Source organism: Singulisphaera chitinilytica (genome assembly GCF_049331405.1).
Classification (GTDB): domain Bacteria; phylum Planctomycetota; class Planctomycetia; order Isosphaerales; family Isosphaeraceae; genus PoT.
The window spans coordinates 57,672-173,014 of record NZ_CP186276.1; the positions used below are offsets into that span (position 1 = coordinate 57,672).

Here is a 115,343-nt window from a genome sequence, read left to right on the forward strand (position 1 = left end):
AAATTCCACGCCTCGGCCTTCGCGATGCGGATCGGCACGATCCTCACGTTCGCCGGCTCGACCTGGCTCATGGCCAGGATGACGGCCAGGTATTACGGCGCCCTCGCGGGATGGCTCGCGGCCTTCGCGTTCAACGTCGATGCCTATCATGGGATCGCCTGCTCGAGCTTCGTCCTGCCCGACGGCCCCCTCACCTTCTTCTGGCTGCTCACGCTCGACCGCCTGCTGATCGCCCTCGAATCGCCGGCGAAACTTCGCCCGTGGATCTGGGTCGGCCTCGCCTGGGGAGGGGCGATGCTGAGCAAGTATCAGGCGGTCTTCCTCCCCATCGGGACCCTCGTCACCCTCTGGCTCGACGGCCGATGCCGCCGGGTGCTCTCCAGGTGGGGCCCCTATCTGGCGTTCGCGATCGGCCTGATCCTCTTCTCTCCCGTCGTGTACTGGAACGCCACGAATGACTGGGTCTCCTTCTCTTTCCAGGGGGGTCGAGCCCTGGGAGGTTCGGGCCCCCGCCCCGACCTCTTCCTCGGCTTCATCGCCGCCCAGGCGGCCTACCTCTTCCCCTGGGTCTGGATCCCCCTGGCGCTCGTCCTCTTCCATCGGCTCAGGGACCAACTCAACGGCCGCACGGTCGACCCCTGGACGCGATTCTTCATGGTGCAGGCCCTCGTGCCGATCCTTGCGTTTACCTCCGTCGCGTTGGTGCGGCCGGTGCTGCCCCACTGGGCACAGGTCGGCTACCTGGGCGCCTTCCCGCTCCTCGGCCGTGCCTGGTCGAGCCGATGGGCCTCGGGCCCGCGTCGGAACGCCCTGCGGGCGGCGTTCCTCGGCTCGACCTGGCTCTCATTCATCATTTTATTGTGTGTCCACACCAATACGGGGATCCTCCAGTTCGGGGGGCACAGGCTCCTGGGCATGATGCCGGTCTCGCGCGACCCCACCCTCGATTTCTACGGTTGGGATCAAATTCTCAGGGAATTGCGCCATCGAGGCCTGGTCGAGGGATCGGGGACGTTCCTCTTCTCCGACCGCTGGTATCTCAGCAGCCACCTGGCGTTTGTCACCGAGAACCGGCTCCCCGTGACCTGCTTCAACCGCCGGCACGCCCAGGGCTTCGCCCTCTGGAGCCGCAGCAATGAGTGGGTCGGGCGCGACGGGATCTACGTCGGGCTCGATGATTGCCGGAAGTCGGCCCTGGATATCTCGAGGTGGTTCCGCCGCTTCGAATCCCTCGGGACCTTCCCCGTCCTCCGCAAAGGCGTCCCCGTGCGCGAGGTCCACCTCTATCGCGGCATCACGCAAATCGCACCGTTCCCCTTCGGGGAGAAGTTCCGATGACCGCTCATTCGGATATCGACATGGAAGCCGATTTGACGCCAGTGGCGAAGGGAATCCTGACGGTGAACATCGAGCCGGCCCCGACGACACTCTCGGCCCTGATATCGCCGCCGTGGGCCTCGACGATCCATCGGCAGATGCTCAAGCCGAGGCCCGAGCCGCTCGACGCGCGGGCCTGGTCGGCTCGATAGAAACGCTCGAAGATGTGGGGCAGGTGCGTGCCCGCGATGCCGACGCCCGTGTCCGAGACCGTCAGCGCGGCCTCGCGGCCGTTGGGCTGGATCCGGAGTTCGACCGAGCCCCCCGCCGGGGTGAACTTGATCGCGTTGTCGATGAGGTTCGTCACGAGTTGCCGGAGCCGCTGGACATCCCCCCGCACCATGACCTGCGGCGGGGAGGCCCATCGGAACGAGATCCCACGCTCCTCGGCCAGGGGCTCGTACATCTCCGCGGCCTCCCCGGCCAGGGCCGAGAGGTCCACATCATCCAGTCGGACGGCAACCTCCCCGGCATCCGCCTGCGCGAGCAGGAGGAGGCCGTTGACCAGGGCCGTGAGCCGCTCGCACTGCTCGCCGAGAGACGCGAGCGCATCGCGATAGCCGTCGACGGATCGCGGCTGCTGGAGGGCGACGTCGACGGCCGCCCGCATCGCGGCCAGCGGGCTCCTGAGTTCGTGCGAGGCGTCGGCCGTGAATCTGATGGAGATCGCCCGCAAGGAGTTGCCGGGCTACACCTTCGACACGGCCTACAAGATGAAGGTCGACGGCAAGGACGCGTACGAGATCAAGGGCAAGGACATGCGAGGCAAGGTCCGCGAGGTCGAGGTCTCGGTCGACGGCAAGGTCCTCGAGGTCGAATGAGCCCGGATTCCGGCCGCGAGGCCATCATGTCCTGAAGTCTGCGGCGGGGCTATTTGAGGTCGAAGCGTTGGTGAACCCCGGGGCGATAGACCCCGCCCTCAAGGTGCCGAGCGTGGCCGATCGCCGGATCGGTTTTCCCTGGCAGGCGACGATGCGGAGTCGGGAAGGAGTGCCGTCGGTCCGGAGGGGCGTCCCGGCTCCTGCCCGTGTTGCCGGGGGAGTCCCTTCAGGATTTCCTCGGTCGCCCGCAGCCTCGAGGAGACGCCGGGCTGGGGAAAGAGGCCGCCGGCCAGGATCAGGGCCGAGAACGTCAGCAGGGCGGCCCGCTCGCGGGGGCAGAGCTCCAGGGAGACGGCCGACAGATGCCGGGCGCCGGTGAAGAGGAGGAAATAGGCGCGCAAGACGGCGATCCCATTGAGTGCGGCGGCGACGACCACCCCGACCCCGACATGCAGGCCGGCCTCGATCGCGCCGTCGACGAGCAGCTCGGCCGAGATGAAGCCGATGGTCCCGGGGAACCCGACGCTCGCCAGGCCCGTCACGAGGAAGGACGCGGCGAGGGCGGGGGTGGTCTCGCCCAGGCCCCGGTAGGAGGTCAGCGGGAGGCGACCGAAGCGGGCCTCCAGGCAGCGCAAGGTCAGGCCGAAGCCGCCGAGCGAGAAGATCGTCGCGGGCCAGAGGCAGAGCGCCCCCGTCAGGGAAAGCTCGTTGCGCAGCTGGAGACCGACGAGCACGAGCGAGGCCTGGCTGAGGAAGAGATAGGCGAAGAATCGGCGGGCCTCGCGCTGGACGGTGGCCATCCCCGCCGCGTAGACGGCGGTCGCCAGCGAGACCATCCCGAGCGCCTGCAGGACCCAGTCCGGGCCGTAGGGGATGACGAGGCGGACGGCCGCGTAGACGCCGCTCAGCGGGATCACGTAGAGCAACGCGATCCCGATCGAGGCGTGCTCGAACCAGTCGGTCACCCAGCAATGGGCCGGGACGGTCCCGCATCGGATGAGGATCGCCCCCAGGAGCGAGAGCGTCGCCCACCACGGGGCCTGCCCCGGGGCGGTCGCGTGGGGCTCGACCCCCCACCAGCCCAGCACCAGCAGGCCGACGAATAAGGACATATGCAAGGCATAGACCCGGGCGGGACGCCGGCGAATCCGCAGCTCGACATAGGGGGGCAAGGTCGAGGCGGACAGCAGGACGATCAGGGCCCACGGATCCGTGCAGCCGAACATGGCGAGCCGGATCGCCTCGGCGGTCAGCGACCACGCGAAGGAGAACCGTCGCATGTGATTCCGCGCCGTGGCCATCGTCAACAGGAAATGGAGCAGCGCGACCGCGGGCAAGAGGGGCGCATTCAGCTCGTCGAGGCCGAACAGGGGACGTCCGAACAGGTAGGGCTGGATGCTCCACCGCGGCGACTCGCCGGCGTAGAACGCCAGGCAGGCCAGGCCGGCGCACGCGAACGCCGCCGCGGTGAAGGCCATCCCCCATCGGTGGGCGCGGTAAGGGTCGCGCAAACGGCTCACGGCCGGGGCACCGACCGTGGCGACTCCGACCGCGAGCTCGAGCCAGGGCATCTGGAGGGGGTTCATATCGTGTCTTCGATCGGTTCGGGGCGGGCGTCCATGCGATCGGACTCGCGGGAGGGCCCTCCGAGCAGGAAGTCGGTCCAGCGACGCTCCATCGCGTCGCACCGGCGGAAAGCCCCGACGAACGGGGCGACGACGTATTCGCGCAAGAGCGCGTCGAGATAACCCCGCTCGAGCGCGAAGCGGTAGAGCCAGGCCTGGCGGCCAGGGGCGGCGACCCATCGCGAGGGCCCGCTCGCCCCCGGGAGCCGCTCGCCGATGGCGTCCTCGAGCGTCCTGTAGTCCTGCATGAGGGACGGGGCGCGGATGAACTGGAGCGTGCGCAAGCAGGCGTGCCCGAGCAGGTGGACGAGGGCCGCATACCGGAAGCCGAGCCCGATCTCGGCGACGATGATCCCCACCTGCGCCAGCGAGGCGAACGAGAGTGCGGACTTGATGTCCGTCTGCACGCGCCCCGCCACGTGGGCGAAGGCCGCGGTCGACAGCCCCAGCGCGACGACCGCGGCCGCGAGCGCCGGCGAACGCTCCAGGAGCGGGCTCACCCTCAGCAGCAGGAACGCCCCGAGGTGCACCGAGAGGGCCCCGTAGAAGACGGCGCTCGAGGGGGTCGGCCCCTCCATCGCCCGGGGGAGCCAGCCCGAGAAGGGGATGAGGGCCGACTTCCCCGCGGCCGCCACCAGCAGGAGGAGGCCCGCCCCGAGCGCCTGGCCCGGCGTGACCGCGGCATGGCCGTAGGGCCAGAGCCCCGCGCCCACGAGCAGGTCGAAGTCCCCCTCGCCCCGGAGGTGGTGGGTCGTCACGGCGGCCAGGAGCAGGGCCGCATCCGAGATCCGGTAGACCGTCCAGACCCAGAGCCCGTTCCTCGACGGCGAAGGGCGCTCCTGGAAGAACGCGACCAGCAGCGCCGAGGAGAGCCCCACGAGCTCCCAGCCGGCGAAGAGCGTCTCGATCGTCCCCGCCAGCGAGGTGACGACCATCCCCAGCACGAAGAGCGAATAGAGCACGAAGAAGCGATGGAACCCCCGCTCGCGGTGCATGTACTTCGCGGCGAACGCGCCGATCGTCCCCGAGAGGACGTACGACAGGATCGCGAACGGGACCGAGAGGCGGTCGAAGGAGAATTTCACCGAGAATCGGTAGCGGTGCGGGATGACGACCCAGTCGCCGAGCGCGATCGGGACGTGCCGGACCCCGGTGGCCAGCATCAGCGCCAGCACCGCGACGGCCGCGGACAGGCCCGAGACGATCGCGACGTAGACCATCAGCGACGTCGTCGCCTCGGCCGGCTTGCGCCCCGGGAGCGACGCGGCGCCGAGGCCGAGCGTGAGCACGAGCGGGCTGGCGATCACGACGAGCCCGAGGAGCGTCATCGTATCAAGATAGCCTATCATGAGTCTTATTTTGGTCCGATGAGGATTGCCCCGCGATCTCCGCGAATTCCAGGTGGTCGCGCCAGCCGCGATACCAATCGAGGGAAGAGGCCGCCCTGGGGAGCGCGGGGGCCTGCGGCCGATAAGGGCGGAACTCCCCGCCTCGGAAGATGTGGATCGCCCGGGTCTCCGGGTCGAGGACGGCGAGCAGGATCCACTCGTTCCGGCAGAGCCTGCCGATGGACTCGTCCCGGCGGATGATCCCGAGCATCGCCGCCGGGGTGGCCTCGACGAGGAAGAGGGGCCGGACGGGCTCGTGGATCTCGACCATCTGCCAGGGGAGCCCGGTCCTCAGGTCGCTCGCCGAGCCGTCCATGACGCCCAGGAGCGACGCGAGGTTGTGGGGCAGCTTCGTCCCGGCGCCGAAGCCGGCGTTGTCGACGTTCGAGAAGTAGTACTCCAGGCCGATGCCCGAGCAGACGGGGATGACCGCCTGGAGGATCCTGGTGAGGATCGGCGACCCCTCGGCATCCAGGGTCGGGTCGTACGAGACGAGGAAGGCGCGACGGTCGAGGAAGAGGCCGCGGGACCGTCGCCGGCGCCCGACGACGGTGATGGCGTTGGTGGCGTGGCCGAGCTCCGGCCGGGTCTGCGCCAGGTCCTCGGACCGCTCCTCGACATGCCGGCGGGCCGCCGAGGGGGAGAGCGTCAGCGGGGCCGACATGAAGCGCCGGCAACGCTCGTGGGCGTTGCGTTCGCAGGCCTCCTCCACGGCCTCGCGGGCCGCCCGGAAATCGGCCCGGTGGGATTCCGGGATCAGCGAGAGGTCGTAGAAGGTCACCGATTCGGAGCAGGTGTTGTGCAGGCCGCCGACGAAGACCGAGTCCTCGGGGAGGGCCAGGCCCCTGGCGGCCAGGCCTTCTCGGACGCGGGGGTCGTTCAGCATCTGCGCGAGCGCCCTGGCGTTCGGCCCGCCGGCCGCCCCGCCGCAGGCGCCGCAGTTGTAGGCCGAGTTGTGGGGATTGTTCTGGCTGCTCGAGCCGTGGCCGAGCAGGATCACGACCCTGGCGAAGCCGGACGTCATCCCGATGTCCTGCAGCACCCGCTCTCCGATGTCGACCATCTCCTCGATCGCGAAGCCCGACGCGGGGGCGCCGGGGTCGTGGCCGTCCTCGCGCCGTCCCAGGCCTAGGCGCGTGCGGGGCGAAGGCCGGACGAACCGGCCGAACGTCATCCGGATCCGCGACGTCAGCCTCGGGAAGAGGATCCGGGCGACCAGCGGGATCGAGGCGAGCACGCCGACGGCCCCCGTCAGCAACGCGCCGAGGGCGAAGTCCCGGCTGCCGATGTGAAAGAGGTGCGAGACGGTCCCGAGCGCCTTCCGCGTCCTCGCCCGACGCCGGTGGGATTGGCTGAGCCCGTCGCCGGCCTCCTCGACCACCCGGTGACCGGGCCGGATGGCGCCCGGGCAGAGCGGGACGAAGTGGGCGTCGGACACCCCCTTGTAGTACATCGCCACGCCGAAGAAGCCGGCCACGCCGAACGTCTCGGCCCCCGGCTCCACCTCCTCCAGGTGGCGGCGGAACGATTCTTCCCGCTCGTCGATGCAGCAGACGAGCTGGAACCGGGGCTCGCGGGCTCCCCCCCCCGCCCGGCCGGCGTGGAGGGCGAGCGCGTCGAGGGCCTGGGTGCAGAGGCGCCGCTCGTAGGCCAGGTGGAAGAGGCGCCGACGCTCGAGGCCGGAGAAGGCCTCGACCTCCTCGACAATGCCAGCCCACTCGGCCTGCTCCAGGCGGCGGAGCACGTCGGGGGAGAGGCCGACGACCTGCGCGAGCTGGAAGACGGGGAAGGCCCGCTGCTCGACGCTCGGGGGCCTCTGCCCGTCGATCCGCCCCCGGGCCGCGTCCCGCAGGCCCGCCAGCGGCCCTTCGTATCCGAGGGCGTCGGCGGCCATGGCGGCCAGCGAGAAGCGGTCGAGGATGAGGCGAATCGCGAGGAAATCGACCAGGCTCCCGGCGGGGATGGGATGCACCGCCATGTCCCTGCGGATCTCCACCTGGCGGACCATCCCGCCCCATCCCCGCAGCGCCAGCAGCGTCTCCGCGATGAAAGGCCCCCACTCCTCCTCGACCACGCCGAGGACCTCGAGCGATTCCCGGATCGAATCGAGCGGGCCCATGCCCCTGTCCTGCAAACGGCCGAGCTCGCGGCCGAGGCCGCGACGCCAGCGGTCGGGCTGCGCCGACGCCTGCCGGTGCAATGAGCAGAAGGCCTGGTAGAACCCCCGCTCCCGACCGGGCATCGGCCAGCGGGAGAACCCCTGGTCGAGGTACGCGGCGCAGGACCGTATCAGCAGCTCATGCACGGGCAAGTCGGCATCGGCTCCGGAGGCCTCCAGGAGCAGGTCGCGATGCCGGATCGGGCCGGGCGACGCCGGGGGAGATGGAGGCAGGTCGCGGACCCCTTCGCAGCAGACCCGCCAGAGCGCCTGGAGCGTGAACTCCTCCCACTTCGCGTCGCCCCAGCCCTCGATCGTCCCCGCGTCGAATCGGCGGAGCAGCTCCCGGAGGCTGTCCCACATGCCCCGCGTCGTCATCCCGTCCGTCGTCGGGTCGACTCCCCCGCGCAGGTCTCGCATCACCCACCGCCGGGTCTCCGCGATCAGTCGGGAGCGGATCGCCGAGGAGGCCTCTTGACGGACCCGACGCATGGCCTTCGCCCGGGAGACGTGCCAGATCAATTCCTCCGTCGGCCCCGTCCAGGTCGGGTACTGGAGCATCGCCAGCCGCAAGTCCAGGCGCGTCGAGAAGCCCGGCACCGCCACCTTGGCGGACTCCCCGAGGTCTTGCTCGAGGGCTTCCTGGATCTCCGAGAAGCGGATGCGCCCCCTCCGCACCGCGTCGCGATAGAAGTCCTCGGTCGCATAGGGGTGGCACCCGAGTGCCCGCCCCCCCTCCTTCACCCCCTCGTGGAAGGGGAGGTGTTCGAAGGCGTGGAGGGTGTTGTGGTGGATGAAGACGGCGATCGGCCCCTGGGCCGGCAGCAGGTGGGCCGCCTCCTCGATGGCCTCTTCCAGCGTCGAATGCCGGGGCCCTCGGCCCGCGTCCACATCCTCGCCCGCCGTGCACGCCTGGGATTCCATGGATTTCATCGGTATGATTTGTTCATTAACGAATGACACCTGGGGCGATGGCACGCCGGCTCGTCAGACGGGGAAGGCCTGCATGGCCAGCTTGGCGGCCTGGATGTAGAGGTGGATGCCGATGGTGACGTTGTAGGAGAAGGTCAGCCCCAGCGAGGCCGCCAGGGGCAAGGTCGGGCTCGCCTCCGGGATGGCCAGCCGCTGGATCGCCGGCAGCGCGATGTAAGAGGCCGCGGCGCAGAGCACGGCGAAGAGCACGTAAGTTCCCAGGTCGAACGGCTGCCCGATCAGGTGGCTGTAGCCCAGGGCCGCGGCGATGCCGATCACCGCGAAGAGGTTCGGGGCGGCGAGGCCGAAGAGGATAAATCGCCAGCCCGCCGTGCGCAGGTCCTTGAGCTTCTTCGCCGCGGTCATGCCCATCTCCAGCAGGAAGAGGCAGAGCAGGCCCTGGAACATGTTGAGGAACAAGGGGTCGTCGACCGCCGTCACCTTGGCCCCCTGCCGGCGGCTCACGAAGCCGATCACGATCCCCACGAAGAGCAGGTAGATCCCCGGGTTGAGGAAGACCTCGTGCAGCAACTGCGGGCTGAGCACGCCCGCGGGACGCCTCCCGAATCGCGTCGGATGGCTCCGCTTCTCGAGCGACATCTCCCGCTCGACCTCGACGGCCTCCGCCTGGGATGGCGAGACGAGCCCATGGTCCTCGGGCGAGGGGTGATCATCCTCCAGGCCCGAGGCCAGGGCCGGCCTGGCCTCGGGGTTGAAGCCGGGCTCGCCCGGCATGGTCCCGGCGGGATCCATGCCCCTGGCTCGCAGCCTGGAGACGATGAACAGCGCGACGAGGCAGCCGGGGATCTCCATCACCGCCAGCAGCACCGGCATGTACGCCTGATACTTGATCCCGATCGTCGCCAGGACCCCGACGCAGGTCACGAACGTCCCCGCCGAGTCGGAGCCGTAGTAGCCCCCGACGGTCGCCGCGTCCACCTGCCGCAGGCCCGTGAAGCTCCGCAGGAGCAGGTACGCGAGGATCCCGATCACGAAGTTGGTCGCGAAGCCGACCCCCATGAACCCGACCGCCTGCCCCAGGGTCTTGCCCGGGAGCATCGCGAGCTCCTCGCCCCCATGCCACCCGATCGCGATCAGCAGGTAGAGCGTCAGGCCCTGATAGATAATGTAAGGGAACTCAAATTTGATCTTCAGCAGCGGGATCAGGAATCCCGCGTAGAAGAACATCAGCAGGGGCTTGAAGAGGTTGTGCCGGAAGTTCTCCCAGAACTCGCGGAAGATCGACATCTCCCTGGGACGGACCGAGATCTCGGTCGCATACCCGTTGGCGTGGAGGACCGACAGTGGGGTCCCCGGCTCGAGGTCGGCCAGGTCGGCGACGCTCCCCTTGACGGTCCCGGTCCTGACCGAGGTCGCCTCCGACGTCTTCAGCGCGACCCCTCGACCGCCCCCGACCCCGGTCAGGGCGAATTCGCCCCCCTCCGCCGTCACGTACTCGAGGATGCCCGTCGCCTCCTCCTCCAGGACGATCTCCGCGGCGACCGTCCGCTCGTTCACGAGGACCGGCATCCCCGGCCGCAGGTCCTTCAATTTGACGGGAATCCTCCTCGCCCCCGCGATGATGGTCTGACTCCCGAGCGCGATCGGAATGTCGTGGTGGCCGTCGTCGGCGCTGATCACGATCGTCCCGTTGTCCACATCGACCGATTTGACGATCCCGGCCACGTCCCTGGCGGACGAGGCCGTCGGCATGACCATGAGCATCAACGCACCAAGGGCCCACCAGCGAGACAGGCTTCGGATTGTCATCGACCCATCCATTCCTATGAGGCGGCACGCAGGCAACGGCCTGGGCCGCCGGCCCGGATCGCTCGAGGAAGCGACCGAGAGTCCGCATGTGCAGCCCGGGTGGCGTCCCGTCCGGAGGTCCCCGACGATGGGAGGACCTCCGCCCTCCCCCGGTCGGGTCCGGGGCCGCCACCGAGGCATCATGACAACAATACCGCGTCGTTGACAATGATTCCCCGATGGGACTATTATGTCCACAGATGTCAGGACGGGTCAAGGATATCCTATGCCTTCTCCGCATTGCGATCATGGCCCCGTCTCCCCTGTGCCCGAGGGATGAATCCCGATGCCCGCGACCGTAGTCCACTTCCAGATCCGGATGCCACCGCCCTTGCACGAACGGCTCGCCAGCCTGGCCCGTGAACAGGGCCATTCGCTCAATTCCCTGATCGTGACGATCCTGGAGGAGGCGAACGAACGGAGGCGGGCCGGCGAGGCCGAGAAGGCCGGCGAGGTGGCGTGAGGGCCCGCGGGGAACATAGGATGGGCATCATGATCGGACCGTCGCCGTTCGCGGCGCTCGCAGGTCCTCCGACATAGCGGCGTGCCTCCCCGACCTCGCCGCTATCCTCGTTGCGATGGGATTGCCATGAATCTCTCCGTCCGCGACACGGCCGCGCTCCTGTTGGTCTCCGAGAAGACGATCTATCGCTGGATCAAGCAGCAGGCCATCCCCGCCTATCGCGTGCAGGACCAGTATCGCTTCAATCGGGCCGAGATCCTGGAGTGGGCGACGTCGCGCCGCCTGAACGTCTCCACCGAGATCTACTCCGAGCCCGAGGCCGCGGGGCTGCCCGTCCCCTCGCTCCTCAACGCCCTGGAGGCCGGCGGCGTCTTCTACCGCGTCTCGGGCTCCGACAAGGAGTCGGCGCTCCGGGAGGTGGTCGAGCACCTCCGCCTGCCGCCCGAGGTGGACCGGGAATTCCTCCTCCGCGTCCTGCTGGCCCGCGAGGCGATCGCGCCGACGGCAATCGGCGACGGCATCGCCATCCCGCACGTGCGGAATCCGATCGTCCTCCACATCGATCGCCCATCGCTGTCCCTCTGCTTCCTCGAGAATGCGATCGAGTACGGAGCCCTGGACGGCATGCCCGTCAACACGCTCCTGACGATCATGAGCCCCACCACGAGGGCGCACCTCCACCTGATGGCCAAGCTCTCCTTCGTGCTCCGCGACGACGCCGTCAAGCGGGCCATCCGGGAGCAGGCGGCTCGACGCGACATCCTGATCGAGATCGGCCGGGCCGAAGGACGGCTCGTGCCCGCCGAGGTGCCCTCCCCTTCCGCCACGGAAGATCGGTGATCGCGACCGCGATCCTCGACCTTCACGCCCTTTCCGCACTCGCCCCTATCATCGATGTCCGGGACGGGCACTTGCACATTCACGTCTCAGGCCCGTGGCGCGAACCCCCGTCGTTGTCAAGTCCGCCGCCTTCGCCGCGAACAAGCCCGCGCTCGTCGAGGCCGTGGTCGCGATGCCCGCGCAGGCGACGGTCAAGCAAGGCCTGAAGCTCGCCGAGAGCCTCGTTCGCGGGCAGCCGCACGGCTCGAAGATCGCCACGACGAACTTCCGCGACAAGGTCCACGGGCTCCTGTAGGCATCCTCGAGGAGGCCCATGCATCCTCAAGCCGGAGAGTGTGCCGGGCCGATCGAGGCGGACGACAAAACCGAGATGGGGACTCTTCGAGGAAGGTCTAACGGTCCCGCCCTGCCACCGGCCTGGGCCCTTGCCGAATGTCTCAAAGCCCTGCCGATCGTTCCGCGACGGCAGGGCCTTCGTCCAGCCCCCCACCCTGCCCTCCGCGTCCAGGGGCTGGGCGAGCAATCCCCAAGCTTGCGGGACCTGAGAAGTCCTCGCCGTCCCCAGGCCCCCCCTTATGAACCGTTCATAGGGGTAGGGGAGATGGCCCGAGTTCGACGCGGGCAAGGGGGAGGCATGAACCGTTCATAATCCTCGAGGAACGGCCTCGCGGGCGAGGGCCATTCCTCGGTTTGGACCTCTCGGCCATCGCGGGCGGAAGGCGCTCGGAATGGCATTATGAACGGTTCATGGGCACGGCGTGTCGTCGCCCCGACGCGCCGACTCCCGGGCCCTTGAGGCCCCTCGGGAAGGGCCGATTCGTCCGGCCCGGGCGAGACGACTCCGCGACCATGAACGGTTCATTGCGGGCGGAGAGCTCGGCAAATCGGCATGAGGGGCGATCGGGGTTATGAACCGTTCATAGCGGGCCGATAACAATCCCTGGTGGTCAACCAACCAGGGAGGAAATCCGCATGTCGGTGATCAGTTCCATCGCACTCAAGGGGGGCGTCGGGAAGACGACGCTCACGCACCATCTGGCAGGGGTCCTGTCGGGATCCGGGAAGCGGATCCTCCTGATCGACAACGACGCCCAGGGCTCGCTCTCGTCCGGGGTCTTCGGCCCGACCGCGGTCGAGTCGATGGAGCCCTCGGCGACCATCGCCGCGCTCTACGGGGGGCTCGACCCGCTGCCGGAGCAGGTCATCCTCTCGACCGGGATCGAGCGCCTGGACATCGTCGCGGGATCCATGGCGGCCGCGCGGTTCAACGTCCCCGAGCCGCACCTCGCGCCGATCGACGTCCAGCTCTGCCTGAGGAACTTCCTCGACGAGGTCCGGGGCCTCTACGACCTCGTGCTCATCGACAACCCCCCGAACCTCAACGCGGCGAGCTGGGCCGCGCTGATCGCGAGCGACCACATCATCGTGCCGGTCATCCCCGAGGACTACGGCGCGGCCTCGCTGAGCCCCGTCTTCGAATCGCTGGCGCTGGTGCGATCCGGGCCCAACCCCAAGCTCAACCTCCTGGGGCTGGTGCTCTCGATGGTGCAGCCGAGGCTGACCGTCCACCAACTCTACGAGGCGAGCCTGCGCGAGCAGCACGGCAAGGGAGTGCTCACGTCCCGGATCCCGCTGGCCACCGACATCAAGGAGGCCATCTCCCAGCGTCGACCGATCAGCCTCTACAAGCCCAAGGGGGCCTCGACCAAGGCTTTCAAGGCGCTCGCCGAGGAGATGCTCGCGAGGATGGAAGAGGCCTCGAACCCCAGCAACCTGGAGGCCGCGTAAATGGGCAAGGCCGAAGAGCTCCGCCGGATGATGGGCGCCAACATCGCCGAGTCGTCCTCGCGGCGAGACGTCACCCCCGCCCCCGTGCTCTCGCCGGCCCTCGCGCCCAGGAACGACGGGGCGCAGCGGAGCAAGAACGCGTTCGAGATCCCCATCGACCGGATCGAGCGCGACCCGACCCAGCCTCGCGAGGAGTTCGACGAGGTCGCGCTGAGCCGGCTCGCGGCCAGCCTCAAGGAACGGGGCCAGCTCCAGCCGGTGCGGGTGCGGCTCGACCAGGCCAGGGGGGTGTATGTGCTGATCTGCGGCGAGCGGAGGTGGAGGGCGGCCAAGCTGGCCGGGATGCCGACGCTCTCCTGCGTGGTCGCCGAGGCGCCGGAGAGCCCCGAGGAGCTGCTGGCGCTGCAACTCATCGAGAACGCCCTGCGCGAGGACCTGAAGCCGATCGAGCAGGCGAAGGCGTTCCGCACCCTGATGGACCGCAACGCCTGGTCGGGGAGCCGGCTCGCCCAGGAGATCGGCATCGACCAGTCGGCCGTCTCGCACGCCCTCCGATTGCTCGAGCTCCCCGCCGAGGTGCAATCCAAGGTGGAGGAGGGGGTCCTGCCCCCGTCCACGGCCTACGAGATCTCCAAGGTCCCTGACCCCGAGGTGCAGAGAGACCTCGCCGACCAGGTGGTCTCCAGGAACCTCTCCCGGGCCGAGACGGCCGAGCAGGTCCGGCGGGTCGCCCTCAAGACGAAGCCCCAGGCCAAGGGAGCGCGAGGGGGCAAGCCGAAGCTTCTGAAGCCGCGCACGGTCAGGCTCGCCGGGGGCGGGAAGGTCACCCTCGAGCCCTCGAAGAAGGCCACGGAATACGACGTGTTCCTGGAGATGGCGCGGGAGCTGCTCGCCATCCTCGAGGCGGAGCAGGGGAGCGTCGGCGAAGCCGCCTGAGCTCGAGACCTTTCCAGATTATCTCGCGCCCCTGAATGCCACCAATCACTCCCGAGAGTCGAGCCGCGATGACGTGCCCGCGGGCACGTCGACTCACTCCCGTCCCCCCCGACCATTTCCGGGCACGCAACCTCGCCCTCGGCCGGTCCCGACCTGCCGAGGGTTTTCCTTGCGCCTCTCCCCCAACAAAATTCACAAAATGAGAATTCACGACTTGACCGGCGCCCTCGAGTCGCGAACAATAGGACGATCACTTGTCCATTAAATATGGCGGACGAGGGCGGGGCGATGGACGTCATCATGACGCGACTGCTGAAGGATTTCGCCGACGAGTTCCCCGATGACGCCTGCCCGATCTCCGAGTGGATCGACGCGGTGAAGGACGAGATGTGGACGTGCTTCGGCGACGCCCGCCGGAAATTCGGGTCCGTGTCGATCTACAGGGAATGCCTGATCTTCAACATCGCCGGCAACAAGTACCGCCTGGTCTGCGGCGTGCGATACGCCAACGTCGGCAAGTCGGGCCGTCCGACCCGAGCCATCCTGTTCGTGAAGGCGATCATGACCCATAAGGACTACGACGAGGACAGGTGGAAATGCCTCTGCGAATGAGCGGGGCCGTGCGTGACATCCGGACCGAACCGATCGGCAGGAGGAGTGAGATGGGCAACGCATTCGAAGTGATCCCGGCCTCGGGCGGCTACCTGGCGCTGATCGCCGCCTTCCCCCTCCGCCCGATCCGCTCGGACGAGGAGCTGGAGGCCGCGACCCGATTCCTGGAAGGCCTCGCGCGACGCGACGACCTCGACGACGACGAGGAGGGCTACCTCTCCGTCCTGGTGGACCTCATCAAGCTGTACGAGGTCGAGCACCACGCCCCCGTCCGACCCGAGCCCGCGGAGATGCTCCGATACTTGCTGGAGTCCCGGGGGGTGTCCCAGGTCGAGCTGTCGAGGGCGACGGGCATCGGGGTCTCGGCCATCTCCGAGATCCTCAACCGCAAGCGCCGCGTGGCGATGAGCCACGTCGACAAACTCGCCACGTTCTTCGACGTCGGACCGGCGCTGTTCGTCGAGCGTGGGGCGGGCGACTGAGCGAGGTCCACCCGCGGGGCGGTGGGGCCGTCAACCCTTGCGAGGGGCCGAGCCGGCGCCCGGTTCCGGGGTCTCTTCCTCGAAAGGCCTGCGGACCGTCATGGGATCGACGTCCAGGGAGATCCCTGCGGGGGGGCTCGCGGCCTCGATGTACACGTCCATCTGCTGGCCGATGTAGAGGGGGATCGCGGGGCTTCCGGGCAGCTCGTAGAGGACCTGCAGGACGCGGGTGTCGACCCGCTCCACCGTCGCCCCCGTCAGGCTCTGCTTGGGGATGACATAGGGCTCGACGTCGAAGTAGGTGAGCGGGAAGCGCACCTGCGGGCGGCCCTTCAGGGTCGCCACGGCCCGCGAGCGCGTCGAGAAGTAGGGGAGGTCCTGCTCGTCGATGTTGACGCGCACGTGGAGCCGCCTCATGTCCCCCAGGACGATCAGGGGCTCGTTCCAGTTCAGCGCGGCGAGCTGGCCGGGGCGGACGTGGACCTGGAGCACCTCGCCATCGATCAGGGCCCGCACCGTCAGCCGCTCGATGTCGATCTTCATCCCCTCGACCTGGCTCCTCCCCTGCCCGACGGTGGCGCGGGAGACCTGCTTGTCCTTCTCCCAGGTGGCCTTCAATCGCCTCAGGTCGGCCTCCTGGCGGGCGAGTGTCGCCTTGTTGGCCAGGTAGGTGTACCGATCCTTGTCGCGGTCCGAGGCCGCCTCGGCCCTGCGTTCGAAGAGCGCCTCCGACCGTCGATAGGCGATCTCGGAATCGTTGAGGTGGGCCCTCGCCTCCTCGACGGCCGCCTCGAAGGTGGGGATGTCGCCGACCTGCGGGGAGACGAGGATGCGCTCGAGCTGCGCCTCCTCGGTGCCCAGGGTCGCCTCGAAGACCCCGAGTTGGGCCTTCAGGTCGCGGTCGTCGAGCCGGAACAACGGGTCGCCCTTCTTGACCATGTCGCCTCTCTTGACGAAGACCTCGACGACGACCCCCGCCACGGGAGCCCCGATCGGGATGTTCTCCCGCCGCGCCTCGATCAGGCCGGCACCGGCGATGGAGCGGAGCCCCCGGGGCCGGCTCGGCGGCTCGACGAACGGCAAGGCCGGGGGCATCGTCCGCCTGGCGTGGATCACGTTGACGACCTCGAAGACGAAAAAGGCCGCGGCGACGACCGGCAGCACGTAATTCGCGACGACGTTCTTCGAAAGCACGGGGCAATCTCCTCGGGCGGGGCGGGGTCGGTCAGGCAAGGTCCCCGTCCCCGCCCCGACGATCCTCGGGAAGGGCGGGGGCATCCTTCGTCCGCTCGCGGAGCTCGGTGATCCGGCCGTCATCCATGCGAGCGATCCGGTCGGCGAAGTGGAAGATGCGGCTGTCGTGGGTCACCACGATCACGGCGCGGTCCTGCCGGACGGCCGCCGCGCCCAGCAGGGCCATGACCGACTGCCCCGTCTCATTGTCGACCGCCGCGGTCGGCTCGTCGGCGACGATCAGTCGTGGCTCGTGGATCAGGGCGCGGGCGATCGCCGCCCGCTGCTGCTCGCCGCCGGAGAGCTGCGAGGGCAAGCTCTCGACCCGGTGGCCCAGGCCGAGGTCCGCCAGCAGGGCCCTGGCCCTCGCCAGGGCCGCCGGCCACGCGGACCCCGCGATGACCAGCGGGATCGCCACGTTCTCCGCGGCGTCGAGGGCCGGCAGCAGGTTGTATTGCTGGAAGACGAAGCCGATCGACGCGGCCCGGAACTCCGTCTTCTCCGCGTCCCCCATCGCCGTGAGGTCGCGCCCGAAGACGTCGACGCCCCCCTCGTCGCAATCGAGGATCCCGGCGACGACCGAGAGCAGGGTCGTCTTGCCGCAGCCGGAAGGGCCGACGAGCATCGACATCTGGCCGGCGTAGACGTCCCAATCGACCCCGCGCAACGCCAACACCCGGCGTTCCCCGGCGCCGAAGGACTTCACCACCCCGCGGATGCGCACCGCGAGGCGACGCCCCGGGTCGACCGGGGGCGTGCCGGCGACGGGTCGGCCATCGACCGAGGCCTCCTGGGCGTGCATGACGAGCCACCTCCTCGAAGCGTCAGCCGCGGAAGACCACGGCCGGTTCGAGCCTGATCACACGCCCCAGGCTCAACAGGCTGGCGAAGATGCAGATGAGGACGATGGCCCCGCCGGTGATCGGCAGGAGTTGCCATGGAGTGAAAAAGGCGAGCTCGGTCCCGCGGGTCAGCAGGCCGATCAGGCCGGCGAGGCCGACCCCCAGGCCGTAGCCGATCAGGCCGACGACCGTCGCCTGGAGCAGGATCATCCGGACGATCCGCCGGTTCGTCAGGCCCATCGCCTTGAGCACGCCGAACTGCTTGAGGTTCTCGATCGTGAAGTTGTAGAAGGTCTGGCCCGCGATCGCCGTCCCGACGAGGAAGCCGAGCAGCGTCGTGACGCCGAAGTTGACAGGGATGCCGGTATACATCAGGTAATACTTCATCGTCATCCACTTGAATTCGTCGCTCGTCGCCGCGCCGAGGCCGGTCCGCAGCGTGATCCGCCGGGCGACCTCCCGCGGGTCCCGCCCGGGCTCCGCCTTGGCCAGGATGTAGGAGAGGGGCTTGCGCTCCTGGGGCGCGAAATCCTGGGCCCGGGAGCAGGTCGTGTAGATGACCGGATTGGACTGGAAGGTCCTGGTCGTCTCGCAGATGCCGACGATCACGGCGCGTCGGTCGTTCATCTCCAGCTCGCGCCCGAGGAACCGGCGCAGCTCGTCGACGGTCCCGGCCGATTCCCCCCCCTGCCCGGGGAAGAGCTTCCGCAAGCCGACCTTGTCGACGATGACCGCGTCAGGCTTCCAGAGGTCGCCCACATCGCCGACGTAGAGGTGCCGCGGGGCCCCGGCCAGCGAGACGTCATCCAGCCCGAGCAGGATGGCCTGCTCGATGACCTCGCGCCGACGGCCGGTCGCCCGGTCATCGAAGGCCAACCTCGCCCGCGAGATGCCCTTGTAGAGGGGGACAGCCCAGAGTACCCCGTCGACGCCTCGAACCCGATAGAGGCTGTCCTCCTTCATCGGCTTGACGTCGTCGATGTTCCCCACGGTGGGATCCATGACCCAGAGGTCGGCTCCGCCGATGTCCGTGATCTGGGCCGCGGTGCGGAGCATGATCCCGCAGAAGATCGAGCCTTGCTGGGTGATCAGGAGGGCGGAGAAGGTCAGGCCCAGCACGATCCCGGCGAACTTCGCCCCGTCCCCCGTCAGCATCTTGAACGCGACACGACTCATCGCGGATTCGCCCCTCCCGCGGGCCGGCCCGACGCCATCAACGAAAAACGGCCCCGAGGCGCGAATGTCGCACCACGGGGCCGCCATAGCCGATATCAGGGCCGCCCGTCGCGAGCCGCCCGATTACGGACTGGAGTATACTCGGCCCTGCCATCACCGGACAACCCGATCAGGACATTAAAATGCCGCCAGCCCTTCAAGGCACCCCGACGTGGCCCACCAGGTTCGCCTCGATCTTGCATGCCAACCCGCGACTCCTCCGAACCGGCGGCGGCTTGATTGTTGGAATGCATTTGAACGAATTTCATAGAATCAATCACAGTCATAACACTTCCTTGATTACTCGAGTGACCGCGCTCTATTCCATGGATTGATCCCGAGAATCTCGCGGGCGATCGCGACTCGGTCGCCCCTCGAGACCGATGGGCCCTCGGCGAGCGGACGTCGATGTCCCATGGAGTCCGGACTCATGCTTCATCACCCGGGTTGCTGGAAGCTCGACGATCCGCGTCCTCGACTGGAAGGAACGGGCCCGGCGGCCCGGGGAGGGTGACGCCGTCGGGAATCGGCCCGACGACCGGGGATCGAGGCGATGAATGGCCGGGTCGTCCCCTCAACGGTCGCGGTCAGGGGCCTAGGCGACGGCGGGGCGGGGACGCTCCGGGCCGCCATCGTGCAGGCCAATACATGAAGCGGGGATGACTCGGCTCGGGAGGCGTTGACGATAGGTCTTACGAGTCGTTAAGATCTGTTGATTCTCCGCTCGTGATGGGCGGACTCCGGATGGCTAAGGCGGCCCCGTTACGCGAACCTTCGCGTGCCGGGGCCTTTTTCATGCGCATCGACGATGGGGCGACGGCCGACGCCCCGGCCCGAGGGGATGTCACATGGAGACGACAGCAGGAATCGATCAGAAGCCACCTCAAGACGATGGGGGCGTTCAAGGGCCGCCTACGCTGGCCGAGTCGGTCGCCGACGCCAAGGTCCGGCCGACCGGGCAGGCTGCCTCGGGGCCTGCCGAGGCGACTCGGCCGGGGCGGCGATGGCGAGGATGGGCGAGGACCCTCGGGAGATGGCTGCTCGGCTTGGTGATGATGATGCTCGCGGCCCTCGCCTATCTCCTGTGGGGATACAACCCTGCCGAGAAACTACCGGCCGGATTCGCCGCCGCCAACGGCCGCGTCGAGGCGACGCAAGTCGATGTCGCCACGAAGGCGCAGAACCGGATCGCCGAGATCCTCGCGGACGAGGGGGATTTCGTCTCCGCCGGCCAGGTCGTCGCCCGGATGGACACCTCGGTGCTCGACGCGCAGCTCAGGGAAGCCCAGGCCCAGTTCCGACTGGCGAAGAGCAACGTGGATGGCGCACGGGCCGTCGTCGCTCAGCGGGATCGGCAGAAGGCTGCGGGCGACTCGATCGTGGCGCAGCACGAGGCCCAGGCCAGCATGCGGAGCCGGCACTTCGACCGCGTCAATAACCTGGCGTCGAAGGGTTCGGCGACGGCGGACGAGCTGGACTCGGCCCGGGCGGCCTTCTTCGCGGAGAAGGCCGCCGTGGACGAGGCGAAGGCGCAGGTGACGGCGGCGGAGGCCGCAATCGCCGCCGCCCGATCGCAGGTCATCGAGGCCGCGGCGGCGGTCGAGGCCTCCATGGCCAGGATCGAACGGATCCGGGCGGAGCTCGAAGACTGCGTCCTGAAGGCGCCCCGCGACGGCCGCGTGCAGTATCGCATCGCGCAGCCGGGCGAGGTGCTCGGCGCCGGCGGCAACGTGCTGAACCTGGTCGACCTGACCGACGTCTACATGACCTTCTTCCTGCCCGAAGCGTCGGCCGGCCGCGTCCGGATGGGCACCGAGGTCCACATCGTCCTCGACGCCTATCCGCAATATGTCGTCCCGGCCGGCGTATCGTTCGTCGCGGACGTCGCCCAGTTCACGCCCAAGACGGTCGAGACCGCCGAGGAGCGCCAGAAGTTGACCTTCCGCGTGAAGGCCAAGATCGATAAGGAGTTGCTCAAGCAATACATCCGCGACGTCAAGACCGGCCTGCCGGGGATCGCTTATGTGCGCCTCGACGCCAACGCCGAATGGCCGGAACGCCTGCGGGTGAGGCTCCCACGATGACCGAAGGGCACCTCACCTCGCCCGCCCCCGGGAGGCCCGCCCCGGAGCCGGCGGCCCGCCTGGTCGACGTCGAACTCCGCTATGGGAAGGCCCTCGCGCTCGATGGGATCACCCTCGACTTGCCGGCCGGCTGCATGGTCGGTCTGATCGGCCCTGACGGCGTGGGCAAGTCCAGCCTGCTGTCGCTGATCGCCGGGGCCCGGCGGGTGCAGCGAGGGTCGGTCCTGGTCTTCGGCGGCGACATGGCAGACCCGGCGTTCCGCCGGGAGTTCTGCCCACGGATCGCGTACATGCCGCAGGGCCTGGGCAAGAACCTGTATCCGACGCTGTCGGCCTTCGAGAACGCCGACTTCTTCGGCCGCCTGTTCGGCCAGGGCCGCGCCGAACGGCGGAGTCGCATCGCCCGCCTCCTGGAGAGCACCGGCATGGCGCCCTTCGCCGGCCGGCCCGCCGGCAAGCTCTCCGGCGGCATGAAGCAGAAGCTGAGCCTCTGCTGCGCCCTCATCCACGACCCCGACCTGTTGATCCTCGACGAGCCGACCACCGGCGTCGACCCGCTGTCTCGGCGCCAGTTCTGGGAGCTGATCGACCGCATCCGCGCCGACCGTCCCGGCATGAGCGTCCTGGTGGCGACGGCCTACATCGAGGAGGCCGCGCGATTCGACCGGCTGGTGGCGATGGACGCCGGGCGTGTGCTCGCCGAGGGGGCGCCGGGCGAGTTGCTGGAGCGGACCGGCAGGGCATCGCTGGAGGAGGCCTTCATCGCCCTCCTGCCGGAGGAGAAGCGCCGAGGCCACAGGCGAGTGGATACGCCCCCTCGCGCCTCGGGCTCCGCCCCGGTGGCCATCGAGGCGCGGGACCTGACCCGGCGCTTCGGCGATTTCGTCGCCGTCGATCACGTGAGCTTCCGGATCGAGCGGGGCGAGATCTTCGGCTTCCTCGGCTCTAACGGCTGCGGCAAGACGACGACCATGAAGATGCTGACGGGACTCTTGCCGGCGAGCGAGGGACAGGCCTGGCTGTTCGGCCGCGAGGTCGATGCCCAGGACCTCGCGACCCGGCGGCGGGTGGGCTACATGTCGCAGGCCTTCTCGCTGTACAGCGAGCTGACGGTCCGGCAGAACCTGGTCCTCCACGCGCGGCTGTTCGGGGTCCCCGGCGCGGAGATCCCCGGCCGTGTGGAAGGCGCCGTCGACCGCTTCGGCCTGGAGGATGTCCTCGACGCACTGCCCGACTCGCTCCCGCTGGGGCGGCGCCAGCGGCTGTCGCTGGCGGTGGCCCTCATCCACCGGCCCGAGCTGCTGATCCTCGACGAACCGACGTCGGGGGTGGACCCGGTGGCCCGGGACTCCTTCTGGCAGCTCCTGATCGAACTCTCCCGCCGCGACGAGGTCACCATCTTCATCTCCACCCACTTCATGAACGAGGCCGAGCGATGCGACCGCATCTCCCTGATGCACGCCGGCCGGGTGCTGGCCAGCGACACGCCGGCCGCGCTGACGAAGGATCGAGGCGCGGACACGCTGGAAGAGGCCTTCATCGGCTACCTGGAGGAGGCGGCATCCATGGGCCAGGCCGCCGTGCCGGCGCCCTTGACGCGGCCTGACGAGCCGGCCAGGGGCGTGCGGGTCGAGCCGGGCAGGGGCCTTCCGGGCGCCTGGTTCAGCCCCAGGCGCCTGCTGAGCTATGCCCGCCGCGAGGCGCTGGAACTGAGCCGCGACCCGATCCGCCTGACGATGGCGCTGCTCGGCAGCCTGATCCTGATGATCGTCCTGGGGTACGGCGTCACCATGGATGTGGAGCACCTAACCTTCGCCGTACTGGACCGCGACCGGACGGCCGTCAGTCGCGAATATCTGTTCAATATTACGGGATCGCAGCGCTACTTCGTCGAGCGGGCCCCCATCTCCGACTATGAGGATCTCGACCGGCGAATGCGATCGGGAGAGTTGAGCATGGCCGTCGAGGTCCCTCCCGATTTCGGGCGAGATCTCGAGCGCGGCCGGCCGGTGCAGGTCGGGGTCTGGATCGACGGCGCCATGCCGCAGCGTGCCGAGACGATCCGCGGCTACATGCAGGGCATGCACGCCCTCTGGCTGGCCGACGTGGCCCGGCATCGCCTCGGCCGGCGCCACCTGGTCGGCCCCGCCACGATCGAGTCTCGCTATCGCTACAATCCCGACGTCAAGAGCCTGGTGGCGATGGTGCCGGCGATGATGCCGCTCGTGCTGCTGCTCATCCTGGCCATCCTGGCCACTCTCTCGGTGGTCCGCGAGAAGGAGCTCGGCTCGATCATCAACTTCTACGTCACGCCGACGACGCGCCTGGAATTCCTCCTCGGCAAGCAGCTCCCCTACATCGCCCTGGGGATGATCAATTTCCTCCTGCTCACCGCGCTCTCGGTGACCCTCTTCCGGGTGCCGCTGAAGGGCAGCTTCGCGGCCGAGGCCGCCGGCGCGCTGCTCTACGTCGCCTGCGCAACCGGGATGGGACTGCTCCTCTCGACTTTCACGCGAAGTCAGGTGGCGGCGATCTTCGCCACGGCGGTCCTCACGCTCCTCCCCGCGATGCATTTCTCCGGCCTCATCGATCCGGTCTCCTCGCTGGAGGGGGCCGGTGCGCTGATCGGGCATGTCTTCCCGACCACGCATTTTCTCGCGATCTCACGCGGCACCTTCTCGAAGGCACTCGGCTTCGCCGACCTCTACCGCTCCTACGCACCTTTGCTGATCACCTACCTGGTGCTGCTCGGCTTGAGCCTCGCGCTGCTGAACAAACAGGAGACCTGAGCCATGCGACCGGATCATATCCTGCACCTGGGGGTCAAGGAGCTGTGGAGCCTGGCTCGTGACCGGATCATGCTGGTCTTGATCCTCTTTTCGTTCACGGTGTCCATCTATTCGGCCTCGACCGCGGTGCCGGAGACGCTCCACAAGGCGCCCATCGCCATCGTGGACGAGGACCAGTCTCCCCTGTCGCAACGGATCGCCGGCGCCTTCTATCCGCCGCGTTTCCTGCCGCCGAAGATGGTGACGCGAGACGAGATGGATGCCCGGATGGACGCCGGGCTGGACACCTTCTCCCTCGACATCCCCCCCGACTTCCAGCGCGACGTGCTGGCCGGCCGCTCGCCCGTGATCCAGCTCAACGTCGATGCAACCCGCGTGGGCCAGGCCTTCAGCGGGAACGGCTACGTGCAGGAGATCGTGGACGGTGAGGTGCGGGCGTTCGTCGGGCGCTATCGGGCCGACGCCAGGCCGCCGGTGGACCTGGCGATCCGTGTGCGGTTCAACCCCAACCTGACCCAATCCTGGTTCCTCGCCGTGATGAGGCTGACCGAGCAGGTCACCATGCTGGCGATGATCCTCACCGGCGCCGCTCTGATCCGCGAGCGCGAGCGAGGCACGATCGAGCACCTGCTGGTCATGCCGGTGACGCCGTTCGAGATCATGACGAGCAAGGTGTGGTCGATGGGCCTGGTGGTCCTCATCGCTTGCGCCCTCTCCCTCGCCTTCGTCGTGCGCGGCCTGCTGTCGGTGCCGATTCAAGGTTCGATATCCCTGTTCCTGTGCAGCGCCGCGATCGACCTGTTCGCCGTCACGTCTCTGGGGATCCTGCTGGCGACCTTCGCCCGGTCGATGCCTCAGTTCGCGTTGCTGATGATCCTGGTCCTGTTGCCCCTGAACGCCCTCTCCGGCGGCCTGACCCCGCGCGAGAGCATGCCCGAGTGGATCCAGGTCGTGATGCTCGGGGCGCCGACGACCCATTTCGTCATCCTCGCCCAGGGAATCCTGTTCCGCGGGGCCGGCATCGACGTGGTCTGGCGGCCATTCCTCGCGCTGACGTTGATCGGCATCACGCTCTTCGCCGCCGCCCTCGCGCGCTTCCGCAGGACGATCGGCACGATGGCATAGATAGCCGTATCCCTCTGCTCGTCGCCCGGCGACGAAGTCGGGAGGATTCCGATCATCGGGGCAGGGGGGCCCGTTGGCCCCGCGAACTCGGCCTAGGCTGGCGACCTTAAGATGGCGAACTCGCCGCGTGTTCTTGTGGCGATCGCGGGCCCTCTCGCGGTAAGCTACGGCCTAACCACCGATGGATGTGACACTCGAAGGCCGGCGTGGAAATATGGCAAACGAAGTGATTGATTCGAACGACAACATCCGCTTCGCCGAAGGCGACGGGGGCGAGGCGCCCGGGGCTTCTCATCGGTTCATCGGCCGGGTCGGGGTCGACGAGTTGAACCGCATCCTGAACGTCGAGAGCAAGCCGTTCAGCAAGAGCTCCAATCCGCCGGCGGCGTACGTCGTGCCCGGCTATCAGCAGGCGACGTACGAGGTGAATCTCTACAAAATCACATATCAGTCGGTCATCCCGGAGCTCGGCAATCGGCCGACGACCGCCACGGGCCTGGTCGCGATCCCCGTCCCGACGGCCGAGGAATCCGCGGCCCCCGGCCCGATCTCCAGGCCCCTGGTGTCCTACCAGCACGGGACGGTCTACGGCCTGCATGAGGTCCCTTCCTATTCGTTCACGCTCGACAAGGCCGGGGCGGCCTACGGCGACTCCTACGAGACGCGCCTCGCCGTGGCGCAGTTCGCCGGGCAGGGCTACGTCGTCATCGCGGCCGACTACTTCGGCATGGGGGACTCGACGGAGAAGGATGCCTACGCGGTCAAGGCCAGCGAGCAGCAGGCCTGCCTCGACCTGCTCAAGCAATCCGCCCCCGTGATCCGGGCCTCGAACGTGAAGGTCACCGACCTGCTCCTCTCCGGCTGGTCTCAGGGGGGCCTGGTGACGATGGCCTTCTTGCAGAAGCTCGAGCAGGAGGGGATCAAGGTCGCCGGGGCCTCGACGGCCTCCGCCCCCTCCGACGTGCTCGCGGCGACGACCGCCTTGCTCTTCAACCGGCGAGGCCCGTCCTCCCCCACGCCCGACGCCGTCTGGATGAACACCATCTTCATCATCGCGGCGTTCTCTTACGAGAATTACTACGCGAAGCCGGGGATGGCCTCCGGCTTCTTCGTCCCGCAGCATTACGAGGCCGCACGCCGGATCTACGCGAGGGACTACGATCGCCTGGGCTTCGACGCCGGCAACGGCGACCTGCTGGTCTACCCGTCCAAGGACGACCCGAACCCGATGAAGGTCCCGTCCGACCTGACGAAGCTGATCCGACCCGAATACTTCTCGCCGGATGCGACGTCGAGGGCCGACCCGCAGTACTATCCTTTTTCTCAGTTCGCCCAGCTCCTGAAGGACGCGAGCGCCTATCAATGGGTCATCAAGACCCCGGTGCTCCTGAATTACGGCACCCACGACGAGGCCTTCGCGCCGGCCGTCGCGCTGATCCCCTATCAGTATCAGCAGGCGATCAATCGCAACAACCCGATCATCCCCGTCGCCGTGACGAACGGGAATCACCGCGGCACGTTCCTCACCGCCGTGGATCGCCAGCGGTACTGGTTCAACCGCCTGCTCGGCCGAGACCCAGGCCCGAAGCCCGATGGCCTGCCCGAGGCCCTCTGACACGACCTCCGGGATCGGGAGTCGTCGCCCTCCTGGGTGAGGCTCCCGATGACGCGATCGCTCGGCATCATGGCCGGAAGAAGGCGACGCGCCCGAACATATTGGCCACTCCCGACGTAATAACGCAGAGGAATCTCCGATCCAGTCGTGGGTTGCGCCGACAAGGCCTTTGAGAGATTATCGGACGTTACGCCGGCCGATTGCCCTTCCGTTCGATGCCGTTCGTGCGAAGATGATCATGGGTCGAGTCGCATCAACCCCGACCGACGCCGCGCCGACCGACGTCGGGCCATCAACCGAGGGCCTGGACGCGGCCGAACGTTGCACGCCTCGACTGCCCGCAGAGAGGATGTCCCAATTGGAACGCGAAGCCAGACCATCCGGGCATGACGCGACCGCCTCGCCGACCGCAAGTTCGTCGGCAGGGCAGGCCCTGCCTTCGCCCCATGGTGCGGGACGAGATGCCGACGAAGCCGAGGAAGAGCTGAATCGACTCCGCTTCGAACATCAGAGAGTGGCGGAGGAGCTCGAGGCCTATCACGAGGAGCTCCGGGTCGCCAACGAGGAACTGGCCAGGGTCAACTCCCGGCTCCGCGAGAAGGTCGAGGAGCTCCAGGCGGCCAACAGCGACCTGGCGTGCCTGCTGGCGAGCACCGACATCGCCGTGCTCTTCCTCGACACCGGCTTCCGGATCCGCTGGTTCACCCCGGCCGTGCGCGACCTGATGGGCCTGATCCCGGGCGACATCGGCCGGCCTCTGGCCGCCATGGCCCGCCGGTTCGACGACCCCCACCTCGACGACGACGCCCGCGCCGTGCTCGAGCGGCTCGCGACGATCGAGTGCGAGGTCGACTGCGCCAACGGTCGGCATTACCTCCGCCGGATCACCCCCTACCGGACGACGAAGGACCGGGTCGAGGGGGTCGTCATCACCTTCGTCGACATCTCCGCCCGCAGGCGGGCCGAGGCGATCCTGCGGGGGAGCGAGGAGCGGCTGCGGCTCGCCCTGGACGTCGGCGAGATGGCCGCATGGGACTGGGACATCCGGGGCGGCGTCATCGTCTGGAACGACAGGCATTTCCCCATGCTCGGGTACGAGGTCGGCCAGGTCGAGCCCAGCTACGAGGCCTGGGCCGAGCGGATCCACCCCGAGGACCGCCCCGGGACCGAGGCCGCCCTGGTCGCGTCGCGCGAGGCGCGTACCCCGTACCGCCACGACTTCCGGTCGCTCCTGCCCGACGGCTCGACCCGTTGGCTCTCGGCCCTGGGCCATCACTTCTACGACGAGCGGGGCGTCGCCGTCCGGATGGTCGGGGTGATGCGCGACGTCACCGAGCGGAAGCGGATGGAGGACGAGCTGCGGAGCTCCCGCGACGACCTGGAAACCCGAGTGGCCGTGCGCACAGAGGAGCTCACCAAGGCCAATGAGGCGAGGGCGGCCCTGCTGAGGCGGCTCGTCACCGCCCAGGAGGACGAGCGACGGCGCGTCTCCCGCGAGCTGCACGACGGCCTCGGCCAGGAGCTGACCGGCCTGGGCCTCCTCCTGAAGTCGGCCGAGGCCGCCTTCCCGGAGGGCGACCCGGGGCGGGACCTCCTGCTCAAGGCCGCGGCGGCCGTCGTGCGGATCAGCCGCGAGTCGCACAACCTGGCGATCGAGCTCAGGCCCACGGCCCTCGACGACATCGGCCTGATCCCGGCCCTGTCGACCTACGTGCGCCAGTGGTCCGAGCTGAGCGGGGTGCTCGCCGGGTTCCGGTCGCAGGGGCTCTCCGAGGCCCGGCTGCCTTCGGCGCTGGAGTCGACGATCTACCGCCTGGTGCAGGAGGCCCTCCACAACGTCGCGAAGCACGCCGGATGCGACAGGGTCGACGTCGTGATGATGCGGCGGGGCGGCGTGCTCACCGTCGTGATCGACGACGACGGGCGCGGGTTCGATCCGGAGTCCATCGTGGGGAACTACGACCGACGGAACCTCGGCCTGCTCGGGATGCGCGAGCGCATCGGCCTGGTGGGCGGGACCCTGACCGTCGAGTCGGGCGAGGGCAAGGGGACATTCGTGCGGGCGATCATACCGCTGCACGAGCACGGCGAGGGCCCCGCCCCTCCGCCCGAGTTCAGGCCTTGATGCCCTTCAAGTCCAGGAGGCCTTCTCCCCGCCGGGGGCATCATGGTTCATCACCGCCCGCCTCACCAACTCGCCCCGCCTCCGGGCCTCGGCCCCCTTCCGGTCGAATAGCGCGGCGACGTCGGCCTGCCCGGCCTCGCGGGCGTGGGACGCGATGTGCTCCATCAGCAGCGCATTCTCCTGCACCTGGCGGACGGCATTCCACAACGACCTCTCGACCGCCTCGTCCATCTCCGCCAGGAGCGAGTCGGCCGTGTAGGCATGGCCGTTGTTGCACCGGAATCGCGCCCCGCCGCCGGCCCTGAGCCGCACCAGGACGTTGTGGCACTCCGGGCAGGTCACCAGCGAAGGGTCGCCGAGCCCCAGGACGCCCAGGCCCAGGGCCTTATCCCCCATGGCGATCTTGGTCTCGACCTCGAGCTCGGCGGGCGCGGGGAACTCGCCCGCGGCGACGACCGGGGCGGACGCCAGCTCGACCAGGGTCGGGGCGATGTCGGCGGCCCGGAGCCGGTAGTCGACGCTCACCTGGCGCATGGCATTCTCGATCATCGGGCGGGCGAATGCCTCGTCCGGGTCCTGGACGATGGCGACGCCGCCGCGGGCCTTGATCGCCCAGAGCCCGGCGGCCCCGTCGTCGAGCCAGCCGGAGAGCACGACCCCGACGACCCTCGGCCCGTAGGCCAGGGCCGCCGAGCGGAAGAGCGGGTCGAGCGCGGGGCGGAAGCGATTCTCCTTCGGGCCCCGGGTGACCCGCACCCGCCCGGGCTCGAGCATCAGGTGGTGGTCGGGAGGCGCGACGTAGATGCGCCCCGGCGTCACCGGCTCGCCGTCCCGGGCATGGGCCGTCGGGAGCTTCCCCCTGCTACCCAGGACCTCCGGCAGCAGCCCCTGGCCGTAAGGCGAGCTGTGGAGCACGAAGAAGAGCGCCGCCGGGAACTCGGCCGGCATCCCGTACGCGATGGCCCTCATCGCGTCCAGGCTCCCCGCCGAGCCCCCGATGACGATGATGTCGTGACCGGCCATCCATCCTCCATCTCGCCGAGATCGGTCGAGGTTCGTGTGCTCTCCGGACGCGTCTCCGACGACATCGGTCCCGCGGTAGGGTCATATCAAAATGGTCCAGGGCCCGCGACGACCGCCCCTCGGACCGTCGTCGCCCCCCTCCTTGCGACCCGCGAGCGGCAGGCCGCTCGCGGGGAAGGGGGCGTCACTTCGCCGTCGGCTTGTCGCCGGACGGCTCCTCGATGTTCGCCGGGGAGAAGTGGAACTCGAAGACGGGTTGGTCGATGTTGAGCGTCCGCAGCAGGTGCTCGCGCTCGCTCCCAGGCAGGTCCTTCATCGCCTTGATGTCCCTGGCGATCTGCTCACGAGTCCCGTAGAAGTCGTGGTGCCGCCCGCCGCCGCCCTGGCCTCGGTATTCGATCTCGGCCCGCCAGGTGTCCCCCTTCTCGCGCGACAGCCGGATGGCGTCGAAGCTGTCCCAGGCCGACTCGTCGTCGGACACGCTGTAGTCTCGGAGCGCCCTCCGGAACGTCCCGTCCGGGCCGAATCGGAAGACATGCCGGCCGAAGCCCGGTTGACGGGCCGCGTCGTCCTCGCCCAGGATGAGCCTGCAGGACCCGGGCCTGCCGCCCCGGATGTATCCGATGGCCACCTCCGTCCCCGGCTTGCGGGCGCGCATCAGGCCGATGAGCGACTCCGGCGTGGTGAGCCTCTCGTCCCCGCAGCTCATCAGGATGTCGTAAGGCTTCAGCCCCGCGGCCTCGGCGGGCGATCCCGCGAGGACCTGGTGGACGAGCAGGCCTTGCCCCTCCGGCAAGACGCCGGGGAGTTGCTTGTGCAGCACCTCGGGGGCGGACTCGATGAGCACCCCGATATAGGAGTTCCAATCTCCTCCCCGGGCACGATGCTCGGCCGGCGGATGGGCCTTTGGCGAGGCTTCCCCCGCGATGCAAGGTGCGAAAGCCAGGCCGATCAGCGGCAAAGTCAGCAGAAGGCGTCTCATGGATGCGGCTCCTGACATCGGTCGATCCGCAGCGGGATCGACGACCACTCGAGCGAACCGGCGGCGGAGTCGACGGATCGAGGGAGGTCGGGTCACACCCCGGGCCTTCTCAACGCGCCGGCCTTCCGCGTCGTAAGAATCAAAAAAGCCTCGTCCCGCAGCTCCTTCCGCGGGACGAGGCCACCGTAGCCTTGAATGGCCCGCCCTTCGCGAGCGGCCGTTCTCTTGCTTACTGATCGCAAGACGAGCGAGAAAAGTTCACGGCTTTTTCGGCCGCCCTCGCCCCATGGACGGCCTCACTCCCTCCCGCAACCTGAAACGACTCCGCCCCGGGGAGGCCGCCGCCCTCGTGACCGGCCCCGTGAGCATGCGGGCGTCGACTCGGCTCGGGATCTGTCGAGACGCTGGGAAGCCGGTCGGCTCCGATGGGCCCCTCGGCCTGGTCGACGAGGTCCTTGCACGGCCGCCAGTCCTCCTTTGAGCCTGTTCACTAGTATCCATTTGGTCACACATAAGATCATCTAATCGCACCATGTTGGCTCGGCCCTCGCCTCCCAGGACGCCCGGGCTTCTCGCCACTTCGCTTTGGGCGATGTCGCCATCGAGATGCGGCACGAGCATGGATCGCGGGTAGTCCCATGTCCCTAGCCTTCCGCGCGAATCGGGTCGTCGTCTCGACCGCGAGGTTCGTCGGCAACGGCGAGGGTGCGGGCATGGAGTCATGCCCTATTCCCATGGCCGTCAGGAGCTCGACCTGGCCGAGGATGGCCAAGCTAGGCGAGTCGGAAATCGTCCTTATGACCCGAGTTGCGAAAAGATGGAGGCGTGCGCGGCCTGAGAAGCTGGGTTGCTTCGGGAAAGGCAAAACGGTAAAAAGAAAGTCCTCACGGCAGCTGGAACTGTCGTGAGGACTTTAGATTTCTGATTTGAGTGGGTCAGGCTGGAACCTGCCACTCATTGGGCGCACCTGGAGATGACCCAGTGCACAACGTAGATTGTACGCGCCGAGCGTCCGACCGCAATCCCAAAGCGGAAAATTCGCGGGAAGTCCATCCCCTGCGATTCGAGGCCCCCCTCTACTGGTGTCGCGTCCCTCGCCCCGCCCTGGCGGCCGACATCAGCGACTCCGCCTTCCGCGTGCTCGCCGCGATCGAAAGCCTTGCCAATAAAGGACATTGCTACGCCACCGACGAGGAGATCTCCTCCGCCACGGGGAAGAGCCTCTCGGCCATATCCAGGGCCCTGCGCGAGCTGGCCGAAGCCGGATGGATCACCCGCACCAACGGAAGGAGATGCCGGGACGTCCGGTTTACGTTCTCCTTCCGCGGCATAGAAGCACCGAATCCAACGAATAGGACGGTCAAAAACGTAGATCCTCCCGGTCGTTTTCGACGGGCTTCCCCGTCAGATCCGACGGCCCCCTGTATTAAGACAGAGAGAGAAGATCCCAAATCAGAAGCCCCCCGGTCGGTCGGCCCGGCTCGGGAAAGGCCGACCGGACCGACCGGGGAGACCAAATCCGGGGGAGAGCCGGCCGCAGAGCAGCCGCTCACCGCCGAACAGGCGATCGAGCTGGCGAAGGGGTCATGCCCCGTCCTGGCCCAATTCGGCCGCGCCGCGCTGGTGAAGCACGGGTGGAGCGAGCCGGCGATCGCGGAGGTCGTGGGCCACGTCCCGCGAGGCTTGCGCCCGCTCGCGAGGCAACGCCCCCGGCACGCGTCGGGCCGCGTCAGCAGTCGCCGCCCGGGGCATCGAGCCCGAGCCCCCTTGCCCTTGCCCCGCCGCCACGAGCCCATCCGCCGAGCCCGAGGGCCATGCTCAACTTACTCTCGCGGAGCATGCGGCCGGGGGGCTAGGGGGAGGGAAGATGATCTCGTCCGGCCCGGCCGCACCTCGATCGTCCGGGAGACGCGATCGCGGAAGTCGGCGTCGATGGGCTCGAGCTCGCGCCGTCGATCCGTCGAGGTTCCCGAACGTGATGCGCGCCGACCGTTTGCCTGCCCGGTCCTCGTGATCGGCCCGGGTGGGGTCCTGCTGCGTGCGTCAAGAGATTGGGTGACGGCCGGCTCCCGCAGGTTGAGGCGTCGTCATCGCCCAGGCCGTTCGAAGCCGCATCCTCCCGAAGCGGCCCGGGAAAACGAAACGGCCGGAGGACTGATTCCCCGGCCGCTTCGTCTTCGTCCATTTTCGAGGCGATCGACCGCGAGGACTGCATCCTCGCGTATTCGACCCAGGTGTCGAAATCGGCCCGGCGATCAGTAGGCGTCGGACGAGATCACCTCTCCGCCGGCGCGGGTGCCGAGGGCGAACCAGACCTGCTGGCTGATCGAATCCTTGACGAACTTCACGCTGCCGTCCCCGACCAGCACATTGACGCCCCCGGAGTGGTTGCTGTTGGCGGCGGAGAAGGCCGCGGCGCCGATCTGGCCGTCCGAGCAATATCCCCACGGATACGTCTTCGAGTTGGGGGGGACCACGGTGTTGAACATGGTCTGGGCCTCGGTGCCGTGGAACCAGTAGTTGCCGCGGCCCGTGTTGAGCTTGCCGGAGCGGTTGGTCCAGGCCGTGTTGCAGGCCTGGAGGCCGGCCTGGATCGCCGCCGGGTTCGACGAGGCGTCCAGGATCTCGGCCGTGGTGGGGAGCGAGCCGAGGTTCACGATGCCCGCGGCCCTCGTCCAGTTGGTGGTGCCGTCGCCGACCAGGGCCTCGGAGAAGGCCACGGTGTTGGACGTGCCGTCGGTGATGCTCGGGATCCCGTACGATCGCCAGAAGGTGAACATCCCCGAGCTGCCGGTGGCCGTCTGCTGCACGGCGTCGATCGTCGTCGTGCCGATGCTGTCGTTGTAGCTATTCAGATTCGTCACGCCCGCATTGCCGTCGGAGGGGCAGAGGAACTCCTTGACCCGGGTGAGATAGACGGTCGACTGGATCGGCCCGGCGGTCGCCCCCGCGTTCATGCCCCAGTTGAAGTTGATCGCGTTGTAGAGCGGCGTCTCGCCCAGGAAGCCGAGGATCTGGGCGTGCACGCTCACGCCGTGCTGGGCGTGATAGTCCCCCAGGTTCTGCATGTTCTTGGACGATCCCATCGGGAACGTGTCGTAGGCCGAGTGGTAGTTGTGCAGCGCCAGGCCGATCTGCTTCAGGTTGTTGACGCACTGGGCCCGACGGGCCGCCTCGCGCGCCGCCTGCACCGCCGGCAGGAGCAAGGCGATCAGCACGGCGATGATCGCGATCACCACCAAGAGCTCGATCAGGGTGAACCCACGTCGACGCCTGCCCCAGCACGCCCATCGGCCGCGAAGGCCATCTCGGCCCGTCCGGCTCCGGCCGTCGATCCCCGTCATTTGAACGGACGTCATCTCGCTACTTCCGTCGAGAATTCCGCGACGAGGGGCGATGGCCCCCTGCCGTCAACCCCCGTCGCAATCGTCATCCGGGCGATCTCGAATTCCGCCCGACTGACCTGTTTATGGCCCAAATCTTGACTTCTTGACCGGGATTGTCAATAAGGAAAATTATTAAGTCGATCGAATTAATGATAATCGGGACCTTGGTCGTGCCCGAGGTGATGATGATCCTGGAGCCATCAATAGGCGTCGGCGCTGACGACCTCGCCGCCACGGATGGTCGTCAGGGCCAGGTGGACGCCGACCTTGCTGCCTGGGAGGATCGAGAAGACGCCGAAGGGGTCGGAGAGCGGGGTGAGCTGGAATGTTCGTTGGGGGCCGAGGTGGTGTCTTCGGGCGGCCAGGAGCCGATGCCGTCCTTGACGAAGCCGACCGAGCCTTAAGCGTAGGCGTCGCCGGGGTGGTTGCTCGTTGTCCCAATCGCGGCTATCCGGGGTGGATGGGTCGCCGAAGCTGCATGTTCATGCCTTCTCGTCCCGAGTGCGGCCACCCGACTCGATCCCGTTCGGCTCGCGTGATCCGCTGCATCTGGCGAGGGGGGGATGGGGACGGCAAGAGGCAAGAGGGCAGGGCGTCAACCGGCGTGACCCTCCTTTGCGCCGGCCTCAAGCTGATGACGGTACTCCTTCACCGGCAGGCCGCCGACGCCCCAGTCTTCCAGCTCGACCTCCTGGATCAGGACGAAGGTCAGGCTCGGCGGCTTGTTCAGGACGTCGGCCAGGAGGTCGGTCGCTCCCTTGATGAGCGCGGCTTTCTGCTCGGGCGTGGCCCCTTCGCGGGTGATCTGGATCGTCACGATCGGCATGTGCGTTTCCTCCCGGGTCGCGCTGTGATCACCAGTGGCCGGCGTTCGCGCCGCCGTCGACGTGGAGGGTCTCGCCGGTCACGAACGCGGCGGAGTCGAGGTAGAGGACCGCATCGACGATCTCCCGGATCTCGCCCAGGCGCCCCAGGGGGTGAAGGCCGGCGAGCGCCGCCTGGGCCTCGGGGCTGTGCATCGGGGTCTTGATGACGCCGGGTGCCACGGCGTTCACGCGGATCCCCCGGTCGGCGTACTCGATCGCCAGGGATCGCGTCACGGCGTCGAGGCCCCCCTTGGTGAGCGACGCCAGGGCCGAGGGCATCCCCTTGACGGGCTGGCCCACGAGCGTCGTCGTGATGTTGACGATGTGGCCGCCGCCCCCTTGCGCAAGCATTTGCTTGATAGCCTGCTGCGAGACGTAGAAGAACCCCGCGAGGTTCACCGAGGTCTTGGCGACGAAATCCTGCGGGGTGTATTCGGTGAACGGCTTGCCGATGAAGATCCCGGCGTTGTTGACCAGCGTGTCGACCCGCCCGAAGGCCTCGACCGCGCTCCTGATCACGCGCTCGGCCACCTCCGGGTCGGAGATGTCGCCCGAGACGGTCACCAGATCCGGCGCGGTGGATGGGTCGATGCTTCGCGAGTTGGCGACGACGCGGGACCCGCGCTCGAGGAACCCTCGGACGAGCCCGGCCCCGATCCCCTGCGACGCTCCCGTGATGACGGCGACTCTGCCCGCAGAACTCATGTCGAACCCCCAATGCTTGTGCGCGACCCCGGGGCCTCCCCTTCGCGAGGCCGCCCCGACGATTCGCGGGACATGATGCCCGATGCGCGGGCGCGTTGAAAGCGGCCTCTCGAGGCCGGCTCGCCGGGGCCCAGCTCGAGGCGATCGCGTGAGGATGTCTGGGGTTGCTGGTGACGGCACCGCGTTTGCCGCTGGAGTTCCCGCGACCAATCCTTACGCCGACCCCCTGGGGACCCACTCATGGCAGAAAACCCGGACGACTTCACCATCGGGGTGGAGGAGGAATACCAGATCGTCCACCCCGAGACGCGGGCCCTCGTGCAGAGGGCAGGGCGGCTCCTCCCCCGCGCGAAAGAGGCCGTCGGCGACGAGGTCACGAACGAGCTCTTCCTCTCGCAGATCGAGGTCGGGACCCCCGTCTGCCGCACATTGGCGGAGGTCCGCGCCGAGATCATCCGGCTCCGCCGCGCCGTGATCGCCGCCGCCGAGAAGACCGGCTGCCGCATCGCCGCCTCGGGGACGCACCCGTTCTCGCGCTGGGAGAACCAGCGGATCACCCCCAAGGATCGCTATGTCGGCCTCGCCGAGGATTATCAGCACCTCGCCCGCGAGCAGATCATCTGCGGCTGCCACGTCCACGTCGGGATCGCCGACCGCGAGGCCGCCATCCGGGTCCTGAACCGGAGCCGCCCCTGGCTGACGACGATCCTGGCCCTCTCGGCCAACTCCCCATTCTGGCACGGCGCCGACACCGGCTACGCCAGCTATCGGAGCGAGCTATTCCTGCGCTTCCCCACCGCCGGGCCCCCCGAGCGCCTGGCCTCGCGTGGCGAGTTCGACCGGGTCGTGAGCGAGCTGGTGGCCGTCGGCCTCGTCGAGGATGCCTCGAAGATCTACTGGGATGCTCGCCCGTCGATGCATTTCGAGACCATCGAATATCGCGTGGCCGACGTCTGCTCGTCCATCGACGAGGCCGTGATGATCGCCGGGCTTTGCCGTGCCCTGGCCCGCGAGTGCCACGCCCGAGACCTCGCGGGGGAGCCCGACCCCGACCTTCGCCCCGAGCTCCTCCGTGCCGGGCGATGGCAGGCCGCGCGTTTCGGCCTCGACGGCGACCTCATCGACCTCGCCGCCCTCCGATCCGCCCCCGCGGCCGAGTTGGTCGAGGGCCTCCTCGCCTTCGTCCGCCCCTCTCTCGAGGCCGCCGGCGATTGGCCCGAGGTCTCCGAGATCGCCCGCGCCACCCTCGCCCGAGGCCCCGGCGCCCGCCGCCAGCGCGAGGCCTTCGCCAGGACCGGCCGCCTCGAGGACGTCGTCGACGAGATCGTCGCCGAGACCTCCCGCGGCGTGGCCTGATCCCGTGACGGCCTCGGACATCTCAGAGGACGTCGAGCGTCAGCGTCAGCCCCGGATCTTGCCGATGCGATCGTACATGATGTCCGACCGCAACACATACTTGATCCCTTGTTTGACGGCGGAGCCTTCGTGGGGCAGGTCGTGCTTGAAGATCAGGGCCATCCCGGTCTTCGGCCTGACGCCGACGTCATTGAAGATCGTCTCTCCGCCGACGAAGTCTTCGTTCAGGTAGACCATGAAGGTGAATTGGCTGACCTCTCCATTGTCCCGGCGGAACGGGGCATCCTGATGCCTGGCAAAATGCTCGCCGGGCGCATAGCGATAGAATCGGAACCTCTCATTGACGGCGATCGCCTGGCGCCCGCCGTGGAATGTCGGGACCTCGGCCTTCACGCGTTCCCAGAGGAAGTTTGCCCGCTCGAAGTCGTCCAGGATCACCCTCGTGTTGTTCCTCACGTCGGAGAGGATGCGCATGCCATCGATCGTCTGGATCGGCGCGGCCTCGTAGCCTATATCTTCCGTCTCTCCGATGACCTCCCCGCATTCCTCGGGAGTCATGAAGCCCTCGATGATATAAACGCTGTCCGCCAATTCCCTGCGTATCATGCGGCTTCCCCTTCCTCGAAAGAGGCCAACTCGACCCGGTTCCCAGACTCTTCAGAGAGTCGCGCGAAACCTGGGGTTCATCGATTACCCGACATTCACGAGCTCCGTCGATACCCGGCCCCCGGAAACGACGTGAGGCCGTCAGGATACTCAGCCTGAGGCGAGATGTTTCACGTCATATCTCCGGCTGGTCCTCCTCGCTCGGGAAGCCGCGATACGGGCAGCTCGCACGGGATCGAAGGGGGCGAGCCCGCCTGACTCGGCCTCGGGGCATCGCATGCGTCGCGTCACGACATCGCTTCGCGAAAGACCAGCGAGGCCCGATGCATGTGTGAAATGCGACGGCACTTGCGTGGCCTCGGCCGCGTCGGCTCGCATCGTGATGGGCTGCCGCGATGACTCAGGAGCCGGGAGGGCTCTTGCCTCGACCTAGCTTTGCGATGTAAAGTGGCTTCGAGTGTCGGGCGGCGAGGGCTCGACGGGAATGAGGAGGCCGACGCGATGGCGACGAGGGGCTGGCCGGGGCTGGGACCGGTCTTCGCGTACGAATGGCTGACGGCCTCGAGGCGCTGGCAGGGGTATGCCTTGCGGGCGTTGCTGGTGACGCTGCTGGGGATCGGGCTCACGGCGGTCTGGATCGGGGGCCGCGACGACGCGGGGGAGATGTCGCTCAAGCAGCAGGCCGACGTCGGCCGCGGGTTCTACGTCGTGACGACGTTCCTGGTGCTCGGCCTCGTCGGCCTGGTGGCGCCCGCGGCGACGGCCGGGGCGATCTGCGTGGACAAGGCCCGCGGGAGCCTGACCCTGCTCCTCACCACCCACCTGACCGACTCCGAGATCGTCCTGGGCAAGCTGGCCGCGAGGCTCTTGCCGGTGCTCGGCCTGATCGCCTGCGCCGCGCCGGTGCAGTCGCTGGCGACGACCCTTGGCGGCGTCGACCCGGCGCAAGTCTTCGGCGCGATCCTGGTCTGCCTGGCCTGCGCGATCTTCGGGTGCTCGCTGGCCCTGACGCTCTCGGTCTGGGGCCGGAAGACGCACGAGGTCATCCTCGCGACCTATGCCCTGGGCATCCTCTACTTGCTGCTGGCGCCGATCTGGGCGGCCTTCTTCCCGACGATCACCGGGCTGGCCCGGCCCGGCTGGGTGCCGGGACCGATGGCGCTGTTGCCTTACAACCCCGTCTTCCTCGTCTTCGCCCCGCTCGGCTCCCCGCCCATCGGGCCGATCGGCCTGGAGGCGCAGGCCCGGTTCCTCGGGATCGGGCTGATGGCTTCCATGCTGCTGGTCGTCGCGTCGATCTGGCGGATCCGGCACGTCGTCGTCCATCAGGCCGGGAGGCGAGGGGCGACGCGTTGGGCAGGCTGGCTGCCCCGGATCCTGCGAGGCCCATTCGCGAGGCTCTCCCGGCCCTCGCCCTGGCTCTCGCCCTCACTCGACGGCAATCCGGTGCTCTGGCGCGAGAGGCAACGTCGCCGGCCGTCGGCCTGGTCGGCCGCCATCTGGGGGCTCTACGGCCTGATCTCGGGCGTCGCCAGCCTCTGGTCGATCGTCGAAATCGTGCATGGTAATGTGATGGCCATGGAGCTGGGTGCCGTGATCAACGGCGTCCAGGTTTCTGCCGGGCTGTTGCTCCTGAGCGTCTCGGCCGCGACGAGCCTGGCCGAAGAGCGCCAGCGCGGGAGCCTCGACGTCCTGCTGGCGAGCCCGCTGTCGACCCGCGAGATCGTCATGGCCAAGTGGCGAGGGGCCCTCCGAGGCGTCTTCCCCTTGACCATCCTGCCGATGCTCGTCGCGGGGGCCGAGGTGACACGCACCGGACTCGCGATCGGCCCATTCCTGATCGGCGGCCTGATCGTCGCCTATGGCGCCGCGATCACGAGCCTCGGCCTGGCCCTGGCGACCTGGCTGCCCGGCCTGGGCAGGGCGATCGGGCTGAGCGCCGGGCTCTACGTCGGCGTGCTGATCGCGGCGATCCCCGCCGGAAATCTCCTCGGGCCGGGACCCGACAGGTTAGGCTTCGCCTCGGCCGGCCCGTTCATGGGCGTCGGCTACTCGACCTCCGTCTTCGGCGGCAACTTCGGCGCGCCCATGGTCGAGGCGCAATCCATCTGGATCGTGGTCTGGATCGTCACCTACGGCCTCGTCGCGCTCGGCCTGCTGGTGGCCACGCTGAGGACCTTCAACCGTTGCCTGGGCCGGGTCGACGACCCGACCCAGGATGGCCGCCCCCTCGCTCGCCGCGGCCTCGAGGGATAGCCCCCGCGGCGCGAATCTCCCGATCGCCTCGGGCCTGGGCCGGGGGGTCGGCAGGGCGGGGGAAAATTCGGGGCGTCGGCGTGACGTGAATGAGACGAGAATATCGCTTCATCACGTACTCGAACCCGCGCCCCCGATGATCGACCCTCGACGGCCGGCTCCCTGGACGATGACGAACCGACCCCGGACGGATGCGGACCGGACGTCGAGCCGGCCGCCCCGTCGTCCCGATAGGCGGCGCGATCCATCCAATCATGATGCCGCGTCGTCATGGTGGAAATATGCGGATATGGGATCGCGAGTGGTTTTTTTTGAGACAGGAGTCCTATCTCGGAATGTCTTCCGTAATCGTCAAAAACACTCAACTAGAAAAGAATCATGTTGATTACCCATGTAGCGCAATCTAAATTCATTGAGGGTCACCTCGATATCTAAACCATGAAGCAATATCAGAAGTTTATGGCATGATCATCCCCCGGATCATGCCCGGGTCGTCGTCCCCGAGCCGCTGAGCGAAATTCGAAGGACCGCCCCGATCGCCGCCCTCCGGGGGCGAAGCCGGTCGGGGTGCGCGCGGCGGGGGAGACGTGATGTCTTGATTGTCGTATTGATGTGGTGAATTGAATCGATTTTGACGATTGTTGGGGTGGGCCGGCCGCGGGGGCCGGCCCCGGGTTGTCGACGCACGCCATGCCATGCTCAGGGACGGGTTTGGCCGAACCGGACGGACCAGTCACGACGACGCACACCAAGGGGGTAGGGGAGCATGACGACGCGAGCGTGGATCGGCCGACTGACGGGCCTGCGGCGGGTGAGGTCGACTCGGATCTCGATCGCCGCGAGGCTGGGCCGCAGGTGGGGCGGCGGGGCGGAGTCCCTGGAAGAGCGACGATTGCTGGCCTACTTGTTCGTCGATTTCGGCGACAACTTCACGGGCGGCACCCTGACGACGACCGAGGGGGGCCTGCGGGACATCTCAGGGAACCCGAGCAACCCGGTCCTCGGCATCTCGCTCGGCGACAAGTCGGGCTTCAATGCCGGCACCCAGCTCAACATCGTGGCCCAGTCGTTCACCGCGAGCGAGCGGGACCAGATGATGGCGGTCGTCGAGCGCGACTACGCCCCCTTGAACATCACCGTCGTCGAGCTGACCGCCAGCCCGGTGACGACGGCCGACGGCCGCACCGTCCGCGGCGCGTCATCGATGACCGACGTGATCAACACCCTCGGCGCGGGGCCGAGCAGCTCCCACGACGCCTACATCTTCGTGGCCACGTTCATCGCGGATCCGACCGGCCCGAACACGCAGACGTACGGCCCGAACGGCGGCGGCCTCTCGCCCGGAGGCACGGTGCTCGGCTACACGACGAACCTCTCGTCCGCGAAGGATCAATACGACGAGGTCTCGGCGGTCTACAGCGGCGGCGGCTTCAGCTTCAACACCCTCAATAACATCGCCCACGAGGCCGGGCACGACTTCGGGCTCCAGCACTCGCTCACCAACTCGACGGGCACGGTCGACACGAACCTGTTCCCGACGGCCGAGCTGATGTCGTACCTGAACACCAACACGACGACCTCGTCGATGTTCACGCGCTACCCGATGCCCCGGGGCGACGGCAACTCGCCGGGGTACAACGGCCAGGCCATCTTCTCGGCCTCGGCGAAGACGATCTCGCTGCCGTCCGGGTCGACGGCGAGCTTCACCGGCTCGGGCTTCGCGGCGGGCCTCTCGATCACGGTGTCGGGGACGGCGAGCAACAACGGCACGTACGTGATCCAGGCCGTGACCGCCACCAAGATCACGCTGACCTCGGCCGCCACGCTCACCGACGAGACGAGCAACGCCGGCATCGTCTCGCTGAACCTGGTCAACTACAACGACCTCTCCGCACGCGACGGCCAGAACACGAACTACGACCAGCTCCGGGCGGACCCGAACATCGGGCCCAACCCGCTCTACGACTTCGTCTCGGGGACGGGGGCGTATGACGTCATCAAGCTGAGCCGCTCGGGGTCGTCGGTCAACGTCTCGGTGACGGCCTACGGCGACGCGGCGCACACCGACCCGATCCCCGTCCCCTCCGTCGGCGGTACCGCGTATAGCTACAGCCTCCCCATCTCGGCCTTCAGGACGATCCTCATCTACACCGGCGGGGCCGACGACCAGGTCTTCATCGACGGCGACCTCGGCGAGTCGGTCCTGCTCGACGGCATGCTCGGCACCGATTCGTTGATCGTGAACGCGTTGAACGCGTCGAACGTCGTCTACGCGCCGAACCCCTCGGCGCCTCCGGGGGTCGACATCCAGGGGGGCGTCAACGTCGCGAGCTACGGGGGCACGATCACCGTCGGCGGCAACATCATCGCCTTCACCGACTTCCGGCCCGCCAGCTCCGTGACGATCCAGAACGCCGGCTCGGTCAGCTATGACACCAGCTCGGTCGGCGACGACGACCTGACCGTCTCGAACACGACCACCGGCACTCCCCAGCTCACCGGGACGGTGGACAACGGCGTCGCCGTGGTCCCGCTCGACCTCACCGGCGTGAAGCGCCTGGCGGTCACGACCGGCATAGGCAACGACACCCTGATCGTCAACAGCACCAACGGGCTCGTCACCCTGGCCAACGGCATCGTCTACAACGGCGGCCTCGGCGCCAACGACCTCCGACTCGTGCAGACCGGCGGCTCGGCCCAGTCGAGCGACACCTACACGGTGCTGGCGACCCCCGGCTCGGGCAGCGACGTCATCACCGGGCCCTCGGGCACGCAGTCGGTCTTCTTCCAGAACCTCGCGCCGGTGTTCGACAACGTGCCGGGCCCGTTGACGGTCGTCGGCACCAACGCGAACAACGTCATCAACTACAGCCAGGGGGCGACCCCCGGCGAGGGCCTCGCCACCGTCGATGACGCCGAGCCGATCGACTTCACCAACAAGACCTCGCTGACCTTGCGGGGCCTCGGCGGCGACGACACGATCACGATCAACAACCCATTCACCCCCACGGGCCTGACCGCGATCACGGCCGACGGCGGCTCGGGCAACAACACACTCGTCGTCAACGCCCAGGGCGCGGCCGTGACGAGCGCCGTCGCCACGGCGACGACCGTCTCCATCGCCGGCCAGTTGCCCGTTGGTTATTCCAATATCCAGCAGATCCACATCATCAACTCGACCGACGCCCTGACCAGCACCCCGACGCCGGTCAAGGCCGTCGAGGGGGCGCAGGCGCAGGACGTGGTCATCGGCTCGTTCGCCTTCAGCGACACGGTCCCGCCGACCCTCTTCGCCAACCCGGCCGACTTCACCGCGTCCATCACCTGGGGCGACGGCACGACCACGGCCGGGACGATCGTCTCGCTGGGGACGGCCGGGTTCGAGGTCCGCGGCACCCACACGTATGCGACGTTCGGCACCTATCCGGTCTCGGCGACGATCACGGACAAGGGGAGCAGCCGGACCTTCACCCCGACCGGCGGCACCGCGCCGGTGACGATCACCTCGACGGCCGGCGGCACCGCGACGATCGCCACCACGGCGACGGTCGCCGACGCCCCGCTCGCTTCTCAAGGGGCGGCGGTCTCCGGGGTCGAGGGCCTGCCTCTGTCGACTTTGCCGCAGGGCGTCGTCGTCGCCACGTTCACCGACCTGGCGCCCGGCGGCGTCCCGGCCGACTACACCGCGACGATCGCCTGGGGCGACGGCACGACCTCGGCCGCCACTCAGATCGTCGCCACCGGGTCGCCCAACGGCGTGACGTTCCTCGTCTTCGGCAACCACACGTACGCCGAGGAAGGGGAATATTCGCTCTCGGTGACGATCAGGGACACCGGCGGGAGCCGGACGACGGCGACCTCGCTGGTCCACGTCGCCGACGCGCCCTTGACGGCCGGGCCCGCGGTGCCGATCAACACGATCGAGTCGCCGATCTATCCCGTGCCGGTCTTCGGGGCCCCGATCTTCAACGGCCTGGTGGGCACGTTCTCCGACGCGAACGTGAACGCCCCGGCGTCCGACTTCCGCGCCACGATCGACTGGGGCGACGGCACCGCGCCGACGTTCGGGACGATCACCAAGGGGGCGACCCCGGCACCTTCAACGTCTTCGGCGGCCACACGTATGCCGACTCGAAGGTCAACGGCGGCGCCGGGCACTTCACGGTGCTGGTCCGCATCGATGACGAAGGCGGCTCCGAGGTGACGCTGACCAACACGGCCACCGTCGTCGACAACCCGATCGTCGTGACCGGCGCCCTCGACACGGCCAGCGACAGCGGGCTCTCCAGCACCGACGCGATCACCAACGTCAATCACCCCGTCTTCAAGGGGACGTCGGAGCCGCGCTCGGTGGTGACCGTCTTCGCGACCCCCTTGACCGGCGGCCTGACCCGCCCGATCGGCCAGGCGACGGCCGGCGGCGACGGCAACTGGCAGGTCACGTCGAGCCTGCTCGCCGACGGCCAGTACGTCATCACGGCCTCGGCCGTCGACCAGTTCGGCCACACCCACTCCGGCCCGGTGACGCTCCTGCCCAACGCGGCGCAGGGCGCGTTGATCATCGACACGGTCGGGCCGAAGGTGACGGACGTCTTCTTCGACCGGCTCAACGGCCAGATCGACGTGGTCTATCAGGACGAGCGCTCGGGCATGAACGCCTCGACGCTCGTGGATTCGTCCAACTACTCCCTGACCAAGCCGCACACGTTCCCGGCCACGTACCTCGTGACGGAGCTGACGCCCTCGTCATCCTCCGACCCGACGGCCCCCGTGACGGTCCCGGTGACGCTCAACGGCGGCAAGAGCCTGCGAGGGGGCTTCTACACCTTCACGATCCGGTCCTTTGGGCCGAGCAATCGCGAAGGCGTGCGCGACGTGGCCGGCAACGCCCTCGACGGCGAGTTCTACGGCAAGTTCCCCTCGGGCAACGGCGAGCGAGGGGGCGACTTCGTCGCGATGCTCGACGCGGTGCATCGGCGGATCTTCGCCCCTCAGACGGTCGTGGGCACGGCCAGCCCGGCCAACGACGGGCAGGGGGGCGCGCCGGTGGGGGCCGTCCACAGCGGCGTCTTCACGCTTGTCCACCCGCGCCGGACCGGGGCGATGCAGCCGTTCGCCTTCGCGGCCGGCCGGCTCAGGCTCGGCCACCGCGTCAACTCCCCCCTCAGGCTCGCCGGGCTCCACCCCGCCGGCCCGCTGCGGGCCCATCGTCATCATTGAGCCCCTTTTCCTCTCCAACCCCCTCAAGGCCGGCCACTTTGGCCGGCCTTGGGCGCTTCATGCGCCGAGCCGCAAACCCATCGGCGGCATCTCCGAATCCGGGACGCTTCTCGACGATTCCAGGGTTAGCGGATCGGCCGGGGAAAGCGGTGACGGCCGGGGCGCTTGGCGATGGACCTCCTGTCGGTGCGCGACCCCGGTGATTCCAACCGCGGCCACCCGGATACGAAGGAATCGAGAGGAAGAAAGGCGGCGAAGCTCCCGTCGTTGGCGCTCGCTAGGCGGTGGTATACCAGTGATACCAGACGAAATGCGCGGCGGTCTTGATCGCCAGCTCCGTATCATCCCAATCGTCGCCGAGGAGCACGATCTCGACGCATTCGTCGAACGGGGGCAAACTCAGGCCGGCGAAGCTCTCGAGGTTCATCCCGATCCCCTGCCAACGATTCCATCCGGGATCGACCGGTCGTCCCGAGGTGGCCGATGCACCGCACTCCTTGAGGAACGTCTCCAGGTCTCGATGCTCCTGCAATCGCGAAATGGCAAGCTCGAGGAACTGCTCGGAACTGGGCGGATCGAACTCGTACGGGTCGAATGACAATTTGCGCACGCTTCTCCCCCTCGTCACGCCGGAATCGGGTCGACAAAGACGGGCCCGCAGGGACGTTGGCGGTTGGCTCCGCAGCCATGTCTCCCGAGCAGGACCGAGGGCCCGTCGTCATCTTCGCATCCGACACTCGCCGCCGGCCAGTCATCCTACCGGCTCGCCGGGGACGTCGGCCGTCGCCCTGCCGTGACGCGGGGCTGGCAAGAGGCCCGGCGATATTCCAATAATGGAACACTTCAACGGGTGCTGACCCCCGAGACACCGCATCGACGACGTTGACGCAGCCTTTCGGAGAATCGCCATGTCGGCGAAGGTGCCAGACCCGAGACGAGGCCACGAGCGGCAGGGCGACGAGCCCCCTCCGGCCGGGCATCCTTCGAATCCGACGCCCGAGTCTGGATCGGAGAGCGGGCCTCCCACGACCCTGCACGACTCGGCGACGACCGAATACTTCACCCAGCCGTCGGCCGGCGAGAATACCAAGGCCGTCGACTCGGGGAGCGGAGCCCATCGGGCCGCGGCGAAACGGCCCGAATCGAATGCGCCGGACTCGACCGAGACGGCCGAGTTCGACTCGAAGGCGTTGCCGGGGAACTCAGCCCCGGCGGGCGAGGCTCGGACCGCGGAGACGCTCCCGACGATCCGCCAGTTCCTCCGCTCGATCGTCAAGCTCGGCCTGATCTCGTTGGAAGACGCGGAGCCGATGACGGAAGGGTTCGCCGACGTGGCCGAGCTGGCCAGGGCGCTCGTGAAGGCCGGGAAGCTCACGCCCTATCAGGCGGGTGCCGCGGCGCACGGGAAATCCAAGGGGCTGGCGATCGGGCGCTACATCATCCTCGACCGGCTCGGGGCGGGGGGGATGGGGGTCGTCTTCAAGGCGAAGCATCGGGTCACGGCCAGGGTCGTCGCGCTCAAGATCCTCCTGCCGTCCCTGACCGAGAAGCGCGACGCCGTGGCCAGGTTCCGCCGCGAGGCCGAGGCCGCCGCCAGGCTCAACCACACCAACGTCGTCTCCGTCCTCGACGCCGACACGGACCGCGGGGTCCACTTCCTCGTCCTCGATTATGTCGAGGGGTGCGACCTCGACCGCTACGTCCGCCAGCGCGGGCCGCTCTCGGTCGAGCAGGGGATAGACGCCCTCGCGCAGGCGGCCCGGGGCCTCGCGGCGGCGCACGGGCACGGGATCATCCATCGCGACATCAAGCCCGGCAACCTCATCCTCGACCGCGAAGGCACGGTCAAGGTGCTCGACCTCGGCCTCGCCAAGCTGATCGCCGCGGCGAACCAGCCGACGCCGGGTTGGAAGACCGGCACGGCGCTGACCCTGGCCCATACCTATATGGGCACGGTCGACTTCATGGCCCCCGAGCAGGCCGACGACTCGCGCTCGGCCGACCACCGGGCCGACGTCTACAGCCTCGGCTGCACGATTTTCTACCTCCTCACCGGCCGGGCCCCGTTCCAGGCCCCCTCGATCCTCAAACGCCTGATCGAGCATCAGGAACGCCCCGCGCCCTCGCTCGTCGAGGCGAGGCCGGAGACGCCCCCCTCGCTCGAGGCCCTCTACCAGTCGATGATGGCCAAGAGCCCCGAGGATCGCCCCGGCTCGATGACGGAGGTCGTCTCCAGGCTCGAGGCCTGTCGCCAGGAAGCCGCCCGGAAGGGCGGGGCCCCGGCGACCTCCCGGATGTCGCCGCCTCCCCCGGCCCCGACCCCCGTCGACCCCATCGCCGCCATCAGGCTCTCGGAGGACGAGGGGAGCCTCCTGCCCAAGTCCGGCAGCGGGGTCGTGAACGATCGAGGCCGGCTCGTCTCGATGGTCGCCTCGGCGGTCGTGACCCTGACCTTGATCATCGGCGGCTTCATCCTGATCCCGAAGCGAGGCCAACCGCCCGCGACGGCGAATGCGAAGGCCGATCCGGACGGGGCCGACGAGGAGTCGAAGGCCCCCGAGGGACCGTCGGGCCCGGCCGGCGAGAAGGCCGCGCCCGCGCCGGTCGCCGAGGACACGACGCCCGAGCCGCTCGTCGAGGTCGCCCGGATCCACTGCGACGACTCGAGGACGGTCGAGGCCGTCTGCGTCACGCCCGATGGCAAGACGGTCGCATCGACGTGCGCCAACGGGCTCGTCCAGGTCTGGGATCCGAACACGGGGCGCGAGGTCAAGCGGCTCTGGGGGCCGGGCACGGTCCGGGGCATGGCCATCACCCGCGACGGCCGCCACCTGCTCAACGGCGACGCCGACGGCAAGCTCCGCGACTGGGACCTCTCGACCGGCCGCCTGATCCGGACGACCCCCTTGATCAAGGGGCGGATGATGGCCCTGGCCCTCTCCCGCGACGGCCGCTGGATCGCGGCGGGGGGCGACGACGCCGACCTGGTCCTGCTCAATGGCGAAGGCCGCGAGATCCGCCGGCTCTCGGCCCCCGCGGCGATCTACAGCCTCGCCTTCGCGAAGGATAACTGGCACATACTCGCCGGCTGCTCGAACGGAGCGGTGGTCCTGTTCGACGTCGCGGGGCGCGAGAAGCCGGCGGTCCTCACGCCGGGCCTGCCCCGGTCGGACAAGGTCCCCGACGTCGCGATCTGGGGCCTGGTGGTCTCCGAGGACGGCCAGTACGCCATCTCCGCCGGGGGCGAGGGGACGGCCAGGCTCTGGGACCTCGCCTGGCTCAAGGAGGTCCGCAAGACCAAGCTGCCGGGGGGCAAGATCCGGGGCGTCTGCTTCGTGAGCGGGGCCCCTCGCGCGGTCCTCGCCGTGCAGCAAGGGCAGTTCACCCTGGCGGGGACCATCGCCACCTGGGACTACGAGGCGAGCGTCGGCGCCAGGCCCTCGGGCCGTGGCGCGGCCCCGCTCGGCCTGGCGAGCATGCCCGGGGGCGGTTTCGCCTCGGCCGACGCCGACGGCTCCATCCGGATCTACGCACCGAGCCGCCCCCTGGACACCGCCCGGCGACTTGCCGCCGAGGGCAAGCTTGACGAGGCACTCAAACACTACGGCGAGGCCATCCAGGCGCGACCCCGCGACGCCCGCCTCCTGATCGAGCGGGCGCTGGCTGGCCCGCCTCGGCAAAGGTTCCGAGGCCGACGCCGACTTCGCCCGCGCCGGCGAGCTCGCCGATAACCCGCAGCTCTTCCTCGACGCCGGCTGGTGGATCGCCGGCCTCTACCCGAAGTGGGACCGCGAGACGACCCCCGAGCTGCCGCAGGGCCTCGATCCATCGACGTCGCCCCCCTCGCCGATCCCCGGCTCGACTTCCCCCGGTTGGTGGCCGATCACCCCTCGAGGCCATGGATTCGTGCATTTCAGCTCGCTCCTGGGAACGATCGCGCCCAGGTCGGGGCTGGCGCTGACCTACGTCGCGTCGGCCACCTCGCGCGAGGTGGCCCTGTCGATGAAGACCGACGACTGGGGCCAGCTCTGGATCAACGGCGAGCGTGCCCTCAGCACCGCAGGCGGGGTCTATGCGACCCCCTGGACGGACAAGCGCCGGCTCGACGCGGGCAAGAGCACGTTCGTCTCCAGCGTGGTCAACGAGCTCGGCGGCCACTACCTCGAGCTCCAGATCTCCGACGACCCTGTCGACCTCGCCCGCGTCGAGATGAACCGGGGCGAATGGAACACCGCCGAGGCCCACCTCACCTCCGCGCTGACGGCGAGCCCGAGCGTCCCGGACGACTACCGCCTGCGCGGCGATGCGCGGGCCCTGACCTCGCGCTGGCTCGACGCCGCCTCCGACTTCGACCAGGCAGCCTCGATCCGCCCCGACGACCCCGCCGATCGGATCCGCGCCGCCTACACCCGGCTCGCCGCGGAGGACCACGCCAGGGCCCGTGAGCTCTGCCGCCACCTGTCCGCGGGGCCGAAGCTTGCCGAGACCGACCCCGCGTTCCGGGACCTGCACCGGCTCCTCGCGGCGGTCCCCGGGGCCATCTCCGACGGCTTCCCCGCGATCGCGGACGTCGAGAAGGCGGAGGCCTCCAAGGAGGCACTTCCCATGACCGGCCTCCACGGGGCCATGCTCTACCGCGTCGGCCGCTTGAAGGCCGCCGCCGCATCCCTGAAGCACGCCATCGACGCCGAGAAGGGCAAGGCGAGCGCCACGACCTGGGCCTATTACGCCCTCGCCCTCGCCAAGCTCCGGGAGCCCCAGCCCCGCGTCCGCGAGACGCTCGACCGGGCCGAGGCCCTGGCCAAGGACGAACGAGACGCCCTGCTCGATGCCGCGCGTCGCGACAGCTCACGCTGGATGGAGCTCGTCGCGCTCGACTCCGTCCTGCGCGAGGCCAGGGCCGTCCAGCCACCGACCTCCCAGGAGCGTCGCCGACCGAACCCCGCCGCGCTCCCTCGATAGCGGGGCCCCCGGCCTGGTCTCAGGCGACGTTGGCGGCGTCTCCCGATTCCGAGGCCTCTCGGCCCTCGGGGAACAGCGGCAGGATTTCCTCCGGCTTGCTCGGGGCGGGGATCTTGCCCTTGAGGATGTCGAGCTTGCGACGGAGCCTCGACGCCACCTGGGCGTGCGCCGCCTGACTCTGGAGGGTGTGATAGTAGACCGGGCCGAACTCGGGGCCGTATTTCCTGACGTAGCTTTCGAGACGTCGCATGCGGATGCTCCTGATTCCAGGCCGGCCCGAATGGCCGCCGTTTCGTGTCGCGGTGTTGCTCCTTTAAATACGTTCCCCGTAACGAGTTGGTTCAGGAAAACGGCCCCGAAAATCGCCCCTCGAGAGCCCGTCAATCCCCTGACTTTCGAGGCGTTGCGGACGGCAGATCCGTGTCCGTCATCGTTGCAGTCGGCGAAGACGTCCCGACACGTCCACGGCCTCGGGTGAAACGCTCAATGCCTCGACCTCCCGAAGGCCTCGAGCAAGCTCGCGAAGGGATCCGTCTTCTTGCGGGCGACCCGGGCGAGGACCTTCTTCGTCGTGAATTCGGCCGGGTCGAGCTTGCCATTGACCTCCTTCCAGTCGAGCGGGGTGGAGACCGTCGCGTTGGGGACGGCGCGCAAAACATAGGGCGCGACGGCGTGGTGGCCTCGCGCATTTTGCAGGACGTCGATGTAGACCCGATCCCCACGCTTCGCCTTGCGGATCTCGACCGTCGCCCGTTCGGGCATGGCGCCAGCGACCCTCTCGGCGATCTCGAGGGCCCAGGCCCGCGCCTCGTCGAATCCCCCCTCCTGCGTCCAGGCCGCAAGGACGTGGAGCCCCGTCTTTCCGGAGGTCTTCACGAAGGATGCCATGTTCAGATCATCCAGCGAAGCCTTGACGGCTTTCGCCACCGCGACGACCTCGGGGAAAGGGGCCTTGCCCGGGTCGAGGTCGAAGAGGACGAAGTCCGGGCGGTCGAGGTCCTCGACGCGCGAGGCCCAGGCGTGGAACGTCAGGGTCCCTTGATTCACGAGGTAGAGCAGTGTCGGCTCGTCGTTGACGAGGGCGTAGTGGACCACCTTCCCCGTCTCGGTCTCGAGCGAGACGCGGGGGATCCAGCCCGGGTGGGACGCGGGGGTGTCCTTCTGCCAGAATCGCGCGGAGCCGGCGAGGCCGCCGGGCAGCCGTTCCAGCGTGACGGGCCTGTCCTTCAGGAAGGGCAGGAGATGGCCCGCGACCTTCTCGTAATAGGCGAAGACGTCTTCCTTCGTGAGCCCGGCGTCGGGGAACATCAGGCGGTCGGGATGGGTCAATTCGACCTCGTCGGGGGGCGAGGAGGCTGACGCGGGTTGCACGGGCCTTGAGAGGGCCTTGCCTGCCTTTCTCGGCCTGGGCCGCGCCTCGGGCTTTTTGCCGTCATCGGCCTCGGCGAACTCGTCCCGCGACTTGATCAGCAGCCACTGGGGCTTGCCCTGGTTCCCCTTCCCCTTGAACTTCATCCGGATCAGGGAGAATTTCCCCCTGAGCCGCTCGCCGTGCATGTTGAACTCGATCTGGCCGTCGGCGATCGCCTGGGCGGCGGTCTTCGGCTCGGGCTTGTCCTCCATCAGGCTCTCATAGGTGCCCTGATCCCAGATGGCCACGGTCCCGCCGCCATACTGCCCCTGGGGGATCGTCCCCTCGAAGGACGCATAGCCGATGGGGTGATCCTCGACCTGGACCGCCAACCGCTTCACCGACGGGTCGAGCGACGGCCCCTTGGGGACCGACCAACTCTTGAGCACGCCATCGACCTCGAGGCGGAAGTCGTAGTGGTGGACCGACGCGTGGTGCTCTTGCACGACGAAGATCGGCCGCTTGTGCGTCTTGCGCACCGACCCGGCCGGCTCGCGCGTCATAGTGAAATCCCGCTTGGCCTTGTACTCGTTCAGCGGCATGGCAGTCGCTCCGGTGGTTGGCTCCGTCGTGACGAGCGGGGCAGGGGAGGGGGCGAATACCTGTTGAAGGGGGAGCCATCATGGAGGACAAAGACAACAAGTCCAGGGCCAAACAGCCAAGGATTCGGAGGACGATTTATCGAGTAGGGCAGGGCCCCACATCGAGGCTTCGCAAAAAACGACACTTCTCGCTGATCCCGACAGTCCTTGGCCCTCGCGTCACGCCACTCGCCCCCTGGGCACCGCCTTTGGTGAGCATCCATCATCTCCGCTCGGCCCCGGATCGCCATGCCACCGACTTCGTATCGCCCTCTCGCGCTTGTAGCGACGGTCCATGAGCAGGACCAGGAACCGCACGATCGTCCGACGCTCCCGCCACTTGTACCGCGCTTTCTCCTCATGCCGGAGCTGCCGGTTGACGCGCTCGACATGATTGTTCGTCCGCACCCGGCGGCACGCCGGGTCCTTCAGGAACGCGATCATCTTGGCGAACTTCTCGTCGGGGAGCATCCCCATCGCCGACGACAGCTCGGGGACCTTCTGGAAGCGGGGATTCCCCAGGAGCGCCGCATGCCGGCCCCGGGCCAGCTCCTCCGTCTGCCCCTCCTCGAATAGCATCGTGAGACGGTCCACGAAGTCCCGCAACGTCTTCAGCTCCGGCAGATAGCTCAGCATCGTCTCCAGGTCCGCCCGCTCCCCGGCGCTCATCCCCTCGCGGCGCTTCACGATCAGCCAGCGATGCTTGAAGACGAAGGCCGATTTCTCCTTGTTCGTCAGCGCCGCCGCGACCGGCGCCGGGGCCGGCCCGGCTTCCGCTTGCGGCCTCGGTTGCCGCGGCGGGAGAGCCCCCGCCGCATCCGACGCACCGCGTCCAGGACGCGCTGATGCAGGTCCTTCAGGACGTGGAAGACGCACAACTGATGGCGGGCCGCCGGCCAGAGTTCCGCCAGCAGGGTCGGATAGAGGTTTGAGCCGTCGGTCACCACCACCTGCGGCAACAGCCCCCACCACTTGAGGTCCTTGAGGAACCGCCGCATGTGGTCGCGATCGTCGCCGGCGACGACGGCGAAGGCCACGGGCAGGTCCTGGAGCGGGTCGGTGGCCAGCAGGAGCGTCGATCGGCCCAGGTGGAGCTCGTCGACGCAGAGCGTACCGCTGAACCGGGTCAGGATCCAGCGGCGATGCTCGGCCATGTCGAGGCCGCGGACCCTGCGGTCGAGGCAGTCGTAGACAAAGCCGTCGGAGAGGTCCAGGAGGAAGTCGCGGCGCATCGAGGCGATGACGCGCTCGACGCTCATGCCGTCGTCGAGGATCCGGTCGAGGACCGCCTCTCGGACCTTGTGGTCGTAGGCGGCCTTAGGTTCGACGCCCGGGGGGCAGGTGCGGAAGGTGCTGCAGCAGCCGCAGCGGGCGCGATACTCGCCGTAAGTGATGTCGAGGAAGACGACCTGCTTGTAGGCGAGGGTCCGGACGAGGCGCCGGAGGACCTGCTTGCGGCGCCCCCGCTTGCCGCACGTGGGGCATGGAGCCTGGCTCGGGGCGCAACTCAGGGGTATGGTACGGACGTGGGGCCTTCGGGTCGCCATGACCTGCGTGCTCCTGTGGGACGGGTAATCACCCACAAGCACGCAGGCCCTATCTCCTCTTGTCAAGAGCCTCTTACGGCGACCGGACTCCTGTCGGGATCAGCGAGAAGTCTCCAAAAAACTCATCCAATTCCCTAGTAGCCTGTTGACCCCGGACGATTTCCCGGTACTATAACCCTTGTCGCCTGTGACAACACGGGTGACGATGACCGGCCGACAGGACGGTAACGGACAACCGATACTGAACTGTGGGTCGCGTATCCCTGCGTTGGTGTTCGGCCGGAATGACTCGCCCCAAGAGGCAGGTCGCTCCGGCCGCTGACATCGTCGGGGGCACTCTTTGACAATTCGGTCGATCGTGGTGGATCGTTGTGGACCCTCGAGGGAAGCCGGCGTGAAGCCGTCGGGGTCGTCCCCTCCCGGTTGGGGAGGAAGACGGCAGGGACGGCAGCACCAACCGGCAAACGATTCCGGGATGAATAATCCCAATGAGGATCGTCTGCGACCAGTCAGTTATTTCCTCGACCCAGAGGGAGAGGATCGAGACGCCATCTTCGGATGGTGAATCGGACCAATTTTGAAGGGTTTGATCCTGGCTCAGAATGAACGTTGGCGGCGTGGATTAGGCATGCAAGTCGTACGGGCCGCAAGGCCAGTGGCGCAAGGGTGAGTAAGGCGACGGTAACCAACCCCGGAAATGGGTATAGCCGCGGGAAACTGCGGGTAATCCCCAGCGAAGCGAGAGGCCGGCATCGGCCGCTCGCCAAAGCCCCGGCGTTCCGGGACGGGCCGTCGTGGTATTAGGTAGTTGGCGGGGTAACGGCCCACCAAGCCTGCGATGCCTACCGGGCGTGCGAGCGTGGCCCGGCACACTGGGACTGAGACACTGCCCAGACTCCTACGGGAGGCTGCAGTCGAGAATCTTCGGCAATGGGCGCAAGCCTGACCGAGCGACGCCGCGTGGAGGACGAAGGCCTTCGGGTTGTAAACTCCTGTCGAGGGGGAAGAAGCCGAAAGGTTGACTGAACCCTGGAGGAAGCACGGGCTAAGTTCGTGCCAGCAGCCGCGGTAAGACGAACCGTGCGAACGTTATTCGGAATCACTGGGCTTAAAGCGCGTGTAGGCGGGAGGGCACGTCCGTCGCTGAAATCCCACGGCTCAACCGTGGAACGGGCGCGGATACGACTCTTCTGGAGGAACGTAGGGGGACCTGGAACTTCCGGTGGAGCGGTGAAATGCGTTGAGATCGGAAGGAACGCCCGTGGCGAAAGCGAGGTCCTGGACGTTTACTGACGCTGAGACGCGAAAGCCAGGGGAGCGAACGGGATTAGATACCCCGGTAGTCCTGGCCGTAAACGATGGGCACTGGGTAGGGGGCTCGCCGATGGGCTCCCTGCCGTAGGGAAACCGTGAAGTGCCCCGCCTGGGGAGTATGGTCGCAAGGCTGAAACTCAAAGGAATTGACGGGGGCTCACACAAGCGGTGGAGTATGTGGCTTAATTCGAGGCTACGCGCAAAACCTTATCCCAGGCTTGACATGCACGGATTAGCCGGCGGAAACGCCGGCGAGGCCGCAAGGTACAACGTGCACAGGTGCTGCATGGCTGTCGTCAGCTCGTGCCGTGAGGTGTTGGGTTAAGTCCCCTAACGAGCGAAACCCCTGTGTCTAGTTGCCAGCGCGTCATGGCGGGAACTCTAGACAGACCGCCGGCGTTAAGCCGGAGGAAGGCGGGGATGACGTCAAGTCCTCATGGCCCTTATGCTTGGGGCTGCACACGTACTACAATGGGGCGGACAGAGCGTCGCAAGTTCGCAAGGACAAGCTAATCGCAAAAACCGCCCCTCAGTTCGGATTGCGGGCTGCAACCCGCCCGCATGAAGCTGGAATCGCTAGTAATCGCGGATCAGCATGCCGCGGTGAATGTGTTCCTGAGCCTTGTACACACCGCCCGTCAAGCCACCAAAGCGGGGGCATCCGAAGTCGCCGGAGCCGCAAGGCAGGCGCCGAAGATGAAACCCGTGATGGGGACTAAGTCGTAACAAGGTAACCGTAGGGGAACCTGCGGTTGGATCACCTCCTTTCTAAGGATTTCCTTGGAAAATCTCGGCCCGAGACCGGGCCAAAGCGGTGCGAGTTCATCTCGCGTCGTCCGGTCGGAAAGGCCGCATCGGCACCGTCCCTACTGCTCGACGCTTGACGCCGGCTTCCCACGCGGGTCCGTAACGCAACACCACGACCGATCGACTGTCTCAGATGAAAATCCGATGGGGTGACGGTGGGATGAGCGATCATCCCGCCTCTCTCTGTCTTCCAGGTTTGATGCTCCGCTGGGTGCGGGGCGGTGCCGTCTTGGTTGACGGCCTCGCCCCCTGGCCAGCGGCCAGGTAGGCCCCGGGTTGCCGGGCGCCGATCGCTCCTTGACAATTCGGTGATTTGGTCACGCAAGAATACCGTAGCAATGGTAGTGGCATACCAAGTATCTCCACAACAGTGGAACCCTTACGGATCGCGAGACTGACACGCCGAGAGGCGGACAGGTCTCGCAAGTATCGTTACACGGTGGTGAAGCCGCGTCGCGAGACGCCGACTCACCAAGCGGGAACGTGACCCATGCCGGATCGACTGTCGCACCCGTGCGGCGGCCGGATCGGCGTGGTCAAGCTCCTAAGGGCACGGGGGATGCCTAGGCGTCATCAGAGATTCGGGCGTGGAAGGCTGCGAAATGTCCGGGGGAGCTGCCGAACGAGCGTCGATCCCGGAATGCCCGAGGAGACCCGGGGAACTGAAACATCTCAGTACCCGGAGGAAAGGAAATCAACCGAGACTCCCTCAGTAGCGGCGAGCGAACGGGGACCAGCCTAAACCGGGTGGGACACCACCCGGGGTCGTGGGGCCGGAGTCGTGGGATGAATGAGCGTCAGCCGAAGTTCCTTGGAACTGGACACCGTAGCGGGTGAGAGTCCCGTAGGCGACGATGCGAGTTCCCCTATCCGGTACCCGAGTAGGGTCGGGCACGTGAAACCCGGCCTGAATCGGCGGGGACCATCCCGCAAGGCTAAGCACTCGATGACGACCGATAGCGAACCCAGTAGGGCGACCGAACGGTGGGAAGAACCCCGATGAGGGGAGGAGACTGAACCTGAAACCCCGTGCCTACGAGCGGTGGGAGGGCATTGGCTTAGGCCAGCCTGACCGCGTGCCTTTTGCATAATGATCCGGCGAGTTACTGTATTCGGCCCCAGGTTAATCCCTTCAGGGAGGAGCCGCAGCGAAAGCGAGTCTTCATCGGGCGCCATAGTCGAGTGCAGTAGACGCGAAACCAGGTGAACTACCCATGGGCAGGTTGAAGCGGCCCTAACCGGCCGTGGAGGACCGAACCCACCAGTGTTGAAAAACTGGGGGAGGACCCGTGGGGAGGAGTCAAAGTCTTATCAAACCTGGAGATAGCTCGTTCTCTCCGAAATGGCTTTAGGGCCAGCCTCGGGACATACCCTGCGGGGGTAGAGCGACGGAATTCGGTCGGGGGGCTTCCCGCCTACCCGCCGAAACCCAACTCCGAATACCGCAGGGCGGACCCCGGGAGTCAGAACGTGGGGGATAAGCTTCACGTTCGAGAGGGAAACAACCCAGACCGCCGACCAAGGCCCCCAAGTCGACGCTCAGTGGCAAAGGAAGTGGGATCGCGGTGACAGCCGGGATGTTGGCTTAGAAGCAGCCACCATTTCAAAAGTGCGTAACAGCTTACCGGTCGAGCCATCCCGCGCCGAAAATGACGGGGACTAAGCGTCGCGCCGCAGTCGCGGATCGGAAACGATGGTAGGAGAGCGTTGCCCGCCGCCGCGAAGCCGGATGGAAACGACCGGTGGAGCGCGGGCAAGTGCGAATGCCGGAACGAGTAACGATAAGATGGGTGGGAAGCCCATCCGCCGAAAGCACAAGGTTTCCTGGGGAAGGTCAATCCGCCCAGGGTCAGTCGGGACCTAAGGCGAGGCCCAAGGGCGTAGCCGATGGACAGGCGGTTAATATTCCGCCACCCGTCATGAAGGTTGAGCCGCGGAGGACGCCGGGACGAGGAGAGTCGGGGCGCTAGATACCCCCGTGCCGCAAGGCCGACAGCATTCGATCTGGAAGCTCTTTGAATTCCCGGCCACGAAAAGCCCCGCGGGGACGACATGACCGGCCCGTACCGCAATCCGACACAGGTGTGCTAGGCGAGCATCCGAAGGCGTTCGGGAGAACCCTCGTGAAGGAACTCGGCAAAATGACCCCGTACCTTCGGTATAAGGGGTGCTCACCGCAAGGTGAGCCGCAGAGAATCGGCTCTAGCGACTGTTTATCAAAAACACAGGACTCTGCCAACTCGCAAGAGGACGTATAGAGTCTGACGCCTGCTCGGTGTCGGTAGGTTGAGGAAGGCGGTCAGCGAGAGCGAAGCTGCCGACCGAAGCCCCGATAAACGGCGGCCGTAACTATGACGGTCCTAAGGTAGCGAAGTTCCTTGTCGGGTAAGTTCCGACCTGCATGAATGGCGTAACGACTGGAGCACTGTCTCCACGAGGGACCCGGTGAAACTGTAGCCGTGGTGAAGATGCCACGTACCCGCGGTCAGACGGAAAGACCCCGTGAACCTTTACTGCAGGTTGGCATTGGGTCAGTGTCCTTTCTGTGTAGCATAGGTGGGAGGCTGCGACACGGCGGCGCCAGCCGTCGGTGAGCCATCGGTGAAATACCACCCTGAAATGACCCTGATCCTCACCGGTCCGTAGCCCGGGCCGGGACCATGCTCATCGGGCAGTTTGACTGGGGCGGTCTCCTCCCAAAGAGTAACGGAGGAGTGCAATGGTACCCTCGGCCCGGTCGGCAATCGGGCAACGCGAGCCGCAAACGTAGAAGGGTGCCTGACTGCGAGACCCATCAGTCGAGCAGGGACGAAAGTCGGCGTTAGTGATCCGGCGGTGCTGGATGGAAAGGCCGTCGCTCAACAGATAAAAGGTACTCCGGGGATAACAGGCTGATCTCCCCCGAGCGTCCCTAGCGGCGGGGAGGTTTGGCACCTCGATGTCGGCTCATCGCATCCTGGGGCTGGAGAAGGTCCCAAGGGTTTGGCTGTTCGCCAATGAAAGCGGTACGCGAGCTGGGTTCAGACCGTCGTGAGACAGGTCGGTCCCTATCTGCCGTGGGCGTAGGAAACTTGCGGAGCGTCTCCCCTAGTACGAGAGGATTGGGGAGGACCGACCTCTGGTGTGCCGGCTGTCCCGCTCGGGGCATCGCCGGGTAGCCAGGTCGGGACCGGATAAGCGCTGAAGGCATCTAAGCGCGAAGCCCCTCCAAGACGAGGTTTCCGGCACGAAAGTGCGAAGGCTCCTGGAAGACGACCAGGTCGATAGGCCGGGAGTGCACGGCGAGCGATCGCCGCAGCCGACCGGTCCTAACAGCCAATCGCTTGACCACCCCGATCCGTCCGCCTCCCCCGGCTTCGCATGAAGCCGATGGCGAAGGATGAGATCCGAGGTGTGGTTCACACATCACCCGGGCCATGTGACGATCCGATCCCACGGGATCCGCCGTCGTCGAGGTCCTCGGGTGTGCCCGCCAGCCGCGGTCCATTCGACGCGTGACCCGATCCACCGAAGTCGCGTCCGCCGGGCCTCAACGCCCGGCGGACGAATTTCCGGCGACCATACTGACGGGGTCCCACCCGTTCCCATCCCGAACACGGCCGTTAAGCCCGTCAGGCCCATGATAGTGCCCTTGGCGCGAAAGTCGGTCATCGCCGGAATCCCACAAGCCGCCCCGGTCACCCCCAAAGGTGACCCGGGGCGGCTTTTTTTTTCTTTTGCCGACACTGATGCAGATAGCCGACCCTGTGCAGATAAGTGATCACCGCGGGCCGGACGGAGCAGGGCTGACACGATGGCCAATCTTGACTTCTTCGCCACCCGGGCCGATCTCGAGGCACTGGTCCGGTTTCTCTTCGACTCCACGGACGTCGCGGCGGCCTTCGATGTCGGATCGAACCCTGCCGTCAGATGTCGGATCGAACCCTGCCGTCAGTGGCTTCGCCATCTTTCTGCAACTGTGGTCGCCATCCGTCGAATCAAGTCCTCGGGTCGAGCGAATCACGCTCGATCCCAGTCGCTGCGGCGGGCACACCTTCCGCTACAGGATCGACGGCGGAGGGCTGATTCAGCTCTATTTCGGAGGGATCAGCGGACGGTCTATCACGAAGTCGCATTTCGGCCATTTCAGCGAGGCGGGTGCCCGAAAGTGGGGACGCTCGGAAGGGGTGGACTGGCCCGCACTCAAGAGCCTGTCGAATAAGATCCAGCGTCACATTCGAGCTCGCCTGGCGGTTGCCCGTGTTCCCGGTCGGCCGGTCCTCGCCGAAGCCTATGGCCATGTCCGATCCGGATACGCCCTCAAAGAATCGGCGTCCTCGCCAACCTCTTATGAACTACCGCATATAGGATGAAACGGAACGACAAGCCGAGCGAGCTAGCAACCTCGAGGCCAGCTAGGCATCGCTTATGCGCCCGGAATGGCCGAGGTGCCTCGGACGGATAAGGATTCAGGAGCGCCGGCGGAGGTCGCTGGTTTCGACGCCGATGTCGAGCGAGCCGCAAGCCCGGCGCAAAGCGGGCTCGTCGATGAGGCGTTCGTGGAAGCAGCGCAGCAGGAAACTGTAGAAGGCGTCGCAGAGTTGTCGCCTCGCCTCGCCGAGTTCCTGGCTGGGGACTCGCCGGGGCGGTTCGGCCTTCGTCTCCGTGCAGCATGGGTCGACGAGGAGGAATTCCGTCGTCCCGTGGTCGGCCGCGAACTTCATCTGGGCCGACTTCATCCGCTCGAATCGGCGGCCGTAGCCGTCGATGACCTGGAGGCAGTGCCGGATCTCCTCCGCCCAGAAGTCGAGGTTCGCCAGGTGCCCCACCAACTGATGACGGTTCAAGGTGACGAACTTCGCGATCTGATCGGCAAGAATCTTGGATATATCTGAAGAGTAAGCCATATCAGAACCTCCGTAATCACAATTCATGTGACTGGGATGTCATTGATTTGGAGGAATGCCATTCGCCCCGGGAACCCTGGCCGAGGAATCGCCTCAAGGCCTGCCTCGCGTGGCGGTCAATCTCCCGCGGGGAGGGCCGACCACCAGACCTCGAACGAGGGCCAGCCGTGGCCGCTCCATTCCGGGTCCTGACGAGTCCGGAACTCGGCCGTCGCCCGGCTCGCCAGGGCCGGGTCGATCGCCAGGCGACCCTCCAGTAGACGTTGCAGGGTCTCGTGGCGGGCCCGGTCCTCGGGCAAGGCGGGATGGGTCTCCAGGGACGTTTCGCCCAGGTGGAAAGCCGTCTCCCAGCGACGCCAGATCGCCCAGTCCTCGAGGGCCAGGGCCAACGTGTCGGCGTCGAGGGGCATCAACAGGAAGATATCCTCGCCGTCGCTCCACTCCGACTCGAACCGATGGGGACGGCCTCCGTACTCGGCGATGCCTCGCCTCGGTCCGTCGTACCGGTCGGTCAGCGCATGAACGGGCTCGTACATCGAAGCGGGCTCCGCATGGTCATGCCCGTCCGCAGGCGATGGAAGCGCCAATGGTCCTGAAGACCCCATGCCGGCCGTTCGGGTTCGCGTCCGCTCCGAAGGTTCCAGGTCAGGGGTCGAGGTCGACTCGCGCGAGGATTTCGGGACGGCCCGGCCCTGGACTGCGAAAATGCATCAAAGGGCCGTGTCCTCGCGGCGGAGCCAGCCGTCGCCGATGCCCTCGAAGTGGCCGAGGAGCCAGTCGCCGTTCTCGGACAGGACGGTGAACTCGGCGCCGTCCTTCAGGGGCTGGTCGAAGGCGGGTTCGTAGTCCTTGCCGATGCCCTTGCGGACGATCGTCTCGCGGGTGATGACGCCGCGGCGGGAGCCGGAGACGTCGGCGTAGGAAAGCGCGGCGTCGAGGGCGAGGATCAGGCCGAGGGCCACCATGACAAGGCCGAGGATGTGGCCGATGCGTTTCCTCAGGAAGACGGCTGAGCAAACGGCGAGGGCCCCGAGGAGGAACGCGGCGCAGGCGCCGTAGGCCTTCTCGGGGAAGGAGAGGGAGCCGCTCCAGAAGAAGACGTGCTGCCACCAAGGTGGGGGGGGCTCGGCGAGCTTGCCGGGGGCCACGGCGAGGGCCTGTCGGAGGTTCGCCGAGAGGTAGGGGTCGCGGGGGCGAAAGGGCTGGGCCTTGCGGTAGGCCGCGATGGCTCGCCCGTACTCGCCGGCACGGTAGTAGGCGTTGCCGAGGTTGTAGTAGACTGCGCCGTTGCGGTAGCCGTCGGCCAGGAGAGATTCGAGCAGGGCGGCGGACTCGTGGTAGTCGCGCGGGGACCTGGCGGCGTCGAAGACCTCGAGGGCCCGGACGAAGGTGCGCTGGCGAGAGCCCAGGTCGGCGGCGTCGGCCAGGCCGGGCGTCACGATCAGGCTCAAGAAGATCATCGCATGGCGAAGTTTCATGTTCATGCGCGGGGCCCTCGCTCGAGCTGACGCGCCAGGCTCGGGAGGAGCGCCGCCGCCTTGTCGATCATGGCCGAGACTTCGGAGCCGGCCCCGGAGCCGTATTCGGCGGCCTCGATGTCGTTCAGGAGCCCGAGGACGGCCGAGCGCTCTTCGACCGGCACGGAGGTTGAGGAGAGGGCGATGTCGGCGTCACGCGCGGTCAGTCCCTCGGCGACGAGGTTGCGCGTGTCGGCGATCAGGCCGACGAGCGAGGAGCGCAGGGCTCGAAGCGACTCGCGCGATCGCCCTTCGGCCAGTGCCTTTCTCGCGTCATCGAGCCGACGCTCGGCGGCCTTGCGGGCGTTCCGCCGACGCTGCAGGTCGAGGTCGCCCGACTTGCGGCGGTGCGAGCCCACGAAGGCGATCAGGCAGCCGGCGACGACCCAGGAACCGGCCGCCACCGACGCGAGCACGACGAGGTTCACGCGCTCGTCGCCCAGGCCCGAGGGATCGGTCACGTTCTGGAAGATGCCTTGCTCGCGCGAGCGGACCTGCGGCGTCGAGGATCGCCCGAGGGACCCGACGAGGTCGCCGGCGCCCACGCTGCTGGCTTCCGAGACGTTCAGGGCGATCGGCGGCGCCTGGATCTCGGAGAATGCCTCGGTGTCGGGGTTGAAGACGCTCGCGCTCAGCGCGGGGATGCTGGCCCCGGCACGCTTGGGCCGCAAGGCGTAATCGAAGCGCTTGACGTCCCCCTCGCTCCGGCCGGTGGGGCTGCGGTCGACGATGTCGAAGTCGGCGGCGAGCGCCTTGTTGGCGGTCAGGTCGGGGGCGGAGATCTGGTTGAGGGAGCCGCTCCCCTCCTGGCGGGCGACCTCGAGCGTGAGGGTCAGCGGGTCGCCCACGCGGAGGGCCTTGGGGGCTGCGGTCGCGGCGAGGGTGTAATTCCCGACCCCGCCGCAGTAGCCGGCGGGGCGGGGGCTCGGCACGTCGCGGACCTCGATCGTCGCCGCCGGGGCGACCGCGGCCAGGGCCTTGGAGGTGTACGCGGACCCTCCCTCGCCGTCGACGAACCGCCCCTTGATGAGTGCGGCGCCGAAGGTGAAGGTCCCCGAGGCCTCGGCCGTGAAGGTGCGCTTCAACTCGTAGGCGAAGTAGTTGATGGGTTTGCCGTCGAGCCCCGGCCGACTCTCCCGCCCGGCGGCGAGGTGGAAGACCGCCGAGGGGGGCCCTTCGAAGAAGGACATGCTTCGCAGCTTGAATTCATTGAGCGTGAATCCGATGCCGTCGCGGGCGAGGTGGTCCTGGAGCCATTGCGACTTGTCGTCGGCGGTCAGGCCGGTCGGCGGGTCGACCCAGGGCACGTCGAGGTGCGGCGGCTTGCGGACCAGGGCCCGCAGCGGGTCGCGATCCGGGTCGTCCGGCAGCGGGCGGACGAGGATGCGCAAGGTCACGTCGAACGGCTGGGTCGGATAGACGCGGCGGCGGCTCGTCTTGATCTCGGCGACGACGAGGTCCTGCGTCTCCGGGGCCGTGACCTTCAGCGTCAGCTCGCCCCCCGAGTACGTCTTGCCGTCCACCGTGACCGTCGGCGCGGGGATCGTGAGGGCGCCGCCGCGCCTGGGCGTCAGGCGATAGCGATAGTAATGGCCGAACGACTCCTGCTGGATGACCCGGCCGTTGATGATGAGCGTCGACGATTGATTATGGGATTCGTCGCCGAGGGACTTGATGTCGAAGTCCTCGCGGAGCGCCGAGAGGTCGGGCGCCGCGGGCGTCTTCACGTTCCGGACGTCGATGACGTAATCGATACTTTCGCCCGTGAAGACCTCGGAGGCGCCGGCCTCGACCTCGACCTCGGGTTCCTCGGCTCCATGAGTCGGGGCCCCGAGGAGGGCGAGGAGCATGACCGTCAGGGCTGCGGTCGCAGCGTGAGTCCTTCGCATCACCAGTCCTTCTCCACGGGCGCCCGTCCCAGGCCGCGGACCTTCATCATCACCCGATCTCGCTCCCGCTTCTCCTGCTGCCGCTCGCGGACCTTGCGCAGGACCGACTCGATCTGGTCGCGCGAGGCCTGCTCCTTCTTCTGCTGCGCATCGGACTTGCTGGAGCCCTGGTCCTTTTTCTCGTCCTTCTTGCTCTCGTCTTTCTGGGATCCGTCTTTCTTGGATTCGTCTTTCTTCTGCTCATCTTTCTTGGATTGAGATTCGTCTTTTTGTTGATCTTTTTTGGATTGGTCTTTTTGTTGATCCTTCTTCTTCTGCTCATCTTTCTTGGACTGGTCTTTCTGCTGGTCCTTCTTCTTCTGCTCGTCGTCCTTCTTCTGCTCGTCGTCCTTCTTCTGATCCTGCTTCTTCTGCTCGTCGTCCTTCTTCTGGTCCTGCTGATCCTTGTCCTTGGGCTGGGCCTTCTGGATCTCTTCGAGGATCTTGCGGGCCTCTTCGGCAGGGGGGTAAGCGGCCTGGCGGTCGGGCTGCTTGAGGGCCTTGAGGGCGTGGCCCATCTGCTCGACGGCCTTCGGGGCCAGCTCGATCGCCTTGTCATAGCCCGCCTTCAACTCGGCGGGGGTGGGGCCTTTGGGGGCGGCCTCCTGATCCTTGCCCTTGGGCTGAGGCTGAACCGGAGGCGGCGGCGGGGAAGACTCCAGCCGCTGCTTCTCGGCCTCGGCCTTGAGGCCCAGGAGTTGGGTCCTGCGCTGGGTCCGCTCCTGGAGCTTGGCCAGCGGTGCGAGGTCTTCCTCCTCGGTGCCTATCGTCGGCGTCGAGCCCTGCGCGGCCTTCGCGGCATCCTCTCCATCCTTGGAGACCGACTCCTCGGAGGCAGCAGCCGGCGGGGCCAAAGCCTGGGCGATCTTCGTCTGATCGGCGAGGTCGCGGGCGAGGAGCGGCTGGAAGGGGATGACGGCCTCCCAGATCTTCTCGAACTCCTCGACGGCCGCCTTCTGGTCGTCGGCCGCGGCGACGCCCTGCTTGCTCTCGAGCTGCCGCGAGGCCGACTGCATCTTCTGGCCGGCGGCGTTCGCCCACCCCTGGAGGAGTTCGACGCCCTTCTGTGCCTCGCTCGCGTTAGGCTGCGGAGCCTTGCCGTCGCTCGGTGGCTGAAGCTCGGCCTTGATCTTCTCCTTGAGCGGGCCGATCTCCTCCGTCAGCTCGTCCTGCGCCCGCTTGAGCTCGAGATAGGCGTCGGCGGGGGTCGTGGCGGGGAGGTGCCTGGCCGTCTCGGAGAGGGCCGTCTCGGCCTCGTTGAGGAACTCGAGGAAGGCGAGCAGGTTCATCTCCTGCCGACGCTTCTCGCGGTCGTAGGCGTGCCAGCGGTCGCCGTAATACTTGACCCACTGGCGGACGAGCTCGATGTCGCGGCGGGCCGAGGCGTTGTTCGGCTCGAGCTCGAGGGCGTGCCGGAACGAGGCCACCGCTCCGCGCAGTTGATCGAGGATCTCCGGGCGCTTCTCCGGCGGGACGGCCTCCGGCTGCTCGCCCGCGAGCTTGCGGGCCTCCTCGGCCGAGAGCGTGCCGAGGTTGAAGTGGGCCGACGCGGCGATCTTGCGGTCGCGAGCGAGGCCGGCCTTGAGGTAGAGCTCCCTCGCCTGGCCCACATCCCCCTTGCGGTGCGCCGCGCAGGCCTGGTCGAACGCCGCGATCGCCGCCTGCGCCGCGTCCTTGCGGTCGAGCTGCTCGCGGGCCGCCGCGAACCGGTCGCTGGCCTTGGCGTAATCCCCCCCGGAATAGAGTCGCAAGCCCTCGCCGACCGACTCCGCCGGGTTCGCCGCCGAGGCGATCTGCGGAGCCGCGAGCAAGGCCAGGGCGGTCGCGACGGTCGCCACGGCTCGAGACGTCTTTGACTCCGCTTCAACCTCGACGGCCGCCGCACCCGGCTCGGCCGTCGAGGCCCCGGTGAGCCGACGATAGGGGCGGATCAGGGCGTCGGCGAGGAGGGCGATCAGCGACAAAGCGAGGAAGATCTGGAACCGATCCGCGCGCCGGATCCGCGTCTGCGCCTGGTCGTCGGTGCCCCGGCGACCTTGCAGATACTTGGTGTAGAGCTCGCCGAGGTCATAGGCTCGCGTGCCGACGGGGACGTAGATCCCCGATGTCTTCAGCGCGATATCTTTCAACAAGGAGCCGTCGAGCTTGCTCCAGACCTGCTGCCCCTGATATTCGAGGTACGACTTTGCAGCGGCCCCTTGCGGGATCCGGGCGCCGTGGTCGGCGTCGCCGAGGCCCACGGTGAAGATCGTCACGTTCCGCTCGGCGGCGATTGCGGCGGCCTCGCGAGGGTACGACTGCTGGTCGTCGCCGTCGGTGATGAGCAGGATCGCCTGGTCGCGGTCGGGGCGGGCCTGGAAGACCTCGAGGGCCTTGCGGATGGCGTCGCCGATCGCCGTGCCCCCCCTCGGGGCGCTCTCGGGGTCGAGCTCATCCAGCGAGCGGCGGAAGGTGTCGTAGTCGACGGTCAGCGGGCACTTCACGACCGCCTGGCCGGCGAAGGCGATCAGGCCGACGCGTTCCCCTTCGAGCCGGTTCACGAGCGAGGCCACGTCGGATTTGGCGCGGCCGAGCCGGCTGGGGGGGACATCCTCCGCGAGCATCGACCGCGAGACGTCGATGAGCACGTAGAGGTCGCTCCCCCTGGGGATGACCTCCTCATACTGCGTCCCGAACCGGGGGCCCGCCAGCGCGACGAGCCCGGCCACCAGCCCCAGCTCGCGCAAGAGGGTCTTCACCCAGAACCGGCCCGGCGAGTCGGCCGGGAGGATCCGGGGCCACATGGGCCTGGCCACGAACGCCGACGCCGCCCGCAGGCGCCTGCGCCTCGAGTACAGGGCGAGCCCCAGCCAGGCCGCGGCCAGCGGCAGGATCAGGTACAACCATTGCGGATGCTGCCATTCCATCGCGGACGAAACCCCTCGCTTAGGGCAACGATCGGAACCTCGTCTCCGACAGCAGGCCGACCACCAGAATCAGGGCCAACCCTGGCGCGGCGAACCAGGGGAAGAGCTCGCGATACTCGGAGAACTTCGACTCCTCGAACTTGCTCTTCTCGAGCTGGTCGATCTCGGCGTAGACGTTCGCGAGGCCCTCGGAGTCGGACGCGTGGAAGTACTTCCCGTGCCCGGTCTCGGCCATCTCGCGGAGCAAATCCTCGTCGATCCGGAACTCGGCGGGGACCAGGATGCGGTTGCCCAGGTCGTCTTCCTGAGGGATCGGCACCGTGCCGCTGTGCCCGATGCCGATGGTGTAGACCCGGATGCCCGACTCGGCCGCGATCTTCGCCGCCTCGCGAGGGTCGACGACCCCCGCGTTGTTGTCGCCGTCGGTCAGGAGGATCAGGACCTTGCTCTTGGCCTTCGCACCCCGGAGCCGATCCACGCCCACGGCCACGCCGTCGCCGATGGCGGTGGCCAGCTCCTCCTTGAGGTTGTCGGCGTTGATGACCTCCCCCTGGCTATCCCGGATCGGACGCGGGACCGCGAGCCCCTTCACGATGTCGACGAGGGCGCCGTGGTCGAGGGTCAGGGGGCACTTGCTGTCGGCGAAGCCGCCGAAGGCGACGAGCCCCACGAGGTCGTCCGTCCTGCCCGAGAGCCCGGTCGACCTGGAGCCGAGCACGAAGTCGGCGACGACGTGCTTCACGGCCTCGAGCCGGCTCACGTCCTTGCCCTCGAGCTGGAAGTCGATCGCCTCCATCGAGCCGGAGACGTCGAGCACCATCTCGATCGCGATCCCCTGGCCGGCGATCCGCGACTCGGCCTTCCCCGCCTGCGGCCTCGCCAGCGCGACGAAGACCAGGAAGAGGCCGAGCCCATAGGCGTAGGGCAGGCCGCGCCGGATCCTCTGCGCGAGGGTGATGGGGAGCCCCTTGAGGTCGCTCACGCTCGAGAAGATGGCGGCCGGCCGCTGGTTCGACCGTCGTCGCCAGGCGAGCAGGCCGAGCGCCAGCGGCGCGAGGATCAGCCAGAACCAGGAGTAGAGGCGGAACGCGTTCACGGGGTCGACTCGGCTCCTGTGGCTTCCAGGACGACGGCCTCGGCCTGGGCCGGCGCCGCGTTGACGAACTCCCGGGCGCGGGCGATCGCCTGCTCGATCTGCCCCTCTTCCGGCACCTGCCCCGCGTATTTAACCAGGTCGGCCGACTCCAGGAAATTGGCGAGGCGGATCGACCGCTCGGCGGGGAAGACCTCGCGCGAGCGGATGTCGCGGAGGAATTCCTGCGTCGTCTGGTCGGGGGCCCTGATCCCGGTCGTCCCTTCCACATACTGCCGGACGATCCCCGTCAGCCGCAGGTAGAACTCTTTGATGAGGCCCTTCGACGGCAGGTCTTCCGCGAGCAGGAGCGAGAGGGCCTCGTGCGCGATCTCCTCGGGGCTTCTGCGAGGGGGCTCGACCGGTTTCCGCTTGCGACGCCGGATTAGCACCAAGGCCACGACTGCGAGCACTCCGATCGCACCTGCCACCCACCAGAGCGCCAACGACGAGGCGACGGCCTGGGGCGGCACCATCGGCGCGAGCCGCGCGAGGTCCGGGGCCCCTTCGCCGAACTCCGATGTCACGTTCACTTCGAGCGGCTCGGTCTCGATCAGGGTGGGCGCGCCCTTTCCGTCCTGGCCGGGGCGCTTATCCGCGAACTCGATGGCCACGGATCGGATCAGGTGCTTGCCGGCGTGCGTCGGCTCGAGCTCGTAGTGGAACCGACGCTTATTCTTGTCGCCGCTCTCGGCGGGTCGTTCGGTGTAGTCGCGGACGAGGAAGTCCCCCACCGCCTGGCCGAACGCCGGGGGCTTGATCTCGACCCCGGGCTGAGACTCGACGCTCACGTCCATCTGGAGGAGGTCGGAGAGCCTCGGCTCTCTGGGCGAGACGCGGACGAAGAGCTTGACCGGACCCTTTTCGGCGGTGCGGTCGATGGAGTCTCCCTGGCCGCCGCCGTTCCCTCGACCGCCGCAGCCGGCGATCGCGATCACAAGGAGGAACATCGCCCCATGAATATAGGTTCGTGCGGTCATCGTTGCCGCTCCCGCATCCGGAAGAAGCGCTGGAGGCTCGTGGCGTAGGGCTGATCCGTCCTGATGTCGAGGCGGTCGACGCTGGCGCGGCGGAGCCAGCCGGCGAGCTTCTGCTCGCGCTCCCGGGCGGCCGTGGCGAAGAGGGCGCGGACGCGGGGGTGCCTTGTGTCCAGCTCGACGAGCTCGTCGGTCTCGGCGTCGCGGAGGGTGAGGAAACCGACGTCGGGCAAGGTCGACTCGCGGGGGTCGGACATGGTCACGGCCACGCAGTCGTGACGCTGGTTGGCGATGGCCAAAGCCCGCGAGCAATCGGGGCCGAGGAAGTCGCTCATCAGGAAGACCACGCAGCGCCGGCGCTGGACGCGCCCGAGGTACTCGAGGGCCTTGGAGATATCGGTCGGAGCCTTGATCGGCTCGGTGGAGAGCAGCTCGCGGATCAGGCGGAGGACGTTCGCCCGCCCCTTGCGCGGAGGGATGTACTTGACGACCTCGTCGGTGAAGAAGAGGAGGCCGACCTTGTCGTGGTTCCGGATCGCCGTGAACATCAGGACGGCGGCCACCTCCACGGCGGTCTCCATCTTGCTCAGGCGGGACGAGCCGAACGAGCCCGACGCCGAGATGTCGACGGCCAGGATCACGGTCAGCTCGCGCTCCTCGCTGAACGTCTTGACGAACGGGGCCCCCGCGCGGGCGGTGACGTTCCAGTCGATGGTGCGGATCTCATCCCCGGGGACGTATTCGCGGACGGAGTCGAACTCCATCCCGCGCCCCTTGAAGACGCTCAGGTACTCGCCGGCCAGCAGGTCGTTCACCTGCCGGCGCGCGACGATCTGGATCCGCCGGACTTCTTTCAGGACGTCTTCAAGCTGTCGCTTCGCCATGATGTCAGCAGGAGCAAGGGGCCGAAAGGGGAGGGCCTCAGGGGACGGGGACCGACTCGAGGATCTTGCCCACGACGACGTCGGGCGTGGTCTCCTCGGCCTCGGCCTCGTACGTCAGGAGCACCCGGTGCCGGAGCACGTCGACGGCGATATCCTTCACATCCTGCGGGGTCACATACGCCCGCCCGACGAGGAACGCGTGGGCCCGCGCCGCCAGGCAGAGGTTGATCGAGGCCCTCGGCGAGGCCCCATATTCGATCAGCGGCTTGAGGTCGGCGAGCTTGTACCGCTCGGGGTGCCTCGTGGCGGTGACAATGTCGAGGACGTAGTCCTTCACCTTGTCGTCGAGGTAGAGCGAGGCGGTCGTTTCCTTCATCGCGAGGAGTTGCTCGGGCTCGAGGACCGGCTGGACCTCCCGGCGCAGGCCGTCGAGGGCCACGTCCATCACCTTGCGTTCCTCGGCGGGGGTCGGGTATCCGACGACCACCTTGAGCATGAAGCGGTCGACCTGCGCCTCGGGGAGCGGGTACGTCCCTTCCTGCTCGATCGGGTTCTGGGTCGCGAGCACGAGGAAGGGCTCCTCGAGCTTGTACGACTCGTCGCCGATCGTGACCTGGTGCTCCTGCATGGCCTCGAGCAAGGCCGACTGCACCTTGGAGGGGGCCCGGTTGATCTCATCGGCCAGGATCAGATTCGCGAAGATCGGCCCCTTGCGGGTGCTGAAGGCCCCCTCGCGCGGGTTATAAATCAAGGTGCCGATGAGGTCGGCGGGCAGCAGGTCGGGGGTGAACTGGATCCGGTTGAACTTGCAGTGCACGGCCGCCGCGAGCGCCTTGATGGCAGTCGTCTTGGCGAGTCCCGGCACCCCTTCGAGCAGCACATGCCCGCCGGTCAAGAGGGCGATGAGGAGCCGCTCGAGCATCTGGTCCTGCCCGATCAGGACCTTGCGGACCTCGGTCTTGACCCGATCGAGCTGGTCCGAATATTGGAGAACCTGATCCTTGATCCGCTGGATGTCGACGCTCATGATCCCCGATCAACCCTGGCTAACGGCAACGGCCGAAGTCTTGTCGGTATCCGAAAGCTCCCCGTCGGGGCGACCCGGCGAGGAGACCATCTAGATAAAGCCTCTTACGACCCCGTACGCAAGACCTAACCCTTTGGTTCGCGCCGACCCGGCCTGCGATTGTAAGGCCGAGGCGTCGGCCGCAGTCCGCCCAGCGAATACGATTCTCAAGGGTGGCCGCGATTGGGAGACCAGTTCCCATCGTGGTGCGCGAAACGCAGCGGGAGGCGAGTCACGCCCGAATCGAACCCATCGACGACCTCGGGCGGTGAGTCCTTGGAGAGGCTCCTCCCCACCGCCTCGCTATCCAGGATCACTCGCCGATCCCGAAAGCCTCTCGGTCATGTACCGCGCCGGGGATGAACCCAAAGCCTTGCGGAACATATAGACGAAGCTGCTCGCGCTTTCATATCCGAGGTCCATCGCGACCGACTGGACGGACAACCCTTGGGAGAGCCATTGCAAGGCCAGGCTGATGTGGAGCTGCTGCCGCCAACGGCCGAAGCTCATGCCGGTTTCCTGGAGGACGAGACGGCTCAGGGTCCGCTCGCTGACGCCGACCCGATTGGCCAGGTCTTGCATCGACGCCCGGGCCGAGGGCTCGCTCGCCATCGCGTCGGCGATGGTTCGCAGGCGGTCGTCGGAGGGCATCGGCAGGTGGAGTTTCTCCACCGGCGCGGCGGCGAGCTCGTCGAGGAGCACGCTCACGAGCCGAGATTCCCGGCCGTTCTCGGGGTAGAGCGCGGGGAACTCGGCGCAACGGAGTAGAATCTCGCGCAGCATCGGGGAGACGGAGACGGTGCAGCAGGCCTCGGGCAGGTCGGCGACGGAGGCCGTGTCCACGAAGAGGGAATAGACCTCGAGGTCTCCCACGCCCTTGACGCTGTGCCGCGCCCCGCCCGGGATCCAGAGGGCGCACCCCGGCGGGACGATCCAGAGGCCGTCGGCGACATCGCATGTCAAGGTTCCCCGCGCCGAGTAGACGAGCTGCGCCTTGCGGTGATGGTGCGCCCCCATCTTGAACGCATCGGGAGCCGTCTCAATCGCCACGCCCATCGCCATGACCGGCCTCGGCACCGAGTCGGGATCGAGGTGCTCGTCATCAGCCTTAAAGATCGGCATGCGTCGAGTGATCCGCTGACCTTGTACATTCCCCTCGAAGCTATTTGGCACCTGGCTCCGGTCGCCCGTCAAGACTTCGGTGGGAGGTCGGCGTTTAGCAACTTTTGGATCGGTCGACCAGCGTCGGATCGATATCCGGGGAGGATCGGGAGAGGCGGGCACGCCCGCGTCTCCCGATGACGAGGGCATTTCACGGCTCGTTCCGGAGGCGTCGGACCTCGTCCTGGAGCCTCGCGATCCGGTCTTCCAGCGCCTCGATTTGCCGCCGGAGATCATCGTCCCGGCCGGGGGACGCGTCGAAATCCGCGGAGGTGCCGGCTCGGTCGCTCTTAACTTCTCGATTCGTGGCAAGGTTCGTCACCGCGCGGACCTCGAGATGCGTGTCCCCGGCCGGGCCGGTTTCCATCCATCCGTCCGCCCTGATGCGATCGCCCCGGCCGATCGCATTCGTGAACCGGTCCGCGAGATGGGGGGGCCAGTGGACGAGCATCCCGCCTTCGAGGGTGACGCCGTCCACCTCGCCCCTCGGGGCGGTCGTGTAGTCCTGGATACGACCTTCGACCACCTTGGACGGGCCACGCCTGGCCATCGGCCCGAACTCGCCGGCGCGTCGGCCAGGGCCCGGAGGCCGGGGAGGGGGGCCGAGATCATTCTCGGCCCTGGCATTCGTGCGGAGGTTCCTGACGGCCTGCGCCTCGAGATGCGTGTCCCCTTCAGGTCCCGTCTCCATCCGCCCGGCGACGCTGATCCGGTCACCCTTGGTCACGACGGAGGCGAAACGATCCGCGAGATGAGGCGGCCAGTGGACGAGCGTCCCGTCCTCGAGCGTGGCACCGTCCACCTCGCCCATAGGGGCGGTGGTGAGGCTTTCCACGCGGCCTTGCACCGACTTCGCCGGCCCGAATCGCGGGCCCTGGGCCCACACCGACGAAGGGGCCCAGCTCAGCCCGAGGGCGATCGCCGCGAGCGGGGCCAGGCGGCTTCCTGTCAGGAGAGTCTTGAGAGTCTCGGACGCTTTCATCGGAGGTGCCTCTGCGGTGGAAGCTGAGGGCCAAGCCTCGACACCGGGTATTCTCATGAGGGGAAGAAGGCGTCTGGCGACGCCCCCTCATGTGGCCCGATCGACCTTCAAAGCAGGTGCGATACCAAGCCCCGGCCCATGAGACGAAGACGCGCGATCCGGACGCAAAGGCCGACAACCTTCCACCCGGGACTCGTGCCGCAAGTGCCATTCGGTTAATGAGATTAGAAGCAGCCCGCCCGACCGATAGTCATCCAAAAAAATAGATGTGTTGCAATACACGCAGGGCCATGCCGTTCGCTCGGGGATTTTGAGTTGGGCACGCATCGCCCGCCAACGACGGGGAAATCCCGCCCAACTTCAGACCGCTGCTCCGATGCAACGCACGATTCAGGCGACTCGAGACAGCCGGCACCGTGGCCCTGAGTGCTGCCGCCTTTCGGCGAAATCGTGGATTCGTTTCAACCATCCCCGGATGCCGCCGCGTTTCAATCAATCAAATTTTGATAAATACAAACATTAATCGACTTAATCGACGCGCGCGGGGCCCGGCACGCGTCATCATCATGACAGTCACATGTCGGGTCGATTCGAGGCCAGTTCCCGGACCGGCTCAGCGATATCTCGCCAGCCAGTGGGCGTAGGCCGCCGGCAGGGTGTTCCAGTCGGGGTTCTCGACGCCGAGTTCCCTGGCCGCGCGATGCGTCCAATGGGGATTGGCCAGGAACGGGCGGGCGAGCGAGACGAAATCGACCTTCTCATCGCGGACCAACGCTTCGGCATCTTTGGGCTCGGAGATGTACCAGCTCGTGGTGGTCGGGAGGCCCGTCTCACGCCGCACGCGCTGGGCGATCTCGCCCATGAAGTTGGCCCCCCAGGGGATGCTGGCGTCCGGCGTGTTGAAGCCGAGGGACACGTCCACGCTGTCCAGGCCCTCGCGCTTCATCTGCCGGAGCAGGGCGACGCTCTCGGCGAAGAACCGCTCGTCGTCGCCGTCGAACTCGACGACGCCCAGCCGCACTTGAAGCGGCCGGTCCTGGGGCCAGACCTTGCGGACGGCCACGAACGTCTCCAGGAGGTAGCGGGCCCGGTTCTCGGCGGAGCCGCCGTAACGGTCGGTGCGACGGTTCGAGATCGGCGAGAAGAAGTTCTGGGCCAGGTAGCCGTGGGCCATGTGGAGCTGCAGCCAGTCGAACCCGGCGTCTCGCGCCCGCACCGCCGCGGCGACGGTGTCGGCCTGCACGCGGGCGATGTCGTCCGGCGTCATTTCCCTCGGGACTCGCGGCAGGAGGTTGCCGCCGAAGGCGACCGGCGAGGGCGCGATGGTCTCCCACGAGTTCGGCTCGCCGAGCGGGATGTGATTATCGCCTTCCCAGGGTCGATTGGCCGACGCCTTCCGCCCGGCATGGGCGATCTGGATGCCCGCCGCGGAGCCCCAGTGCTTGATGTCGCGGGCCAGGGGCGCCAGCCGTTCGGCCTGGCGGTCGTTCCAGAGGCCGAGGTCCCCCCAGGTGATCCGCCCTTCGGGAGAAACCGCCGTGGCCTCGACGATGACCAATCCCGCCCCGCCGCGGGCGAACGACGAGTAATGCACGCGGTGCCAGTCGTTGATCTCGCCGTCGGTCGCCATGTACTGGCACATGGGCGAGACGACCGTGCGGTTACGCAGCGTCACGCCTTTGAGGTCGTAGCTATCGAAAAGTCCGGCCATTCCGAGTTCCTGTCCTTGCTCTCGCCCCAAAGATCGAACCCGCCGGGGAATTCACCTTCGCCCCGACCGGATCTCTTGCTCACCGGGAACTGTAGGCCCTTATCCCATAACCATCAAGTAGTTACGTTTTGGGGACGTAGGCACCAGAAGGTGCCCGTCCCATGGGCGAAGGAGAGGCGGACACCGACCCTTCGCGACCTGGAGTCCGACGGATGACTGAGGCCGTCGAAGACGGCGGCCAGGCTGATGGCTGGTTTTCGATATAAGTTGGCGAAATCCCCTGATGTCGCCGCGAAGGCGCCGGGGTATCGTCCAACCCAGCAGGACGGCCTTATTCCGACCGGGAGTTGTCGGCGGAATCGAACTCGTGAGGGATCAGGATGGATACGCCAATCGCGATCATCGGCGCAGGGCTCGGCGGCTTGGTACTCGCCCGGGTCCTGCACGTCCACGGCATCGCCGCGACCGTTTATGAGGCGGATGCCTCGCCGAAGGCCCGAGGGCAGGGGGGCTTGCTCGACATCCACGAACACGATGGCCAGGCCGCGCTCAGGGCGGCGGGGCTCTATGACGAGTTCCTCGGGATCATCCACGCAGGCGGCCAGGAACTGCGCGTGCTCGACAAGGACGGCAACGTCCTCTTCGCCAAGCCCGACGACGGCAAGGGGGGGCGCCCCGAGGTCCCTCGAGGCGAGCTCCGCCGGATCCTGATCGAATCCCTCCCCCCCGACGCGATCCGCTGGGGCCGCAAGCTCGCGGGCGTGACCGCGCCCGGCGATGGCAAGCATACGCTGGCCTTCACCGACGGCTCCACAACGACGACCGGCCTCCTCGTCGGAGCCGACGGCGCCTGGTCGAGGGTCCGCCCGCTCGTCTCCGAGTCGAAGCCCACTTACGTCGGCACGTTATTCGCTGAAACATACCTGTTCGACGGCGACACCCGCAACAAGGCCAGCGCCGACGTCGTGGGCGGCGGCTCTCTGATGGCGATCTCGCCGGGCAAGTTCATCTTCGCGCACTGCGAGCCGAAGGGCGTGCTTCATACCTACGTGGAATTGAGCAAACCGAAGCAGTGGATCGACGGCATCGACACCACCGATCGCGCGAGGGCCCTGGCCCTCATCGCCGAGGAGTTCGAAGGCTGGTCCCCGGCCTTGACGCGGCTCATCTCCCTGGGCGAGACCGACCCCGTGATCCGCCCGATCCACACGCTCCCCGTCGGCCACCGCTGGGACCACCGCCCCGGCGTGACGCTGCTCGGCGACGCCGCGCACCTGATGCCCCCGAACGGCGAAGGGGCCAACCTCGCCATGTTCGACGGCGCCCAGCTCGGCCGGGCCATCGCCGCCGCCCCCGATGACCCCGAATCCGCAGTCCTCGCCTACGAGACCGACCTCTTCCCCCGAAGCCTCTCCGCCGCCGAGGAAGAGGCCAGGTTCTCCGAGCTCCGCCACAACTCCGACATCTCCCGGTTCGTGGTCGACTTCTTCACCGGCAACCTGCCCGTCGAATAACCCCCCGGGCAGACCGCCATTCGATCAGGTTGTGTTCATGCCAGGCGATGGGGAGACTTTCAATCGAAGCATAACTTCGGGGGCCGGACCGGGCGCGGATTAGCCGGGGAGGACGACGTCGTGGTAGATTTCCTGGACGTCATCGCAATCGTGGAGCATGCCCAGCAATTTCTCGAACACGCCCAGATCTTCCGCGTTGAGAGACTTGCTCGCCTGCGGGAGAAATCGGATTTCCTGGATTTCGAGCTCGACGCCGGGGAACGCTTCGAGCAAGGCCGTCTTCGCCTTGTAGAACTCGGCCGGAGGGGCGAAGATCGTGATGGTACCCTCCTCGCTCTCGACCTCCTCGACGGCGACGTCCGCGGCGAACATCGCCTCGATCACCTTCTCCTCGTCGCTCCCCTGGAACGAGAGCACCGCCAGGTGGTCGAAGGACATCACGACGGAGCCATTGGCGGACAGCTTGGACCCGGTCTTGTTGAAGCAGCTGCGGACGTCGGAGATGGTGCGCGTGCTGTTGTCGGTCAGGCAATCGACGATGAGCAGGGAGCCGCCGGGGCCGAACCCCTCATAACGGGCGGCCTGGAAGTCCTCGCCCCCCGTGCCGGCCGCCTTCTGGATCGCCTTCTCGATCACATGGCTCGCCACGTTCTCGCGCTTGGCTTTCTCGACGAGGCTGCGCAGCGTCGGATTGGCATCCGGGTCGGGCACTCCGTTCTTGGCCGCCATGTACAACTGCCTGCCGAACTTGGAGTAGAGCTTGGATTTCTGAGCGGCGGTTTTGAAGATCGACGCTTTGCGCTTCTCGAAGATCCGTCCCATATGAATGAATCCTGCCTTCTCAATTTCCCAACGGAGCCGAGCCTCGAATGGTTTCGCCCCATCATTCTAGAGAAAAAGAGCTTCGGGAACAATTCAACAGGCGCCCGTGGCCAGGCGAGCGTGGCCGGGTCCCGGGTCAGGCCCCGAGGCAGAGGGTGACGCGATTGCGTCCGGCCTGCTTGGAGGCGTAGAGGGCCCGGTCGGCGAGCCTGACGAGCGAGTCACAGGTCGGGGTCGAGCCCCCCGCGGCGGAGACCCCGAAGCTGGCGGTCACGCCCCGATGCGGCCAGGCGTGCCGCTCTATGGACTCTCGGATCGCCTCGGCGATGCTCATGGCCGCCTCGACCGGGGTGGAGGGGAACAGCAGGGCGAACTCCTCGCCGCCGTAGCGGGCGACGAGGTCCTGCTTCCGCACGGCCCTCGCGAGCAGGCCCGCGACCTCGCACAGGACGCGGTCCCCCGCCGTGTGGCCGAAGTCGTCGTTGTAGGCCTTGAAGCGGTCCACGTCGATCATGACGAGCGAGAGCGGCTCGAGATCGGGCCCCGATGCGTCGGATCGGCTCCGGGCGAAGCTCCGGTCGAGCTCCTCGTGGAACCGGCGCCGGTTCATCACCCCGGTCAGCTCGTCGATCGCGGCCAGCATCGTCAGCTCGGAGTTCTCGCGGGCCAGCACGTCCCTGGCGGAGCAGATCCGGCGCACGCTCTCGAGGCGGGCGGCGAGGAGGTCGGGGTCGGCGGGCCTGGCCAGGATGTCGTCGGCCCCGGCGGCGAAGGCCTCGAGGCGATCCTCGCGGCCGAGCTTCGCGGTCACGAGGATGTTGTACGTGTCGCAGCTGCGACGATGGGCCCGGACCATCCGGAGCAGCTCCAGCCCGTCCATGTCGGGCAGGGCCCGGTCCGCGATCACGACGTGGCGAGCCTCCTTGACGATGTGCCCCCAGGCCTCCTCGCCCGACCTCGCGACGAGCACCTCGTGCCCGAGCATCGCCAGGCTGTTCTGGATCTTCCGGGCGGCCTGCGGGCGTTCGCAGACGACGAGGATCCTCACCGGCTTATCGCCCCTGCCGCCCGCATCACGGATGCCCCGCGCCTGGGACACGCGGGGCGACTCGGCCTGGCATTCCACGCGATCGACGTCGGCCTTGAACAGGCCCGCCACCGAATCGCTCGGCGTGCGATACCTCGTGGTCGGCGACATGCGAATGTTCTTGATATTCATGTGATTCACTGATCTTTCGGCGTCGAGACTCGCTCCGTCGCGAGCCGCGGAGGCCGCCCGGTCGTCCTGCCGGGCCGGCCCCCTGCGTCATCATGCCTGCCGCGAATCCGGCGGGAGCCTTCGGATTCGCCCCCGCCGGCGCCCGGATTCCGCCGGGGGCGGCGGCGCCGGCGTGGCCGGCTCGGCACGCTCGAGGATGTAGAGATAAATCGCGTCCCCCTCCGTGGTCCTGAATTCGGTCGGCCTCGGCAACTCGGGGCCGTAGGCGTAGCAGAGGAACAGCCTGTCCCCTTCCAGCCGATAGATCCCCTTGAGCGTCCCGTGCCCGAGACGCTTCGCCGAGAGGTCGACCCGCTTGGGTTCGCGGCCGGGGTCCACCTGCAATTGATACTCCGAAGTCCTTCGGTTGGGACGGTGCCACCGATCCTTTTCGATCGAATTCAGGAGGCCCTTCACCTCGGTCTCGACCTTCCCCGAGTACTCGTGGTGGACGACCCGCCACGCCCCCTGCATCCTCGCGATCTCCGCGGCCGCGGCCGTCGACGCCTCGAGGTCCACCGGCCGGGCGCCGACGTCGAGGGGCATACCGGCTCCCGGCAGGCAGACGACCGCCCCGGCCGCGAACGCAGCCCACGGCCCCCGGCGGCTCGGCCGTCCCCCGCCCTTAGCGGACCGCATGATCGACTCGAGCCGGGTCGCGGTGACCTCCATCGCGCGGACGCCCGGGAAGGAGATCGGCGATCGGAGCCGCCCCTTCTGCTCGAGGACCCGCAGCAAGGTCCTCGCATAAAGCCCCGGCGTGCAGCCGACCCGAGAGACCACGTCCTCGTCGCAGCAACGCTCGCGGGCCCGGCTCGCCTCGCGATTCGCCCACCAGAGCAGGGGGTTGAACCACCAGACGAGCATCGAGGCGAGCTGGAGCTTTCCGGCCAGGACATCCCCCCGCCTGATGTGGATCAGCTCGTGCGCGAGGATCAGCTCCACCTCCTCGGGCCTGGCCTCCCCGAGCACGGGCACCGGCAGCAAGATCGAGGGACGCAGCGAGCCGAACACCGCCGGCCCGATCGGCCTTGAGGTCGTGATCAGGCGGACGTCGCCCCGGATGCCCAGCTTCGCCACCAGATCCCTCAGCATCGCGGCGTGGGAATCGTCGGTGGGGACGCTCGACCTGAGCAGGACCTTCAAGCACGACCAGTAGCTGACCGCCACGTAGGCCGAACCGATCATGGTCCCGATGGGCCAGGCCGCGAGCAGCCAGCCGACCCGGGCCCGTGCCCCCGGCTCCGGCCCGGCGGCCCCAACCTGGGACTCGCGTTCGGCCGGGTTCTCGTCCGCGTCGATCCCGGGGCTCGAGGCCCACGACGGCCTGGCGTCGGCGTCCCGCAAGGTCGAGGTCCGGCTCGCCTGGATCCAGCTGAACGGGCTCGTGGGGCTGCTCAGGATCGGGGGCGTCACCGACTTGACGACGACGAGCATCCAGAGGGCGTAGGCCATCGCGGGGCGGTCGCGGCAGAAGGCCCCGGCCAGGGCCCCGACCGCGAGGGCCACGATGGCGACCTGCCAGATCTGCCCCCAGGCCAGGCGGGCCAGGACGTCGACGTCGACGTTCATTTCGATTCATCCTCGAGTCGATCCAGCATCCGACGAAGCTCGCGGATCTCCGATTCGGACAGGCCGCGGTCGTTCACCAGGTGATGGAAGAGCGGGAGCACCTGCCCGTCGAACAGCCGCTCGAGCAGGTCGTCCATCATCGCGCCGATCACCTGGCCGGAGCGGACCGCCGGCTTATATACGTTGCTGCGGCCCTCGCGGTGCGTCTCGAGATAGCCCTTCGCCTCGAGCCGGCGCAGATAGGTCTGCACCGTCTTGAAGTCGAGCCCGCGATCCCGGGGCAGGGCATCAACAACCTGGCGCACCGTCGCGCCGCCCAGCTCCCAGACGATCCGGGCGATCTCGAGTTCCGACCTGGGCGGTCCAGACCTCTTGAACATCCCGCGTATCCTCTGCGTACATTTGTAAGCCAATGTAGCGTACATTTGTAAGCCGTCAAACGAAAAACGGAAAAAAGTGCGACATTGCCGGATCGCGGGGCCGGATCGTCTCGGTCGTGAAAACCCTGGCAATCCCGGGGAAGCACGCGCCGGGTCGCGAGAGGTCCTCGCTATAACAAATATCTCCGAGGCCGGGAACCGCAACTGGGGGATGTCGGGATATGGAGATCGTGGACTATTACCTGGAGAGGGCGAGGGCCGGTGACGTCGAGAACGCCTTCCATCGCCTCCGCGCACTCCCCCACGACGCCCTCCCGGCCATGCAGTCGGCCTTCGCCAACGAGGCCGACCCCGAGATCCGCGAGCTGATCCTCCAGGCGATCGGGCAGCACCGCCAACCCTCGACGATCCCCTTCTTCGCCGGCGCCCTCCGGGACACCGACCCTCGCGTCTGGAAGGAGGCCCTCGACGGCCTCGTCACGCTCGCCTCCTCGGAAGCGCTCCTGTCGCTCAAGTCGGCCCGCGACCGAGAGCCCGACCCGGAGATCCGCGCCTGGATCGAGGAGGCGATCGAGCAGACCAAGGAAGCGCTCGCCCGCCGGGCCGGGCCTTGAGCCGATAAGCCGCCACGCCAAATCGCACCGCCCTCGAACCCGGCCCAATCCGCCGAATCGGCCGCATATCTCAACCGATATATCCGTGCACGGGATCGCCTCTTGTAGAGACGACCCCGCAGTCGGCGCCGCGATCAGCGCGGTAGCGTGCCGAGGAAGGCCAGGGTCCACGCGGCGGTCCGGATCCAGTTCGCCTCGAGGAGGCGTCGCAGCACGGCCTCGTCCTGGCCGGAATCGCGGAGCCCGTCATGGGCCGGGACGGCCAGGGCGAAGGTGGCGACCCACGCCACAGCGACCATGCCGGCGGAGAGGCCGTGCCAGAGGGTCGGCCTCGAGACCAGGAGCCAGCCCGTCGCGGCGAGCTGGGCGAACATCAGCGGGACGACGATCCGGGAGATGGCCCGGGTGTACCCGGCATGCCAGCGGGCGAACCGGTCGGCCGCGATGTCCGCGAACGCGGGGTAGATGATCAACTGCACCATCCAGATCAGCACGACCAGCCCGAAGGATAGGGTGCGGTTCGCCTCCTCCACGCTCATCAACTCGCGTCTCCGGTCGAAGACAGGGCGTTTTGCTCGAGTGCCGCCCGGGCCAGAATGGCAAGGACCAGCCCGAACCTCACGCAGGGCGGGTCCCCTTCATTATAGTCATCCGGGCGAGAGGGTCGGAGGCCCAGGGGGAGCGATCATCCTTGGACAGGTCGGCGCGAAAAGAGCACTGGGAGGAGGTCTACGCCAGCAAGCCGGAGACGGGGGTGAGCTGGCATCAGGAGGAGCCTCGGCTCTCGCTCGAGCTGATTCGACCCGTCGCGCCTGCCGGGGTGGGGGCGGATCATCGATGTGGGGGAGGGGCCTCGACGCTGGTCGACCGGCTACTCGTGCGGGAGGCCCGGGAGACGCACACGCCACCCTGAAGTTCTTCGCAAACCTTCTTCTGCGGCGTCTATTGCCGGATCTGAAACGGATCGGGGCGTGGGCGGGGCGGGAGGATTCTCTGGCGGGAGGTCAGGCCCTGGCCGAGAGGGGGGCTCGGCCAGGCTGATCGAGTCGACGGCGAGCGAGAAAGGGCCTTTGAGCGGAGGGGGCTCAGTCCTTCTTGGCGAGCTTGTAGAGGGCGACGCCCTCGGCGGTCGAGCGGAACTCGTAGACGCCGGGCGAGACGTTGTAGCGGCGCTGGCCGAGCGAGCCGCCGGCGTCGTAGGCGATCTTCGAGCCGGGGGCCACGGAGAGCTCCTGCTTCGAGCCGGCCGGGGCCTCATGGGCGACGCCGTCGATGTCAAACGCGACCGCGTCGCCGGCGGGCCCGGAGTTGATGATCGTGACCGGCATCAACGGGGAGGCGGTCGTCGGGGGCGCGGGCGGGGGGGTGGTCGGCGGGGGGGGCGGCGGTTGAATGTCCGGCGGGAGATTGTCCGCAGGCGGGGTCGGCCCCGCCGGAATGCCGATGGGAGGGGCCATCGTCGGAGGAAGGTCCGCCGGCGGGGGGATCACCACGGGGGGCGGGAACGGCCCCGACGGGGTGATCATCTGCCGAGGGGCCCACGGAGTCGGCTGGCCGATCGTGCTGCCGGGCTGGTAGTACTGCGCGAGGACGGCGCACGTGATCGGGTCGAGATCGACCGAGCGCGGGGCAGGGCCGGGGCAGTCATACAGGTTCTTCTGGATCAACCATTCGTTGACCAGGATGCGATATCGGTTCTTCTCGATCCGGAAGGCATCGCGCTCGGCGGCAGCACCGTCGCCGCGCTGGGCGTCGACGTTGAGCTTTTCCTGCAGCCTCTCGATGCGATGTGCGGCCTTATCCGCGGTCTTCCGCTCGATGAACGCCCCGTTGATGATGACATTATAGAGCCCGCCCGGGTCCCGATTAGGATGCGGGTCGAGGTAGTGGTCCGGCCCCATCCAGCGATACTGCGCGTGGACGAAATTCGGCGAGAGCAGGGCGATCGCGGCGACCGTGCCGACGATCCAGCCTTGGCGTTGAAGCGTGGACATCTCTTCCTCCACCATCCAATCCGTGAAAGTTCCCCCATGGGAGTCTACCTCGCGGATCCGGCGGCTCGCGGCCTCGAGGCGCGATTTCGCCGCCGCGACGCCGCAAAATCTCGATAACGCGACGATTCCGGCGTGGATGGGCCGAATTTGCCGGGGGGACGCGACGAATCGGATTTGCCGAAGGAATGTGAGAGAAGGAATCATCCTCCGATATCATCATTTCAAAGCGACGAGCACTCCCCGATCGCAAAAGCCCGCGTGATCGCCACCTCCGCCCTATTCGCGCAAACTCGCCGGCTCGACGTTGGCGCGAGCTCCCGGCGATAGCGATGCGGACAAAAAGGAGGATTGCGTCGGACGCGAGGCTCATGCCGAAAGAACCGGATCGCCCCGAACGAGCCAATCAATTATTCGTTACTTCAAATCTCGATGATACAGATATCAACGAACAACACCTGGCTTCATTCCTCCTTGACCGCCGCCGAAGTCCCGAGCAGAATGGCCGGCCTCGGAGTTTCGTGGACCGTCAATGACGCGCCCCCCCCGCATCGGACGGCCTCGCCCTTCTCAAATCCGAAGCCGGACGCGGCCAGGCCGCGAGGCGGAGGGGAGGGCGACGGCATGAACCCGGGGAGGGGTTGGGACAGGGAAAGGATCGGGATCGTGGGAGAGACACCCTCGCGCCGAGAGCTGGACTTCCGCGAGTTCGACGCGGTGCTGCACGACGTCGATTCGCTGGCGGCCGGCGGTTACGATCGCGTCGGCAACTGGGACCTCGCCCAGACCTGCAAGCACCTGGCGGACTGGATGCGTTACCCGCTCGACGGCTTCCCGCCGGCCCCGCTGCCGATCCGCCTCATGCTCGCGCTGGTTCGGAACACGGTTGCGCCTCGGATGTTCCGGAAAGTCCTCGAGCAGAGGACCATGCCCGGCGGGAGCCCGACGCTCCCCGCGTCCGTCCCCCCGCCGGGGATCGATGAGTCGGCGGCGATCGCGGAGTTGCGCCAGGCCATCGCCCGGTTCCGCAACCACGAGGGGCCGTTCCACCCCTCGCCGCTCCTCGGCGAGCTGGACGCCGAGACCTCGAAGCAGGCGCAACTGATCCACTGCGCCCACCACCTGAGCTTCCTCCTGCCCAGGGCTCGCCGGGCCGTCAGCTAGGCGATGATCGTCGGCGTCGGCTCACTTCTCCTGGTTGGACGCGTCGAGGGCCTCGAGCAGGTTCTTCTTGACCGGCTCGGAGAGCGAGGCGTCGGCGGAGACCTTCGCGCGGACCTTGCTGAAGACCTCGGATTTCGTCATCCCGGGCACGAGCGAGAACTTCTCCACGGTCTCGTCCACGACGTCGTCGATCGTCGCGGCGAAGGCCTTCTTGGTCTGGGTGGTCGCCGCCTTCGTCTGCTCCTCGGGGGAGGCCTTCTTGGTCGTCGCCTTCGGCGTCTTCCTGGCCGAGGGGGTCATGTCGCGGGCCCGGAAGATCAGGACCTGGGCGAGCGAGTCCGGGGTGTACTTCGAAGCGGGGTCGGGTTCGACCGTGTTCCCGCATCCGGCGCTGAAGAGCGCCAGGAGGCAGGCTGTCAGGAGGGCGGTCCGCATGGGCGGGGATCCTTCGGAGTGACGCTGGGCTGGGAGTGGAAGGGGGCGACCGTCATCTCGGGGCGGGGGCGTCGCTGGCGGGGGATCCGAGCCTCCCGGCAGGGCGCGAACGCTTCGAGATGACGGTCGCCCGTCGTCGGAATCGCGAGAGAGTAGGCCTTGCCGGTCAGAACGCGTCGGAGGAGATGATCTCGCCGCGGCCCCGGGTTCCCAGGAACCACCAGACCTGCAGGTTCACCGAGTTCTTGATGAAGTGGACCGAGCCGTCCATGAACGCGACGTTGACCCCCCCGGGGTGGTTGCTGGTCGGGTTCATGGCGCCGTCGCCTTCGCTGCATCGGAAGGTGTCGGAGTTGTAGGTGACGATCGGCGGGGAATTCGGGGGGAGCAGGTGGGCGTAGACGTGCTTCTCCCAGGCGTCGGTATAGGCCCAGGTCAGGCCCTTGTAATAGCCCCAGGCGGGCCAGTTGACCCAGCCGGAGAGGCCGTCCTGGACGACCGCCAGGGCGGGGACGTCGGTGGCCTCGACCAGGGCGGCGTTCGTGTAGCCGAGGTTGCGCCGCTTGTCGGCCATGTTGCCCGAGCCGTCGTTGATCAGCGACTCGCTCAGGGCGGCGGTGTTGGACGTGCCGTCGGTGATGCTGGCGTAGGTCACGTTCACGTCGGCCGACGCGTTCTTGGCCGAGGACGTGCAGACCTCGCCCATCTTCGCCATCGAGATGATGCCGGTCAATTGCGGGACGTTGCCGCCGTTGGGGGAGTCGCCGGGGAGCAGGATGTTCCGCGGGTGCCCCGTGTTCCCGACGTAGTTGAAGTTGCCGGGGCGATACGTGCAGGTCGGGTCGCCCGAGCAGGTGTTGGTGACGCCGTCGGACGGGCAGAGGAACGTGGCGACGCTCGACTTGTTGACGGTGTAGTCCGTGGGGTCCGGGCCGCTCAGGGGGCCGCTATAGACCCATTGATCGGTATAGGAGAAGTTGATCGAGTTGTACATCGTCCCGCCTTCCATGAAGGCCATGAGCCCGCAGAGGAAGGAGTGGCTCCCGGAGCCCTTGCTGAAGTTGCGGTACTGGTGCAGCGGCGTCGTCCCGTTGACGTCCGCATAGTTCGCCATGGCCAGGCCGATCTGCTTGAGATTGTTGGTGCATTGGGCGCGGCGGGCCGCCTCGCGGGCCGACTGCACGGCGGGGAGCAACAGGGCGATGAGGATCGCGATGATGGCGATCACGACCAGCAGCTCGATCAGGGTGAACCCGCGTCTCGAGGCGGCTCGTCGGGCAGGAGCAAGCATTCCAGGAACTCCGATGGATACGGAAGAGAAGATAGCGAGGCGACGTCCTGCACCGGGGAGAACAATCAATCCGGTACGCATCTGAGGCGTCCGATCGCGGGACCTCGTCCTACATGGCCGCGATCGGTGCGGGGGGAGGGCGACTTACGTCCATGCCCGAACTCCGGGACGACGGGCATGGGGCGAGGCGAATCGGCGTGGGGGCGGTCGATCGGACTGCAAAAAGCCATCGCACTGTCTGAGACAACGATGGACTTCTGATTCTACCAGAACATGGTACGGGCGTCTCCGAAACAAGCAAGAGTCGACGCCGTGAATTTTCGATGAAGGCCGTTCAGCGGGTCTAGACAAAGCGCATCAATTTCCGAATGCTGTTTCATACAGTTTCATAACAACTGCCCCGGACTATGTTCCCCCGAGAGCCCGGCCGGACGATTGGCCCGCTCATCGAGCCGCGGCCCGACCTCATCCCCCCACCGCGGAAACCGCGCGAATCCGCTCGCGTCGGCGTGTTGAGCCTGTCGATGAATTCGTCGGATCGAGATCAGGCGAGGGCGACCCGGCTCTCCCGAGGAGACGCGATGCCTTCAACCGAAATGCCTAAATATCTCGAGGTTTCCAAGGAAATCGAGGCGAGGATCTCGGCCGGGCGTTGGCGCGGCGACCAGCGGATGCCCGCCGTCCGGGAGATCGCCGACGAATACAAGGTCTCGGTGGCCACGGCCTCGCGCGCCCTCCAGGTCTTGCGGGACAAGGGGATCATCACCAGCGTCGAGCGTTCGGGCAGCTACCTGGTCGACGGCGTCGAGAAGTCTGGCCATCCTTGGGCGCTCTGCTTCTGCGTCACGCCGGGCCCCTGGCAGAATGCATCCTACTCGATCACCCTGTCCGGTTTCGAGGCGCTCGCCCGCCGCGAGGGGTTTTCGTTCGCCGCGGACGCGATCAACCTCGAGAATGCGATCACCTCGCGCGACATCGCCAGGCAGGTCAAGCACGCGATCGGGGCGGGGATCAAGGGGCTCTTCTTCCTCCCCTCCCGGATCAGCGTCGAGAGCATGGAGCGAGACAGGATGCTCCTCGCCCACTGCCGGGACGCAGGCCTGCCGGTCGTCCTCATCGAGCGGAACCTGCGGGGGGACTCGCGCGAGCTGGAGTGCGACCTGGTCGGCCCCGATGACGTCGGCGGCGGCCAGCGCCTGGCGGAGCACCTCCAGGAGATCGGGCGGCGGAAGATCGCGTTCGTCAGGGGCTGTTCCACGAGCAGCCATAACGACCGCCTCGCCGGCTACCTCTTCGCCCAGTTCAAGGGGGGGGACACCGACTCGCCCGACGCCAGGCCGAGGGCGCCCCACGTCCTCGAGTTCCGCCACGACCTGCCCGGCAAGAAGGCGTACAGCCTGCTGGCCGACCAGATCGTCGAGGACGGCATCGACGGGATCATCTGCTTCCAGGACATCACGGCGATCGGCCTGATCGTCGAGCTGCTCGCGAGGGGCAGGCGCATCCCGCACGACGTCGCCGTGGCCGGCTTCGACGACCTCCCGATCGGCAACTCGTTCTCGGTCGGCGTGACGACCTACGCGCTCGACGCCGAGCGCATCGCCCAGCACGCGCTCCGGATGATGTATGAGCGCATCAAGAAGCCACGGACGCCCCCCGTCCATGTGGTCGTGCCCGGCCGGCTCATCGTCCGCGAGAGCACCTGCGCCTCGCCGTCGGCAGGCGAGTGAGCCCGCATTTCCGGGAGAAAAGCCGGAGTCAGGGCCGGTCGGGCGCCGATCGGCCCCGGGCGTTCCTCTTGCGATAGAGCTCCCAGAGGAGCAGGCAGGCGACGAGGCTCGAGGCCCAAGAGGTGATGGCGAGCCACGAGAAGGTCATCCCCCAGCCCATCCCCTTGACGGCGCGGGCGATGCCGTCGCCGGCCAGGACGGCCGCCAGATAGCCGGTGCCGTCGATGATCCCGCAGGCGGTCGAGCTCCCGCGCTTCCCGCCGAAGTCGAGGGCGATCGCCCCGCCGAGGTACGAGTAAGGGCCGATCAGCAGGAACCCGACCATCGTCACCAGGAAGATCGGCCAGGCGCTCCCGACCCGCGCCGGCAGGCATCCCAGGAACCAGAGCGCGACGCCCGTCGTCGCGAGCCCCAGGACCAGCAGGCCCGCACGGCCATAGGGGCCGAGCCGGTCGCTCGCGAAGCCGGCGAGGAGGACCGAGACCCCGCCCACCAGCGGGAAGAGTGCGCTGGTGATCGCCGCCTCCCAAACCGAGAGGTGGACGACCTCCTTGAAGTAGGTCGGCGACCACGTGTTGAACGTCTCGCGCATCAAGGTCGTCGTCAGCGAGAGCAGGCAGACGTACAGGAACGCCCGATTCGACAGCAAGGAGGCGATCAGCGCGGTGTATCTGGTCGGCTCGGCGTCCTGCCCCTCGGGGCCGAAGATGTTGAGGGGGTTGGCCATCCCCTCGTCCGCGCCGATCTCTCGGGGCGATTCCTTGAGATACCTCGAGCAGGCGACGAAGATGACCGCCAGGACCCCGGCGCAGGTGAGGAACAAACCTCGCCATCCCATCCCGAAGTGGATGAGGACCCCCATGAACGCCCTCGAGGCGGCGTCGCCGAAGAGGTAGCTGAGGCTGATGACGGCCATCGCCCCGCCGCTCGTCCGGAAGTCGAACCATCGGCTGGCGATCTTGACGATTCCGACCCACCCCATCGACTGCACGAGGCGATTGCCGAGCCAGCTCAGGGCGAAGAGCGGCGAGCCGGGGCCGACGGCCAGCAAGGCCGTGAAGACGACCGTCCCCCCCATCCCGGTCAGGAAGTTGCGCCGGCCCCCCTGGATGTCGCCGAGCACGCCGCTGAAGAATTTGCCGATCGCATAGGCGAGCGTCCCGAGCGAGGCGATCTTCCCCAGGCGATCGCGCGAGGCCTCGCCGTCCCCCCCCATCTCCGCGATGTCGTCCATCATCAGCGGCGTCGCCACCGAGAGGTTCGACCGGCAGAGGTAATAGCCGCCGTATCCGACGATGAGCAGGATCATCGTCAGGGACTGCCCGCGCCTCAGCCTGGCCGCCGCGAGGGGCCCGGCCGTCGCCGCGAGGGGCTCGGCCCTCATCGGGCGTCCTCCGCCAGCCCGGCCGCCGTCAGCCGGCGGAGGTACCAGCGCATGAAGGCCTCGACGTTGTATTCCTTCGCCGGCGAGTACGGGCCGGGGCGGTAGACGCGCGAGTTCACCCCGCGCTGGGCGTTCTTGACGATCTCCCAGTCCTGCTCGGACGTGAGCCGCCAGAAGGGCAGGAGGGTGTCGAGCCGATAGTCCCGCCCCTCCTCGGCGTCCTCGTGGACGAGCCAGTAGACCGTGACCAGGGTCTTCTGCGGGCCAGCGGGGAGGAGCCGGGTGCTCACCGCGTGGTCGCAGCTCGAGTGGTTCCAGAAGTTGGGGAGGCTCCGCATCCGGAGCGTGCCGACGTCCGAGCTTCGGTAATCCCCCATGAGCGGGGCGACCTGCCGGCCGTCCATGGTCTCGCTGACGTAGCCGTCGACGAGGACGGTCCGGTTCGCGGAGTACCAGACGTCCCCGTCGGGGAAGGAGGTCATCCCCTGGCTGCGGTGCGTCGGGCTCAGGCCCGCGTCGCGCCAGGCCCGCTCGGCCCGCTCGACAGAGGCGTCCAGCTCGCGGCGGATCGCGGGGGTCGTGTCGTCGGAGTTATAATGATCGAAGTTGGCCTTGATGTATTGCGGGTGGTTGACGTTGCAGTGGTAGCACTCGCGGTTGTTCTCCCAGACGAGCTTCCAGTTGCCGGGCACCTCGTAGTCGACCCGCTCCGCCACCTTCGCCCGCTCGAGCCCCTGGGGCCTCGCGGCGTGCCCCAGCACCTCGAAGGCGCCGTCGAAGCTCGTCGGCTCGGGGTTCAGGGAGACGTAGATCAGGCCCGCCACGTCCCTGACCGCCGCGGGGATCAGGCCGTGCGAGGCGCGGTCGAAGTCGTCGGGCATACCGCGCGAGGCGATCAGCGAGCCGTCCTTGGCGTAGACCCACTGGTGATACGGGCAGACGAGCTGCTTGGCCCGGCCGGCGGCCCGGTCGCAGAGGAGGGAGCCGCGATGTCGGCAGAGGTTGTGGAAGGCCCGGACCCGGCCCTCGTCGTCCCGCAGGATGACGAGCGACTCGGTGTCCATCTCGAAGAGGAAGTAGTCGCCCGGCCTTGGGATCTGGCAGGTGTGCCCGGCGAAGAGCCAGTCTTTCCTCCAGATCGCCTCCAGGTCCGCTTCGTAGACGCCCTCCGCCGAATAGAACTCCCGCTCGAGCGAATGCTCGGGGATCCGGCGGGCGACGAGTTCCGCGATCGACGAAGCTTTCATGTTCTTGAATGGATGATTTGTGGATAATCTCGAGGGCCTCGATGCGGCGGCCCGCCCCCGCCGCGACGATTATATGCGACGTCGAACCTCTTAGGAACCGGCCTGCGCCCCCTCCGCCGCGAGATCCTCGGCCTCAAATGCGGGCGCCGCCGGGCCCGGGCCCCATCGAGCAACAGGCCTTTGCGCCTCGTTCATGAAAACTTCGTCTTGTTCTCACATCCGACATCGACTTCGTCCGCACGGGACATCGCCGATGCGCGTCCAGGTCGCGCGGGGCGGCCCTCCGCTGGGACGGGGCCATCCCCTGGCCGACTCCGTCAGGGCGATTCGAGGGTCGGCGGGCCGCTGAGCCAGCCGAGGGACTCGAGGAACTTGTCGGCCTCGATCAGCGTCTTGGTCGTGTAGGGAGGCTTGTTGAAGAAGCCGTGGGGCTGGTCGGGGTAGATCACCGTCTCGCAGCGCACGCCCTCCTTGCGCATTTCGGCCTGGAAGTCCTCGATCGTCTTGACCGGGATCAGGCGGTCCGCGGACCCGAGGAAGATGATGGCGGGCGGGGCGTCCTTGCCGACGTTGTGGGCGGGGGAGAACTCCTTGTAGCGGCCCTTCACCCGGGCATAGCCCCAGCCGTTCGGGCCGTTGTCGATGACCGGGTTGAACAGGATCAGGGCGTCGGGCCTGGGCGAGACCGAGAAGTCGTCGTCGGGGTCGTCCTGCCCTTCGACCATGCCGGCGAAGGCCGCGAGGTGCCCCCCGCCGACCCGCCCCCCGCCGCGACCCGATTCGGGTCGATGCCGAGCCCGCCGGCGTGGGACCTGACCCACCGCATCGCCGACTTGGCGTCTCGGCAGCAGGCCACGGGCGGGGTCTCCTTCTCGGCTTCTCCCTTGTCGAGCAACCGATACTCGACCAATGCGCAGACCATCCCCCGACTCGCGAGATACCTGGCCTGCGTGTCGAACTGGCCGGGCCGGCCGCCGACCCACCCGCCCCCGTGGAAGAAGACCGCCGCCGGCCTCCGGTCGGTCGCCTTCCAGCCCTCGGGCTTGACGACCCAGAGCCTGAGCTTCCGCCCATCCGCCGTCTTGTACACGGCCGACTCGCCCGCGGGCCTCTCCGGCTTCTCGTCGCAGGCGAAGCAGGGGAGCAACGCAAACCCCAGCAGCAATGCCCTCATCAGGATCGCTCCCGGCACGTCACGAGGACGGTCAAACCGACGCATCGACGCGCGGCCGTCGTCGTGACGTGCCTCAACCAAGCTCGACCGTACTCTCTTGAGCCCACGCCGGGGGGTACCCTGCGATTTTCGACGCTCCCCGGCGGTCCGTCCATCCTGAAATCCCCGAATCCCCGCGAGTCACCGCAACCCCTCGCCCGCAAGTAGGATGACGCCGCCGAGGCCCGACACGTTGATCGAATCGGGAGCGACGCCATCCTGTTCAAGGTCTGGAGACTCCTCGACCGGGGCACTCGACGAACGATTCCACCGGCCCTGCCGCTTCACGACGACATCATCCGAGGGATCGGTGGAGACGCACGGAGCGATGCGCGTCAGATGGGGCTTTCGGATACTTCTCGAAATCGTAAAGGGTGAAGAATTTCTTCCACATGGACCTAACGGGCTCCTCATCGACGCGCGGGTAGCGGACATGAAGTTGGGCGGGTCGCTCTATAGCGAGCTGCGCCTCGATCTTCTTGAAGTGCTTCTCCATCACGTAGCTGCCGAGCCCGATGCCGCGATGGGATCGCCGTATCCACACGAGCAATTCGTTTTCGGGATCGTCCTTCTCCCCCTTCGCGGGGTGAACCGATGGCCCCTTGAAGACGACGATTATCCCCCGGCAGTCGCCGACCTTCGGCTCGACCGTCGCCCGGGGCCTGGGTTCCTGGAGGATCCCCCAGACGGCCTTCCCTTTGGCGTTACCCGGCCCCGGTGCATCGACCGCGCGGTCGATCATGCCCTGGAGCCCGAGTCTGAGCGTCCCGCCAACGTCCGTCGCCTCGTCGCTCTCGTCCTTCGCCCCGTGAGCCCGATCGGTGATCGTATTGGGCCACTCGCGATCGAATTCCGCGATCAGGGATTCCTGCTCGGCCTTCGAGATGTGTCCTTCGGACCAGGGCAGGATCTCGGGCATGGAGGGGGTGAGGCCCAGCCTCGACTCGACGAAGCGGGAGAATTCCGTGCTGAACTCCGGACGCAAGGTCGGCCAGTTCCGGTGGAATGCGTCGGTCGCCGTCCACCGGCGGAAGACGCTCCACCAGCCGTGGCTGATCAACTCGTCGGGGTGCGACTTGAGGTCCAGGCCCAGCCACGCATTCTCGATCGCTTGTAACATCTGTGCGACGGCGAGGAGCTCGACCCGTCGCCCGTCCGCATCGACGACCCTGGACTTGGTGGCCGACACCGGAGCATGTCCCGGCCCGGGCTCGCCATCGGCGCCGTTGGGCAACTCGGGATAGACCTGGTGGGTCAGGTCGCGCAGCGTGGGGTCCTCGCGAAGTGCTTGCTGGATCGCGGAGTAGCTCTTCGTCGATTCCAGGAATCTCTGATCACGGATGGGTATCGACTCGGCCCATCTACGGCGAATTGCGGCGAAGAGGCGATTGTTGCCGAGTCGGAATTCGGTGTCGTAGTCCGGCTCGGCCCAGAGCTTCTCGGTACGCTCCGCGTCGGCCTTCGCGTCCTCGAACACGACGCGAGCGACGTGGTCGCCCAGGACGCGATAGCTCTCGAATTGGGATTCGTCGAAGAACTGGTTCCCGGTGGTCGTATACGGGAAGGCGCGGTTGACGGCGGCGTAGTTGCGAACGTCGGGGGGCTCGTCCCCGGTCATGGACGCGCGGATGTAGACGAGCACGCCGGGGCTCTGCCCGTTGTCGACGTCGTCGTATCGTATGCTCCCGATCACCACGTGGGAACGGCACAGCCGCGAGGCGTCTCCGTCGAGCTGGAGCGGGGACGTGTCGATCTCGATGCGAATGCCGAGGTCGATCCTGGCCAGGCGGATCAGATTCGAGAGGTTGCCGTCGGCGGCGCCCCGGTCCGTCGTGGCGTCGCACGCGATGACATAGCGGCAACGGCGTCGGATCAACTCGTAGACGCCGGTGTTCTCGAAATGACCGCCGTCGCTGAGGTGGACGTACTCCCCCCGGTTGTCGGTGGAGCCGAAGAGCTCCGAGATGAGCAGCATGCCGTAATGCGGGCTCTTGCCTTTCCAGGGCTCGGGCGATTCATAGGGATTACGAGCCCTCAGCACGTCGGGACGCTCGGACGGCCTCGGGTTCTCGATCCAGTAGCCGAGCCTCGCGTTGAAGATCGTGAGGAAGGCCGTCAACGCGGGGGACTGGTGATAATTCATGTTGGGGTCGACGGCCGCGCCTGATATGGCGATGGCACGCCCGATCGTCAAGTCCTTGTCGACCATCTCGGGGACGACTCGCGCGTAGCCGGTCCCCTTCGATCCGCAATGGGTCGGGGATAGGACGAAGGATTCGGATTTCCGGTCGGCCCAGGCAAGCTCCTCGGTATCGATGAGGTTGAGCGAGGTGTTGATGAGGAGTTGAGGCCCGCGATACTCCTTGCCGTGGAAGACATTCCCGATTCGGAAAGTCGAGAGGGGCAGATCATCCTTCGCGTCGAAGCCGGTCACCGGGTTCGGGCGCCTGTCGGGCTCCCGAAAGTCGCTCGGGCCGGAACCGACATGGGTCGGCGCCCCTCCCCCTTCACGCCGATCTCTGCCTCTGCCCCAACGCCTCTCCCATCGCGGCATCCTGCGCGAGGCCCCGAGGTAGCAGCGCACGAGGCGGTTGGCGTACATCGCGTTGAGCGAGAAGAGATTGACGTCCACGAACCGCGACACGAATTTGAAGACGAAGGCGAGAACAACGGCGGAACTCACGATCGGGACGAGTTTCGCTCCGTTGATGCGATCGAAGTAATTGGGATGGATGTCGATTGACAGGCTTTGGGGCGCAGTCCGTGGAGGCCCGAAGATCATGCGGAGCAGGTCCGAGAGCCCGGTCTCGAGCGCAGGCCGTAGCAATTCGAAGGACATGCTGAGCAGGGCGAAGAGGCCGATGAGGAAGACGAGAGGCGCGATGGTTGCGACCGTCTCCAGCGAGACATTTCCGTGTCCTGAACCTGTCTGTCGACTCTTGCCGGCGAGAATCCCGGCGAACGTCGTCCCCAGCCATGATGAGATCAGACTCGCCCATATGCCCGTCTGGAGAGACGGGCTCTTGACGTAGACCGGCAGCATGTACAGGAGTGCGGGGAGGTAGATGATCGTCCCGAAGATCGCGAGCCAGCCGAGGGCGACGATGAGCAGGTGGGCGTTGAGATACGCCCACCACTCGCGCTCGTCTTCATTCATCGAGTGGCCGAGGAGCGCGACATGGACATTGATCGAGGCGACGAGCGACAGCAGGCATGCCGGCGGGGCCAAGGTCGCGAGGAGGTCCGGGCGGCTCGAACAATAGATGTACAGGATTTGCACATTCGCCGCGAGTAATATCCCGCCCGCGATGCCCGTCCCGACGGCGGTGCGCAACAGCACCCAGCTTTGGCGGGCCCGATCGCCCCACCCCTTCGCGATGTAAGCCAAGACCAGGCCGACCGTGAACACGGCCGAGAACGCCGGGACGTAAAGGATCGTCGGGGACTTCGCAGGATCGGGGCCCGGTGCGAGCGGCCCGCGCGTCAGGTGCGAGAGCAGGGTGAGGATGAGCGGGATGAGCACCGCGAAGACAAACATCGTCCATCGCTTCAATCCGATAAACCAGCCCGCCACGGCGGTGCAGGCAAGCACGACCGACAGGACAACCTCCGGGAGAAACTCCGGCCTCCGCAAGTTGGTCCACAAGGGCGACCCTGGCAGCCAGAACCAGCGGAAGAAGTTATGCTCGTTCAAACGACCATGCCTCGCATAACGATCCTCTTCCGGCCAGAGCCACCAACTAATCGACATCAGTGAGAGTGGCAGGAGGACGGACGCGATGAGGAGAGGCAGGACGATCTCGTCGAGCATCTTCTCCTTGTTGACCGGCGCATTGGCTGCGGCCGGATTGCGCAAATCCTCGATGGCGCGATCGTTCGTGATCAGCCCGCGAACGAGGAATGTCCCCCCTATCAGTAGCAAGGGGATCAACAGGAACCAGTTGTTCTGGTCATAGAAGCTGCTCGGCACCGCGAGATTGAACAGATTGTTGAGGGATCGGACCAAGAGGACGATGATCATCGCGGCGGGCAGGAGCATCATGAGGTTGATCGAGATATTCCGGACGTAGGTGGCGACGACGGACCAGGAGTCGGCCGTCAGCAGCCCCGCCCGTGGCGCCAGGTAGCGGCTATAGGCGCGAAGGTGATAGATCGGCTCAGGCTCCTCGTCGACGACGTCGGCATCGGTGAGGAACTCTCGCTCGGCCCTCGCGTTCACGATTCGCCCCTGGGCGAGTTGATCCTCGACGTTGGAGACGCTCCCTTCCCGCCGGATCCAGGCGGCGAGCCAGCTCCCCGCGTAGCCCCCGCCGGAGACCGTCGAGAGGTAATCGATGCGCTTGATGAGGCCGAGCTTCGCGAGCCCCTGGATGATCCCGACCGCAAAGGTCGCGCTCCGGATGCCGCCCCCGGAGAGCGACAGGCCCACGAGATGCTCACGGAGGGCCTTCCTCCGGATGGCCGCGAGCCGTTGGTATTCATCGGGCTCGCTGCTTTCGTGCTCCACGGGAGGACGCAGGCCATCGTCAAGGGCCTCGTCTCCTGCGGACACTCCCGCTTTAGCCTTATGTTCCTTGTGTATGCTTTCGCGCCGAATATCGATCGCCTTAAGCTCGTCCTCCAGGACATCTTCAAAGGCCAGCGTCCGATCCGATTTGTCCATTTCAGTCCTCCATCCGCATTATCTGATTCTGGTGATTTGGCATGTTAGAGAGGTTGATGTTGCGAGGCTCTCATCCTGGGGATCCGCACGAGACTATCGCCGTGGGGATCCCTCTCGTCCGCCGGGACGAGCCGATGGGGTCGGCCTCGGGACATTTCTCGGCCTGCCGGACGACATTTGCCAGGCAAACCTTTCAGCCATCATCGCGTAGCGAGCCGCACCGAGATTCGCGGCTTGGGGCCGTCGTCGGCGAGACGGACCTGCGGCCAGGCAAGGAACTCGCCGAGTACCTGCTCGCTCGCATGGCCGTCCACGAGGAGGGTGACCATTCCGCTTCAGCTCGCGATAGCGCGTGAGGCCGTCCATGCCAGGCATCGCGAGGTCGAGCGGGGCAAGGTCAGTCGTACGGACGATCGCGGGCCGGCTCGAGTGCGGCGACGCCGACTCGGCATTCGTCCGGTTCGGCCTGGAAGTCTGCCAAATTGGTACGGGCGTCGACATCGTCGTCGACGAGTAAGAAGGACATGCGAGGCGGGCTCATGGATCATCCTCTAAGCGTACCGACCTCGATTCCGGCGGAATGTGACGCGGATTTCAAGGATTGCACCGTCCATCGCGAAAGCCTGCCTCCGTATCGAGCCAGCCCGCGATCGAGCGATGTGGTGCATTTCGCCGCTCAAGGAGCACCTGCAATGCAGGATCGAATTAACGATTACAAGAATTTAATTAAACCAAGATCTGTCACGGTAGCCATTAAAATAAATGCGATCTTCGACGAGATAAAGCGGAATATTGTCGGATGAGCTTGATTCGCCTCGAAAGCCAGGCTCATCAAGGCAATGAGGGATCTCTCGAGTGAATACACGGGGAATTCACGGCAATGGTTGAGGATGGAGACCCGAAGGGGCAAGGTGGTCGTTGGGCCTTACCATGTCTGATAACGGGCGACGCCAAGAACCGACGCAACCCCTTGGAGTGTATGCTGATCCCCTGCCCGATAACGTCCCATAATGGCGGTTATGTTCGATTAGGTTCGTTTGCAATGCGTGGAATGGTTGAGAGGCGTTACGGTCACTCCTCCGAGCCGGTCAACACCTTGAGCCTGCTCTTGGCGACGCCGGCCGCTTCGGCGTCGGGGTATTCCTTGAGGAAGGCGCGATAGGCCTCGACGGCCTCGGCCGCCTTGCCCTGCGTATCGATGAGCCTGGCCGCGCGGTAGGCGTTCGAGGCCCCGGGATCGGCGTCCAGGCTCCGGGTCAGTTCGATCTCGCGGCGCTCGCGTTGCAGCTCGGCGGCCAGCTCCGCTTCCGTGGGCAGGTGGAGCTTGTAGCGCGTGGCGAAGATCTGGCGATTGCCCTCGGGCAGCGCATAGCGGACGACCGCCTCGCTCTTGTCCGTGCAGAGAACGATCCCGATGGGCGGGTTCTCGTCCGGGGCCGTCAGCTCGCGCTGATAGTAGTTGACGTTTACTTGTATCGCATTTCAAAGGAGTTCACGCAAGTCTATGAAGGGGCATTCCTTCCGAATTCGCCTGTTGGTATAATGACGTACAGCTGAACCCGGTAGCCTACCGGAATAGACCGGAGAGGATCATGCCCCGCAAGCCGACGGTCCCATCGTACAGATTGCACAAGCCCTCGGGTCAGGCGGTGGTCACGCTGAGCGGCAAGGACCATTACCTCGGCGTCCACGGCTCGGAGAAGAGCCTCCTGGAATACGACCGCCTGGTCACGCTCTGGACGCTAGCGGGCCGCAAGCTGTGCGACAGGCCGAGCGACCTGACCGTCTCCGAGATGATCGTCAGGTTCGTCGAAGGCTACGCCGAGCGGTGGTATCGCAAGAACGGCCGGTACACGTCGTCGATGTCCAGGATCAGGGCGGTGAGCCGGAGCCTCAACCGCCTGTACGGCAATCACCCCGCCCGGGAATTCCGGCCCTCGGACCTCAAGACGATGCGTGCCTATTGGGAGCAGGCCGGGCACGCCAGGGGCACCGTCAACGACGCCGTCTTCTGGGTCCGCAAGATGTTCGCGTGGGCGGCCGAGGAGGAGCTGATACCGGGCTCGGTGCTCGCCGACCTCAAGGCCGTCAAGAACCTCGCCAAGGGACGCACGACGGCCCCGGATTACGACTCGGTGACGCCGGTGCCCGAGGACTTGCTGGAGGCGACGCTGGCCCACCTCAGGCCGATGGTCGCCGCGTTGGTCAGGCTGCAGCTCGCCACCGGCATGAGGCCAGGCGAGGCCTGCATGATGCGGCCCTGCGACATCGATCGATCTGGGGAGGTGTGGAGATACATTCCCAGGGAACATAAGACCGAGCACAAGGGCAAGGAGCGGGTCGTCCTGCTCGGGCCCGAGGCCAGGGCGATCCTGGGCCCGCTCCTGGAGTCCACCCGCGAGAGGTCGGCGATATTCACCAAGGCCCGACGGCCAAAAGACCAGATCGACGTCACGCTGTATGGCCGGGAGATCGACGCGGCCTGTGCCAAGGCCAGGCCGCACCCGACACTCGGCAGCATCAGGCCCAAGGACAGGACCGCCGAGCAGGCCAACGAGTACAAGCGGTGGATGATGGAGAACGGGTGGAATCCCAACCAGCTCCGGCACAACGCCGCCACGCGGCTCCGCAAGCAGTTCGGCATCGAGACCGCCCGCATCATCCTCGGCCACTCGTCCGCCTTCACCACCGAGATCTACGCCGAGGCCGACGTCGAGAAGGCCATGCTCGCCATCGGCCAGGCCGGATGATCCAAGAGCGCCGATCGGCGCTCTTGGATCACGGTGCATACAGCGAGAACGGCTGGGGGCCGCACGTCGGCCCGGGGATCGTGCCTCCCCTCCCGATGGAGGCCGTGATGGTCACGTATCGCGACGATGACTCGTCGCAGGTGATGGAGAGCGTCGCACCGTAGATGCCGCTGCCCGGGTCGACGAGCGTCATCGTCTGCGTGTCCGAGTGGTTGCCGACCGATCCGGTCACCACGATCCCGGCCGGGGCCATGAACCAGGAGATGACCCTGACCGTCAGCGTTCCGACCGGCCACAGGTTGAGCTTGTAGGGTCCGGTCAGGAAGGTGTTGATCGTCTCGTGGCCGGGGACGTATCCCGGCTGCGTGATGTCGATCGTCAGCGGGAACGCGAGGTCGGTCGGGAGGTCCTCGATGCAGGACCTTATCCGTACAAGTGCCTGGGCCGTGGCGCCGCTGCCCGAGGTGGCCGGGAACGTGATCGCGGGCGGCGAGGTGTAGCTGTAGTCGTGGCCGCCGTCCGTGACCGTCACGCTCGCGATCCCGATGGAGGTCGCCGTCACCGTGGCGGTGGCACCGTCGCCGTCGGGGTCATCGATCGTCAGCGTCGGGTTGACGTAGAGCGTCCCGCCCGTCGCCCTGATCTCGGTGAACTTCATCTTCACCTTGACCTTGCCGCCGTTGCCATCCCCCGCATCCGTGAACGTGACGGCCGGGGCACTGCGATAGCCCACGCCCCCGTTCGTAAGGCGGACGTTGACGATGACCCCGTCGACCACGTCGAACTTGCCCTGGGCCGGCGTCGTGGGCGTTCCGCCGCCGACGAAGATCAGGTCGTAATCCACGCCGTCGTCGTAGTCCGAGCCGCTCGCTTGCAGTACCAGCGACGTTATCGTGAGCTTCCATGCGATGCTCGCCCGATTGCCCGTCGTGTAGCCGCCCATCGTGATGACGGGGTCCGTGTAGCCGTCCCCGCCCGCCGTGAGCTTGATCGTCGGGACGCCGCCGGAGAGATTCGCCGTGGCCTTGGCGTCGGCCCCCGGTGTGCCGAAGGCGACTGCGGGCGGGTCGAGCGGGTCGAATCCCGTCCCCTGCGTGACCATGCTCACGGAGAGCACCTTGCCCGTCGTCGCGTCGGATGGCCCGTATACCTCGCCGTCGGGGTCGGTGAGCGTGAAGACGAAGCCTGGCAGAGGGTAGCCGTATCCTGGGTCGAACGGGTCGGCATTGCAGCCGTTCTTCGACTCCAGGCATAGCGACGCCCCCGAGGTCGGCGACTTGTACGACTCGGCCACCCACCGCCCGCCGATGGCCGAGGCCAGGAGGTAGTCGTCCACGACAGGCACCTTGTCGCCGATCGCGATGACGTAGACCCTGCCCGTCAGGGGATCGAAGCCGCCGGGCTGGCCCTCGACCTCGGCACCGCCCGGGTCGATCACCTTGCAGCAGTAATACTTCTTCATCTCCGTCGGCAGGCTGCCGCAGTCCTGGACCTGCACGAGCATCTGGCCGCCCTTGCGGGGCTCGTACCGCGTCCGGTCGACGGCGATGGCGAGGTCCGAGTGACGCTCGCGGAGTATGCGTTCTTCGTCCCTCATCAGAATTTGAACACCCAGCGGCCGTTGAGGGGATAGGCGACGGCCAATGTCCCCACGGGAGGGACCTTGGCCCCGACGTTCAGGGCGTAGAACTTGGCGGTGCCGGCGGTGAGCGTGGCGCCGCCGCCCTCGACCTCGGCACCGCCAGGGTCGACCTGGACGACGGCATAGTAGCCCCGGGCGGTCGTCGGGTAGGTGCTCTGCACCGTCGTCTGGACCAGGATCGACGACGACCGGGACGGGTCGGGGAGCATCTGATCGACCGTGGACGCGAGGTCCGTGTGACGCTCGCGTATCGTGCGGGGTTCGTTCCTCACCAGGGTGGTCCATCGGGTGGAGCGGTGCCGACGCACGGCTCGGACATCGGTATATTCGCCCGCAACCGTAGCCATGACTCGGCAGCTCGCAATTCCTGATCGAACAACGACGAACTGGCACCGAGGCCGAGCTCGATCATCTTCTCGCACAGGACGTCGAGGATCATCTCGGCCGCCTTCTGCCGGGCCTTTAGACGCTTGGGATCTTCGAGCGTCCTCTGAAGCCTCTCCGAAGCGCCTGGGACGGCATAGGCCTTCCTCTCGGCTTCCGCCCGCTCCTGCCTACGCTTCTTCGCCCGACGGCCCTTGCGAGACGAGCGTTCCCGGTCGGCCTGGCCATAGCCCAAGGGTTCCGTCGTGCCGGACCAGTCTTTATTCCTCAAGCCAACTGGAGGCATGATACTCTTTAGCCCCGCATATAAGTAGCCTTGAGTATTTCAGGGCGTACCCCGGGCATTCCCTTGTGATTTTAGGGTTAATGTCCTGCCCTGCGTCCCCAGCCTCAGCTTTTCGTCGGCTACCTTCGTTCTTACTTCCGAGATGTTTTATTCGATTCAGCCCACGCCGGAGCGAAGGCCTATTATCACGTGTCGACCAGGACGTATGCCCGTAAACCCCTCGCGGCGAACCGCGTGGAGTGGTGGATCAAGTACCACCCCGTTGCCTGGGAAACCACGGCGTACCGTGGGAACATCTCTTTGGAACTACGGATTCGGCCACCCTCGTATTGGCCTCGCCTCACCGGGGGAGGTTTTAACCCCGTGCGATCTTGGACAGGTATCCTTTTGGGTCCGGAAAGCGACCAGCGACGGAGACCGCAACTGGCCACTGCAAGGTTCCTGTAAACACAACCGGGTCGCTCTCGCGACAAGCTGGGGACGATCCCTCTTCGATAGATTTTATAGCGATTCGCCGCCAAGTCTATGACTATCAGTCGTGAAATCGTTGTGTTTCGGTCGCGGCCCAGTATAATGGCTATCGAGTGCTGGGCATGATCCCTCGTCTGCATCAGCACAGAAGGCCCGTCAGAGCTTCCCTGCCTCTGACGGGCCTTCGCCATTTCACGCATCCCCAGATCGACCATTGAATCCAAGAGCGCCGATCGGCGCTCTTGCCCTACGCCCGCTCGACCTCGGGCAGGCGGTCGCTGAACGATATCCGCGTCTCCTGGCGGCCGCCGTCGAAGTTGTAGGAGATGCCGATGATGTAGGGGTACATCGGGGCCTCGCCCTGGTTCGTCCCCAGGTTGGTCTGGAAGCTGGCACCACGCCCGTCGATGAGCTCGAGCCGGTCGCCGATGTCGTACGAGTTGGTGAGCCAGGGTATCGTCGCCGTGCCCGCCAGCGGCGGGAACTCGTGGGCGGCACGCAGGGCCTCCGCGTGGGCGTCCGCCTTCTTCGTGTCGTCCTGGGCTACGACCGGCTTCTTCTTCTTGTTGTAGGGAGAGCTCTCGTCGACCGTGAGGAACTTGAAGTGATCCTTGCAGTCGATCCGACGCATCACCTTGAAGTCGGTCGGAGAGGCCTCACGCTTCTCCGCGTTGGAGATCATCATCAGATCCCCGGGTATCCGGGACACGAGCATCAAGTAGAACCGCTTCGTGTTCTGGTCGGAGCCGGACGGGTTCGACTGGCTCGTCACGCCACGCAGGGACGTGCCGCTGTTCTGGGCCGTGATGCCCGGGTCCGGCTTGCCGATGCTCCAGTCCTCGGGGTCGGCCGCCGTGCAGCGGATGCCGATCCGGTCGTCCATCAGCTTCCACCCGCCGTCGACCGTCTGCCAGGTCCCAGTCCCGTCCCAGACCGCCGGGCAGTCGCCCGCGTAGTCCCGCGAGACCATGAGGACCGCCTTGAGCGGCTGGCCGTCCGAGTCCTTCGAGATGAGCGTCCCCTCGGGCTTGCGGAGCCGGTGGACGTACTGAGGCAGCTTCTTGCCGCTGCCGTCGCCCGCGTCCTCGGGCTCGCCCAGGACGTCGTCGAGGTCGAGTGCCGTCTTCGTCACCCAGGCGTTCGTGTCGTAGTCCCAGTGCCCGTCCCCGGCCTCGTCGCCGACGTAGTCGCGGTACTTCGCCCGGTCGTCGCCCGAGGCGTTCGTGAGGGCCGAGGAGAGGTACTTCTTGCGGTTGGCGTCCGACTCGTCCCCGGCCGCGATCTTGAACCCGGGGGCGAGCACGATCCCGCACTCGTACTCCTTGGGGTCGGTCTCGATGTAATACTCGTTGGCGACCTTGTTCAGGTCGCGGGACATGCTCAATTCCTGGACGTTGGACTTGCCGGGGTCGAGCACGACCGTGATGCCCGGCTTCTGGAGGTAGAGCTTCTTGGGTGCGACGGCGGCCGCCGCGTCCTTGCGGTAGATCTTCATCGTCGTCGCCGGGACGTTGTCCTCGCCCTGGGAGAGCTGCCAGCACATCGCGAAGTTGTGGTACTGGAGCTGGCTGTTGAGGGCGACTGGCCATGTCAGGTTGGTGGCGTCGAAGTCTCGGATCACGATCGGCTCGGCCGTGTACGTCGACGGCGTGGCCGGGTCGTAGAAGTTCCCCTTCTTCGGCTTCCTCGCCAGGAGCAGGCTGTCCAGGGCCCGGAAGTCCGGGTTCTTGACGAACTTCTGGTCGTTCCAGCAGGCGAGCAGGTAGCGGCTCATCGCCCCGAGCGTCCACTCGCCCCTCGGGTCCGGGGTGCGGTCGATGTACGGGTCCAGGAAGAGGGGGAACGAGTCCTTCTGGCCGTTGTTGATGTCCTTGCCGTTGGGCGTCCCGTTGGGCTTGCCGTCCGGGTTGAACCGGGTCGGCAGGTCCGTCTCGATCATATCCTTCTTGTCGGTCGAGTCCGGGTCCTCGGCGTTGCGGTAGACGGCACCGCCGATCGGATTGTCGAAGCATCGGATGGCCACCCCCGAAGCTATGAACGAGACAATCTGAGAGTCCCGGTTTATGTCGATCTGGGGGATCTGTGCGAAGCCGTCGAAGATGATCCGGGGGAACCCGCTCGAGGTGTACCCGGCGACCACCAGCTCGTCGTCGTTCTGGATGACGTACGGCCCCTGGGCCAGGATCGGCCACACCTGCTGGAACTGCGTCGGGTACGGGCTGTTCGGGTTGCTGTCGTCGAAGAGGTACTGGAACCTCGCCGTAGGAGGGTCAGGCCCCTCGTGGCGGTCGATCCCCAGGCAGACGATGTTGGGCAGGGCTATGAACTGGCCCGTGTCCCGGCCGTAGAGGAACACCACGATCGGCACCGCGTCGCCGTCGAGCGGCGTCGGGTACGGGTTGAACGTCGCGTTGGGTGGCATTAGAACCCCTGCCCCAGGATGATGCCCCGATAGTTGCCCGTGCCCCGCTTCTCGATGCGGAACACGTCCTCCTTGTTCGCCGCCGTCGTCAGCGTCGGCGCCGTGCCGCCAGGCCAGCGGATGCCCGGCCACCAAGTCACCGTCCGCGAGCCCGTCGCGTCCTGCTTGAGCGTGATCTCGATCGCCGAGCCCGCCGCGTCGTTGGCGATGGCCAGCGTCCGGTTGCCGCCGAGCGTGACCTGCTGGTCGGGCCCGAGCGTGGGGTCGAACGTGATCGTGGCCGCGTCCTCGAGCGTGACTGGGGCGAGGACCGGCAGGTCGGCGAATCCGAGGGGGCGGAACGTCGGCGCGGCCGAGGCCCCGGAGCCGGGCCCCGCGAGGACGGCGTTGGCCGACTGATTGGCGTAGATGGGGAGCGTGGCACCCATCGACGACATGATCGCCCTGGAGTCCACGACCGACGTCACGGTGCCGGCGTCGGTCGTGACGACCGCGAGCCGGCAGATGGACGTATTGGCAGGGAACCCGGTCGTGTTGGACGTGACCGAGCCCGTCTCATTGGCGTAGACGTAGTTGGTCGAGCTGGCCGCCATCGCCAGCGAGGACACCGCCGCGATCGAGCCGACGGTACCGTCCTGCTTGCGGAACGTGCCCGCACTCACCTTCACGTTGAGCGAGGACGAGGGGACCTCCACCGCGACGACCGCGAGCGACCCGAGGGCCGATCCGTCGACGATGTCCCAGTCCTCGTTGAGGTCGTCGTCCCAGCCACGCTGGTTGTTCGACGGCTTGCCCAGTCCGAGACGCGGCGTGTAGCTGGTCGTCATGATGTGTCCCTAGGCCAAGAGCGCCGATCGGCGCTCTTGGGTCAGCCCGGCGAGGCGAGCCAGTTGAGGGTGACCTTGTGCGTTGCCGGGTCGTACGCGTACGAGAGCCGCCTGCCCCGGGCGTCGGCGGCCGGCGGCCTGGGGGGTGCCGAAATGGTGACGCTCACCGTGCGGGGGCTCGAGAGCTCGTTGCCGGCCTGGTCGTAGGCGGCTACGGCGAATTGCCAGGTCCCGCTCGAGAGCTCGGGGGTCGTCCACGAGTAGAAGGCGGCCGACCGTCCGTAGCCGCCGTGCCCGTATCCCCCCATGCCGTAGCCGTCGGTGACGAGGCCCCCGGGATAGGCCGGGATGTCGTCGAGGAGGGTCGAATAGTCGACGACGCCGCCCGGTGCCGCCGAGCCGTAGACGTGGAACCCGGCGATGTCGGAGGCGAGGTACGTCCCCCCCTCCCAGTCGAGGTCACGCGTGTTGGCGTCGAGGGCCGGCAGCGAGACCGAGAAGTCGGTCGCCGCCTCCTCGGTGCCGCAGGTGCCCACGCTGACGCGGACCTGCTTGCTCGGCCACGGGAGGTGCGTCGAGGCCTGCGGGCCCCACCACGCGAGGACGTTGTCGACGTAGACCTGATACACGCTGTCGGCCGGGAGCGTGCCGGTCCAGGAGACGAACAGCTCGGCACCGTCCCTGGAGAGGGACACGTCGCCGACGGTGGCTTGGCTGAAGCTCATGGTTCAATCCAAGAGCGCCGATCGGCGCTCTTGCGTCAGGTGAGCCCGTTGAACATCGCCTTGTACGGGAGGTACAGGCCGCGTTGGTCGTGGAGTATCTTCTCGCCCGGCTCGAGCTGGCGCAAGAGGACGTTGGCCCATGCCCTGCCCCGCGTGTCCACCATCGTGCGGGCGATGCCGTCGAGGTACGACAGGAAGTTGCCCTCGTAGGCGTTGAGCGTGTCGAGGTCCTCGGCGGCGAACAGGCCATCCACCAGGAACGTCCGGCCCCGGGTGCCGCCGTAGAGCGACTGGCTGCCCGAGATGCCGAAGAACTGGTTGAGCTGCTCGGCCGTCGGGTTGACGACCATCTTCATCTTCACGGCGTACCCGAACATCGAGTCGCCGCCGTAGCTGGGCGGGAAGAATCCCATGTCTCAGGCGTTCTTCAGGTGTTCGTCGAGGGCCTCGCCCGCGAGCTTCACGCACTCGTCCGCGATGTCCTCGTCCAGTTCGTAGAACGGCCGGTCCTTCGAGAAGAAGTAGGCCTTCTCGATGTCCGTGATCTCCTGGTCCGACTTCGTCAGCGGCACGCCAGTCGCCGCCCGCTGCGGGGCCTGGCCGATGCCGTACTGCATGACGACCTCGTCGGGAGAGACCTGCGGGACACCCAGGAGCGATTGCAGGCTCAACATTTGCCCGGAGCGTAAGCCTGGCTGGTCCGTCTTGTAGCGACGCCGCTTGTAATCCGCGTACTTCGAGGCGTTCGCCGCCCACGTGCCCCCGTCGGCGGACTTGGCGTCGGGCACAGACCGTTCCTGGATTCCCAGGGCGACGGCGTCCGCCATGTCCTTTCCGAGCGAGGCGTTCTGGCCGGGCATGGTGAAGTCGACCGTGGCCACGAGGTCACGCAGCCACTGGCCGATCTCGTCGATATTGGATGAGCTTGCCATAGGTGTCAGCCCAGGACGGCCACGTTTCCGAGGTCGATCACGGTGAGGCGGATATCGAGCTCGTCGCAATACTCGTCGTCGGGGCTCACGGTGTAGAGCTTGCCGTCGATCTGGATGGCCACAGAGGGCCAGGCGTCGCACCCGGCCGGGAGGTCGTCGAGGTCCCCTCCGACTTCGAGCACGCGGTTGATGGTCAGGATCAGGCGGGCCAGCTTGAGCTTGGCCTCCTCGATCTCCTCGGTCACGTCGCCCGCCAGGTGCTCCAGCGACCGCGACGTCTTGATGTCGTCCGCAGCCGAGGCCCTGTCGAGCAGGCGTCGCCGCCGCTCGAGTGCGTCCTGATAGGCCGCCGCGTAGGCCCTCGCCACGATCTTGGGCGAAGTGAACCCCTGTGCAGACTTACGTTGCACGACAGACCGCTCTAAGATAGCCAACGGAGTTGCTCCTGACCTGGAAATGCTCGAGGGCTCCCGGCTCGGGGTGTTACCAGCACCCCGAGCCATCCTCGCCCATGTAATGTGTTCAACCGCCCGCCACCAGCCCTCTTTTGCCACTCCCGCGAAAAATCTTCAAACTCGCCACAATCACTACATCGGTGCTTTGTAGATTTTCTCTTCAGCCCACTTCCAGAATTTCCGGGCCATCTCCGAGCGGCTCTTTCCTACCAACATATCTACCCCGCACCTGTTTACAAGTACAGTACGCCCACACTGTCTCCAGTTGGCTTTTCCGACCCCCTCTATCCGGTAAGGCTTGCCGTTCTTGCGTCGGCCCGACTGCCCCTTGACGTGGTAGCTGTGCCCCGACAGCTCCAGCTCCCTGCAAACATCTTTACTGACGAGCCAGACGCCGGACTTGTACCGCTTGCCGTGTACGGTGAAGACGTCGTTGCTGAACTTCTCGAATGAGGTCGCCGAGGTGGGCATGATTGGGGTCTCCTGGATGAGGACTGCTTGCGTCCGACATCAGGATCATACGCCTAATGCACTGACGAAATCAAGTCGAAAGGCTGACATCTTGCGGGTATTGACGATTTACTCTATGTGCCTTATATTTACGGCATGGGAGGAACTATGAAATCTGACGATAAGCCCGCGAAGAGTAAGCCAAGTCCTGTTGGATTGACGATTCGCATGTCGCCTGAATACCGCGATTGGCTAGACCGTGCCTCGGGTTACTGCCGAATGAACGTGTCCACTTTCTTGGACTTTGCCGCAGAAGAGTTCGCGAAGAGCAAGGGCTTCGAGGAGCCGCCGCCGAAGCGGTAAAGTAGTTTCCTGCTCAATCTGAATGCAATCAAGCATTAAATTTCAACTCTTCGAGAGTAGGACTGCTCTACTAGGGCAATCTCCAAGAGCGCCGATCGGCGCTCTTGGATTTGGCGTCGGGATTGCGGATAATTCGAACCTAAGATGGTTGAAGGGTGTAATTAGATGGCGGATGACAGAGATAAGGACTCTTACGTAGAGTTGGAGCGTCACAGGGAAAACGCGAAAACGATCAGGACCCTGATCATTGCCGCGATGGTCCTCGGCGGCATCTGGATGATTTCCGATGCGGTCGTCAAGGTTACGAAGAAGGAAAATGGCATATCAGATGTCCTGGTTGCCACACTCGGACCTGGCGGCATCGTGACCATCGTCGTAGGTAGCCTCGTGGCGTATTTCCTGAATGAACGCAGAAAGACCCGGAGCCAGCTTGCCGATGAACAGGGCATAGCCCCGCCGGAGGATGAAAAATGAACTCGACCTATTTCATGTTGGTCGCCGGATCGACGGTAGTCTCGCTCGCGGTGGCGTATGCGGGGTGGACCTACCTCCGCGTCATCATGATGAAAAATGACATCCTGAAGACGAAGCTGGAACTCCTGAGGAAGGCCAAGAAATTGGGCCTGAAGGATGACCCGGCTCACATCGCGATGCAGACCAGCCTCGACACCATGTACGAGCACGTTGACCTCTTCGGAACCCAGCTGCTGTTCTACGGGATCGCGAGGAAGGAAAGCGGAAAGTCGCCAATCTTGATTGAATCGATCGACAACGAATTCAACAAGTATCTCGACTACGTCCGGATGTACACTGGCAACAGGATCGTCAGGTACATCCTCTTCCAGACGATCAGCGGTCTCATCCTGTACTCGATGGCGGCGACCATGCCCCTGAGGATGAAGCTCAACCTCGTGCAGAAGTCCTTGGGTTTCATGGACTCCTTCACCGATCGCCTGGCCCACTGCTGAGGCTTTCCGGGAAGAGAAAAGTAGAGCAATCTGTTGACCCGCAAGAGCGCCGATCGGCGCTCTTGCTCATTGATGGCCCCCGCCATCGCCGCTACAATCTCGCCTTTGCTCGCGGGGAGAGGCGGGATGAAGAGCATATGCCCATTCTGTCGCAAGACATACATTAAGGCTGATTTTAAAAGAGTCGATTGCCCCAATTGTAAACATAAAGGACTTGGCGGTTTGCTCGGCAAGCCAGGGACGACCTGGCTGAATGAGACGGGCAAGATCCAGTATCAGATGGTCGTCGATTTTTCTATCGAGTCAGGCGCTTGCATGCCTACGGCAAGTTGCATCGGCTCGTTCTGGCCGATCCCCATTTGCTCCGGATGCACCTGCCTCAATCACCCCATCATGCCTGGCGAGCGATCGCTTCCCTTTCTCGACTTTCAAGCCGAATTCGCCAAGCTCGATTTCGATCGCCAGTGCGAGGCCATCGGGAGGCTGAACGCTCTGGCTTTGAAGTCTGGGCTCTTCTCGTGGGGCGATCTAAGCAGAACCTATCGAGTTTGCGACTTCGAGGGAATTATGGATGCCAAGCGGTTGACCATCGAACAGATGGTCGCCGCAGGGATACCCGAGGCTGATGCGAACGCGGCATGGAAGAAGGTATATACCCCTCAGCGACGGAAGGCGGACGCCGATCGCCAAAAGATCATGAGGAAACTCATGGCTAAAGGCTTGTCGCGAGAAGACATCAAGAAAATGATCAGCATCGAGATCGTAAAACGGATCAAACCGGGAGATTCTAAGTCATGAAGGCATGGAAGATATTGCTTGCTGTACTATTCGTTTTAGGAGTTTTGGTAAACACGATAGGAGTTTTTGAGGCCAGCAGTAGAGCACTTGGTGCAAGTGATGTCATGCGGATCACATGTGCCATTCAGGGGGCCGCTTGCTCCATCTGCTTCTTTCTATGCCTCATTGGTCTTGCCGTGATTATCTTGAGTGGAAATAAGTCATGAATCAATGATTATCTTACTTGCTCTCTCTGGCGGACTTGGACTGGTGGCGGTGTTGGAGGCTTGACTCTTTCGAGAGCCTTATCCATCTTGTCTGCCACCTTGTCGAGCTTGACTGCCGCGTTATCCAATGCATCAGATGTTCTCTTGTCGATATTTTCCCTGCCTGCTAAGACGTCGCCGCCCTTCTCCTGGATCTGCTTGGCGACCCCGTAGAGTTGGTCCTCATTCATGACGTAGGCCTGCTGCTGTAATGGTGTTTCGCCGCGAAGGGCCAGTTTTTGCTCCTTGGGTCGTCCTGTGTCGATACCGAGCCTCTTGGCCTCGCCCTCGATCATCTCGTGGACCTTGGTATCGATCAGTGTGAGAGTGTCGTCACCGCCTCCGGTGATGAACGATCCGATGTTCGCTTTGCCTAACTTGTAGGCCCCTTTCCAGTCGGTGTCGTATTCCCCCGAGACCTTGCCTTCGGCCTTCAGTCGGCTGAAGGCGGCCTTCCTGATGGCCTCCATCGTCTCGACCTTGCCGGCCCCGGTAGCGACGTTAGCCTGATCGGCTTCCAGGTCGGCACGTCGCCTCACGAACAGCGGGTCAGACCTCTGGGTCTCATCGAGCTTGCCCATCGCCTGCTGGAAATTCCTGGGATTGTTCTCGATGCGTTCAAACGTATTCGTGAATGTCTGATCCTTGTTCATCCCGTGGAAGTTCATCAGGGCCATGACGTCTTCCTGGTTCTGATACCCGTGCTTCTGTAGATACGTCAGGGCATTGAACTTCTCTCCCTTGGCCGCCGCGTCGTTCTCCTGGACCGAAAAGTCCTGAGAGATCAGCTTGCCGATCTCGACGGGGGACATCTGGTCGCTCGCCCCCAGCCTCTTGAGATACTCGGCCTGCTTCTCGACGAGTCCTTCGATGTTGGCACCCTTCATCCGGCCCAGCGATCCCACGGTGGCCCTGGTGAACTGCTGGACGTTTTCGGCCGCACCCTCGGGATTGCTCTTGGTGAAGGCCGACATCAGGCCGATCGCTTCCTCGGGGCTCTGGTACACCTTGGACGTGATAAGCGGTGCCAGCTTGATCGCTTGGCGGGTCATAGACGAATGGGAGGCGTTGCCGGGGTCGAACAGGTCGATGATGTGCTGGAGCTTCTCGAAGCCCTCCTCGGCGTTCACCTTCCTCCCGACCAGCGAAGGAATCATGCCGGTCAGCTGACCTAACGACGTGGCGTCGATGTGGCGAGTCGTCTGGAGCTTGCCGGAGTATTCAGTGAGCTTCTTGACTTCGCTCCTGTCGATCAGAGTTCCCACCGAGGATTCGACCGAACCCATCACCGCCGTCCCGAAATCGGTCGCCTCCTGTTGCGTCTGCCCCGTCTTGGCCCGTTGTTCCAAATCCTCCTTCAAGACTTTCGTCGTCCCGCCCTGGAGGCCCTTGAGGGCGGCGAGCTCGAGCAAGCTCTCACGATAACCCTTGACGAATTCCCCGGCCGCGAGGGCACTTTGCCGGGCCTTGTCGAATGCCCCGACGACGAGGTTGACGATCGAAGACAAACTGTCGACGCCGAGCATTTGCACGGCGAACGAACCGACCGCCTTGGCCGCCAGCCCCGTCGCTTCCGTGACCTTGCCCCATCCCTTTGTGGACGAGTCTTGGGCCTTGATCTCCTGGTCGATCCGCTTCTGATTCGCCTTTTGGATGATCGAGTTCCGGGCGGCGAGTACGACCTCTTCCCTGCTTAGTGTCTTCGTTAGCAGCTCTTGCTCGGTCATAGCCGCCCGGGTCGCTGCGGCGATCCGCTGGCGATTCGTCCGTTCGATTCCAGCCGCCTTGGCCTTCTCGGCAATCTCTGAAGCGGTGAGGGTCCTGCCGACTCGATCCTCTTCGGACTGCATGGCCCTGAATGCAGCCTCGATCCGCTTCTGGTTCTCTTGGAGTACGAGCTTGCTCTTGGCCTGCTCGTTGACCTGGCGGTCATTGAGGCTCCTGGCGACGCGTTGATCCTCCGTCATCAACGCCTGCGTCATGGCGGCGACGCGGCGGGCGTTCTGCTCCTCGATCAGCTTAGACTTCGCCTGCTCGACGATCTGGGCATAGGTGAGGGACTTGGACCGGATGCCTCGTTCGGCCTCGGCCGCAGCAACTCCGGACTGGACTCGGCGTTGGTTCTCACGCTCGATGAGGGCGGACTTGACCCGCTCGGAAATCTCCGTGCTATTGAGAAGTTCGGCGATCTGCCTCTTTTGGTTTGCCTGGAATTGAGCGGAGGACTGATCCGCCTTTCGCCGATCCAGGTTCAGATTGATCGTGAGCTGGCGGTCCATTCGTCTTCCTCAGAACATACTCTCGAACGAGGCGTCGTTTGATTCCTGGATCATGTCGTCAACCCAGGCTTGCGGAGGTATGGCCCGGCCCGTCCTGACCAGCATCTCGGCCACCCCGATGGCGTCCTCGAGCGGTAAGTCATCCCTCAGCCCGTTGGCGATGAGGGTGAGTCGGAGCCATCGGGTGAAGGTTTTGGGCCGGTCGTACCCATGAGGACGTTGTTGACTTCGACCCAGAAGTCATTGTCAGCCTCCTCGCTGAACTCGAGCGGGAGGACCCGGCGAAGGGCCTTGTTGTCCAGGTCGTAGTTTCTGAGCAGGAGGTTGCCGGCTAACTCGTGCTGGGCCGTAATCCGCTCCATCGTGTTGTCGGTCGATATGAGCAACTCGAGGGTGTCTTCGTGCTCGACCCCATATGAGTGCCCGCCCCCGAGCACGACCTTGCCGTCCTCGCCGCGTTGAGGGTAGAGCCTCAGCATCGGCCTCGGGAACGTCCATTCCTGGCCGTCCCCGAGCTTGACCCTCGGCCCCTCGGTGAACCCCGGCTTGCGGAGTGCCTTCTCGTCCAGCGTCATCGCGATGTGCCTCTCATCGCCAAGAGCGCCGATCGGCGCTCTTGGATCGGTCAGGTGTTGAGGAGGATGTCGAGTTCCCGGAGCCGGGCCTGGTCGGCCTCGGTGGTCTCGGACGCCGGCTTGGACGCGAGGGCCCGCCACTCGGCCCTGAGCGGACGGAGGGACTCGTTGTGGGCCCGGTAGGCCTCGAGGTCCTGCAGACGCCTGGTGCGGTCGACCGAGGTCTCGGCCCGTTTGCTTCCGTCGACCTCGTCCTCGCTCATGAGGAAGCCGTGGCGGGTGCCGTCCGGCTGGTCCTCCCATCGGTAGCGGGGCCGCATGGCGAAGTCGTGGTCGATCGGGAAGTTCAGCGTGTCGTCGGGGTTGAGCGTGGCGAGGTACCAGCCTCCCCCGACGTCGCGGCTGTAGACCCGGCCGCCGAACTTGGGACCGAGGCAGGTGTGCTGGTCACCGCCGAGACGGGGCCCGAGCTGCCTCTGGACGTGGGTCGTCCTGTCGATCGAACGGTCCCCCTTCTTGAAGGAGGAATGGAACAGGATGGCGTCGGGGCGTTCGACCTCGGAAATTCCGGGGTCATTCTTGTCGTCGGTGCTCATGGTTCACCTCAGGAGAGGGCATAGGACAGGGGGTTGGTCGTGCCGTCGGACGACTCGGCGTAGAACGTGGTCGAGCCCGATCCGATCTGGCGGTGCTGGCCGCCGACCTGCGGGTTCTCGCAGATGGCGTTGGCGAGCGTGTACACCATGTTGCCGCCGGTGGCACCCTTGGCGTCCTTGTGGGTCGCCGTGGCGGTTCCGCGAGTCCCTGGCGGGATGGACAGGAGCCAGTTGAGGTCCGCCGTCGTGACCTGCATCGACGGGTCGTTGAAGTCGTTGACGACTGTGGTCGGGAACCTGTCGCCGTCGCCCGAGAACTTGACGAGCGATCCCCCGATATTGAATTGGACCTGCGTGACGCCCGTGCAGGTCGTCAGCGTCCCGGACACGGGGGTGAATCCCACACCCGTCCAGTTCATCTGCCTCTTCGTCGCTGCCATGTACTGCCCTCCCGATTATCGGATCTTGCTCAGGAGCAGGCCGCCGTTCGGCGACCCGAGCCCCGTGACTGCGTTCCACCCCGGAACGACCTGATAGGCCCCGTTGCCGCCGGAGGTCACCCAGCGGAATCCGACCTGGCCCGCACCGTAGACCTGCGGCAGGGCGAACCCGAGGTTGCGGCCCGCGAGCTGGTTGAATCGGGCGAAGAGCCCGGCCATCAGCGGGGCCACGGCCGACGTCCCGCCGATCTGCCACTTCTCGCCCCGGCAATAGATGAGGTAACCCGTGTCGGGGTCGGCGACCGCCGCGAAGTCGGGCACGCCCCGACCCCGCCTGCCCGTGCCCGGGGCCTTGGGCACGTTGACGTTGGCCTGGTAGCTGGGGAGCGAGGCCGTCGTGCTGACCCCTCCCCCAGACCCGGACCACGCGACCTCCGTCGCTATAGAGTTGCCGTTGGCCGTCAATGTCGTGCCGCCGCATGACATCGCGTACGGGGATGCGGCGGGGAGCATGGTGCAGGTGAATCCGGACGGGGACGAGCCCGAGTCGCCGGACGCCGCGAACACCGAGACCCCCTTGAGGGCGGCGTCCCGCAGGACGTTGGTCATGGCCTTGGTCTGCATGCCGAGCCAGACGATCTCGGGGCTACCCCAGCTGATCGAGAGGATGCCCGGCTTGTTGACCTTGTCGTTGATCGCGTAGTTGATCGCCTGGACGAGCCCTTGCGTCGTGTTCGGGGCGAAGTAGACGACGATCTTGGCCTTGGGTGCGACCGCAGAGGCGACCTCGATGTCCAGGGTTACTTCGAAGTCGGCGTCGCTCCCCGTCTTGTTGCCGGCACCCATGAGCGGCACCGGAGTGACGTACGGCGGCGCGTACCCCAGCATGTTGGCGTAGGCGATGAGGTCCTCGTAGATGTACCCGCCGCCGAGCTCGATGATCCCGATCGTCTGGCCGCCGCCGTCTGCGGCCGGGAAGTTGTAGATGCTCGCGAGCTGCGTCGGGGTGAAGTACGGGACCTTGGACGCGGACTGGGCCTGGAGGTCTCCGATGAGCTTGAGGCCCGAGAAGTGGGGCTCGGCGATCGGCCTCTGGGACAGTCCGAGGACGCCCTCGACGTACGGATGGATGGACCGGCTGAGGTACACCGGGCCCTCGTGGTCGACGCCGTAGGGATATTCGCGGAGCGTCACTCCGAAGACGTCGTTGATCGCGTCGACCGTGCCCGTCAGCGTGACCTGGCGGTCATCGGGGTCGGCCTCCACCGAGAACCCTTGCATCAGGAAGTAGGTGACGACGGCGGCGAGCTCGCCCGGGGGGGAGGTGTGGTCGTCGCGATAGCAGAGACGGTCGACGCAACCGATGTCGCCGTGGGCGTCGATCCTCGGCCGCAGGACGACCGTGACCGTGATCTCGGAGCCCGGGTCGGGCGACCCGATCGGGGCCTCCGTCGGGGCCGAGTAGCTGTCCTTGACCATGATCTTTTCCAAGGCCGTCATTCCTCCTCGGAGTGCTTGTCGTCGCCGTCCACGAAGTATGCGAATTGACCGATGACCGCCATGCGACGCTCGGGGGGCGTCGCCGGCTCCCACTTGCCCGAGAGCAGCTTGGACCAGTCGAGGATGACGAACCGGTCCAGGAGCGGACGCCCGTTGATGGCGTTCTTGGCCACGCCGAGCAGGCGGTCGAGCTCGCGGTCCCGCGTCTCCGCGTCGTTCTCCCTCGCCGCGAGCGTGAGCCTGAACCTGGCCCGCACCGTGTTCTGGACGTCGTACTCGTCGTCGGACTCGTCGACCTCCTCCCAGGAGTCGAGCTCGAGGTAGGCCGACTTCGCCTCGCCCGACGAGGAGCCCTTGGCCTCCGGGGGGCCCGTGAGGTGGACCCCGGAGAACTCGCCGGTCTGGTCGAGACGCCTTGCGATGTCCTCCAGGATCAGCCAGTCGCGGCCCGAGGTGGCCTGCGGGTTCTCGACGTTGCCGGGGTCG

At 66.7% G+C, this 115,343-nt stretch carries 95 protein-coding genes, 3 rRNA genes and 1 pseudogene (2 of these 99 cut by a window edge); 36 read left to right on the forward strand and 63 right to left on the reverse strand.

The genetic code is table 11. The features are described 5' to 3' along the window. Positions 1–1,338: the 3' portion of an ArnT family glycosyltransferase gene (locus ACOYYX_RS39630; protein WP_422932123.1), read on the forward strand. The gene continues 201 nt to the left of window position 1, outside the view; only the last 1,338 of its 1,539 coding nucleotides appear in the window; the start codon falls outside the window, past its left edge; the stop codon is at positions 1,336–1,338. 4 nt (positions 1,339–1,342) lie between these two features. On the opposite strand, the gene ACOYYX_RS39635 is transcribed toward ACOYYX_RS39630, so the two are convergent. After that, positions 1,343–1,987, reverse strand: a complete 645-nt coding sequence (locus ACOYYX_RS39635) for a sensor histidine kinase (protein WP_422932124.1) — start codon at positions 1,985–1,987, stop codon at positions 1,343–1,345. Between the two features lie 40 nt (positions 1,988–2,027). Here ACOYYX_RS39635 and ACOYYX_RS39640 point away from each other — a divergent pair, with 40 nt between their 5' ends. Then, positions 2,028–2,198, forward strand: a complete 171-nt coding sequence (locus tag ACOYYX_RS39640; RefSeq protein WP_422932125.1) for a hypothetical protein — start codon at positions 2,028–2,030, stop codon at positions 2,196–2,198. 98 nt (positions 2,199–2,296) lie between these two features. Here the strand turns inward: ACOYYX_RS39640 and ACOYYX_RS39645 are convergent, their stop codons facing one another. From ACOYYX_RS39645 to ACOYYX_RS39660, 4 genes are all read right to left on the reverse strand, one after another. After that, complete coding sequence (locus tag ACOYYX_RS39645) at positions 2,297–3,784, reverse strand: proton-conducting transporter membrane subunit (protein WP_422932126.1); 1,488 nt, start codon at positions 3,782–3,784, stop codon at positions 2,297–2,299. Then, a complete protein-coding gene (locus ACOYYX_RS39650; RefSeq protein ID WP_422932127.1) occupies positions 3,781–5,172 on the reverse strand; it encodes a proton-conducting transporter membrane subunit in 1,392 nt (463 codons plus the stop codon). The genes ACOYYX_RS39645 and ACOYYX_RS39650 overlap by 4 nt, the downstream gene beginning before the upstream one ends. Next, complete coding sequence (locus tag ACOYYX_RS39655) at positions 5,156–8,293, reverse strand: DUF2309 domain-containing protein (RefSeq protein ID WP_422932128.1); 3,138 nt, start codon at positions 8,291–8,293, stop codon at positions 5,156–5,158. Before ACOYYX_RS39655 ends, ACOYYX_RS39650 begins: the two co-directional genes overlap by 17 nt. A 63-nt stretch (positions 8,294–8,356) precedes the next feature. Next, positions 8,357–9,583 (reverse strand): sodium-dependent bicarbonate transport family permease, encoded by a 1,227-nt coding sequence (locus ACOYYX_RS39660; RefSeq protein WP_422932155.1) that lies wholly within the window; start codon positions 9,581–9,583, stop codon positions 8,357–8,359. 853 nt (positions 9,584–10,436) lie between these two features. Here ACOYYX_RS39660 and ACOYYX_RS39665 point away from each other — a divergent pair. From ACOYYX_RS39665 to ACOYYX_RS39695, 7 genes are all read left to right on the forward strand, one after another. Further along, entirely contained in the window at positions 10,437–10,613 is a 177-nt protein-coding gene (locus ACOYYX_RS39665) for a toxin-antitoxin system HicB family antitoxin (protein WP_422932129.1), read from the forward strand. A 126-nt stretch (positions 10,614–10,739) separates the two neighbouring features. Next, a complete protein-coding gene (locus ACOYYX_RS39670; protein ID WP_422932130.1) occupies positions 10,740–11,453 on the forward strand; it encodes a PTS sugar transporter subunit IIA in 714 nt (237 codons plus the stop codon). 94 nt (positions 11,454–11,547) lie between these two features. Then, positions 11,548–11,748 (forward strand): hypothetical protein, encoded by a 201-nt coding sequence (locus ACOYYX_RS39675; RefSeq protein ID WP_422932131.1) that lies wholly within the window; start codon positions 11,548–11,550, stop codon positions 11,746–11,748. Positions 11,749–12,425: 677 nt separating this feature from the next. After that, the gene (locus tag ACOYYX_RS39680; RefSeq protein WP_422932132.1) at positions 12,426–13,241 is read left to right on the forward strand and encodes a ParA family protein; all 816 of its coding nucleotides are present in this window, start codon (positions 12,426–12,428) and stop codon (positions 13,239–13,241) included. Continuing rightward, complete coding sequence (locus tag ACOYYX_RS39685; protein ID WP_422932133.1) at positions 13,242–14,177, forward strand: ParB/RepB/Spo0J family partition protein; 936 nt, start codon at positions 13,242–13,244, stop codon at positions 14,175–14,177. It abuts the gene before it with no gap. Positions 14,178–14,465: 288 nt separating this feature from the next. Continuing rightward, positions 14,466–14,789: a type II toxin-antitoxin system HigB family toxin gene (locus ACOYYX_RS39690; protein WP_422932134.1), complete on the forward strand. Its 324-nt coding sequence runs from the start codon at positions 14,466–14,468 to the stop codon at positions 14,787–14,789. Between the two features lie 50 nt (positions 14,790–14,839). Then, positions 14,840–15,271: a helix-turn-helix domain-containing protein gene (locus tag ACOYYX_RS39695; protein ID WP_422932135.1), complete on the forward strand. Its 432-nt coding sequence runs from the start codon at positions 14,840–14,842 to the stop codon at positions 15,269–15,271. A gap of 30 nt (positions 15,272–15,301) precedes the next feature. On the opposite strand, the gene ACOYYX_RS39700 is transcribed toward ACOYYX_RS39695, so the two are convergent. Genes ACOYYX_RS39700 through ACOYYX_RS39710 form a run of 3 tightly spaced genes read right to left on the reverse strand, consistent with a single transcriptional unit; the run spans position 15,302 to position 18,522 of the window. Then, complete coding sequence (locus ACOYYX_RS39700; protein WP_422932136.1) at positions 15,302–16,465, reverse strand: HlyD family secretion protein; 1,164 nt, start codon at positions 16,463–16,465, stop codon at positions 15,302–15,304. A 31-nt stretch (positions 16,466–16,496) separates the two neighbouring features. Beyond that, entirely contained in the window at positions 16,497–17,306 is an 810-nt protein-coding gene (locus tag ACOYYX_RS39705; RefSeq protein ID WP_422932137.1) for an ABC transporter ATP-binding protein, read from the reverse strand. A gap of 22 nt (positions 17,307–17,328) precedes the next feature. After that, on the reverse strand, positions 17,329–18,522 hold the full coding sequence (locus ACOYYX_RS39710; RefSeq protein WP_422932138.1) for an ABC transporter permease: 1,194 nt from the start codon (positions 18,520–18,522) through the stop codon (positions 17,329–17,331). Positions 18,523–19,409: 887 nt separating this feature from the next. On the opposite strand from ACOYYX_RS39710, the gene ACOYYX_RS39715 reads away from it, so the two are divergent. The 5 genes from ACOYYX_RS39715 to ACOYYX_RS39735 all read left to right on the forward strand — a co-directional run bounded on the left by ACOYYX_RS39715 (position 19,410) and on the right by ACOYYX_RS39735 (position 28,299). Beyond that, positions 19,410–20,645 (forward strand): HlyD family secretion protein, encoded by a 1,236-nt coding sequence (locus ACOYYX_RS39715; protein ID WP_422932139.1) that lies wholly within the window; start codon positions 19,410–19,412, stop codon positions 20,643–20,645. After that, positions 20,642–23,434, forward strand: a complete 2,793-nt coding sequence (rbbA, locus tag ACOYYX_RS39720; RefSeq protein WP_422932140.1) for a ribosome-associated ATPase/putative transporter RbbA — start codon at positions 20,642–20,644, stop codon at positions 23,432–23,434. Before ACOYYX_RS39715 ends, rbbA begins: the two co-directional genes overlap by 4 nt. 3 nt (positions 23,435–23,437) lie before the next feature. Further along, entirely contained in the window at positions 23,438–24,559 is a 1,122-nt protein-coding gene (locus tag ACOYYX_RS39725) for an ABC transporter permease (RefSeq protein ID WP_422932141.1), read from the forward strand. A gap of 214 nt (positions 24,560–24,773) precedes the next feature. After that, positions 24,774–26,174 carry an alpha/beta hydrolase gene (locus ACOYYX_RS39730; protein WP_422932142.1) on the forward strand — a complete coding sequence of 467 codons (1,401 nt, stop codon included), beginning with the start codon at positions 24,774–24,776 and terminating at the stop codon, positions 26,172–26,174. A 358-nt stretch (positions 26,175–26,532) separates the two neighbouring features. Beyond that, the gene (locus ACOYYX_RS39735; protein ID WP_422932143.1) at positions 26,533–28,299 is read left to right on the forward strand and encodes a PAS domain-containing protein; all 1,767 of its coding nucleotides are present in this window, start codon (positions 26,533–26,535) and stop codon (positions 28,297–28,299) included. A 6-nt stretch (positions 28,300–28,305) separates the two neighbouring features. On the opposite strand, the gene ACOYYX_RS39740 is transcribed toward ACOYYX_RS39735, so the two are convergent. Both ACOYYX_RS39740 and ACOYYX_RS39745 read right to left on the reverse strand, forming a co-directional pair. Further along, on the reverse strand, positions 28,306–29,322 hold the full coding sequence (locus ACOYYX_RS39740; protein WP_422932144.1) for a chemotaxis protein CheB: 1,017 nt from the start codon (positions 29,320–29,322) through the stop codon (positions 28,306–28,308). A 184-nt stretch (positions 29,323–29,506) separates the two neighbouring features. Continuing rightward, complete coding sequence (locus ACOYYX_RS39745) at positions 29,507–30,304, reverse strand: PDZ domain-containing protein (protein WP_422932145.1); 798 nt, start codon at positions 30,302–30,304, stop codon at positions 29,507–29,509. Between the two features lie 981 nt (positions 30,305–31,285). Between ACOYYX_RS39745 and ACOYYX_RS39750 the strand changes: the two are divergent. Next, a pseudogene (locus ACOYYX_RS39750) lies at positions 31,286–31,564 on the forward strand (helix-turn-helix domain-containing protein); the annotation flags it as partial. 324 nt (positions 31,565–31,888) lie between these two features. Here ACOYYX_RS39750 and ACOYYX_RS39755 read toward each other — a convergent pair. Both ACOYYX_RS39755 and ACOYYX_RS39760 read right to left on the reverse strand, forming a co-directional pair. Then, the gene (locus ACOYYX_RS39755) at positions 31,889–32,092 is read right to left on the reverse strand and encodes a hypothetical protein (RefSeq protein WP_422932156.1); all 204 of its coding nucleotides are present in this window, start codon (positions 32,090–32,092) and stop codon (positions 31,889–31,891) included. 467 nt (positions 32,093–32,559) lie between these two features. Beyond that, entirely contained in the window at positions 32,560–33,663 is a 1,104-nt protein-coding gene (locus ACOYYX_RS39760) for a DUF1559 domain-containing protein (protein ID WP_422932146.1), read from the reverse strand. Positions 33,664–33,839: 176 nt separating this feature from the next. Between ACOYYX_RS39760 and ACOYYX_RS39765 the strand changes: the two genes are divergently transcribed. Continuing rightward, entirely contained in the window at positions 33,840–34,094 is a 255-nt protein-coding gene (locus ACOYYX_RS39765; protein WP_422932147.1) for a hypothetical protein, read from the forward strand. Positions 34,095–34,285: 191 nt separating this feature from the next. On the opposite strand, the gene ACOYYX_RS39770 is transcribed toward ACOYYX_RS39765, so the two are convergent. Beyond that, the gene (locus ACOYYX_RS39770) at positions 34,286–34,516 is read right to left on the reverse strand and encodes a tautomerase family protein (protein WP_422932148.1); all 231 of its coding nucleotides are present in this window, start codon (positions 34,514–34,516) and stop codon (positions 34,286–34,288) included. 28 nt (positions 34,517–34,544) lie between these two features. Further along, positions 34,545–35,261, reverse strand: coding sequence for an SDR family NAD(P)-dependent oxidoreductase (locus tag ACOYYX_RS39775; RefSeq protein WP_422932149.1), 717 nt, complete (start codon positions 35,259–35,261; stop codon positions 34,545–34,547). Between the two features lie 240 nt (positions 35,262–35,501). Here ACOYYX_RS39775 and ACOYYX_RS39780 point away from each other — a divergent pair, with 240 nt between their 5' ends. After that, entirely contained in the window at positions 35,502–36,617 is a 1,116-nt protein-coding gene (locus ACOYYX_RS39780) for a carboxylate-amine ligase (protein ID WP_422932150.1), read from the forward strand. Between the two features lie 45 nt (positions 36,618–36,662). Here ACOYYX_RS39780 and ACOYYX_RS39785 read toward each other — a convergent pair whose 3' ends face one another. Then, positions 36,663–37,223, reverse strand: coding sequence for a prolyl hydroxylase family protein (locus tag ACOYYX_RS39785; protein ID WP_422932151.1), 561 nt, complete (start codon positions 37,221–37,223; stop codon positions 36,663–36,665). 501 nt (positions 37,224–37,724) lie between these two features. On the opposite strand from ACOYYX_RS39785, the gene ACOYYX_RS39790 reads away from it, so the two are divergent. The 3 genes from ACOYYX_RS39790 (at position 37,725) to ACOYYX_RS39800 (ending at position 44,699) form a co-directional block, all read left to right on the forward strand. Next, positions 37,725–39,479 (forward strand): ABC transporter permease, encoded by a 1,755-nt coding sequence (locus tag ACOYYX_RS39790; protein WP_422932152.1) that lies wholly within the window; start codon positions 37,725–37,727, stop codon positions 39,477–39,479. Between the two features lie 766 nt (positions 39,480–40,245). Further along, positions 40,246–43,683: a beta strand repeat-containing protein gene (locus ACOYYX_RS39795; protein WP_422932153.1), complete on the forward strand. Its 3,438-nt coding sequence runs from the start codon at positions 40,246–40,248 to the stop codon at positions 43,681–43,683. Then, a complete protein-coding gene (locus ACOYYX_RS39800) occupies positions 43,644–44,699 on the forward strand; it encodes an Ig-like domain-containing protein (RefSeq protein ID WP_422931981.1) in 1,056 nt (351 codons plus the stop codon). Before ACOYYX_RS39795 ends, ACOYYX_RS39800 begins: the two co-directional genes overlap by 40 nt. 277 nt (positions 44,700–44,976) lie before the next feature. Here the strand turns inward: ACOYYX_RS39800 and ACOYYX_RS39805 are convergent, their stop codons facing one another. After that, positions 44,977–45,309 (reverse strand): hypothetical protein, encoded by a 333-nt coding sequence (locus ACOYYX_RS39805; protein ID WP_422931982.1) that lies wholly within the window; start codon positions 45,307–45,309, stop codon positions 44,977–44,979. Positions 45,310–45,607: 298 nt separating this feature from the next. Between ACOYYX_RS39805 and ACOYYX_RS39810 the strand changes: the two genes are divergently transcribed. Together ACOYYX_RS39810 and ACOYYX_RS39815 are read left to right on the forward strand one after the other, a co-directional pair. Next, the gene (locus ACOYYX_RS39810) at positions 45,608–48,430 is read left to right on the forward strand and encodes a WD40 repeat domain-containing serine/threonine protein kinase (RefSeq protein ID WP_422931983.1); all 2,823 of its coding nucleotides are present in this window, start codon (positions 45,608–45,610) and stop codon (positions 48,428–48,430) included. Positions 48,431–48,605: 175 nt separating this feature from the next. After that, entirely contained in the window at positions 48,606–49,661 is a 1,056-nt protein-coding gene (locus ACOYYX_RS39815) for a tetratricopeptide repeat protein (protein ID WP_422931984.1), read from the forward strand. Positions 49,662–49,680: 19 nt separating this feature from the next. Here ACOYYX_RS39815 and ACOYYX_RS39820 read toward each other — a convergent pair whose 3' ends face one another. The 4 genes from ACOYYX_RS39820 to ACOYYX_RS39835 all read right to left on the reverse strand — a co-directional run bounded on the left by ACOYYX_RS39820 (position 49,681) and on the right by ACOYYX_RS39835 (position 53,200). Then, the gene (locus ACOYYX_RS39820; RefSeq protein ID WP_422931985.1) at positions 49,681–49,911 is read right to left on the reverse strand and encodes a hypothetical protein; all 231 of its coding nucleotides are present in this window, start codon (positions 49,909–49,911) and stop codon (positions 49,681–49,683) included. A 233-nt stretch (positions 49,912–50,144) separates the two neighbouring features. Next, positions 50,145–51,614 carry a non-homologous end-joining DNA ligase gene (gene ligD, locus ACOYYX_RS39825; RefSeq protein WP_422931986.1) on the reverse strand — a complete coding sequence of 490 codons (1,470 nt, stop codon included), beginning with the start codon at positions 51,612–51,614 and terminating at the stop codon, positions 50,145–50,147. Between the two features lie 219 nt (positions 51,615–51,833). Then, positions 51,834–52,340 (reverse strand): hypothetical protein, encoded by a 507-nt coding sequence (locus ACOYYX_RS39830; protein WP_422928710.1) that lies wholly within the window; start codon positions 52,338–52,340, stop codon positions 51,834–51,836. 47 nt (positions 52,341–52,387) lie between these two features. Then, positions 52,388–53,200: a transposase gene (locus tag ACOYYX_RS39835; protein ID WP_422931987.1), complete on the reverse strand. Its 813-nt coding sequence runs from the start codon at positions 53,198–53,200 to the stop codon at positions 52,388–52,390. 574 nt (positions 53,201–53,774) lie between these two features. Here ACOYYX_RS39835 and ACOYYX_RS39840 point away from each other — a divergent pair. The 3 genes from ACOYYX_RS39840 (at position 53,775) to rrf (ending at position 58,980) form a co-directional block, all read left to right on the forward strand. Then, positions 53,775–55,282 (forward strand): 16S ribosomal RNA (locus ACOYYX_RS39840). Between the two features lie 573 nt (positions 55,283–55,855). Next, positions 55,856–58,652: ribosomal RNA gene (locus ACOYYX_RS39845) — 23S ribosomal RNA — on the forward strand. Between the two features lie 219 nt (positions 58,653–58,871). Next, positions 58,872–58,980 (forward strand): 5S ribosomal RNA (gene rrf, locus ACOYYX_RS39850). The 16S, 23S and 5S rRNA genes sit together here, the layout of an rRNA operon. Positions 58,981–59,769: 789 nt before the next feature. Here the strand turns inward: rrf and ACOYYX_RS39855 are convergent. The 12 genes from ACOYYX_RS39855 to ACOYYX_RS39910 form a co-directional block, all read right to left on the reverse strand. Further along, entirely contained in the window at positions 59,770–60,207 is a 438-nt protein-coding gene (locus tag ACOYYX_RS39855) for a hypothetical protein (protein WP_422931988.1), read from the reverse strand. A 116-nt stretch (positions 60,208–60,323) separates the two neighbouring features. Further along, positions 60,324–60,743: a hypothetical protein gene (locus ACOYYX_RS39860; protein WP_422931989.1), complete on the reverse strand. Its 420-nt coding sequence runs from the start codon at positions 60,741–60,743 to the stop codon at positions 60,324–60,326. A 174-nt stretch (positions 60,744–60,917) separates the two neighbouring features. After that, entirely contained in the window at positions 60,918–61,691 is a 774-nt protein-coding gene (locus tag ACOYYX_RS39865; protein WP_422931990.1) for a tetratricopeptide repeat protein, read from the reverse strand. Beyond that, a complete protein-coding gene (locus ACOYYX_RS39870) occupies positions 61,688–63,613 on the reverse strand; it encodes a BatD family protein (RefSeq protein WP_422931991.1) in 1,926 nt (641 codons plus the stop codon). Before ACOYYX_RS39870 ends, ACOYYX_RS39865 begins: the two co-directional genes overlap by 4 nt. Continuing rightward, positions 63,613–66,558, reverse strand: a complete 2,946-nt coding sequence (locus tag ACOYYX_RS39875) for a VWA domain-containing protein (RefSeq protein ID WP_422931992.1) — start codon at positions 66,556–66,558, stop codon at positions 63,613–63,615. Before ACOYYX_RS39875 ends, ACOYYX_RS39870 begins: the two co-directional genes overlap by 1 nt. A gap of 19 nt (positions 66,559–66,577) precedes the next feature. Beyond that, positions 66,578–67,654: a VWA domain-containing protein gene (locus tag ACOYYX_RS39880; protein WP_422931993.1), complete on the reverse strand. Its 1,077-nt coding sequence runs from the start codon at positions 67,652–67,654 to the stop codon at positions 66,578–66,580. Further along, positions 67,651–68,670 carry a hypothetical protein gene (locus tag ACOYYX_RS39885; RefSeq protein ID WP_422931994.1) on the reverse strand — a complete coding sequence of 340 codons (1,020 nt, stop codon included), beginning with the start codon at positions 68,668–68,670 and terminating at the stop codon, positions 67,651–67,653. Before ACOYYX_RS39885 ends, ACOYYX_RS39880 begins: the two co-directional genes overlap by 4 nt. Continuing rightward, entirely contained in the window at positions 68,667–69,551 is an 885-nt protein-coding gene (locus ACOYYX_RS39890; protein WP_422931995.1) for a DUF58 domain-containing protein, read from the reverse strand. The genes ACOYYX_RS39885 and ACOYYX_RS39890 overlap by 4 nt, the downstream gene beginning before the upstream one ends. 37 nt (positions 69,552–69,588) lie before the next feature. Continuing rightward, entirely contained in the window at positions 69,589–70,578 is a 990-nt protein-coding gene (locus ACOYYX_RS39895) for an AAA family ATPase (protein WP_422931996.1), read from the reverse strand. Positions 70,579–70,920: 342 nt separating this feature from the next. Next, positions 70,921–71,739 carry an AraC family transcriptional regulator gene (locus tag ACOYYX_RS39900; RefSeq protein WP_422931997.1) on the reverse strand — a complete coding sequence of 273 codons (819 nt, stop codon included), beginning with the start codon at positions 71,737–71,739 and terminating at the stop codon, positions 70,921–70,923. Between the two features lie 190 nt (positions 71,740–71,929). Continuing rightward, entirely contained in the window at positions 71,930–72,760 is an 831-nt protein-coding gene (locus ACOYYX_RS39905) for a hypothetical protein (protein ID WP_422931998.1), read from the reverse strand. A gap of 613 nt (positions 72,761–73,373) precedes the next feature. After that, positions 73,374–74,471: an NADH:flavin oxidoreductase/NADH oxidase gene (locus ACOYYX_RS39910; protein WP_422931999.1), complete on the reverse strand. Its 1,098-nt coding sequence runs from the start codon at positions 74,469–74,471 to the stop codon at positions 73,374–73,376. A gap of 380 nt (positions 74,472–74,851) precedes the next feature. On the opposite strand from ACOYYX_RS39910, the gene ACOYYX_RS39915 reads away from it, so the two are divergent. Continuing rightward, entirely contained in the window at positions 74,852–75,985 is a 1,134-nt protein-coding gene (locus ACOYYX_RS39915; protein WP_422932000.1) for an FAD-dependent oxidoreductase, read from the forward strand. A 99-nt stretch (positions 75,986–76,084) separates the two neighbouring features. Here the strand turns inward: ACOYYX_RS39915 and ACOYYX_RS39920 are convergent, their stop codons facing one another. From ACOYYX_RS39920 to ACOYYX_RS39935, 4 genes are all read right to left on the reverse strand, one after another. Continuing rightward, complete coding sequence (locus ACOYYX_RS39920; protein WP_422932001.1) at positions 76,085–76,807, reverse strand: YebC/PmpR family DNA-binding transcriptional regulator; 723 nt, start codon at positions 76,805–76,807, stop codon at positions 76,085–76,087. A gap of 136 nt (positions 76,808–76,943) precedes the next feature. Next, a complete protein-coding gene (locus tag ACOYYX_RS39925; RefSeq protein ID WP_422932002.1) occupies positions 76,944–78,026 on the reverse strand; it encodes a GGDEF domain-containing protein in 1,083 nt (360 codons plus the stop codon). A 90-nt stretch (positions 78,027–78,116) separates the two neighbouring features. Next, positions 78,117–79,637, reverse strand: coding sequence for a M56 family metallopeptidase (locus ACOYYX_RS39930; RefSeq protein WP_422932003.1), 1,521 nt, complete (start codon positions 79,635–79,637; stop codon positions 78,117–78,119). Then, positions 79,634–80,017, reverse strand: coding sequence for a BlaI/MecI/CopY family transcriptional regulator (locus tag ACOYYX_RS39935; protein WP_422932004.1), 384 nt, complete (start codon positions 80,015–80,017; stop codon positions 79,634–79,636). The genes ACOYYX_RS39930 and ACOYYX_RS39935 overlap by 4 nt, the downstream gene beginning before the upstream one ends. A 221-nt stretch (positions 80,018–80,238) precedes the next feature. Here ACOYYX_RS39935 and ACOYYX_RS39940 point away from each other — a divergent pair, with 221 nt between their 5' ends. Next, positions 80,239–80,631: a HEAT repeat domain-containing protein gene (locus ACOYYX_RS39940; RefSeq protein WP_422932005.1), complete on the forward strand. Its 393-nt coding sequence runs from the start codon at positions 80,239–80,241 to the stop codon at positions 80,629–80,631. A 134-nt stretch (positions 80,632–80,765) separates the two neighbouring features. Here ACOYYX_RS39940 and ACOYYX_RS39945 read toward each other — a convergent pair whose 3' ends face one another. Next, complete coding sequence (locus ACOYYX_RS39945) at positions 80,766–81,170, reverse strand: hypothetical protein (RefSeq protein ID WP_422932006.1); 405 nt, start codon at positions 81,168–81,170, stop codon at positions 80,766–80,768. 152 nt (positions 81,171–81,322) lie between these two features. Between ACOYYX_RS39945 and ACOYYX_RS39950 the strand changes: the two genes are divergently transcribed. Further along, the gene (locus ACOYYX_RS39950; protein ID WP_422932007.1) at positions 81,323–81,544 is read left to right on the forward strand and encodes a hypothetical protein; all 222 of its coding nucleotides are present in this window, start codon (positions 81,323–81,325) and stop codon (positions 81,542–81,544) included. A gap of 172 nt (positions 81,545–81,716) precedes the next feature. On the opposite strand, the gene ACOYYX_RS39955 is transcribed toward ACOYYX_RS39950, so the two are convergent. Further along, the gene (locus ACOYYX_RS39955; RefSeq protein WP_422932008.1) at positions 81,717–82,625 is read right to left on the reverse strand and encodes a hypothetical protein; all 909 of its coding nucleotides are present in this window, start codon (positions 82,623–82,625) and stop codon (positions 81,717–81,719) included. A gap of 663 nt (positions 82,626–83,288) precedes the next feature. On the opposite strand from ACOYYX_RS39955, the gene ACOYYX_RS39960 reads away from it, so the two are divergent. Beyond that, positions 83,289–83,786: a DUF1569 domain-containing protein gene (locus ACOYYX_RS39960; protein WP_422932009.1), complete on the forward strand. Its 498-nt coding sequence runs from the start codon at positions 83,289–83,291 to the stop codon at positions 83,784–83,786. Between the two features lie 21 nt (positions 83,787–83,807). Here the strand turns inward: ACOYYX_RS39960 and ACOYYX_RS39965 are convergent, their stop codons facing one another. After that, a complete protein-coding gene (locus ACOYYX_RS39965; RefSeq protein WP_422932010.1) occupies positions 83,808–84,221 on the reverse strand; it encodes a hypothetical protein in 414 nt (137 codons plus the stop codon). Between the two features lie 166 nt (positions 84,222–84,387). Further along, positions 84,388–85,512, reverse strand: coding sequence for a DUF1559 domain-containing protein (locus ACOYYX_RS39970; RefSeq protein WP_422932011.1), 1,125 nt, complete (start codon positions 85,510–85,512; stop codon positions 84,388–84,390). A gap of 581 nt (positions 85,513–86,093) precedes the next feature. Here ACOYYX_RS39970 and ACOYYX_RS39975 point away from each other — a divergent pair. Further along, positions 86,094–87,242, forward strand: coding sequence for a LacI family DNA-binding transcriptional regulator (locus ACOYYX_RS39975; protein ID WP_422932012.1), 1,149 nt, complete (start codon positions 86,094–86,096; stop codon positions 87,240–87,242). Positions 87,243–87,270: 28 nt separating this feature from the next. Here ACOYYX_RS39975 and ACOYYX_RS39980 read toward each other — a convergent pair whose 3' ends face one another. The 6 genes from ACOYYX_RS39980 to ACOYYX_RS40005 all read right to left on the reverse strand — a co-directional run bounded on the left by ACOYYX_RS39980 (position 87,271) and on the right by ACOYYX_RS40005 (position 96,078). Continuing rightward, on the reverse strand, positions 87,271–88,626 hold the full coding sequence (locus ACOYYX_RS39980; RefSeq protein ID WP_422932013.1) for an MFS transporter: 1,356 nt from the start codon (positions 88,624–88,626) through the stop codon (positions 87,271–87,273). Further along, positions 88,623–89,873, reverse strand: a complete 1,251-nt coding sequence (locus ACOYYX_RS39985; protein WP_422932014.1) for an aromatic ring-hydroxylating oxygenase subunit alpha — start codon at positions 89,871–89,873, stop codon at positions 88,623–88,625. Before ACOYYX_RS39985 ends, ACOYYX_RS39980 begins: the two co-directional genes overlap by 4 nt. Before the next feature lie 317 nt (positions 89,874–90,190). Next, positions 90,191–90,598: an alpha/beta hydrolase gene (locus ACOYYX_RS39990; protein WP_422932015.1), complete on the reverse strand. Its 408-nt coding sequence runs from the start codon at positions 90,596–90,598 to the stop codon at positions 90,191–90,193. After that, positions 90,535–91,047, reverse strand: coding sequence for an alpha/beta hydrolase family protein (locus ACOYYX_RS39995; protein WP_422932016.1), 513 nt, complete (start codon positions 91,045–91,047; stop codon positions 90,535–90,537). Before ACOYYX_RS39995 ends, ACOYYX_RS39990 begins: the two co-directional genes overlap by 64 nt. A gap of 334 nt (positions 91,048–91,381) precedes the next feature. Continuing rightward, on the reverse strand, positions 91,382–95,749 hold the full coding sequence (locus ACOYYX_RS40000) for a patatin-like phospholipase family protein (protein ID WP_422932017.1): 4,368 nt from the start codon (positions 95,747–95,749) through the stop codon (positions 91,382–91,384). 200 nt (positions 95,750–95,949) lie between these two features. After that, positions 95,950–96,078: a hypothetical protein gene (locus tag ACOYYX_RS40005; RefSeq protein ID WP_422932018.1), complete on the reverse strand. Its 129-nt coding sequence runs from the start codon at positions 96,076–96,078 to the stop codon at positions 95,950–95,952. Between the two features lie 35 nt (positions 96,079–96,113). Between ACOYYX_RS40005 and ACOYYX_RS40010 the strand changes: the two genes are divergently transcribed. Continuing rightward, on the forward strand, positions 96,114–96,266 hold the full coding sequence (locus ACOYYX_RS40010; RefSeq protein ID WP_422932019.1) for a hypothetical protein: 153 nt from the start codon (positions 96,114–96,116) through the stop codon (positions 96,264–96,266). Positions 96,267–96,288: 22 nt separating this feature from the next. After that, positions 96,289–96,552: a hypothetical protein gene (locus ACOYYX_RS40015; RefSeq protein ID WP_422932020.1), complete on the forward strand. Its 264-nt coding sequence runs from the start codon at positions 96,289–96,291 to the stop codon at positions 96,550–96,552. 268 nt (positions 96,553–96,820) lie between these two features. Here ACOYYX_RS40015 and ACOYYX_RS40020 read toward each other — a convergent pair whose 3' ends face one another. Continuing rightward, entirely contained in the window at positions 96,821–97,225 is a 405-nt protein-coding gene (locus ACOYYX_RS40020) for a PDDEXK nuclease domain-containing protein (RefSeq protein ID WP_422932154.1), read from the reverse strand. Positions 97,226–97,341: 116 nt separating this feature from the next. Between ACOYYX_RS40020 and ACOYYX_RS40025 the strand changes: the two genes are divergently transcribed. Continuing rightward, positions 97,342–98,499 carry a tyrosine-type recombinase/integrase gene (locus ACOYYX_RS40025; protein ID WP_422932021.1) on the forward strand — a complete coding sequence of 386 codons (1,158 nt, stop codon included), beginning with the start codon at positions 97,342–97,344 and terminating at the stop codon, positions 98,497–98,499. Positions 98,500–98,527: 28 nt separating this feature from the next. Here ACOYYX_RS40025 and ACOYYX_RS40030 read toward each other — a convergent pair whose 3' ends face one another. The 10 genes from ACOYYX_RS40030 to ACOYYX_RS40075 form a co-directional block, all read right to left on the reverse strand. Beyond that, entirely contained in the window at positions 98,528–100,096 is a 1,569-nt protein-coding gene (locus tag ACOYYX_RS40030) for a hypothetical protein (RefSeq protein WP_422932022.1), read from the reverse strand. After that, a complete protein-coding gene (locus tag ACOYYX_RS40035; RefSeq protein ID WP_422932023.1) occupies positions 100,096–100,413 on the reverse strand; it encodes a hypothetical protein in 318 nt (105 codons plus the stop codon). The genes ACOYYX_RS40030 and ACOYYX_RS40035 overlap by 1 nt, the downstream gene beginning before the upstream one ends. Then, positions 100,410–100,811 carry a hypothetical protein gene (locus tag ACOYYX_RS40040; RefSeq protein ID WP_422932024.1) on the reverse strand — a complete coding sequence of 134 codons (402 nt, stop codon included), beginning with the start codon at positions 100,809–100,811 and terminating at the stop codon, positions 100,410–100,412. The genes ACOYYX_RS40035 and ACOYYX_RS40040 overlap by 4 nt, the downstream gene beginning before the upstream one ends. Positions 100,812–101,529: 718 nt before the next feature. Further along, complete coding sequence (locus tag ACOYYX_RS40045) at positions 101,530–103,704, reverse strand: hypothetical protein (protein ID WP_422932025.1); 2,175 nt, start codon at positions 103,702–103,704, stop codon at positions 101,530–101,532. After that, positions 103,704–104,531 carry a hypothetical protein gene (locus tag ACOYYX_RS40050; RefSeq protein ID WP_422932026.1) on the reverse strand — a complete coding sequence of 276 codons (828 nt, stop codon included), beginning with the start codon at positions 104,529–104,531 and terminating at the stop codon, positions 103,704–103,706. Before ACOYYX_RS40050 ends, ACOYYX_RS40045 begins: the two co-directional genes overlap by 1 nt. Before the next feature lie 41 nt (positions 104,532–104,572). Then, a complete protein-coding gene (locus ACOYYX_RS40055; RefSeq protein WP_422932027.1) occupies positions 104,573–105,256 on the reverse strand; it encodes a hypothetical protein in 684 nt (227 codons plus the stop codon). A 35-nt stretch (positions 105,257–105,291) separates the two neighbouring features. Continuing rightward, complete coding sequence (locus ACOYYX_RS40060; RefSeq protein WP_422932028.1) at positions 105,292–105,669, reverse strand: hypothetical protein; 378 nt, start codon at positions 105,667–105,669, stop codon at positions 105,292–105,294. Between the two features lie 3 nt (positions 105,670–105,672). Continuing rightward, positions 105,673–106,188 carry a hypothetical protein gene (locus tag ACOYYX_RS40065; protein WP_422932029.1) on the reverse strand — a complete coding sequence of 172 codons (516 nt, stop codon included), beginning with the start codon at positions 106,186–106,188 and terminating at the stop codon, positions 105,673–105,675. 5 nt (positions 106,189–106,193) lie between these two features. Next, on the reverse strand, positions 106,194–106,598 hold the full coding sequence (locus ACOYYX_RS40070) for a hypothetical protein (protein WP_422932030.1): 405 nt from the start codon (positions 106,596–106,598) through the stop codon (positions 106,194–106,196). Positions 106,599–106,775: 177 nt separating this feature from the next. Further along, positions 106,776–107,114, reverse strand: a complete 339-nt coding sequence (locus ACOYYX_RS40075; protein WP_422932031.1) for a hypothetical protein — start codon at positions 107,112–107,114, stop codon at positions 106,776–106,778. A 507-nt stretch (positions 107,115–107,621) separates the two neighbouring features. Here ACOYYX_RS40075 and ACOYYX_RS40080 point away from each other — a divergent pair. From ACOYYX_RS40080 to ACOYYX_RS40090, 3 genes are all read left to right on the forward strand, one after another. After that, complete coding sequence (locus ACOYYX_RS40080) at positions 107,622–107,930, forward strand: hypothetical protein (protein ID WP_422932032.1); 309 nt, start codon at positions 107,622–107,624, stop codon at positions 107,928–107,930. Then, a complete protein-coding gene (locus ACOYYX_RS40085) occupies positions 107,927–108,424 on the forward strand; it encodes a hypothetical protein (RefSeq protein WP_422932033.1) in 498 nt (165 codons plus the stop codon). Before ACOYYX_RS40080 ends, ACOYYX_RS40085 begins: the two co-directional genes overlap by 4 nt. 126 nt (positions 108,425–108,550) lie before the next feature. Then, complete coding sequence (locus ACOYYX_RS40090; protein ID WP_422932034.1) at positions 108,551–109,222, forward strand: hypothetical protein; 672 nt, start codon at positions 108,551–108,553, stop codon at positions 109,220–109,222. A 214-nt stretch (positions 109,223–109,436) separates the two neighbouring features. Here the strand turns inward: ACOYYX_RS40090 and ACOYYX_RS40095 are convergent, their stop codons facing one another. From ACOYYX_RS40095 to ACOYYX_RS40120, 6 genes are all read right to left on the reverse strand, one after another. Beyond that, complete coding sequence (locus ACOYYX_RS40095; protein ID WP_422932035.1) at positions 109,437–111,746, reverse strand: hypothetical protein; 2,310 nt, start codon at positions 111,744–111,746, stop codon at positions 109,437–109,439. Positions 111,747–111,892: 146 nt separating this feature from the next. Next, a complete protein-coding gene (locus ACOYYX_RS40100) occupies positions 111,893–112,321 on the reverse strand; it encodes a hypothetical protein (RefSeq protein WP_422932036.1) in 429 nt (142 codons plus the stop codon). A 50-nt stretch (positions 112,322–112,371) separates the two neighbouring features. After that, complete coding sequence (locus ACOYYX_RS40105; RefSeq protein ID WP_422932037.1) at positions 112,372–112,917, reverse strand: hypothetical protein; 546 nt, start codon at positions 112,915–112,917, stop codon at positions 112,372–112,374. Positions 112,918–112,925: 8 nt separating this feature from the next. Further along, positions 112,926–113,357 carry a hypothetical protein gene (locus ACOYYX_RS40110; RefSeq protein WP_422932038.1) on the reverse strand — a complete coding sequence of 144 codons (432 nt, stop codon included), beginning with the start codon at positions 113,355–113,357 and terminating at the stop codon, positions 112,926–112,928. Between the two features lie 15 nt (positions 113,358–113,372). Continuing rightward, the gene (locus tag ACOYYX_RS40115; RefSeq protein ID WP_422932039.1) at positions 113,373–114,857 is read right to left on the reverse strand and encodes a S53 family peptidase; all 1,485 of its coding nucleotides are present in this window, start codon (positions 114,855–114,857) and stop codon (positions 113,373–113,375) included. Continuing rightward, positions 114,854–115,343 carry the 3' portion of a hypothetical protein gene (locus ACOYYX_RS40120; RefSeq protein WP_422932040.1) on the reverse strand. It continues 134 nt past the right edge of the window, so the window shows 490 of its 624 coding nt (coding positions 135–624); its start codon lies beyond the right edge, outside the window; it ends in the stop codon at positions 114,854–114,856. Before ACOYYX_RS40120 ends, ACOYYX_RS40115 begins: the two co-directional genes overlap by 4 nt.

Coding starts and splice junctions, on each gene's coding strand:
- ACOYYX_RS40025 (WP_422932021.1), top strand. CDS start 97,342: ATGCCCCGCAAGCCGACGGTCCCATCGTACAGATTGCACAAGCCCTCG.
- ACOYYX_RS39780 (WP_422932150.1), top strand. CDS start 35,502: ATGGCAGAAAACCCGGACGACTTCACCATCGGGGTGGAGGAGGAATAC.
- ACOYYX_RS39760 (WP_422932146.1), bottom strand. CDS start 33,663: ATGACGTCCGTTCAAATGACGGGGATCGACGGCCGGAGCCGGACGGGC.
- ACOYYX_RS39855 (WP_422931988.1), bottom strand. CDS start 60,207: ATGGCTTACTCTTCAGATATATCCAAGATTCTTGCCGATCAGATCGCG.
- ACOYYX_RS40065 (WP_422932029.1), bottom strand. CDS start 106,188: ATGGCAAGCTCATCCAATATCGACGAGATCGGCCAGTGGCTGCGTGAC.
- ACOYYX_RS39980 (WP_422932013.1), bottom strand. CDS start 88,626: ATGAGGGCCGAGCCCCTCGCGGCGACGGCCGGGCCCCTCGCGGCGGCC.
- ACOYYX_RS39900 (WP_422931997.1), bottom strand. CDS start 71,739: ATGCCGATCTTTAAGGCTGATGACGAGCACCTCGATCCCGACTCGGTG.
- ACOYYX_RS39915 (WP_422932000.1), top strand. CDS start 74,852: ATGGATACGCCAATCGCGATCATCGGCGCAGGGCTCGGCGGCTTGGTA.
- ACOYYX_RS39710 (WP_422932138.1), bottom strand. CDS start 18,522: ATGAGTCGTGTCGCGTTCAAGATGCTGACGGGGGACGGGGCGAAGTTC.
- ACOYYX_RS39865 (WP_422931990.1), bottom strand. CDS start 61,691: ATGAACATGAAACTTCGCCATGCGATGATCTTCTTGAGCCTGATCGTG.
- ACOYYX_RS39945 (WP_422932006.1), bottom strand. CDS start 81,170: ATGAGCGTGGAGGAGGCGAACCGCACCCTATCCTTCGGGCTGGTCGTG.
- ACOYYX_RS40030 (WP_422932022.1), bottom strand. CDS start 100,096: ATGAGGGACGAAGAACGCATACTCCGCGAGCGTCACTCGGACCTCGCC.
- ACOYYX_RS39875 (WP_422931992.1), bottom strand. CDS start 66,558: ATGGAATGGCAGCATCCGCAATGGTTGTACCTGATCCTGCCGCTGGCC.
- ACOYYX_RS39650 (WP_422932127.1), bottom strand. CDS start 5,172: ATGATAGGCTATCTTGATACGATGACGCTCCTCGGGCTCGTCGTGATC.
- ACOYYX_RS40040 (WP_422932024.1), bottom strand. CDS start 100,811: ATGCCTCCAGTTGGCTTGAGGAATAAAGACTGGTCCGGCACGACGGAA.
- ACOYYX_RS39975 (WP_422932012.1), top strand. CDS start 86,094: ATGCCTTCAACCGAAATGCCTAAATATCTCGAGGTTTCCAAGGAAATC.
- ACOYYX_RS39935 (WP_422932004.1), bottom strand. CDS start 80,017: ATGTTCAAGAGGTCTGGACCGCCCAGGTCGGAACTCGAGATCGCCCGG.
- ACOYYX_RS39895 (WP_422931996.1), bottom strand. CDS start 70,578: ATGAGCGTCGACATCCAGCGGATCAAGGATCAGGTTCTCCAATATTCG.
- ACOYYX_RS39910 (WP_422931999.1), bottom strand. CDS start 74,471: ATGGCCGGACTTTTCGATAGCTACGACCTCAAAGGCGTGACGCTGCGT.
- ACOYYX_RS40090 (WP_422932034.1), top strand. CDS start 108,551: ATGAAGAGCATATGCCCATTCTGTCGCAAGACATACATTAAGGCTGAT.
- ACOYYX_RS39740 (WP_422932144.1), bottom strand. CDS start 29,322: ATGGCCGGTCACGACATCATCGTCATCGGGGGCTCGGCGGGGAGCCTG.
- ACOYYX_RS39690 (WP_422932134.1), top strand. CDS start 14,466: ATGGACGTCATCATGACGCGACTGCTGAAGGATTTCGCCGACGAGTTC.
- ACOYYX_RS40060 (WP_422932028.1), bottom strand. CDS start 105,669: ATGGGATTCTTCCCGCCCAGCTACGGCGGCGACTCGATGTTCGGGTAC.
- ACOYYX_RS39680 (WP_422932132.1), top strand. CDS start 12,426: ATGTCGGTGATCAGTTCCATCGCACTCAAGGGGGGCGTCGGGAAGACG.
- ACOYYX_RS39835 (WP_422931987.1), bottom strand. CDS start 53,200: ATGGCGACCCGAAGGCCCCACGTCCGTACCATACCCCTGAGTTGCGCC.
- ACOYYX_RS40015 (WP_422932020.1), top strand. CDS start 96,289: ATGGATCATCCTCTAAGCGTACCGACCTCGATTCCGGCGGAATGTGAC.
- ACOYYX_RS40010 (WP_422932019.1), top strand. CDS start 96,114: ATGCCAGGCATCGCGAGGTCGAGCGGGGCAAGGTCAGTCGTACGGACG.
- ACOYYX_RS39930 (WP_422932003.1), bottom strand. CDS start 79,637: ATGAACGTCGACGTCGACGTCCTGGCCCGCCTGGCCTGGGGGCAGATC.
- ACOYYX_RS39795 (WP_422932153.1), top strand. CDS start 40,246: ATGACGACGCGAGCGTGGATCGGCCGACTGACGGGCCTGCGGCGGGTG.
- ligD (WP_422931986.1), bottom strand. CDS start 51,614: ATGCCGCTGAACGAGTACAAGGCCAAGCGGGATTTCACTATGACGCGC.
- ACOYYX_RS39965 (WP_422932010.1), bottom strand. CDS start 84,221: ATGCGGACCGCCCTCCTGACAGCCTGCCTCCTGGCGCTCTTCAGCGCC.
- ACOYYX_RS39810 (WP_422931983.1), top strand. CDS start 45,608: ATGTCGGCGAAGGTGCCAGACCCGAGACGAGGCCACGAGCGGCAGGGC.
- ACOYYX_RS39665 (WP_422932129.1), top strand. CDS start 10,437: ATGCCCGCGACCGTAGTCCACTTCCAGATCCGGATGCCACCGCCCTTG.
- ACOYYX_RS39955 (WP_422932008.1), bottom strand. CDS start 82,625: ATGTCCACGCTTCAACGCCAAGGCTGGATCGTCGGCACGGTCGCCGCG.
- ACOYYX_RS39870 (WP_422931991.1), bottom strand. CDS start 63,613: ATGCGAAGGACTCACGCTGCGACCGCAGCCCTGACGGTCATGCTCCTC.
- ACOYYX_RS39705 (WP_422932137.1), bottom strand. CDS start 17,306: ATGCACGCCCAGGAGGCCTCGGTCGATGGCCGACCCGTCGCCGGCACG.
- ACOYYX_RS40005 (WP_422932018.1), bottom strand. CDS start 96,078: ATGGTCACCCTCCTCGTGGACGGCCATGCGAGCGAGCAGGTACTCGGC.
- ACOYYX_RS39905 (WP_422931998.1), bottom strand. CDS start 72,760: ATGAAAGCGTCCGAGACTCTCAAGACTCTCCTGACAGGAAGCCGCCTG.
- ACOYYX_RS40115 (WP_422932039.1), bottom strand. CDS start 114,857: ATGACGGCCTTGGAAAAGATCATGGTCAAGGACAGCTACTCGGCCCCG.
- ACOYYX_RS39785 (WP_422932151.1), bottom strand. CDS start 37,223: ATGATACGCAGGGAATTGGCGGACAGCGTTTATATCATCGAGGGCTTC.
- ACOYYX_RS39670 (WP_422932130.1), top strand. CDS start 10,740: ATGAATCTCTCCGTCCGCGACACGGCCGCGCTCCTGTTGGTCTCCGAG.
- ACOYYX_RS40110 (WP_422932038.1), bottom strand. CDS start 113,357: ATGGCAGCGACGAAGAGGCAGATGAACTGGACGGGTGTGGGATTCACC.
- ACOYYX_RS40080 (WP_422932032.1), top strand. CDS start 107,622: ATGGCGGATGACAGAGATAAGGACTCTTACGTAGAGTTGGAGCGTCAC.
- ACOYYX_RS40105 (WP_422932037.1), bottom strand. CDS start 112,917: ATGAGCACCGACGACAAGAATGACCCCGGAATTTCCGAGGTCGAACGC.
- ACOYYX_RS40055 (WP_422932027.1), bottom strand. CDS start 105,256: ATGAGCTTCAGCCAAGCCACCGTCGGCGACGTGTCCCTCTCCAGGGAC.
- ACOYYX_RS39770 (WP_422932148.1), bottom strand. CDS start 34,516: ATGCCGATCGTGACGATCCAGATCACCCGCGAAGGGGCCACGCCCGAG.
- ACOYYX_RS39745 (WP_422932145.1), bottom strand. CDS start 30,304: ATGAGACGCCTTCTGCTGACTTTGCCGCTGATCGGCCTGGCTTTCGCA.
- ACOYYX_RS39940 (WP_422932005.1), top strand. CDS start 80,239: ATGGAGATCGTGGACTATTACCTGGAGAGGGCGAGGGCCGGTGACGTC.
- ACOYYX_RS40075 (WP_422932031.1), bottom strand. CDS start 107,114: ATGCCCACCTCGGCGACCTCATTCGAGAAGTTCAGCAACGACGTCTTC.
- ACOYYX_RS40100 (WP_422932036.1), bottom strand. CDS start 112,321: ATGACGCTGGACGAGAAGGCACTCCGCAAGCCGGGGTTCACCGAGGGG.
- ACOYYX_RS39990 (WP_422932015.1), bottom strand. CDS start 90,598: ATGGTCGAAGGGCAGGACGACCCCGACGACGACTTCTCGGTCTCGCCC.
- ACOYYX_RS39885 (WP_422931994.1), bottom strand. CDS start 68,670: ATGACCGCACGAACCTATATTCATGGGGCGATGTTCCTCCTTGTGATC.
- ACOYYX_RS39645 (WP_422932126.1), bottom strand. CDS start 3,784: ATGAACCCCCTCCAGATGCCCTGGCTCGAGCTCGCGGTCGGAGTCGCC.
- ACOYYX_RS40085 (WP_422932033.1), top strand. CDS start 107,927: ATGAACTCGACCTATTTCATGTTGGTCGCCGGATCGACGGTAGTCTCG.
- ACOYYX_RS39765 (WP_422932147.1), top strand. CDS start 33,840: ATGATAATCGGGACCTTGGTCGTGCCCGAGGTGATGATGATCCTGGAG.
- ACOYYX_RS40000 (WP_422932017.1), bottom strand. CDS start 95,749: ATGGACAAATCGGATCGGACGCTGGCCTTTGAAGATGTCCTGGAGGAC.
- ACOYYX_RS39655 (WP_422932128.1), bottom strand. CDS start 8,293: ATGGAATCCCAGGCGTGCACGGCGGGCGAGGATGTGGACGCGGGCCGA.
- ACOYYX_RS40045 (WP_422932025.1), bottom strand. CDS start 103,704: ATGCCACCCAACGCGACGTTCAACCCGTACCCGACGCCGCTCGACGGC.
- ACOYYX_RS39860 (WP_422931989.1), bottom strand. CDS start 60,743: ATGTACGAGCCCGTTCATGCGCTGACCGACCGGTACGACGGACCGAGG.
- ACOYYX_RS39730 (WP_422932142.1), top strand. CDS start 24,774: ATGGCAAACGAAGTGATTGATTCGAACGACAACATCCGCTTCGCCGAA.
- ACOYYX_RS39920 (WP_422932001.1), bottom strand. CDS start 76,807: ATGGGACGGATCTTCGAGAAGCGCAAAGCGTCGATCTTCAAAACCGCC.
- ACOYYX_RS39970 (WP_422932011.1), bottom strand. CDS start 85,512: ATGCTTGCTCCTGCCCGACGAGCCGCCTCGAGACGCGGGTTCACCCTG.
- ACOYYX_RS39925 (WP_422932002.1), bottom strand. CDS start 78,026: ATGAATATCAAGAACATTCGCATGTCGCCGACCACGAGGTATCGCACG.
- ACOYYX_RS39725 (WP_422932141.1), top strand. CDS start 23,438: ATGCGACCGGATCATATCCTGCACCTGGGGGTCAAGGAGCTGTGGAGC.
- ACOYYX_RS39695 (WP_422932135.1), top strand. CDS start 14,840: ATGGGCAACGCATTCGAAGTGATCCCGGCCTCGGGCGGCTACCTGGCG.
- ACOYYX_RS39775 (WP_422932149.1), bottom strand. CDS start 35,261: ATGAGTTCTGCGGGCAGAGTCGCCGTCATCACGGGAGCGTCGCAGGGG.
- ACOYYX_RS40095 (WP_422932035.1), bottom strand. CDS start 111,746: ATGGACCGCCAGCTCACGATCAATCTGAACCTGGATCGGCGAAAGGCG.
- ACOYYX_RS39685 (WP_422932133.1), top strand. CDS start 13,242: ATGGGCAAGGCCGAAGAGCTCCGCCGGATGATGGGCGCCAACATCGCC.
- ACOYYX_RS39995 (WP_422932016.1), bottom strand. CDS start 91,047: ATGAGGGCATTGCTGCTGGGGTTTGCGTTGCTCCCCTGCTTCGCCTGC.
- ACOYYX_RS39635 (WP_422932124.1), bottom strand. CDS start 1,987: ATGCGGGCGGCCGTCGACGTCGCCCTCCAGCAGCCGCGATCCGTCGAC.
- rbbA (WP_422932140.1), top strand. CDS start 20,642: ATGACCGAAGGGCACCTCACCTCGCCCGCCCCCGGGAGGCCCGCCCCG.
- ACOYYX_RS40050 (WP_422932026.1), bottom strand. CDS start 104,531: ATGACGACCAGCTACACGCCGCGTCTCGGACTGGGCAAGCCGTCGAAC.
- ACOYYX_RS39820 (WP_422931985.1), bottom strand. CDS start 49,911: ATGCGACGTCTCGAAAGCTACGTCAGGAAATACGGCCCCGAGTTCGGC.
- ACOYYX_RS39890 (WP_422931995.1), bottom strand. CDS start 69,551: ATGGCGAAGCGACAGCTTGAAGACGTCCTGAAAGAAGTCCGGCGGATC.
- ACOYYX_RS39790 (WP_422932152.1), top strand. CDS start 37,725: ATGGCGACGAGGGGCTGGCCGGGGCTGGGACCGGTCTTCGCGTACGAA.
- ACOYYX_RS39985 (WP_422932014.1), bottom strand. CDS start 89,873: ATGAAAGCTTCGTCGATCGCGGAACTCGTCGCCCGCCGGATCCCCGAG.
- ACOYYX_RS39715 (WP_422932139.1), top strand. CDS start 19,410: ATGGAGACGACAGCAGGAATCGATCAGAAGCCACCTCAAGACGATGGG.